The sequence below is a fragment of the Spirillospora sp. NPDC048819 genome, assembly GCF_040650055.1.
Lineage (GTDB): Bacteria > Actinomycetota > Actinomycetes > Streptosporangiales > Streptosporangiaceae > Spirillospora.
Window position 1 is genome coordinate 1 of the sequence record NZ_JBEZGN010000037.1, and the last position, 110,919, is coordinate 110,919.

A 110,919-nucleotide genomic window follows, 5' to 3' on the forward strand; every position below is an offset into this window, starting at 1 on the left:
TTTTCCGCGGTGTGCTCTCCCTATGGGGGGGCTGGCCCCCCCCCCCGGGGCCGCGGGGTGGCCCCCCCCCCGCCGGGGGGCGCCACCAACTGCGGCGGGGGGGCGCCCGCCCCCCCCCCCCCGCAACAGTCATAGGTGGTCTGCGCTGAGGTGGATGCGGCGCCATGCTGTCGCCCACAGTTGCTCCTCTAGCGCATCACCTCCACACCCGCGGATTATGCCCAGGACGTACTTGAGCTTCAGTGGCGGTTTGCCGGGACGGTCGTTCAGCAGCTTGCTGATGGTGGCGTGGGAGAACACGCCGCCGGCTCTGGCGGCTATCTCTCTTGAGGACGGGTGGTCGGACCAGGTCCAGAACCTCCGCAGGAGGTGCTCCAGCTGGGCATCCGTCCGGGCGGTGAGGGGGTCTGGCTTGAGATCGTCGTGGGCGTGATTGGCCGACGGGCGATTGGCGACGGGGGCAGGCTCTCGGTGTACCCAGCGGGGCACACCGGCCCGGGACGCGATGTCGAGCTTGGCGAAAATATGCCTGATGTGGCTTTCGACGGTCTTCACCGAGACGATGAGTTCGTCGGCGATCTCCTGGTTGGACAGGTCATCCGCGATGAGCCGTGCGATCTCCCACTCGCGGTTGGTCAACGGGAATCGCGGCCTGCCGAGTTCGAGGGGGGCATCTTGAGGCGATGTCATTGATTCGCCCAGGTCACATGCGTGGCCGAGGGTAGGCCTGAGTGGCTGCCAGCATGATGCTCAGTGCGAGCACAGGAAGCATGGCACGCGCGGACACGGTGCCCGAGACGTTGAGTATGGCCAGGTAGATCAAAACGGTAGTGAGCGGCAATGCTCCCACCACTGCCGTAGCGATGGACGGGCTGATTTCGACGCAGATCGAGATCTTCATCGGCGGCCTTCCTGCTCGGTACACGGGACTCTGCTGGGGCCCTGGCTATGGGAGCCGGGCACTGCCATGCCCCGCCCGAAGGGCCGCCATCGAGCTTCTTGGGAACATATCTTGGCCAGCGTGCAGACGGCAGTCCAGACCTCTTCCAGATATTGACACCAATGTCCGATTCGGAAACTGATACAGATTTTTACATGCTCTTACAAAGAGCTGCGAAGATTAAGGGTTTCCCACGATGTTGAAACTCCCGCTGTCGTGAAGTATAGATCTAGGTCATCGACAAGCGTTTCCTGCTCGGTACACGGGATAGCCGCTGGTCAGCAGGCCTGTGAGAGCCCCCGGCTGCCACCGGGGGTTTCTTGTTTTCGGTAGAGCCCATTGGAGCTGGAACTGGGCATCCCTCGACCGTGCTGACACGATCCCGGAGCGCGACGGCATCCCCCGTCGACCGCCTTTTCGGACGGCGCTTAGGGTGTGATTAGATCCACCGAAAGCAACGGTATCGTCGTGAGCGCCGTGGCAAAGGCCTGGGAGCGAATCATCCTGGTCCATCATCGCCGCGCCCACCACGACGTCGCCGCACCCCAGCAACAAGGACTGAGTCCTGGACGACTCTGCGGGGCAGGGCGCGGACGCCGCTCCCGATCCGGCAACCAGCTCCGCAAGCGCGTCGAGGGCCTGCTCACCGAGTTGACCGGCGCCCCGGGCTGAGAGCCTGGGACGCACGCCATCGTCTCCGCCGCCGACCGGGGAGCGCCCCTGCGGTTACCCGGGGGTCACTGGTCCGTCTCCGATGGGGAGTCCGGCTCCTGCTGGATCTCGGCGGGCTCCAGCATTGAGGGCACCACGGTCAGGGCCCGCGTGCCGGTGCTTCGGCCATGCGTGTCCATGCCAGCGGCCGACCACCACACGACCAGGGGATGTCGAGGCCCGGGGCTCGCTCCGATCACCTTCGAGCGTCAGATGGCAGAGCGACGGAAGGCATCACCGGCCCAGCTCAGGGCCGAAGTGGCATAACACCGTCTACACGATTTCAGGGATTGACAACGAAGCCGTGCCAAGGACCGCACATATGCCCATGAGACTGAGGCGCGCTGGCGCATGGCGCGTCACCTTACCGGGAGTGGCCGCTACTCGACGAAATGCGTTCACATTTCATATGGGAAAATCGAAGCGATCTGAATACGCGACGGCCAGTTCGTACCAACTGGATCCCGTTCTCGCTCGCTGGCAATCGAGCGAGTCGCCATGGTCGGTGACTTTATCAGCCAATGATAACGTACGGCCGTTTCCGGACAGGGATCTAGTACGAAATGACCTGGCGGGTTAGCATGCGTCCGATGCTCGTCCCACGGTTGCCCCGGGCAAGGGACGGCAGTCGAATGGATTCCGTCGATAACGACAACCCTGATTACACGAAATCCCCGACTCGGGTCTCGGGGTAGACAAGCTGGTCAGCCGCACGTTGAGCGAACTCGCCTATGGGTCAACTCCTGGACATCGAGCGCACCTTCGACACCGCCTACGCGATCGAGGACTACTTCGGGCCCGAAGAGCGGGCCGGGTGGCGGCTCTTGTGTGCGCCGGGCAGGGCCGAGGCTGTCGGCGCTGTCGGAATGGCGCCGCCACCCCGCAGAGGCGACCATAAGGAGTCCGGCCGGGCCGTGGCGGCGTTTCCGTCTGAGGCTGCGTTGGCCTGGCGGCCGCTGCCTGATGCCATTACTGGCTTTGCCCCGCTCATGTTCTGCGGTGGAGACCTGGAGGTTGCGGGCGCAGAGCCGTCACGGAATGCGGGTGGGCAGCATGAAGAGTTCCGCAGCGCCTGCGAAGACGGTGCTCGAGCCGAGCCGGCCCTGGGTGATCGGGGCGGTTCTGCTGTGTGCGGTCGGCACGCTCGGGGCGGTGGCCGTCGCGGGGTCGCCCGGGAGTGAGGGCGGGGGCGAGATCGGGGGTGAGGTTGGGAGCGAGGCCGGGCGCGCGCCCGGGTTCGCTGACGTGTTCCGTATCCACCCTGGCCTGGTTTCGGTCGAGGCGGCCGCTTTGGTCGCGGGGGTGACCGTCGCCGCGGTCGCGGCGCTGTGGTGGTCGGTGCGGCGGAGTTGGCCGTGGCTGCTCGTCGCGGGTGTCGTGCTGACGATCCCTGGGGAGTTCGTGTTCTTCTTGTCGTCGCGGGGGACCGACGAGGACACGGGCTGGCTGGTGTACGGGTCGGTGGCGGCGGGGGCGCAGCTGGTTCTGCTGGGGACGCTGGGCGCGGGCCTGTGGCTCGTCCACATCAGGGCGGCAGGTGTGGGGGCGGTGCTGGTCGGTGCGGGTCTGGGCGCCCAGGTGTTCGGTGCGGCCACCGACGTGCGGATCGTGGAACTCATGCTGCTGCGCCGCGGCCTGTCTGCGTCCGGCGTCCAGAGCCTCCTGCATGACGGAATGCTGCTCGCCGCCGTCGGCGGGGGGCTGCTGGTGATGATGCTGTACCGCCGCTACGACGGGCGACCCGAGCTGGCGGCGCCGTCATCGCGTGTCGAGCCCGCGATGGGCCGCGGCACGGCCCTCGCGGGGGCGGTCGCCGCCGCGGTGTTCGTCCCGGCCGCCTTCATCGGCGACGGCGAGTTCGACGTGGCCGCCTCCGCGCTGCTGCTGGCGGCGGGTCTCGTGGCGGCCCTCATTGCGGGTCGCCGGGCGTTCGCCGGGACCGTTGTCGCGTCGGCGGTCGTCGTCGGGATCTCCGGTCCGACGGATGCGCTGATCCAATCGGCCGAACCCATCAGCATGTGGTTCTGGATCGCGGTCGGTGTGGTGGTAGGGGCGGCCGCCGCGTTCCCGTCCTGGCGGCGCTGGACAGCCGTGGGCGGGTGCGGGCTGTGCGGTGTGGCGCTCGCGGTGACGATGGTGATACGCCCGGACGGGGTGACCGTGCTGATGCTCGCCCTCCTCGCCGCCGCCGGCACCGCCGCGATCGGTTCGCTCGGGGTGTGGCTCGCCAGGGACGGGCGGCTGCCCGTCGTGCTGGGGCCGCTGGTGTTCGCGACGGTCACCGGTGCCTGCAGCCTGCTCGCGCACTGGCAGGGACCCGGAAGGCGCGGAACCGGTGACGACCTGTTCCGCGATCCCGGTCACCTCTGGGTCTACACCGCCCTGCTCCTGGCGGCGGCGGTGGCCTTCGCCGCCCTGAAGCGCCGCACGTCACGGCCCGGCCGGTAACAATTCAGTGGGCATCGGTCTCCGAGTTTATCGTCTGGTGATTGACGCGGAGGGGCATTTACTCGCTGAGTGAGCACCGGTGTGATGGAAGGGGCGTGGCGGATGCGGATAACCGCATAATTGCCTGCGTAGAGAACCCCGTACAGACTGTGAAAGTTTCTCAGGAATGGTGCGCGGCGGACGCGGCTGGGTTACGTTTCTTTGCATCGTTCCTCTGTCGGCGCGAAGGAGGGTGGACGATGACGGGGACCCTCGCTGGGCGAGGGCGTCCGGGGCCGGTCCCGCCACAGGTGATCGCCATTTTGAGCGCCGAACTGCCGTCCCTCGCCGAAGAGATCATCAGTGAGGTCAGGCGCTCGGTGCCGGAGGACGCCCGGCGGGGCGGAACGGTGCGTCAGCCGACCATCCGGGCCAGCGTGGAGCAGGTGATGTCCGCGTTCGTCGACCAGGTGACCGGGGTGGGCGACACCCACGAGCACCGGGATGAGCTGTGCCGGGAACTCGGGCGCAGCGCGGCGTACGAGGGACGCAGCCTGGACACGTTGCAGGCCGCCTACCGGGTCGGGGTCCAGGTCGCGTGGCGGCGGGTCGCCGACGTCGCGCACCAGCGGCGGCTGCCGTCGGGGGTGATGACGCAGCTCGCCGACGCCCTGTTCTCCTACATCGACGAGCTGGCCTCGCTGTCGGTGCAGGGATATCTGGAGGCGCGGTCGCGGTCGGCGGACGAGCTGGCGGGCGAGCACCGGCGGCTGCTGCGGATGGCGCTGCGCCCCGGCGCGCCGGGCGGCGCGCTGGCCGAGGCGGCGGAGGCCGCGGGCTGGCCGCTGCCGGAAGAGGCGACGCTGGTCGCGCTGCCAGCCGGGGCGCGGTGCGTCCGGGCGGCGCTGGACGAGGACGTCCTCGCCGACCTCGGCGACGCCGAACCCCACCTGCTGGTGCCCGGGCCCTTCGACACGGCTCGCAGGCAGATGCTGGTCAACGCGCTGCCCGAACGCCGGTCCGCGGTGGGGCTGACCGTCCCGCTGGCGGAGGCGGCCCATTCGCTGCGGTGGGCGCGGCGGGCGCTGGCGCTCGTCGAGGCCGGCGTCCTGGACGACGGCGGTCCGACGATGTGCGAACAGCATCTGCTGGAGCTGTGGCTGCTGTCGGACGAGGCTCTGCTCGACCAGCTCTCGCGGCGCCAATTGGGGGCGCTGACGGGGATGAGCCGGACCCAGCGATCTCGCATGACCGAAACCCTCGGTGCGTGGCTGGAGGCACAGGGAAACGCGGTCGAAACCGCCCGGCGGCTGCGCGTGCATCCGCAGACTGTGAGGTACCGAATGCGGCGCCTCGGCGAGACGTTTGACGAGCAACTGGCCGATCCGGCGTCGCGATTCGTGCTGGACGCGGTGCTCCGGGCGCACCGGCTGCGACAGGTGCGGAGGCCGTCAATGCGGTGAGTAAAACCACGCCCGACGGTGCGTGTTTATAGTAACGACGGTGAGTGATTTTACCTTCCCTTTACCTTGAGGTGCGGTGTATTCGATCTACCTTCGATGTGTCTCAGTTCACAACCTGTCGGGGGCGCACAGGGGTCCCCGCTCAGTGCGCCCTTGGCGTTTCCGTAGTAGAGCCGACCGTCCGGGACGCCGGGTGCCCCCGCCCGGTAAAACGCCAGGGCCCGTGACGGCGGCGTTCTCGGAGGTGTCCCGATGACCAGGACGCTCACGCCGGGGGCGGTGCAGCCGAGGCCGAGGCTGCCACGCCGGCTGGCGGTCATGATGCGCCCGGAGCTGCCCAGTCTCTCCAAAGAGATCATCCACGAGGTGCGGAGGTCGATCCCCGAATACGGCAGGCCGATGCAAGGGCCGTACGTCGAGGCCCTGCAGATCGGTGTGGAACGGGCGCTGACCGACTTCGTCGAGCAGGTCGCCAACCCCCGCGCGCCGCGCGAACGCTACCGCGAGACCTACCGCAGGCTCGGCAGGTTCGAGTCCCAGGAGGGCCGCACGCTCGACACGCTGCAGGCCGCGTTCCGCATCGGCGCGCAGGTCGCGTGGCGCCGCGTCATGAAGGTCGGCCCCCGCCGGCACCTGTCCAGCGACGTCATGGCGCAGCTCGCCGACGCGCTGTTCGCCTACATCGACGAACTGGCCGCGCTGGCCCTAGAGGGCTACATGGAGGCCCAGCCGGACGGAGAGGTCGAGGCGCACCGCAGGCGGCTGCTGGAGCTGCTGCTGCGCCCCCTCGGCTCCCAGCGCGTCCTCGCCGAGGCCGCCGGACGGGCCCAGTGGCCCATCCCGGACGAGATGACCGCGGTCGCGGCCCCGCCCGGCGCCCCGTACGTCCGGGCGGCCATGGACGACGACGTGCTCGCCGACCTCACCGCGGAAGAGCCGTTCCTGGTGGTGCCGGGCGGGCTGACCAAGGAGCGGAGACGGGCGCTGCTGCGGGTCCTGCCCGAGGGGCGGCTCGTCGCCGGCCCCAGGGTGCCGGTCGACGGCGTCGCCGACTCGCTGCGCTGGGCGCGGCACGCGCTCCGGCTGGTGGACGCGGGCGTCCTGGGGGACGGCCCGGTGACCGACTGCGACGACCACCTCGTCACGCTGTGGCTGCTGTCGGATCAGGCCCTCGTCGACAGGCTCGCGCACCGGCACCTCAGCGAGCTGGCGGAGTTCCCGATCCGGCAGCGCGACCGGCTGCTGGACACGCTGCGCGCCTGGCTGGTGAGCCGCGGCACCGCCGCCGAGATCGCCGAGGAACTGAACGTCCACCCGCAGACCGTCCGCTACCGGGTGAGGCAGCTCGAAGGCATCCTGGGCGACCGGCTGAACGATCCCGACGCGCGTTTCGCGATCGAGGCCGTCCTGCGCGCGACGTCGCTGCGGCGGCGCGCCGCGGAAGGCGGCGGCGACGGCCGGATGAACTGATCTTTCTTCGTCCCGGCGTCCTCCCCAGGGGGCGCCGGGACGCGTTCCGCCGGGCGCCGGGAAAAGGCTCACTTGCTGATAATCGGCGAATGCGGGTACGGCCGTCCGTGAGCATCCGGCAATGACATTGCCGGGCGGCCTTGATTGCCTATTCGCCGCATGCTTCCATCCAATTCGGAGCAATTCGGCGGGATGGCCGCGATCGGGGTGGAGGTGCGATCAGGGTGCGCTCACGTTCGGCGCGTTCGTTCCTGGCGGGACTCGGCGTGATGGCGCTCATCAGCCTGACGGGCATGCACCCGGTGTACGCGGACACCACTCCCTCGCCCACCGCGAGCGTCACCGAGACTCCCACCGAGACTCCCACGGAGACGCCGACCGAGACTCCCACGGAAACGCCGACCGAGACTCCGACTGAGACACCGACGGAGACGCCGACCGAGACTCCCACCGAGACTCCCACGGAGACGCCGACCGAGACTCCCACGGAAACGCCCACTGAGACTCCGACTGAGACACCGACGGAGACGCCGACCGAGACTCCCACGGAGACACCGACCGAGACCCCCACTGGGACACCGACGCCGACCCCGACGGATCCGCCGGGGACCCCGGGCACCCCTAGCAAGCCCAAGAACCCTGTGCTGTCACTCGGGCTCACGGTGTCGTCGGCCACGATGCGGCCCGGCGGCTCGGTCACCGCGACGGTCGAGGTGTCGTCGGCGTACGCGGTCGCGCAGAGCACCGTCCTGCGGATGTCGGCCTCCGGCGCCTCGGTGAGCCCGCGGACGCAGAACCTCGGCGCCGTCGGCGGCGGGGGAGCCGCGGCGATCGCGACCGTGCGCGCCCCGTCCGGCGCCGATCCCGGCATCATCACGGTGAAGGCCACCGTCTCGGCCGCCAAGGCCCGGAGCGTGTCCCGCAGCTACAAGCTGATCATCACCGATCCCTCCGGGGCGCCGCCGCCGGGGGTGAGCCTGGCGAGCCTGCCGCCCGGCGTCCCGCCGCTGACCCCGTCCGACTTCAACCCGCTCAAGGGGATGAAGGGACCGCAGGTGGCGCTGCCCCCGATCGCCTCACCGCAGATCGCGGCGAGCCCGATGCCGCTGGTGCCCGTCGCCGGCCTGCGCACGATCGAGGACGAGACGTTCACCGTGCAGCGGCTCTCCGCCCTTCAAGCGGGCTTCCTGGCCGCGATGACGGCGTCGGTGACGCTGCTGCTGCTCCGGCTGCGGCTGGCCCGCCGCGCCTACACCGTGCGGATTCCGCTGCCGCGGGCCCAGCGCAAGCGCCTGCGGCTCACCGGCAAACGGCTCACCGCGGCACGGCTGCGGGCGCTGCCGCCGCAGCCCGCGCGGGTGCGTCCCGTCCGGCTCGTCCTGCTGCCCGTCAGACCGGCCCGCGCCGCCCGCCTCTAGGCAGGCCCCCGGACGCGGGCGCCGGTCACTTGTCGGGAGCGAACATCGGGCGGAAGCCCGCGAGGAGCTGCCGGATCACCGGGCGCTGCTCGGCCGGGGTGCGGCCGCGCAGGTCGTGGATCGGGTCGAGGCCGTCGTAGTACGGCGCGAGCGCCAGGAACGGCAGGATGGTCAGGATCAGCGTGGCGAGGACGTCGAGATCGGCGTCCTCGCGGATCGCGCCCTGGGCCTGCCAGAGCTGCAGCGTCGGGTGGACGACCTGCAGGTAGTGCTGGTTGGCGGTGTCGCGGACGACGGAGCGGACGCTGTTGTCCAGTTCGAAGTTCGTCGCGGCGGTGACGCCGCGCTCCAGCGGATGGTCCGCCATGTACTCGGTCCAGTCGCACAGGACGTCGAACAGCCACTCGTCGAAGGACTGGTCGAAGTCGATCCGCTCGATGCGGCGCTCCATCTCCTCGCGGATGCGGCGGGACGTCTCGTCGCAGACGAACGCGAAGAACTCCAGCTTGTCGCTGAAGTACTGGAACAGGGAGCCCTTGGCGATGCCTGCCTCGCGCGCGATGGTGTTCAGGCTGCCCGTCGAGTACCCGTTCTCCCCGAACTCGCGCATCGCCACCTCGAGCACCCGCTCGCGCTTGGCGACGTTGAGGCGGAACCAGGTTGACGTTGGCATGGAGCCCTTCGACTTTCCGTCAGGAACCGGTAACCCAGAGGTCAGGATAACGGTCCGCGGCGTCACGTGTGACCCGAAACGTCACCCGCGCCCCGCCGTCCGCCCGGTGCCGGTCCGCCCACCAGGCAGGTCGTCCCTCAGCGGGCCAGCCGGATCAGGATGCGGCACACCTCTTCGATGATCTCGGCGGCCTCGGTCTCGTCCTCGGCCGTGGCGATCTCCCGCCCGGCCTCGCCGATCACCGTGGTCAGCACCAGGCTCAGCACCTGCTCGGGCCGGCCCGCCTGGTCGCCGGCGGAACCGCGCAGCAGCTTGGTGTTCTGCGCGATCCAGTGCTGGGCGCGGCTGCGGCGCATCAGCGACGACCCGGACGGGCCCTCGCCGCCGAGGAACAGCCGCGCCGCCTCCCGCCGCTCCCAGCACACCAGCAGGTACGCGCGGGCGCCCGCGATGAACAGCGCGATCGGGTCGGACTCGCCGTCCTTGCGCGCGGCGGACACGGCCTGCGCCGCGGCCGCCTCCTGCTCGTCGCTCAGGTGCTCCCACAGCGCCACGTACAGCCCGGCCTTGCCGCCGTAGTGGTGGTAGAGGCTGCCGACGCTGATCCCGGACCGCTCGACGATCTCGGCGATGCCCGCGTCGGCGTAGCCGCGGTCGGCGAAGACCTCCAGCGCCGCGGTCAGCAGCGCCTGCCGGGTGGCGTCGGCCCGCGCCCACTGGCGGCCGCCGGCCGCACCCTCGCCGCCGTTGCCGTTGCCGTTCTCACCCGCGCCGTTCGCCTGCCGTGCCCTGCTCGTCCGCATCCCACCATGGTGCCAGGCCACGCGCTCCCACACGGGGAATCGCGCCCCGGAGCGCCTCAGAGCGGGCGGCTCAGTACCAGTTGTGGGACTGCCAGAACGCCCACGCGCCGCACGGGTCGTCGTAGCGGGCCTTGATGTAGCCGAGCCCCCACGCGATCTGGGTCGGGGAACTGGTGCGCCAGTCGCCTCCGGCGCTGGCCATCTTGCTGCCGGGCAGCGACTGCGGGATGCCGTAGGCGCCGCTGGACGGGTTCTCGGCCCGCTCGTTCCAGCCGCTCTCGTGGTTCCACAGCGTCAGAAGGGACGGCCAGCAGCGGCTCCACCCCTTCAAGGCGTTCATCTTCTTGCCGTACGCCTTGTTCTGCTTGGAGCTCGGGTTGGACTTTGCGAGCCGCTCCCGCTCCTGCTGGGCCTTCAGCTTCGCCCGCGCCCTCGCATCGCGTTCGGCCTTCTCCTTGAGCCGCTTCAGCTCGCGCTGGTGCTCCTCGTAGGCGCGCTTCTTGGCGGCGGCGATCGCGTCGGCCGCGACCGGGTCGATCTCGGACGCGGCCGTCAGCTTCGTGAGCATGTCGTTGGTCGACAGGCCGGCGGCTGCCATCTTCGGGGGCTTGGTGTCGTCCTTGACGAACCTGTCGATGTCGACCAGCACCACCGCCGAGCCGATCGCCGCGATCGCGACGATCATGATGGTGACGTTGCTGGTCAGCGCCCGCCGCAGCCACCGCCTCTTCGGCGGCTGGAAGTCGTCCATCGCGTCGGCCCCGTACGGGTCGCGGCGGTCGTACGGGCCGTTCGGGCTCCGGCCGCCGCCGCGTGCGTCGGGCGCCTCCCGGGGCGGGGGCACCCGGGTGCGCCGTCTGCCGCCGTCGGAACTTCTGCGCGTGCCGTGACTCTTTGGCATAGGAGAAGACTGCCTTATCGCCCGGGGTCGATGTCCACGATGAGGAAGTACGCCGACAGGGTGGCACACGGTTCACCCATCGCGGTGCCTCCGGTTCCGTCCCGAGCCCGGATTCGGCAGCTCCACGTCGCCGGCGGCCAGCCGCGCCGGCTGCAGGGCTTCGAAGATGTCGCGGTGCATCCCGTCGAAGGCGGCCAGCTCACCGCCGGGCGCCTCCAGCGCCAGGGCGACCTCGCTGACCCGCTCGCGTCCCGCGGAGGTGATCTCGACGAGCGTGGCCCGCCGGTCGCGGGGATGCGGGGCGCGGGAGACGAGCCCGGCCGCCTCCAGCTGGTCGACGGTGAGCTTCACCGTCGTCGGATGCATCATCATGAACCGGCCGAGCGTGCTCAGCCGTGCCTGGCCGCGGTTGATGAGAGCCAGCGTGGTCAGCAGGAAGTAGCCGGTCTGGGTGAGATCCAGCCGCTTCAGCTCGACGTCCAGCGCCTTCTTGAGCAACTGGTTGAGCCGTCCCACCGCGCAGATCGCCATGAACGGCCACGGCCCGCCGAGGAGCCCCTGCCCCTCCCAGCGGTCCCGGACGCCCATGACCAGCGGGTCGACGCCGTCGTCCATCTCGAGTTCCACGTCCTCTGTTGCGCCTCGTCGCGCCTCGGTTCGCACCGGCCGATCGTAGCTTCGGACAAATCAACATGTAAGTACTCGCTTCTTAGACCTTCTTCCAATAGAGTGCCTCAGATCACAAACGGTGCCCGAGTGCTTGCTAGGGCGCCCGGCATCGTGTGTGATCCCGGTCTCGGCCGAGACCAAGGTGGCGCGCGCGAAGAGCAAGGACCTGGGCGCCGCCCGTGGCCCGGTCGAAGCCGGTGCATCGGATGAGCGCCGACGTCCGAGAACGTAAGGAGGCTGCAATGGCCCTTCCTCACACCCGTTCCGGGGGCTCGCCCCCCGGAGGCGGCCGGCCCCCTTCGGGGGAGGTCGCCGGCTGATGGCCATGAGCCTGACGAAGGCCCCGGACCTGGCACGCAGACGCGTCGGGCGCGCCCTCGACGAGACCGGGCTGCTGTGCGTGACCCTCCTGGAGGGGCTGCGCCGCACCTGGGACGTCCGCCAGTGGTGGGGCGAGTTCATCGAGCAGTGCTGGTTCCTCGCCCGCGTGACGAGCGTCCCGGTGATGCTCATCGCGGTGCCGCTCGGCGCGACCATCTCACTGCAGGTCGGCGACATCGCCCGGCAACTCGGCGCCCAGTCGGGCACCGGCGCGCTGCTGACCGCCGCCATGATCCAGCAGGTCGCGCCCCTGGCCGCGGCGCTGCTGGTCTCCGGCGTCGGCGGCTCGGCCATCACCGCCGACATGGGCGCCCGCAACATCCGCGACGAACTCGCGGCCATGGAGGTCATGGGCATCAACCCGATCCACCGCCTGGTCACCCCCAGGCTGTGGGCGGCGAGCATGGTGTCCGGGCTGCTCTGCTCGGTCGTGATCCTGGCGGGCGTCCTGGGCGGCTACTACTTCAACGTCATCCAGCAGGGCGTGAGCCCCGGAGCGTTCTTCGACGGCGCCACCTCCCTGCTGCAGTTCTCGGACCTGCTGATCACGCTGTTCAAGGCGTGGGTGTTCGGGTTCATCGCCGCCGCCGTCGCCTGCTACATGGGCATGAACTGCGACTACGGCCCCGTCGGTGTCGGCCGCGCCGTCAACCGGGCGGTCGTCGTCACCTCGATCGTGGTGTTCGCGACGAACTACATCCTCACCATGATCTACCAGGTCCTGTTCCCCCCGAGGTTGTGATGGTCGCCATTTCCCCCGTCCGCAAGCTGGGCCGCGCCGTCAGAGGCCGGACCACGGGTCTCGCCGCGTCGGCCAACATGCCGGTCTTCCTCGGCCGGGTCCTCTACCACCTGTTCGTCGACATCATCTTCCGGCGCAAGTACGGCAAGACGCTCGCCAAACAGGTCAGCGACATCACCGTCGGCGTCGGCGCGCTGGTCATCGGCGGCGGCATGATCTTCGTCATCGCGACGATGTCGCTCGCCACCGGCGCGATGGTCGGCCTGCAGGGCTATCCCGGGCTGGAGCGCATCGGCGCCGAGGCGTTCACCGGGCTGATCGCGAGCTACTCCAACGTCCGCGAGGTCACCCCGATCATCGCGGGCGTCGCGCTGGTCGCGCAGGTCGGCACCGGCTTCACCGCCGAGATCGGCGCGATGCGGATCTCCGAGGAGATCGACGCGCTGGAGGTCATGGGCATCAACTCCCTGGCCTACCTGGTGTGCACCCGGGTCGCCGCCGGCGTCATCGCGCTGGTGCCGCTGTACCTGGTGTCACTGTTCATGGCGTTCTTCGCCACCAGGTTCATCACGATCCAGTATTTCGGTCTTTCGCCCGGCATCTACGACTACTACTTTCACCTCTACCTACCGCCGATCGACGTGTTCTACAGCGTCATCAAGGTCGCTGTGTTCGCCTTCATCATCATGTTCATCCACTGCTACCGCGGCTACTACGCGGCCGGCGGCCCGGTCGGCGTCGGGGTCGCCGCGGGCCGCGCGATCCGGGAGTCGACCATCCTGATGATCCTCATGAACCTGGTCCTGTCGTACATCTTCTGGGGCCACGGCAGCACAGTGAAGTTGACCGGATGAGCGAGGAGACACTGTCCAGCCGCTCCCGGACGATCTTCGGTCTGGTGGGCGCCGGCGTCATCGCGGCCGCGGCGGTGTTCGTCGCCGTGGGGTCGACGCCGTCGCATGAGGGCTCCACGTACTACAACGCGACGTTCGGACGAGCGGGCCAGGGCCTCGACCCCGGCAAGTCGGATGTGAAGATCCGCGGCATCGCCGTCGGCACCGTCGACGAGCTCTCGCTCGACGACAAGGGCCGCGTCAAGGTCAGGTTCCGGGTCGACGAGGGCGTCCAGATCGCCGACACGACGATCGCGGCGATCGAGCCGATCTCGGTGTTCGGCCCGAAGGACCTCGCGCTCAACCTCGGCGCGCACGAGGTGACCGGCCCGTACCTGAAGGACGGCTCGACGATCACCAAGACGCAGGACCCGGAGGAACTGTCCGACACCGCCTGGCCCGCCTACGAGCTGACCAAGGCGATCAACCCGGACGAGGTGGCGACGATCCTGCACACGTTCGGCGCCGGGCTCTCCGGGCAGGGACCGGCGCTGCGCCGCACGATCGGCAACGGCGCCAAGGTCGTCGACGCGACGTACCAGGACCGGGCGGCCATCAACGCGCTGCTGAACGACCTCAACGGCCTGTCGGGCACGTTCGCCGCCCGCGGCGACACGATCGTCCGCATCACCACCGACTTCAACGGGCTCTCGCAGGTCATCACCGAGAAGCCGGACAAGATCGAGCAGCTGCTCACCCAGACGAGCGAACTCGGCGACAAGGTCGGCACCACCCTCCAGGGGCACGGCGCCAACCTCGGCAAGATCGTCGATGAGGGCGGCAAGATCGTCGCGGTGCTGGACGACCAGCGCCGCAACATCCCGGTGCTGATCGACAGCCTGAACGGGTTCTTCTCCCTGCTGGCACAGATCATCCGCGTCCCCGGCCCGGAGAACACGGTGATCGCCCAGGCGCGCAACACGCTCCCGCTGGACATCTGCCAGATCATCATCGACGTCTGCCCGCCCACGCAGAACAACAACGGGGGGCGGCCATGAGCACCCTGCTGCGCGGCAAGACCGCGCGCGGGCCCGACTACGCCACGCTGCTCAAGTTCGTCGTGTTCGTGGTGCTGACCTCGCTGCTCACGTTCTACATCGGCCAGATGATCCTCGGCACCAGCTTCAAGGACCGCTACGCCCTGACCGCGACGTTCGACGACGTCACCGGCCTACTCGAAGGCGACGACGTGAAGATCGCCGGAACGCCCGTCGGGCGGGTCGAGGGCATCGAGGTCGTCCGCGGCAAGGCCGTGGTCGAGATGGAGGTCGACAAGGAGGTCCGGATCCCGGACGACTCCACCGCCGCGATCCGCTGGCGCAACGTGATGGGCCAGCGGGTGATCTACCTGGAGCCCGGCAGGAGCGGGAGCAAGCTCGGCGACGGCGACCGCGTCCCGCACACCAGGTCGGTGGTGGACCTCGGCGCCATCGTCAACGCCCTCGGCCCGCTGACCCGGAACCTCGACCCGGACCAGCTCAACAAGATCCTCTTCTCGTTCACCCAGGCGCTGGAGGGCAACGAGCAGAACATCTCGGTGCTGACCAACAATCTGGACGCGCTGCTGCAGACGTTCGCGGTCCGCAAGAAGACGATCGAGGGGATGATCGACAACTACGAGACGGTGAGCACGGCGGTCGCCAAGCGCGACCGGCAGATCGCCGCGAGCGTGGACAACCTCGAGTCGCTGGCCACGGTGTTCGCGAACAACCGCAAGCTGCTGGAGGACGCGGTCGTGGAGATCGCGGGCGTCACCACCAACCTCAACCAGGTGCTCGGCGGCCAGGACGCGCAACTCGCCCGCATCATCGACAACCTCGGCAAGTTCAGCGAGACGTTCCGGCTGAACGTCGACCAGCTGGAGAAGATGGTGCAGACCCTGCCGCTGACGCTGCGGCAGCTGTTCGCCTCCGCCAACGGCGGCCACTTCCTGCGCACCAACGCGCTCTGCCTGAACATCGTCCAGGGGCCGTGCCCGTTCCCGATGGAACTGCCGAGGGCGCCCGGCACGGGCCAGCCCGACAAGGCCGACCTCGCCAAGCTGCGGAAGATGCTCCAGGGAGGTGGCGGCTGATGGCGCTGAAGTCCCTGCGGGACGTCAACCACAAGATCGTCGCGATCGTCACCCTGGTCGCGGTCGGCGCCGCCTGCGTGTTCGCGTTCGCCGTCGGCCAGCTGCACCTGTTCGAACGCGGCTACACGATGAGCGGCGAGTTCAGCGACCTGTCCGGCCTGAAGAAGGGGCAGGACGTCCGCGTCGCCGGCGTGAAGGCGGGCCGGATCACCGACGTGCGGCCCGACTTCGGCACCGGCAAGGTCATCGTCACCTGGCATGTCGACGCCGGAATCGACCTCGGGCCGAAGACCCGGGCCGAGATCACGACGACGACGCTGCTCGGCGGCCGGTACCTGCGGCTCGCTGGCCCCGTCGCCAAGCCCTACATGGCGGACGTGCCGGAGTCGAAGCGGCGGATCCCGCTGGCGCGCACCAGCGTCCCGTTCACCGTCCCGGACGCGCTGGAGGGCGCGCAGAACATCGTCGGCAAGCTCGACCAGAAGAGCATCGACAAGCTGCTCACCCAGATCAACAAGATCGAGTCTCCGGGGGCGGCGAAGCTCCACCGGATCCTGGCCAACATCCAGGACCTGTCGCGGATGCTGAACGACTCCTACCCCGAGATCCAGAAGCTGATCGAGAACAGCAAGACGATCACCGGCACCCTCGCGGGCAAGGACGAGGAGCTCCGCCAGATCATCAACGCCAGCCAGGTCCTGCTGCGCACCCTCGTGGAGCGCCGCAACGAGCTGGCCGCGACGATCGGGCAGGGCAGCCGGACGGTCCAGACGCTGTCCAACGTGATCTCCAAGAACCAGAAGGAACTGGACACGCTGCTGGACAACCTGCACCTCCTGACCACCCGGCTCGCGCCCAACATGGACGCGCTGAACACCAACTTCTCGCTGCTCGGGCCGACGTTCCAGCAGGTCGCCAACCTCAAGGGCAACGGCGCCTGGATCGAGGGCGTCCTCACCGGGCTCGGCCCGCTCCAGCCGCCCGGCCCGATCTCCACCCGGCGGCCGAAGGGAGGCAACTGATGGGCGAGAACCAAGCCCACGCGGAGGAGCGCCCCTCCGCGCTCCCGGGCAGAAGCCGGGTGAGGGGAATCGGCATCGCGCTGTGCCTGGCGCTGACGGCGTCGCTCGGCGGCTGCTCGCTCGCCCCGTCCGGAGGCGGCGAGCGCACCATGGTCGTCTACGTCCCGAAGGCCCGCTCCTTCTACGAGGAGTCCAAGGTCAAGGTGATGGGCGCCGACGTCGGCCTGGTCGACAAGGTCGAGAACCAGGGCGACAAGGTCAAGGTGACGTTCCACCTGGACGAGGACGTCCCGCTGCCGAAGGGCGTGCAGGCGTCGATCGTCCCGCTGAACCTGATCGGCGAGCGCAACCTCGTCCTGCACCCGGCGTGGAAGCCGGGGCAGCCGAAGGAGACCTCGAACGTCATCCCGATCGAGCGCACCAACGTCCCGGTCGAGGTCGACGACGCGCTCAAGTCGTTCACCAACCTCGCGAACGCGCTCGACCCGACCAAGATGCAGTCCGCGCTCGGCACCGCCGCCGAGAACCTCGAAGGCAACGGCAAGCAGTTCAACGCCACCCTCGAACAGAGCGCCCGCCTGGTCGAGAACGTCGCCGGGCAGGACAAGGAGCTGATCCAGGTCGCGCAGAACCTCAGCCGGCTGGCCGGGGTGGTGCGGGGACGCGAGCAGGTCCTCGGCACGCTGATCCGGGACTTCGGAGAGGCGTCCCGGGTGCTCAGCGCCGAACGCGGCGAGCTCCAGCAGCTCATCCGCGGCGTGGTCGAGCTGTCCAAGAACGGCGACAAGCTGCTCCAGAAGTACAAGGGCAAGCTTCCGTACGACCTGGCGGTCCTCACCAGGGTCGCGCTGATCCTCAAGGGCAACGTCAAGGAACTGGCCCAGCTGCTCGAAGTGCTGCCCGGTATCAGCGGGGCGCTCCTCGGCGCCTACAACCCGAAGAACAAGTCGCTGCAGATCCGGTTCGCCACCGACGCGTTCCTCCGGACGTGGCTGAAGGGCCTCATGGACACCGACGAGGTCGGCTGCCCGCTGCCCCCGCCCAACTCCAACTGTCCCTGGGATAACGGAGGCAACTGATGAGCCGAGTCACGGAGGGAGGGCGACTTCCCGCACCCCGCGCCGCGAGCAGGGTGATCATCGCGTTCGTCGTCGCCATGGCCCTGGCGGTCTCGGGCTGCTCCTACCAGACGGCGGGCGCCCCGAAGGGCGACCTCACCCTGACGGCCACGTTCACCGACGTGCAGCAGCTCGTCGCCGGCCACAGCGTGCAGATGTCCGACATCACGATCGGCAGCGTCACCAAGGTCGAGCTCGACGGCTACAAGGCCAAGGTGACGCTGTCCGTCGAGGACGGCATCAAGATCCCCAAGGGCACCCGGGCCGAGATCAGGGTGACGTCGCTGCTCGGCGAGAACTATGTGGAACTGCGGATTCCGCCGGGCGCGAGCATGAACACCGGCCCCTTCCTCGCCGACGGCGCCGCGATCGCCGACACCAGCGTCCAGCCGTCCTTCGAGCAGGTCGTCGGACAGGCCGGGCCGCTGATCGAGGCGCTGGCCGGGGACGACGTGGCGACGGTCGTCAACGCGGGGGCGACCGCCCTGGACGGCAACGGCGAGAAGCTCAACAAGACGATCGCCCAGGCGAACGGCCTGGTGAAGCTGTTCGCCGACCAGCGCCGCGAGCTGGGCGAGTCGATCGACCGGCTCGGCAGGCTCGGCCGCTCCCTGGCCAAGGGCGGCGACGCCCTGGAAGAGGCCCCGGTCCAGATCGAACGCACCACCAAGCTGCTGAACGACGACAAGGAAAAGATCCTCAAAACGGTGGACCGGCTCACCTTCCTGGCCCGCGAGCTGAACGACAAGGTCCTGGAGGGACGCATCCAGCGGTTCCGCACGCTGCTGCAGGACCTCGACCCCGTCCTCCACCAGCTCGGCAACAACCGCAAGCGCCTCACCGGCCTGGTGGACGGTCTGGTGATGTTCGCGGACCGGCTGCCGAAGGCCACCTACGACGGCCAGCTGCTGCTCTACCCGATCCTGCACATCGTCTGGCCCGACGGGACGCCGCTCCTGCCCGGCTCCCAGGGGCCGGCGAAACCCGCGAGCACGATCGAGATCCCGAAGGAGATCGGGACCGCGCTGCCGGACCTCGAGAAGATCCTGGAGCCGCGCCGATGAGCACGCGAATCACGATCAACCTGGCGGTCTTCGCCGCCCTCGCCGTGATCATGGTGGTGTGGGCGTTCAACAACGTCGTCCGGTTCGACTTCATCGACCGCCCGTACCACATCACGGTCGAGTTCGAGTCGTCGCCGGGCCTGCACCCGAACTTCGAGGTCGACTATCTCGGCCTGCGGATCGGCAAGATCGACTCTGTGGATCTGGAGAAGGACAAGGTCGTCGTCCGGCTGGACATCGAGCGGGGCGTCAAGATCCCGCAGGGGGTCACCGCCGCCGCGGCCCGCAAGTCCGCGGTCGGCGAGCCGGTCGTCGAGCTGACCCCCGGGCCCGGCAAGGCCGACGCGCCGCCGATGGAGCCCGGCGCGCGGATCCCGGTGGAGCACACCAGCGTCCCGCCCAAGTACGGCGACCTGTTCGGCGCCGTCATCGACAGCCTGAAGGCCATCGACCCCGAGGACGCCAAGGTCGTCACGCACGAGCTGGCCGAAGGCTGGTCGGGACGCGAGGAGTCGCTCCGCCAGATCATCAACGGCGGCGACGACCTGACGGCCACGTTCGCCGAGAACACCGAACTGCTCGACGGGCTGACCAACGACCTCGCCAGGATCACCCACGTCCTGAACACCAACCGCGGATCCCTCGGCGCCGGGATCGACAACCTGGCCGCGCTCACCACGGCGCTCAGCCAGGTCCGCGGCGAGCTCGCCGAGCTGCGCGACCGGGGGCCCACCCTGCTCGGCACGGTCAACGACCTGCTGGACAAGACCGGCCCCGACTTCGAGTGCACCGTCGACACGCTCGGCAACTTGGGCCTGTCGAAGCACAACCCCCGGTACCTCCAGGACCTGCGGAAGACGATCGCGCTGGCGCCGGACCTCCAGGTCGTCCTGAACAACGTGATCGGGATGGACAAGGGCCTGCCCGTCCTGAACGTCTTCTTCGAGATCACGACGACGAAGAAGGCGGCGCTGGAGTACAAGTACCCGCTGCCGCAGCCCAAGGTGAACAAGGTGCCGACCTGCGCGGGCGGCCGCACCCCCGGGCTGACCGACCAGAAGCCCTACAAGGCCAAGAACCCGGGCGAGACGATCCCGACCCATGACCCGGCGCTCGACAAGCAGGGCATCCAGGCGGAGAAGGCCGCGAACAACGGTGACTCTTCTGATGGGCCGCCGATGTGGCTAGTGTACGTTCCCCCGGTCATCGCACTGCTGGTGCTGATCAGGGTCATGATGGGCTCGGTGCCCGTGCTCTCCCGCCTGACCCGCCTGCGCCGCCGGGACAAGGACTGACCCAACCCCGAGGAGTATCCGAAGTGACAGCCAAGACCGGCAAGGACGAGGCCGACGAGGCCGAGGCGGTCCCGGCCGAGGCGGAGACCGAGGAGACCGGGGAGACCGGGGCCGCGGCGAAGCCGGCGCGTCCCGCCGCCAAGCGCAAGCGGCGGGTGCGGGTGATCGAGGTCATCGACGACGAGGATCTCGACGAGGTCCTGGAGGCCCTCGACGCCGAGGACGCCGAGGAGTCCGAGGAGGCGGAGGAGGAGCCCCCGGTCCGTCCCGCCAAGGCGGTGAAGACGGAGAAGGCGGCGGCCAGGCCGGCCGCGAAGCCGCGTCCGAGCCGCCTCGAACCCCCGGAGGAGGACGCGGACGAGGAGGCGCCGAAGAAGGCGCCGGCCCGCGAGAACGCCGGGTCCTCCGGGGACCGCGCGGCCCAGCCGAAGATCCTCGGCCTCGGCATGACGCAGGCCGTCGTGGTCGTCGTCCTCATCGCGCTGCTGGCGAGCCTGGCGATCTGGCAGTGGCAGACCGCGAGCGGCCTGTCGTCGGAGAAGGACGACCGGGAGGCCGTGAGCAAGGTCGCCTCCGCCTACGGTGACATGGCGTTCAACTACAACGCGCAGAACTACCAGAAGCAGGCGGACAAGGCCCAGAAGCTGATGGGCGGCGACCTGCTGGAGGAGTTCAAGAACACCACGCTGCCCACCGTGGCCAACGCCTTCAAGACCGACCCCCAGGTGGTGCTGTCCTCCAAGACCAACCAGGTCTTCGTGGGCAGCGTCAACGGCAAGTTCGCCACGGCGGTGGTCATGGTGGACGTCTCGCTGAAGACCAAGGACGGAGCCGTCGACCAGCCGGCGACGCTGCTGCGGCTGTCCCTGGGCAAGATCGACGGCGAGTGGAAGGTCACCCAGCAGTATCCGTCTGGCGTCAACGACCAGAACAAGGGCCAGCAGCAGGGGCAGCTTCCAGGGGCCCCGACCGGCGGCGCGTCCAAGTCACCCGCCCCCGACAAGAGCGAGAAGCCGGGCGACTGAGGTCCCCCGGACGAAACCGGCGCCCCGCACGGAAGGTGTGCGGGGCGCCGCGCGTTGTGCGGATAAAGGGGACGGAGGCGCGGCATCATGTCGACCGTGACGAGGCACGACGGACCCGGGACGGCTACGGTCGTCCCGGACGAGGTGGTCTACGACTTCGGTGTGCTGCTGGGCGCGGCCGCGGTCCTGGAGCGGATCGCGGGCCGCGAGCTGGAGCGCCGCTGCGGTATCCGGCACGCCGTCTTCGAGGTGCTGCTGAAGCTGTCGGGCGCCGCCGGCGATCGCCCGCGGACGATGGGCGAACTGGCCGGTGAGCTGATCCTGACCAGCGGCGGCATGACCCGGATCATCGACCGGATGGAGGAGGCCGGCCTCGTCCGCCGCGAACCGGCCCCCGGCGACCGCCGCCGCCAGCTGGTGGAGCTGACCGCCGCGGGCCGCGCGAAGCTGGACGAGGCCCTGCGCGTCCACGCCGAGACGCTCCGCGAGCACTTCGCCGGCCCGCTGACCGGCGACCAGCGCCGCGTCCTCGTCGACGCCCTGCGCACCCTCCGGACCACGGCCCGCGAAGAGCTCGGCGCCCTGCACTGATCAGCGGGAGTAGTGCTCCACCACCAGCTGCTCGTCGCAGACGACGGGGATCTCGCGGCGTTCGGGGAGCCTGGTCAGCTGCGCGGCGAGGGCGTCGTGGCGGACGTCGAGGTAGGGCGGGACGGTCTCGGCGTGCCCGCCGGCGGCGGCGACCTGGAAGGCGTCCATCGTGCGGCTGCGGCCGGCGACCGTGATGACGTCGCCGGGGCGGAGCCGGTAGGAGGGGCGGTCGACGCGGCGGCCGTTGACCAGGACGTGGCGGTGCACGACGAACTGGCGGGCCTGGTAGATGGTGCGGGCGAACCCGGACCGCAGGACGAGGGCGTCCAGCCGGCGTTCCAGGTCGACGATCAGCGCCTCACCGGTCTTGCCGCCGGACCCGGCGGCCTTGGCGAAGGCGTTGCGGAGCTGCGCCTCGCGGATGTTGTACTGCGCCCGGAGCCGCTGCTTCTCGCGGAGCCGGACCTTGTAGTCGCTCTCCTGCTTGCGGCCGCGCCCGTGCATGCCGGGCGGGTAAGGGCGGGCCTCGAAGTACTTCACGGCCTTCGGCGTCAGCGGGATGCCGAGGGCACGTGAGATGCGGACTTTGGGACGGGGGGTGTTCATCACTCTCCCTTGATGGTTAGGTATGCCTAAGTTAGGTAAGGCTAACCTACTAGGTCAAGGAGGCATGGTGCCGCGAGCGGAGATCACGCAGAGCACGGAGACGACCGGCGGGCCGACGGCGGCGGAGCGGGCGCGGACGCTCGCCTACGGCATCGCCGACGGCGTCCTGGTCGCGCCGGGCGTCCCGTACGCGCCCGTCCCGGCGCACTCGACCGACCGGGACGGCAGGCCGCTGCTGCTCGTCCAGACCGCCTCGCCGATCGCCGCCGCGCTCGCCGCCGAGCCGGACATGCCCGCCACGCTGCGGATCTCCGACGTCGCCCCCGTCACGCTGGCCGACCGGGTCCGCGGGCGGGCCTGGCTGCACGGCTGGCTCACCGAGATCCCCGCCGCGGAACTGCGCACCGCCGCGCTCCGGCTCTCCCGCGCCCACCCGCGTCCCGAGCTGCTCGACCTCGGCGACGAGCGGACCGGCCTCGGACAGGTCGGACACGGGCTCGCCGGACACGGGCTCGCCGGACACGGGGGCGGACGCGAGTGGACGATCCTGGCGCTGGAGGTCGCGCAGGTCGAGGTCGACGACGCGTGGGGGAGCGCCACCCTGGAGCCGGAGGAGTACGCGGACGCCGCGCCCGACCCGTTCGTCGCCGTCGAGGCCGGTATCCTCACGCACCTGGACTCCGCCCACCGGGACGAGCTGACGAGGCTGCTGCCCGAGTCCGTCCCGCCCGGGCCCGTCCGGCCGCTGTCGCTCGACCGGCACGGAATGTGGCTGCGCTGCACCGCGCCGGAGCCCGGCGGGCCCCCGTCGTACGATCTGCGGCTCTCGTTCGCCGAGCCTGTCAGTGATCTCCACGGCCTGCGCCACGTGTACCGGCGCCTGTTCGCCCGCGCCACTCCGTAGAGACCCGTAGTACGGGCCGTCGCGCCCCCGGACGTACGTATCGGTTTTGGCGGTGATCTCCCGGATGGTGCGCGGGGGCCTCGCCGGGTGATGCTCGGGTCTCCGGCCGAGGGACGCCGAGCGTCACCCGACCGGACGGCCCCGATCACCGGTTCGCCCTCGCGGGGTGGGCGGGCCGGTGACGGGAGACCGTGCCGGGGCGCCGGGGGCCGCCGGCGCCCCCGGCCGGGCCGGTGGTCCGGCGCCGCGGAGCATGCCGGGGGCGTGGTCCGGGCCACTGGTGACAATTGGCCGTTCCGCCGTCCCGGCCCGCGCCGCAGGCTGGAGACATGACCGGACACCATCCGCAGACCCGCGCCGTCCACCCGCCCGTGATCTCCCCGGTGGGCAGCCGCCCGCTCGGCGTGCCGATCTACCAGGGCCACCTGTTCGCCTTCGACAGCGCCGACGCCCTGGCCACCGCCTTCCAGGGTCCGGACGAGGCGTTCTTCTACGGGCGGATGGGCAACCCCACCGTCCGCTCCCTCGAACACGCCGTCGCCGAACTCGAGGGCGGGACCGGAGCCCTTGCCACCGCGTCCGGCATGGGCGCGATCAGCGCCGTCCTGCTGGCCCTCCTGCGCAGCGGCGACCACGTCATCGCGCAGACCGCCCTCTACGGCGGCACGTACGCGCTCTTCCAGGACCTCGCCGAGCGGTGGGGGGTCGAGGTCACCTACATTCCCGGTGACGACCCGGCAGAGGTGCAGGAGGCGCTGCGCCCGTCCACCCGGCTCCTCTACCTGGAGACGATCGCCAACCCCACCACGCATGTGACGGACCTGCCCGCGTTCACCGCGGCCGTCCGCGGGACGGACGTGCTGACCGTCGTCGACAACACCTTCGCCCCGATCCTCTGTAGGCCCGTCGACCACGGCGTCGACGTCGTCGTCCACTCGACGACGAAGTACCTCAGCGGGCACGGGGACGTCGTCGGCGGCATCGCCGTCTTCGCCGATCCGGCAACGCACCAGCGCGTCTGGAAGCACTTCCTCGAACTGGGGCCCGTCGCCGACCCGTTCGCCGCGTGGCTGACCGTGCGGGGACTCGCCACGATGCCGATGCGCGTGGCCCGCCAGAGCGCGTCCACGCTCGACATCGCGGGGCGTCTCGCCGCGCACCCGTCGGTCTCCCGCGTCCACTACCCAGGGCTGAGCGACCATCCGCAGCACGAGGTGGCGCGCCGCCTGCTGCCGGACGGGGCGGGCGGCGTCCTCGCGTTCGAACTGACCGGCGGACGCGACGCGGGCGGCGCCTTCTCCGAGGCCGTCCGGCTCATCGGGCTCGGCCCGTCCCTCGGCGCCGTCGCGTCGCTGGTGATGCACCCGGCGAGCACGTCCCACCGGCAGATGGACGCCGCGTCCCTCGCCGCCGCCGGGATCGGCGAGGGAACCGTGCGCCTGTCCATCGGCCTGGAAGACCCGGACGACCTATGGGCCGACATCGAGCAGGCCCTGGCCAAGGCCGGTTAGAGGTAGAAGCCGGTCGCGGAGGTGGGGGCGTTCTCGCTGTCGGGACGCTTCTCGCCCTTGCGGAGCGCGACGAGCTCGGCGAGCGTCGCGCCGTCCGCGCCGATCTCGTCGGGCGCCGCGTCCGTGCCGTCCAGCCACGACACGGCCTCGGCCTTGGTGAGCCGGCCCACCTCGATCTGCGCGAGGCACCGGCCGGGGCGGACGACCGCCGGGTGCAGCATGGCGAGGTCCTCGTTGGTGGTGATGGCGACCAGTACGTCCCGGCCCTGCCCGAGCATCCCGTCGGTGAGGTTGAGCAGCCGCGACAGGCCCTGGCCCGTCGACTGCTTGGCCTCGCCGCGGATCAGCTCGTCGCAGTCCTCGAGGATGAGCAGCCGCCAGCGGCGGTTCTCGTCCTCGTCGTCCCCGACCGCCACCTCCATCAGATAGGAGGGCGTGCCGAACAGCGCCTCCGGGTCGAGCACGCAGTCGGACTGGCACCAGCCGTTCCAGGCGCGGGCGAGGGCGCGCAGCGCCGTGGTCTTGCCGGTGCCGGGCGGGCCGTGCAGGAGCAGCAGCCGCCCCGACACCTCCTCGCGGGTGAGGCCCATCACGTCGTCGAGGGCCTCGGCGACCGGCGCGGTGTAGTTGCGCCGGATGTCGTCCCAGGTGTCGGCGGTGATGGCGCGCTCGTTGCGGACCGGGCCGCGCGACCCCATGTGCCAGAAGCCCATCTCGACGCTGGTCTCGTCGACCTTCGGCGGGTCGGTCGCGTCCTTCACCGACTCCGCGAAGACGGACTCGGCCAGTTCCTCGGTGACCGCCGACACCGCGATGTACGCGGCGCCGCTCTTCCACCGGTTCATCAGCAGCGTCCAGCCGTCGCCCTCGGCCAGCACCGCCTCCTGGCCCTTCTCGTGCGCGACCCGCACGAGCCGGGCGCCCTCCGGGCGCAGCGGCGCCTCCGGGCGGACGTGCTCCAGCCGCTCCGAACGCGACCACGGCTGCTCGCCGGACGCGAACGGACGCAGCGACAGCACGTCCATCACGTCGATCGGCGAGTTGTTGTCGTTCAGGTTGAAGACCACGGGCAGCATCGACTCCGGCCCCGGATCGGTGACGTTCTCCCGGGGCTCGACGAGATGCAAGATCTCCTGCGTCCTCTCCTGCGACATGGTCATGCCATTGATGATCAGGGCAGGCGGTGGAGTGCGTCCACCGAATTAGCCGGACGCGGCGTCCGCGTCAGGAGCCCTCCTGGGCCTCGCGCTTCGCCTTGCGGGCCTCGGCCTCTTCGAGGTCGAGCTTCTCGGCCTCCTCCGGCGTCGGCGCCGTCCCGCCGAGGTAGGCGGGCTGCCACCACGTCTCGTCCGACTTCGGGACGTCGGGGTACTCGCGCTGCGCCTTCTCCAGCAGTTCCGACATCCGGGCGTGCAGGTCGCGGGTGACCTGGTCGTAGTCGTCGCCGCGCTTGGGGTACATCGGCTCGCCGACCAGGATCGTCACCGGGACGTTCCGCTGCAGCAGCCGCCGCTTGCGGCCTTTGGTCCACAGCCGCTGCGGGCCCCAGATCGCGACCGGGATCAGCGGCACCTTGCCCGCGACCGCCATCCGCACCGCGCCGCTCTTGATCTCCTTCACGGTGAACGAGCGGCTGATCGTCGCCTCGGCGAACACCCCGACGATCTCCCCGGACTTCAGCGCCTTCAGCGCCGCCGCGTACGACGAGGCGCCGGCGTTCCGGTCCACCGGGATGTGGTGCATGCCGCGCATCAGCGGCCCGCCGACCCGGTTGTCGAAGATCTCCTTCTTGGCCATGAACCGCACCAGCCGCTTCGCCGGATGCGCGGCCAGGCCGGCGAAGATGAAGTCGAGGTAGCTGACGTGGTTGCTGACGAGCACCGCCCCCCCGGTGCTGGGGATCTGGTCCGTTCCCTCCAGACGGATCTTGATTTTCAAGGTCTTGAAGACCCCGAGAGCCGTCTTGATCACCGGCGGGTACACGATTTCGGCCATGGGAGCACCGTACTTGAGCAGCTCATGATCAGCGAGTGTGCGCGGGGATCGCGATCAGACTTCCAATGCGCGGACCCCCGGCTTCAGCCGTGGGGGTGAGCCCTTCTCTCGTAGTCTCGGCATTCACCGGCTGGTGAAGGCCGTCAAGGGCCGCTCGTCCCGCGTGCTTCGTCAGGAGTATCCGGCGCTGAAGTCGCGCCTTCCGACGCTGTGGACCAACAGCTACTTCGTGGCCACCGTGGGCGGCGCGCCGCTGGACGTGGTGAAGACCTACGTCGAGAACCAGAAGAACCGCTGAGAGGGAGCGGGGACCATGCTGACCGGCCGTAGGTACCGAGCCTACCTGGACGCCGGGCAGGCCGAGTACGCCGAGTCCATCGGCGCAGCGTGCCGGTCGGTGTGGAACACCGCCCTGGAACAGCGGCGGGCCTACCGGCGGCGTGGGGCGTGGATGAACTACGTCCCGCAGGCCAGGGAACTGGCCGAAGCCAAGAAGGAACACGCCTGGCTCACCGACGTTCCAGGTCACTGCCTCCAGCAGACTCTCATGGACCTCGACAAGGCATGCCGCACGCACGGGACGTGGAGGGTGCGCTGGCGCTCCAAGTCCCGCTGGGCCCCCAGCTTCCGGTTCCCCGAGGGCGGCAAGATCCGGGTGGAACGCCTGGGCCGTAAGTGGGGGCGTGCGAAGCTGCCGAAGATCGGCTGGGTGCGGTTCCGCTGGTCCCGGCCGCTCGGCGGCGAGATCAAGTCGGCGACCATGAGCCGCAAGGGTTCCCAGTGGCACATCTCCTTTCTCGTCGACGACCAGGCCGCAACACCCGAAAAGCACGCCCTGCCGGGCACGGCGGTCGGCATCGACCGAGGCGTCAAGGTCGCGGCGACCACCAGCGACGGCGACTTTCACGACCGGGCCTTCGTCACCGCCGGGGAAGCCGCGCGGTATCGGCGGTTGCAGCAGCAGCTCTCCCGCACCAGGAAGGGAAGCCGCAACCGCGCCAGAGTTCGCGCCCGCATGAACCAGATCATGGGCCGGGTCGCCGACCGCCGCATCGACTTCTGCGCTTACCTGGCCAACCGGCTCACCGCCCGCAACGCCGTGGTCGTCCTCGAAGACCTCAAGACCAAGAACATGACGGCCTGCGCCGGCGGCACTCTCGCCGAGCCGGGTAAGCAGGTCGCGCAGAAGCGGGGCCTGAATCGGGCCATCCTCGGCAAGGGATGGCACCGCCTGGAACTCGCTCTCTCCAACGCGGCCCGGTACACCGGCACGGCCGTGGTGAAGGTCAATCCCGCCTACACCTCGCGGCGCTGCCACGCCTGTGGGTTGGTCACCGAAGGCAACCGTGAGAGCCAAGCGGTCTTCGTGTGCAAGAACCCCGGATGCGGCCACGCAGACCACGCGGATGTGAACGCGGCACGCAACATCCTCAGCGCCGCAGGGCATGCGGTGCCGGCCTGTGGAGACCTCGCCGTTGGGCGGTCGGTGAAGCAGGAACCAGCGGCCCCGCGAGGGGTACCGCACCAACCGGCCATCGAGCCGGTTGGAATCCCCCGGCTTTAGCCGTGGGGAGGAAGTCAAGGATCACACAACGGGCCCGAACTCTGAGAAGGTGGGGTTGTGACGTGATCCGCTGATGGGTGAAAGGGGATGAGCATGGAACCGTTGGACGCGGCGGCGGACGTGCACGCGCTCATCCGCGACGTGCTGCCCGCCCTGGCGCCCAGCGCCTGGTTCGACTCCGGTACCTCCGAGGTGGTGCTGCCCGTGGGCCGGTCGGAGGCGCGGGCCTCCAGCTGGACCGTACTGGAGCGCTGTGCCCGCGAGCCGCGGTCCGCGTGGCCGCGGGTGGTGGACGACTGGGTCCGCGAGGTCACCGACCGCGCGTTCCTCGCGGTCGGCGAGATGGAGCTGTTCGGCGACGTCCGGGAGCTGCTGCGACTGCGCATAGTGCCCAAGCTCGCGCCCCGCGATCGTGAGGGCCTCGTCGTCGTCCCCGCGGGAGACCACTTCGACGCGATGGTGATGATCGAGCACCCCCGCTACGGCGGCCCGCTCACCAAGGCCCGCGCCGGGCTCCTCGGCCTGCACAAGCTCGGCTACGTGATGACGAACACCCATGACCGCGAGCTGGCCGACGTCGCCGTCCGCACCCAGCCGCTGCTGCCGGGCCGCAACGTCCGCGTCGTCACCAAGCCGGGCAGCCGCTACGTGTCGGCGCTGCTCAGCGAGGTCGACCAGTTCCTCCCCGGACCGAACGAGCACGGCGCCCTCGTCGGCGTCCCGTGCCACAGCACGCTGCTGCTGTACCCGATCACCTCCACGGCCGTCCGCGAGGTCCTCCCCGTGTTCGCCGACGTCGTCCGGGAGATGCACGCCGACGCCGACGACCCCTGCGCCCCGGGCGTCTACTGGAGTCACGGCGAACGCCGCCTGACCCCGCTCTCGGGGTCCCCCGAGAGCTACGGCGAGTTCGCCACCCTCCTGCACCGCCTCCCCGACGAGTGACCACGCCCCGCCGGGCGAGTGACCACGCCCCGCCGGGCCGGAGGAGTTACGGTAGCTTCCAATCGACTGAGGGCGCGCCCTGCTGTTCCAGGAGCTGGTTGGCGCGGCTGAAGGGGCGCGAGCCGAAGAAGCCGCGGTCGGCGGAGTAGGGGCTCGGGTGCGGCGACTCGATGCACGGGACGCCGCCGAGCATCGGCTTGAGGTTGCGGGCGTCGCGGCCCCACAGGACGGCGACGAGCGGGCGGCCGCGGGCGGCGAGGGCTCGGATGGCCTGCTCGGTGACCTCCTCCCAGCCCTTGTCGCGATGCGAGCCCGGCTTGCCCGGCATGACGGTCAGCGACCGGTTGAGGAGGCAGACGCCCTGCTCGGTCCACGGGGTGAGGTCGCCGGTGGACGGCTCGGGATGGCCGAGGTCGTCGCAGTATTCGCGGAAGATGTTGACCAGGCTGGCGGGCAGCGGCCGGACGTCGGGGGCGACGGAGAAGCTGAGGCCGACGGGGTGCCCGGGAGTCGGGTAGGGGTCCTGGCCGACGATGAGGACGCGCACGTCGTCGAACGGCTGGGTGAAGGCGCGCAGGATGTGGTTCCCGGCGGGCAGGTAGCGGCGTCCGGCGGCGACCTCGGCGCGCAGCCAGTCGCCCGCGGCGGCGATCGTGCCGGCGACGGGTTGCAGCGCGGTGGCCCAGCCCGCTTCGACGATCTCCGGGAGTGGTCGTGCCGTCATGGGGCACCACCCTAGTGCGATGATCATGCCGCCGACTGGTTGATCAGGCATGTGAAGTTTTCTGACCGCATTAGGCCGGAAGAAGGCAAAATCTTTACAGGGTCACGTGAAACCGGCAGATGAACCCGGTGAAACGTCCTGTTAAGTGCTGGTTACTTCCTATCGGCCTGCGTTGACCTGCGCCCCCCGGACGGCATAACTCCTTGGAGGCAGGGCAGGTGCAGGACGAGCCGACGGGACGAGAGCATGAGCCAGCTGAGCACCGTGGACGCCACCTTCCTCCACGCCGAGACCGGTACCACCCATGCCCATATCGCCGGGCTGGGCATCGTCGACGCGGGCACGTGCCCCGGCGGCCGGCTCACCGTCCCGCTCGTCGCCGAACTGGTCCGCGGCCGCGCGCACCTGGCCGCGCGCCCGCTGCGGCAGCGGCTCGTGCAGGTGCCGCTCGGCCTCGACCACCCCTACTGGGAGGACGACCCGGACTTCGAGCCCGAACGGCACATCACCGAGATCGGGCTCCCGTCGCCCGGGACCGACCGCCAGCTCGCCGACATCGTCGCGATGCTCCACGAACAGCCCCTCGACCGCTCCCGCCCGCTCTGGGAGATGGTCCTCATCCAGGGCCTGCTGGGCGGCCGGACCGCCGTCTACGTCAAGGTGCACCACGCGGCCATCGACGGAGTGATGGCCGCCGAGACGCTCGCCGCGCTGCTGGACCTGTCGCCCGAGCCCCGCGACCTGCCCGCCGACGAGACCGCCCCCGCCCGCGCGCCCGGCACGGCCGGCATGCTCGGCACCGGGCTGCTGAGGGCCGCGCTGCATCCCGTCCGCAGCGCCCTGTCGGTCGCGCGCACCGCCCCGTACCTCGACGAGATCCCCGGCCTCGCGTCCATCCCGGGAGTCGGGCTGATGTCGTCGGCCGTGCAGGGTGCGCTGCGCCGCCCCGGGACGCCGAGGACGCCGCGCAAGAGCGCCCCGCCGACGCCGTTCAACCGGCCGATCGGCCGCCGCCGCTCCGTCGCCTGCGGCGAACTGCCCCTGGACGAGATCAAGCAGATCAGGCGGGGTCTCGGCGGCAGCGTCAACGACGTCGTCATGGCGCTGTGCGCGACGGCGCTGCGCAAGTGGCTGGACAAGCGCGGCGACCTGCCGGACCGCCCGCTCGTCGCCGCCGTCCCGGTGTCCCTGCGCCGCCGCGGCGCCGCAGCCGAACCGGGCAACCAGGTCTCGATCATGACGACGACGCTCGCCACGCACATCCCCGACCCCGCCGACCGGTACACCGCCGTCCGGCGCGACATGGACGTCGCCAAGCGGCGGTTCGTCGGCTCGTCCGGCAGCTGGGTGCGGGAGATGAGCGGCATCCTCCCCGCGCCCATCGCCGGCGCCGTCACCCGGTTCGCGCTGCAGGCCGCGCCGGCGATCTCGCTGCGCCCGGTCAACCTGCTCATCTCCAACGTGCCGGGCCCGCAGTTCCCGCTGTACCTGTGCGGCGCGAAGGTGCTCGGCTACTATCCGATCTCCGTCGTCTCCGACGTCAGCGGCGGCCTGAACATCACCGTCTTCTCCTACGACGGCAGGGTGGACGTCGGCATCGTCGCCTGCCGCGACCTGATCCCCGACCCGTCGGAGATCGTCGACCACCTGGTGGACGCGCTCGACGAGCTGAAGGACCTCAGCCGCGAGGCGCTCGGCGAAGACTGAGCGCCCGCCGGTGCCGCCACGCCAGGCGCAGCGCGGCGTCACCGGCCGGCTGCATCGGCTGCGGGACCGTCCCGTCGAACGGCGCCATCGACACCTCGCCCTCGTCGTTGACCGCCACAAGCCCGCCGAAGAGGTCGCCGAACGCCTCGCCGTCGACGACGACGACGGTGAGGAGGTCGAGCGCGAACGTCAGCGGATCGACGCCGAGCCCCAGGAAGTACGCGCGGAGGCGCCCCCGTTCGCGGGCGGCGGTCATCGCCCGGTGGAACGGCCATTCCTCCTGGACGAAACCGTCCCCGTAGTCCTCGCCCATTCCGAGCAGCTCTTCGGCGTACTCGCGGACCATGCACCGCCACAGGTCGGGCGGCTCGCCGCCGAGCGGCTGGAAGACCCCGACCGGCATCACGTGGTGGAGACCGCCGGCGTGCGCGACCTTCGCCGGGTCCCGCCGGTGCAGGACGTACGACCCGGTGGTCGTGAGGGTCACCGTCGTGATCGCCGCCAGCGCGGCCCGGCGGGTCAGGTCGCACGGGTCGCCGACCCGGCCGCGCAGCGGCAGCCCGTCCACCCCGGCGGCCAATTCGTGCGCGGCGGACTCGCCCACGTTCACGCCGTCGAAGTACCGGGCGGGACCGAACCGGAGCACCGGCGGGGCGGCGGCGAGGAGGCGGTGGCTCGGGCGGTCCTCGAAGACCTTGGGCGGCGCGAGGGCGGCCATGGCCTCCGCGTACGTGCGGTGGCCCGGAGGCAGACCGTCAGGCGGGTCCGCGACGGCGGGCGGGACGGGCTGCGCGTCCCACTCCAGCCGCACCGACTCCAGCGGAACCGGCGCGGCCGGAATCCACTCCTCGCGGCACAGCAGCGGCGTCCCCGCGACGCGCGGCGCGTCCGGGTACAGGCCGCTCGCGGTCTCGCCGAGCGGGCCGCGGGCGGCGTTCAGCGCCGCCCGCCCGTCCCGCCACCGCCGCTCGCCTGCCCGCACGCCGCCACCCTAGGCGGCGAGCTTCTGCGCGATCTCCTCTTCGATCAGATCGAAGTTGATCATCGCGGCGGCCATCGACCCGGCCGAGGCGGCGATGATCACCTGGGCCATCGGGTTGACGACGTTGCCCGCCGCCCACACGCCGGGGACGCTGGTCCGCCCGGTCGCGTCGACCTTCACGAAACCGTCGTCGCCGATCTCGCAGCCGAGGTCGGTCAGCGGGCCGGCCTTCGCGACGAACGTCGGGGCGACGAACACTGCGTCGCAGCCGAGCGTGGAACCGTCCGGCAGTTCGATACCGGTGACGCGGTCGTTCTCGACGACGACGCGCTGTGCCTCGCCTTCCACGACACGGATGCCGCGCACGTCCAGGCGGGCGGCGTCCTCGCCTTCGGGGGCCTTCGGCGTAAGGAACGTCACGTCCGGCGACCACTGGCTCAGCAGCGTCACCTGATGCACGGACTGCGGGGAGGTGGCCAGCACGACGATCCTCTTGTCGCGCACCTCCCAGCCGTGGCAGTACGGGCACATCTGCACCTCGCGGCCCCACCGCTCCCGGAGACCGGGGACGTCCGGCAGGACGTCGGTCACGCCCGTGGTGACGAGCAGTTGCCGGCCCCTGAGCCGGGTGCCGTCGTCCAGGGTGACGACGAAGCCCTCGGCGGCGTGCTCGACCCTCCCGTCGATGATCTCGCCGCCGTACCCGCGCACCTCGGTGCGGCCGATCTCCAGCAGATCCCCGGGCGGCATCCCGTCGCGGGTGAAGAACCCGTGCATGTGCCCGGCGGTCGCGTTGCGCGGCTCGCCCGCGTCCACCACGGTGACGCTGCGGCGGGCGCGCGACAGCACGAGGGCGGCGCTGAGCCCGGCCGGGCCGCCGCCGATGATCAGTACGTCTCGTTCAGCTGTTTCCGTCATACCTGGAGGATGCGCGACGGCCCGCGAACTTGACAAATGCCTTTGCCGATCCTGCAATAAGCGCATGGAGACGACGGAGGACGTCCTGGCCGAGGTGGGGCCGAGGCTCAGGAGGCTGCGGCAGGAGAGGAACGTCACGCTGACCGCGCTCGCCGAGGCGACCGGCATCTCGGTGAGCACGCTGTCGCGGCTGGAGTCGGGCAAGCGGCGGCCGAGCCTCGAGCTGCTGCTCCCGCTCGCGCAGGCCCACCACGTACCGCTGGACGAGCTGGTCGGCGCCCCGGAGGTCGGCGACCCGCGGATCAGGCCCCGCCCGCGCCGGATGCACGGGATGACCGTGCTGCCGCTGACCAGGCGTCCCGGCGGCGTCCAGGCGTACAAGATGATCATCCCGGAGCGGACGCCGCCGCCCGAGCCGAAGACCCACGAGGGCTACGAGTGGCTGTACGTCCTGAACGGGCGGCTGCGGCTCTTCCTCGCCGGCCGCGATCTGGTGCTGGAGACGGGGGAGGCCGCCGAGTTCGACACCCGGCTGCCGCACTGGTTCGGCGGCGCCGGCGGGACCGTCGAGGTGCTCAGCCTGTTCGGCCCGCAGGGGGAGCGGCTGCACCTGCGTGCCCGGCCACGCCGAACGTGACATAAATTGGCTATCCGTGCAGACCGCCCAAAACCCCCTGGATTCCCCCGAGAAGCCGAAGGCCGCCCCCATCGCCTGGGTGCTGTGGGGCATCGGCGTCCTCGCCTACTCCGTGGCGGTCCTGCACCGGACGTCCTTCGGCGTCGTCGGCCTGGACGCCGTCCACCGCTTCGACGCCTCCGCCGGCATCCTCGCGTCCTTCACCGTCCTGCAGCTGCTCGTCTACGCCAGCATGCAGATCCCCGTCGGGCTCATGCTCGACCGCATCGGCCCGCGCCGGATGGTCGCGGGCGGCGCGCTGCTCATGGCCGCCGGGCAGGCGCTCATGGCCGTCTCCACCGACATCGGCACCGCCATCGCCGCCCGCGTGATGGTCGGCGCGGGCGACGCCATGACGTTCATCAGCGTCCTCGGCATCGTCGTGACCTGGTTCCCCGGCCGGTACGTCCCCGTCGTCACGCAGTTCACCGGGCAGATCGGCCAGCTCGGGCAGATCCTCAGCGCGATCCCGCTCGTCGCGCTGCTGCACGGGCCCGGCTGGGGCACCGCGTTCGGATCCGCCGCCGCCCTCGGCGTCCTCATCGCCGTCCTCGCCTTCGCCACCCTCCGGAACGGTCCGGCCCGCGCCGACGTGCCGACCCTGCGCGAGACCGGCGCCAACCTGGCCGGGGCCTGGCGCCACCCCGGCACACGCCTCGGCCTCTGGACGCACTTCGTCACCCAGTTCAGCTCCCACACCTTCGCGCTGATGTGGGGCTACCCGTACCTGGTGTCCGGCCAGGGCATGAGCCCCGCCGCCGCCTCCGCGCTGCTGACGATGTTCGTGCTGGTCGGCGTCGTGGCCGGGCCCTTCATCGGGCGCCTGGTCAGCCGCTATCCGCTGCGCCGCTCCTGGCTCGTCCTCGGGATCGTCGGGCTCAACGTGGCGGCCTGGGCGGCCGTCCTCGCCTGGCCGCCGCCCGCCCCGTCCTGGCTGCTGGTGATCCTCGTCCTGTGCGTCGCGCTCGGCGGCCCCGGCTCGATGATCGGCTTCGACTACGCCCGGACGTTCAACCCGCCCGGACGGCAGGGCACCGCCACCGGCATCGTCAACGTCGGCGGCTTCTTCGCCTCCCTGGTCACGATCCTGCTGATCGGCCTCGTCCTGGACGTCATGTCACCGCACGGCGAGTTCACGCCCGAGGCCTTCCGGGCCGCGTGGACCGTCCAGGCCGGCATCTGGGCGATCGGCATCGCGGGCGTCCTGCGAACCCGCACCCTGGCCCGCCGCCATGCCGGCCTGACCGGCCGCCGTTGATCAGACGCGCAGCTCCAGCGTGCAGCACTTGGGCCCGCCGCCCGCCTTCCGCAGCTCCGACAGATCCACCGGAACGGGCTCGAACCCGCGGTCGCGAAGCGTCTCGATCAGCTCCACCGCCTCCGCGTTGATCACCACGTTCCGCCCGTCGCACACGGCGTTGAGGCCGAGCACCGCCGCGTCCCGCTCACCCGCGAGGATCGCGTCCGGGAACAGCCGCTCCAGCACCGCCCGGCTTCCGGGCGAGAACGCCCCCGGGAAGTAGGCCACGTTCCCGCCTCCGAGGGGGAACAGCGCCGTGTCCAGGTGGTAGAACCGCGGATCGACGAGCCGGAGCGTCACGACGGGCCGGCCGAGGAACTCCTGCGCCTCCTGATGGGCCGCGATCTCCGTCCGGAACCCCGTCCCGGCCAGGATCACGTGGTCCAGCGTGAGGAAGTCGCCCTCACCCTCGTTCGTGTGCTGCGCCTCCAGCACGTCGGCGAACCCGTTCTCCTTCAGCCACCCGGCGTACGCGGGCCCCTCCGCGTGCCGCTCCGGATGCGTGAACCGCGCCCCGTACACACGCCCGCCGACCACCAGCGCCCCGTTCGCCGCGAACACCATGTCGGGCAGCCCCTCGATCGGCTCGATGAGACTCACCTCGTGCCCGAGCGCCAGATACGCCGCCCGCAGCGCCTCCCACTGCTCCACGGCCTTCCCGGCGTCGGCGCCGCGCGCCGGGTCCATCCACGGGTTGATCGCGTACGTGACGGCGAAGTGCTCCGGACGGCACATCAGATAGTGCCTCCGCAGCGCGGTCCGCTCAGAAACGGTGCTGCTCGGCTCCATTGCCGGCATGACGCTCATGCATGTCTCCAGGGAACGTCCGAAGGGATCGACTCATCGGAAGCCTAGGAACAATCCGCCCACGATCCAATGCGCCAACCTTGCGATGACCAGGCACTTCGTTGCGTGTTCGCCCCCAACACCAGCCATTCATTGCGCGCCTCCGGTCGTACGCCGCCCGGCGTCCGCCAAGGCCCTGCCGACCCAAGGCCCGAGCAGCACCCGCACTCCCTCCGCCGCCCTCACGGGATCGGCGCACGGCCCCAGAAGCACCCCTGCCGACGACCGAAACCACGCCGCCCGGCCACCTTCGGCGTCCGGGACGAGGACCACGGCGACGCTCTCGCCCACCACCGGCACCCGACCGTCCACGACCCGCAACAGCGGCAGGCCGTCAGTCACGCGCAGCGTGCACGTCCAGCCGTCGTCCGCGAGGACGCTCGCCAGCCGCCTCAACCGCGCTTCCGCAGCAAGCCCCGTCACCGAGACGTGCTCCTGGACAGGACGCGCTTGAAGCCCGCCCCCTCGGACGCCGGTTCCTGCACCTCCAAGACCTGCGTCCACCACACGGTCTTGCCGCCCCCGGCCCCGGGGTGCCAGCCCCACCGGTCAGCGCACCCGGCGACCACAGCCATGCCCCGGTGCCCCTCGTCGGTGTCTGACGCCGCCACGAGCCGAGGAAACCCCGGCTCCGGATCGGTCACGTCCACCCGGAGCCGCCCGTCCATCACCCGGACCCGAACCCACACCACCCCGCCGGCCCGCAGTTCGGCCCGCACATGCCGGACGGCGTTGGTGACGACCTCGGACGTCAGCAGCATCGCGACATCGATGTCGGCCTCCTTGACGCCCCACCCGGCCAGCGCCTCCCGCACAGCCCGCCGAGCGTCCCCCGGCGCCCGCTCGTCCAACCTCCACACATACGTCCGCGCGCCCTGACGCGCGCGCGTGATGCCGCCCCGCCTCAGCGTGGTGTTCCGGTGTTCGTCCATGGTCGCCCTCTCGTCTTCTCGGACGCGGGACGTGCAGTCCCGCTTTACTCAGTGAAACCGTGCGCACACGGACCGAGAAAGGCGACAATGAAGGCGTTGGAGGGACACAAGTCCGCCCCGCCTCCCCGGTCGAAGGGTGCCCATCCCATGACTGATCAGCCACGTCCCCATTGGGCTGCACGTCTTGAAGCCGAACGCCGTGCCCGCGGATGGGGTCCGTTCAAGGCGGCCCGCCGTCTCTACGCGGCCGCCGGCATCGACCACCCCGACCTGAGCCAGGTCAAGAACCTCTCCCGGCAGATCAACCGCCACGAGAAAGGAGAGGTCTTCCCTGCCGACTGGGGCTCCGCCTACGCCACCGCGTTCGGAATGGAGGAAAAGGACCTCTTCGGGCAGGGATCGACCGATCACCCGATGGGTACCGTAGACCCAAGCCCTATTCCCGACGATGGGGACGACGACGTGAAACGCCGCGCCGCACTCCAACTGCTCGCAGCCCTCGGCGCCGGAACGGCCGTCCCGCCGGGAACCCTGGAAGAAATCCTCTCCAGCATCGACCGCGCGACCGGCCAGACCGCCGATCTGGCCGAATGGGAGCGTGCCGTCCATGAGTACGGCCAAAAGATCATGGTTCGGCCGACCGGGGCGCTAATCGGCGATTTGACGGCCGACATCATCGCCGTGGGACAACTGCTCGAACAAGTTCGTGCCCCGCAGGAGCAGGCCGGACTACTCCGCGTCAGCGCGGGACTGTCAGGCCTCTTGGCGATCGAGTTGGGCGATGCCGGTGAAGAACGTTCCGCCCGGATAACGTGGGTCGCCGCCCGCCGCGCCGCCGACGCGTCTGGCGATCGTGACCTGCAAGTATGGACGCGCGGCAGAGCGGCGCAGGACGCGTTCTGGGCGCGACGGCCATGTCAGGTTGTCGACGCTCTGACGGATGAAGCCATTGCCATCGCTGGTGGCGTGCCGTCTGCCGGGTTGGCCCGCGCGCACGTTGCACGCGCATATGTCGCGGCAGACCGGGGTGACAAAGGCCAGGCCCGCGCCTCGCTGGACAACGTCAAGGGCACGCTCGACTACCTGCCGCACCGGACCGAGCAGACAGTCCTGGAATTCCGTGAGAGTCAGATGCGGTGGGCTGAGTCCTATGTGTTCAGCCAGCTGGGTGACAACCAGGTGGACGAGACGCTCGCGCAAGCTACGGCTCTCTACCCGCGAACCGCCCAGGGGCCGATTATGAACCTGAACGTGATGAGAGCGATGGCACTCGTGAAGGCCAGGGAGATCAACGCTGGCCTTCAAAGTGCTGTGGCCACCCTGCATAACCGACCGGAAGCCGTGACCGCCGGTACCAGGCACCTCGCGGGCCAGATGCTCTCCGCGCTCCCCGACCAGGCGCGGGCGCTTCCGGCGGCCCGGGAACTGCGCGTCCTCACGTCCGCCACCTGAATGACCGTGCGGAGCGCTCGTCAGCAGCCTAGGCGGGGAGCGTGAACGACAGGTTCGCGGCGGAGTGGTGGTGGATTCGCTGGCGGCCGTTGTGGATGCGCATGCGGAAGGACTCGGGGCCGGGACGATCCGCTTGCCGCCACGCTTCCCAGACGGTCTCAACGGCGTCCCACAGCCGTAGCGGACCGGCTTGCTGGACGCGCCACTCCCCGTCGTCCGGTGCGAGGGTGGCGGCGGAGCCAGATGTGACGTCTGTGACGTGCATGGCATCCCCGGCCGTCACGACTTGCGCGTTGGGGACGGCGAGCTGGGCGAGGAACCGTCCGAAGAAGCCCTCCTCCGTCGCCTCGTCGAGGCGTTCCGGGCTATGCCGGACGGGACGGGCCTCAGCATCGCGTGTGAGAGCCGCCCAATGCGCAGGGTTTCCTGGTTCCGGACGTTCCTGAACACGCGCAGCCATGAAGGAGATGGTGCCGGGCAACAGCGGGCCTTCGGCAGTGCCATCGCCGTGGACGGTCAGCCGCACACGCGCGTACCCGTACAACCAGCCGGACAGGGTGGTGAGTATCTTGCCGCCGGGTCGCGTCTGGGCCAGCCAAGCATGCGGGACGGTGCGCACAGAACAGGCCGCGACGATCCGGTCGTACGAGGCGCACGGCCAGTACCCGTACAGCCCGTCGGCCACCGCGAGGTCAGGCGCGTAACCGCATCCGTAGAGAGCGGAAGCAGCCTGGCTCAGGCGGTGACCGTCGACTTCCACGGACGTGAGGTTGCCGCTGTCTCCGAGCCTCTCGCAGGCGAGGGCGGTCGAATAGCCGGTGCCGGTCCCGATCTCCAGAACGTCCTGGCCGTCCTCAAGCTCCGCATCGGCCCACATGCGTAGGACCAGGGATGGCAGCGTGGAGGACGAGGAAGGGGCGCCACCGACCCGAGGAACGGGCCGGCCCCAGTCGGGCTCGTCGCCATCGAACTGAGTGATCAGCGTGGTGTCGGTGTAGACCGCCTTGAGACAGCGTTCCCGGTCGATGGCCTCGGTGACCGGTTCCCAGACGGTCAGCGCGTCATCGGACCGCTTGCCGGAGTCGGCGTAGAAACCCGGAACGAATCGGTGCCGGGGGACGGACTCCACTGCGCGCCGCCACGCCGGGTCGTCCACCACTAGTTTCTCGGCAAGCTCGGCCCGCAGCCGCTCGGCGTCTGGGAGCGGAATCGACATGGTCTCATCTTCTCTCAAGGAGAGCGGCGAAGGCGTCCGCGATGCTGTCGGACTCGGGCAGGAAGCCCCATTGTCCATTGGGGTTGCATTCGATGAAGGTCAGCTCTTCTGTAGTGGCGTCGACGGCGAAGTCGAAGCACCCGAATTCCAAGCCGAACCGGTCGAGGTAGGCGCAGAGCCGCGTCACGAACTGCTCGGGCAGGACGATCGGGTGTACTCCAGCCGGTCCCAGTCACCGGACCGCCAATCCAGGAGCGGAGCCGGTGTTCGGATACGGAAGGCGAACACGCCGCGGCCGACCACGGTGACCCGCACATCAGCGGTCTTCTCGACCTCCGCCTGGAACAGATGCGCGGTAACGGACACGCTCTCGTCCAACTCGGCGGCCCTGACCCGCTGAGTCCAGATCACCCCCGTCTCTCCGTCCGAGGGCGGTACTCCTCGAAATGACTTGTAGACGACGGTGCCGTACTCGTCCACGAAGCGCCGTGCCGCTGCCAAATCGTTCGTGATCAAGGTTGGCGGGATGGTGAAGCCCAGCTCTGCGGCGGCCCGAAGCTGGGACGGCTTGTACTCGGCGCGCGCGTTCGCCAGAGGAGCGTTCACATGCGGTACAGGGAGATCGTTGAGGAGACCGGCCAGCCCGTGGCGTGCCTCGGCGGTCGCGAAGGCGCGGATGCGTCTCTCCAGGTCGTCGAATCGCCAGACCCCTGGCCGCCGGTGATACACCGAACGCACGCGGTCGAGGTCGAGGTGGCGGGTCCCGGTGCGCAGCGGGCCGGCCCATCCGCCATCACCGCCCTCGATCCTGGCCGCGAAGGTGAGCCCGTCGCGGATATCGGCCGGATCGAGGCGGACCACGGGGATGTCGCGCCGGTTCAAGGCGGTGATGACGAGGTCCGCGGTCACGTCTTCCAGACTGGTGACGACCAGCACCGGTTCGTCCGTCATCCGTTTCAGTCCGACTCGTAGTCGGTGGTGGAATCATCCACGGCCTGATGAACCTGGGGACTGTTCCCGTCCCCGCCGCCGGACTTGGTGCTGGTGCTCGTCTGCCTGTTGGTTCCATGCTTGCCCATGTCGATCACTTGGCCCCGCTCGTCCAGGTAGCGGCCCGTCTGCGTGACCGGGTCCAGCGTCACCCGGTCATAGCGACGCGGTGCCTCCGGCAGCCGAGCGGTCATCCTCGTCCAGCCCCACGGGGTCCCCTGCGAGTTGCGAGTGTCGTCGCGCACTGCTGCTCCTTGATCAGGCACGTCGTTCGTAACCTATTGAAACCAGACGCCTACGCGCCGGTGAGGTGACAAGGGGGACGTGAAACGGACACGACTTCCTCGCCACGACGGCTTCAGGCATTTGGTGTGCGTCGCACAGGCAACCCAACTGCCCCAGGCAGGTCGCCTCGTCCAACTGGGTATGGATCGACCGATCAGCCGGTGGGTACAGTGAACGCGAGCCCTATTTCCTCCACCGTTTTCGGCGGGTGCGCGCCGGTGCGCCGGGCCTCGGTGTTGCCGACCGGACGGCCGGCGCGGGAGTGCTGCTCATGAGACCGGACGACACCCCCCACGGGTTCACCGGCGATGCCTATGTCGCCCGGCAGAGTTGGCGAGTCAATCTGCCGGTCCTGGTGGCCCTCGGTGCTGTGGACGTGTTCTTCCTCTATCGGACGATTCGGTATCCCGAGCCCGGCCTGGTCGCTCTGCTGGCGGTGTTCGGCGCGGTGACCGCACTTGCAGCCTTTTTCATCACGAGGTCGATACTTCGCAGGGAGGTGTCGTTCGCGGTGGACTCCGGTGGCGTCTACTTCGGTCCGACCCGCCGCAGTTCTCAAACAGCGCTGGTCCCCTGGTCGTGGATCGACTGCATCGTGACCTTCGATCTGATCGTCCGCCGGAGAGACGGCCAAAGGATGCGCCGCCGTTGCGTGGGGGTCGAGCTCAACGACACAGGCATCACCGAACGGATGGGCAGTCGGCCCAGGCCACCGGACGCGCCGCCGCCGACGGCGGCGGAGCAGAAGTTCTTTGAGGCGGCCCTGGCTCCCTGGCTTCCCCACGCGCTCGCCGAGCCGTCGCTGGTTTCGCGACCGATCGAGGGCTGGCGGCTGAACATGGAAAGCCTGGCCGAGGCGGTCATGCGCTACGCGCCCGACAAACCGATCGAGCGCCGCCCCACCCGCCGGTGAGCCGGGCGTCGCACGCCTTGCGCTGACCGCCTGGGAGGTCCACCAGAATCTCCAGCGCTTCTGGCGGCACTGATCAGCGGGCGCATAGGACCGGAATCCCCAGGCCAGGGAATGGTGATCACGGGTGCGCTCGGCGACCGCTGCGGGAGGTCACGCCTTCCATGGCGTGGTAGTGGAGGAAATTCAGTCAAATATCTGTTCTACGTTCAGACTGCTTCCAAGCGGAAAGCCTGAGGGGAACGCACGGCAGCGGACTCGTCTGATCAGGACGTCGACAAGGAACTCGGTGATGGTTCCTTCATAATGCCAGTAGTCCGGTTCCGATGCGACCACGATGGTCCATTCATCGGGATGGCCCTGTGTCAGCCAACAGCATAGGCTCCCATCCTCGGGCATGCCCCAGGACATTAGCCCCCCGGCATCCGGGTAGATCGGAAAAGGAACGTCGTCCGCCGCCAGCGGTGTCATCTCCTCCCTTCCCGCTACCTCGTTCGGAGTGTAGGTGTATAGGCGGGTCGCCTCAAACTCTCTTACAAAGCGGCTTTGTGTGGTTGCGTGATGGAGCAGATTTTCAAGGCGGTACACATTGCGGGGAGAATCCGGTGTCGCCGGATGCAGGACGGGAAGCCACTTGTCGAAGAACAGTAGAGGATAGCGATCCGCCAGCTCCTTATAGTCACTCGGCAGATCCGTCCCCAGCCGATGTCTCACCAGTTGCCAGTCTACGGCCGGCGGATCGGCGAGCGGCGGTCCGATCTTCTCCTCAAGAAGAGCAGGGATCGTCATAAATAGCCGATGCTCCCTCATTGTTGGTATTGATTACACAGGCATCCAAGAAGAAGCCCTTTGAACCTCGCGCGACGATATTAATCTTGTTGGGCAGGCCACGGATATGGGGATGGTGGTCACGGCTGTGCTCGATGATGGCTATCGTTGGTTACGCCATTCACATCTTAAACACGGCTCGCGTGGTTGTGGAGGGCGTTGAGTTGGAGGCGTAGGGCTAGGCGAGTTTGGGGGGACGATAGGTCTAGCGGGGTTACCTCGGTCATTCGTCGCAGGCGGTAGCGGAGGGTGTTGGGGTGGACGTCCAGGGCCTGGGCTGTGCCCTTTGGGTCGCCGTAGTGGTCGAGCCAGGCGGCGAGGGTCGGGAGGAACGCCGTGCCGTGGGTGTCGTCGTGGGTGCGTAGGGCGGGGAGGGGGCCTCCGAGCAGGCCGGATTCGGTTCCCATGGCCTTGCGGGCGCGTTCGACCACTACGGCGTCCCAGGCGTCCTCCAGCAGGATCAGGCTGTGGGTGAGTCGGCCTGACGTGACGAGGGCGGCCAGTTCGGCGGCTTCGGCTCGGGAGCGGGGGAGTGAGGAGGGGGCGGTGCCAGCCGGAGCGGTGGGTGATCGCGTCCCACAGGTCGAGGTGCTGCCGGATGCACGGTGTCGTCGCCGGTTCCCCCGATCGCGCGCCAGGCGCGTCGACAGCATCAACTGATTCTCCTGTCGGATACGCGAGATAGTTTGAAATGTCTTCAACCTGCCTGATCAGGTCGCTTATGTGGCGGGCGTAAATGTGACGCAAAGTCCAAGACATCGCCGCCACATGGAATCATCCTGGGATTGACGATGGAAGGCATCGACACGAGGCCGGATTGTGGACTATTTCAGGGATCGTGTGGGCGCGACGAGGACTTCGCACCACGATTTCCATTCCCGGAACCATCGAACACGACCCCTATGGCGTTGGTTGTCCAGGAGGTGGCTCGCTGAGTTCCTGGCACCGGCTCGACCCGGCCCGATGAAGGTGAAGCCGTCGTGAAGACCTCTGGCAGGTCACAGCACGACACAAGCCCCATCGACGAGAGTCCGGCCGAGCGCACCATACGCAACTTCCTGGAGCTCCTGCAGGGCTTCCGGGTCGCGGTCACCGGGGTTCAGGTGTTCTTCGCCTTCCTGCTGACCGTCCCGTTCGCCCCGGGATACGACCGGGTCACCGCCCTGGGCCAGTGGCTGTTCTATGTCGCGCTCATCAGCGCCGCCGTGGCCTCGATCTTCTTCATCACCCCCGTGGCCCAGCACCGGATCCTGTTCCGCCGAGGCTGCAAGGAGACGCTTGTGCGGCGGTCGAACCTGTACGGCATCGTCGGGACGCTGGCCCTGGCGGTATCGATGACCACCGCGACGATGGCGGTGGTCGACTACCTGTTCAACGGCCCGCTCGCGCTCATCACCGCCACCGGCATGGCCCTCCTCGCCGGCTGGCTCTGGTTCGGCCAACCGATGCTCACCCGGATTCGGGGGGCGCTGTCCGTTCCCCGCGATGAGGCCCGGGTGGACGGGAGCGTGGTGGACGAGAGCGTGGGCCCAGACTCTGGTCAAGGCTGATCACCTCACCACTACGCCGGCTCAACAGAACCACGACAGTCGGCGCCGCCACCGTTTGCGGGATTCGGCGGCTTCGGCGCCGCTCAGCACGTGCAGAGCTTGCCGTCCGCCGTCCCCGGCAACACCATCACCGCTCCGGTCGCCTTGACCAGTGCCGGACCTGGCACTGGTGTGGCGGCCCCGGCCGCCGGAAAGCCCCCCGTCGACCGTGTGGAGATGACCGATCCCCAAGCGCAGGATCACCGGGCGCGGGATCACAGGGAACGACAAGCCGACCAAACCTTCCGCTTCCGAACTCTGCATGCCATAAACACCCAGCTTGAATGCCATCAGCTTTCCGAATCGATGCGCGGCTACCTTTCATTCGCCGCCGACACATTTCACTTTGACGAATATTCCTGAGGCTGGGCTGAAGCATCCTGAAACCCCCTTCAGGGTGACTCATTCCGGGAATTTTCAACTGGCAAGAGGCGTTCCGGGCCGGGCGGTGGCGGACGGCGACCGGGCGAGCCAGGACAGGTGACAAAGTGGGACGTCGTACGGACCGCAGAGTCGCTAGTCCGGGGTTTGGAGGGCGTTGAGTTGGAGGCGTAGGGCTAGGCGGGTTTGGGGGGACGACAGGTCTAGCGGGGTCACCTCGGCCATTCTGCGTAGGCGGTAACGGAGGGTGTTGGGGTGGACGTCCAGGGCCTGGGCCGTGCCCTTCGGGTCGCCGTAGTGGTCGAGCCAGGCGGCGAGGGTCGGGAGGAACGCCGTGCCGTGGGTGTCGTCGTGGGTGCGTAGGGCGGGGAGGGGGCCGCCGAGCAGGCCGGATTCGGTTCCCATGGCCTTGCGGGCGCGTTCGACCACGACGGCGTCCCAGGCTTCCTCCAGCAGGATCAGGCCGGGGGTGAGTCGGCCCGACGTGACGAGGGCGGCCAGTTCGGCGGCTTCTGCTCGGGAGCGGGGGAGTTCGGTGTGGGAGTTCGCGGGGCCGCCCGCCGTCGCGTACAGGTCGGGGTCGTGTGTGCGGACCTGGGGGAGGACGTGGCGCAGCCAGGGCATCGACCCGGCGTCGGTCGCGCGGGGGTGGTCGGTCAGGACGGCGCAGAGGGCGTCGTCGAGGTCGACGAGGAGGGGGCGGTGCCAGCCGAAGCGGTGGGTGATCGCGTCCCACAGGTCGAGGTGCTGCCGGATGTCTTCGGGTTCGCCGAGGGTTCCGAGGGTCACCACGCGCCATGGCGGGGTGGGGGCGGTGACCTCGGCGCCGTCGCGGAGTGCGGCGCGGAGCTGGTCGTCCGACACCCGGCGGGCCACTCCGGCTTCGGCGCGCAGGCGCAGGAGGTGCAGGGCCAGGACGGACGCGAGGTCGGTGAGGCGCTGGACGCGGTCCGGCGGGATCGGTGTGCGGGCCACCACCCAGATCGAGCCGAGCCATTCGCCGCCGGCCCGGACGGGGATGACGAGGCGGGGCAGCATGCCGTCCGGGCTCTCGGGGACGAGGACGGGGTCGCTGGATCGGGCCAGTCTGCGGAAGACGCCGGAGGCGCGGAGGTGGGCGATGACCTGGGGCGGCACGCGGCGTCCCACGATGGTGGAGACGCGGGCCGGGTCGGTGGTGTCCTGGCGGCCCGAGTAGGCGAGGACGCGTGAGCGGGCGTCCTCGATGGTCACCGGCGCGTCGGCGATCTCGGCGGCGGTGTCGGCCAGGGCGTACAGGTCGTTGTGGACGCCCTGCGCGCCGGGCGGCCCGGGGAGGGGCGCGTAGGCGCGGTCGATGGCGCCGCGGACGAGCCAGACGACGTGCGTCCAGGACGTGTCGGGCTGGAGTTCGATGAGCGCCGGCCGCAGGCGGCGGGCGGCGGCGGTGACCTCGGGGGCGTCGGCGAGGGGCGCCTTCAGGACGACGCCGTCCGCGCCCGCCGCGTCGGCCCGTTCGAGGAGGGCGACGGCGGCGGCCGGGCCGGTCACGCCGACGCCGAGGACGACCTCGCCCGGCTGCCCGGCCGGTTCGCCCGGCTCGGCCAGGACGACGTCGTGCACCTGCGCGTCGCGGCCGTCCTCGACCATCCGGAGCAGCCCCGGGCCCAGGGATTCGACAAGGTCGCTCAAGCTGATCATCCGGCGCCCCCCTCGTCCGAGGTTTGTGCTCTTCACACTATGTGGACCGGCTCGATTGGCCGAACGCGACAGAGACTCCGTTCTCGCGGCGGGCGACCATCGAGGTGTCGTCAATCACAAGGAGATGAGCGGGCATGGCTCTCGACACGCGTCCGCGCAGCGTCGCCGTCGTGGGCGCCGGGATGGTCGGTCTGTCCACCGCCTGGTTCCTGCAAGAGCACGGCGCCGACGTCACCGTTTTCGACCGCCGGGACGTGGCCGCTGGGGCTTCCTGGGGCAACGCCGGCTGGCTGACCCCCGGCCTGGCGACCCCGCTTCCCGAGCCGGCCGTCCTCTCCTACGGCGTGCGCGCGGTGCTCAGCCCGTCGTCGCCGGTGTACGTCCCGCCGAGTGCCAGCCCGCGCCTGCTCAGGTTCCTCGCCGGGTTCGCCCGCAACAGCACGGCGGCCCGGTGGCGGCGCGCGATGGAGTCGCTGGTGCCGATCAACGGCCGGGCGCTGCCGAGCTTCGACGCGCTGATCGAGGGCGGCGTCAAGGCGGAGACGAACGACGCCGGGTCCTTCCTCGCCGCGTACCGGACGGCCGATGAGCGCCGCGTCCTGCTGGAGGAGATCGAGCACATCCGCGAGGCCGGGCAGACCCTGGAGTACGAGGTCCTCAGCGGGGACGAGGCGCGCGGGATCGAGCCCGCCCTGTCCGACGAGATCGGTGCGGCCGTCGTGCTGCGCGGGCAGCGTTTCATCAACCCCGGCGAGTTCGTGCACGCCCTCGCCGACTCCGTCCGCGACCGGGGCGGCAAGATCCGGGCGGGCGCGGACGTCAGCGACGTCCGCGACGAGCCCGGCGGCGTCGCCGTCCGCACGGCGGGCAACGACTCCGAGACGTTCGACACGGTGGTCATCGCGAGCGGCGTGTGGCTCGGCGACCTCGCCCGGCGGTTCGGCGTCCGCGCCCTCGTGCAGGCGGGCCGCGGCTACAGCTTCAGCGTGCCGGTGGACCGCGTCCCGGACGGCCCCGTGTACTTCCCGTCGCAGCGGGTGGCGTGCACGCCGCTGGGCGACCGGCTGCGCGTGGCCGGGATGATGGAGTTCCGCCGTCCCGAGGCGCCGCTCGACCCGCGCCGGGTCAAGGCGATCGTCGAGGCCGCCCGGCCCCTGCTGCGCGGCGCCGACCTGGACGACCGGCGGGACGAGTGGGTCGGGTCGCGCCCCTGCACCCGCGACGGCCTGCCCCTGATCGGCGCGACCCGGTCGCCGCGGGTCTTCGCCGCGGGCGGTCACGGCATGTGGGGCATCACGCTCGGCCCCGCCACCGGACGCCTCCTCGCCGACCAGATCGTCACCGGCGAGCGGCCACCGGAGCTGACCCCCTTCAGCCCGCTCCGCTGACGACCTGGGGGTTTGGGCTGTTCTGGCGCTTTCGTCCGGACGAAGGGGCCCGGCGCGCTAACGTCACGGGGTGATCTAGACCCGTGGCGGGAGGGACGCCGATGGACGAGGTGCGCACGGCCACAGCACCGCTGACCGCAGCACCGCTGACCACCGTGCCGCTGACCCGGGCGCAGCGCGTGCTGGCCGGGGTCGGCGGGCTGTTCTTCGCCGGGCTCGCCGGCCTGGGCGGCTACGGCTCGTTCGCCTCCGTCCGGGACGTCGCCGAACCGTGGTTCGGTGCCCAGGCGTGGATCGTCCCCGCCGGTGTCGACCTCGGCATCCTCGCCCTGGTCTCGGTCGCGCTGCTGCTGGAGTGGCTGGCCATGCCGATGCCGGCGCTGCGCTGGATGGCGTTCGCGTTCACCGGCGCCACGGTCTGGCTGAACGTGTCGGCCGCGCACGGCGACCCGACCGGCATGGTGATGCACGCCGCGATGCCGATCCTGTTCATCACGTTCATCGAGGCCGTCCGGCACGCCATCCGCCGCCGCGCCGGGATCGCCGCCGGGACCGTCCGCGAAGGCGTCCCGGTCGCCCGCTGGCTGCTCGCCCCGTTCTCGACGTTCCGGCTGTGGCGCCGCATGGTGCTGTGGCAGATCACCTCCTACCCGCAGGCCCTCGTCGCCGAGCAGCGCCGCCGCCACGCCCTGGCCCTCCTCGGCGACCACTACGGCCGCAAGTGGAAGACCGACGCCCCCGCCGACATCGTCTGGATGCTGTCCGACGGCGTCATGCTCGACCAGGCGTTCACCCGCGTGAGCGAACTCACGGCGCCGGAACCCGAGAAAGAGGACGTCCCGCCTCCCCGCCGTCCCCGGCAGCGCAAGGCGGCGCCGCGCAAACCGGCCCGGCAGCAGATCCCGCGCAGCGTCGCCACCGACAACGAGGCCCGCGCCCTGTCCATCATCGACGCCGAACCCGGCATCACCGGCGCCGAACTGGGACGCCGGCTCGACATCAGCTCCCGTCAGGGCCAGCGCCTCCTCAGCCGCCTGACCCGCCCCGCCCCGGCCTCGGCGACACGCGCGTCCTGAGCGTCACCTTTCCTTCTCCTGCATCGTCAATGCGGTGAACCCACGAGAAGGAGAGATCGTGAGCAAGCACGACTGGACCGCGATGTACGTGATGCACGACGCCCTGCGCAGGGAACTGGAGCATCTGGCCAAGGTCACCGCCGGGACGGACGACGACCCCCGCCGGCTCCTGGCCGTGGCCGTCGGCTGGGAGCTGTTCAAGAAGTCCCTGCACGTCCACCACACCGCCGAGGACGAGGCCCTCTGGCCGGTCATGCGCGAAACCCTCGCGGCCCGTCCCGACGACCTGGCCCTCCTGGACGCGATGGAGGCCGAGCACGCCGCCGTCGACCCGCTCATCGAGGCCATCGACCACGGCTCGGAACCGCTCGGCGACCTGGTGGACGCCCTGGCCGCCAACCTCACCGCCCACTTGAAGCACGAGGAGGACGAGGCGCTGCCGCTGATGGACGCGACCGTGACCTTCGAGCAGTTGCAGCATTTCGGCCAGGTCCACGCGACGGGAATCGGCCCGGACGCCCCGCGCATCTTCCCCTGGCTCCTGGACGGCGCGAGCGACGAGGTGACCGCGAAGATGCTCGGGGGACTGCCCGAACCGGTCCGCGCCACCTTCGAGAGCGACTGGCGGCCCGCCTACGACGCCCTCACCCGCTGGCCCGCCCCCTGACCGCACCCACCGGTGCGCCGGAGACGAGTGTGACGGTGCGGGTGGACCGCCGAAGCGGACACCACCCCACCCACACCGCCATGCTCATAAGCATTTCCCATTCACTCGCGCCACGTCAGCCATTTACGCCATTCTGGGCCGAATTTGTCACATGTTGATCATGTGGCCGGCGAGGCCGTGGACGGCCTCCTTCATGGCCTCGCCCAGCGTCGGGTGGGCGTGCACGTTGCGGGCGACCTCGTTGACGGTCAGGTCCCACTGCTGCGCCAGCGTCAGCTCCGGCAGCAGCTCGGTCACCTCGGGGCCGATCATGTGCGCGCCGAGGATCTCGCCGTACTTGGCGTCGCTGATCACCTTGACGAACCCGTCGCCCTCGCCCATGCCGAGCGCCTTGCCGTTCGCGCTGTAGGGGAACTTGGCGGTCTTGACGTCGTAGCCCCGCTCCTTCGCCTGCGCCTCCGTCCAGCCGAAGCTCGCGACCTGCGGCTGGCAGTACGTGGCGCGGGGGATCATCACGTACTCCAGCTCCATCGTCTCGGCGTCGGCGATGGTCTCGGCCGCGACGATGCCCATGGCCTCGGCGGCGTGCGCGAGCATGAGCTTCGCGGTCACGTCGCCGATGGCGTAGATGTGCGGGACGGACGTGCGGCAGCGGCCGTCCACGTCGATGGCGCCGCGCTCGGTGAGCTGCACGCCCGCCTTCTCCAGCCCGTAGCCCTCCACGTTCGGCTGGAACCCGATCGCCTGGAGCACCTTGTCGGTCTCGATGACCTGCTGGGCGCCGTCCTTGCCGGTGACGGTGACCTTCACCTTGTCGCCCGAATCGTCGATCGCGTCCACGCGGGTGGACGTCAGCACGTCCACGCCGAGCTTGCGGTACCGCTTGGCCAGCTCCTTGGACACGTCCGCGTCCTCGTTCGGGACCATCCGGTCGAGGAACTCGACGATCGTGACCTTCACCCCGTAGTTGTGCAGGATGTAGGCGAACTCGACGCCGATCGCGCCCGCGCCCGCGATGACGATGCTCTCGGGCAGCTCGGAGCTGAGGATCTGCTCCTCGTAGGTGACCACGCGCTCGGACAGCTCCGTGCCCGGCAGCAGCTTGGTGTGCGCGCCGGCCGCGATGATGCAGCTGCCGAACGTGACGGTCTCGCTGGAGCCGTCCGCCCGGTCGACCTGCAGCGTGTTCGGGTCGGTGAACATGCCCCGCCCGTCATAGGACGTGATCTTGTTCTTCTTCATCAGGAACTGGACGCCCTTGACGAGCTTGTCCGACACCTGGCGGCTGCGCTGGTGGGCGACGCCGTAGTCGAACGAGACCCGCCCCTCGACGTTGATGCCGAAGGTCTTCTGCTCCTGGGTGAAGATGTGCGCCAGTTCGGCGTTGCGCAGCAGCGCCTTCGAGGGGATGCAGCCGACGTTGAGGCAGACCCCGCCCCAGTACCGCTCCTCGATGATCGCCGTCTTCAGCCCGAGCTGTGCCGACCGGATCGCGGCGACATATCCACCCGGGCCCGCGCCCAGGACCACGACGTCAAAGTGTTCGCTCATATCCATGGACGATATTCGGCCCCGCCGGTACTCGCATCCCGGCGGCGCGGGGACGCGTTCCCGCCGGGGTGCCGTTCGTGAGGCGGATGTCACGTACTGTTAGTGTTTTGAGCGGCCTTCCGCTGGTCAGTGATCCCGGAAGGCGGGGCGGCGCGCGAGAGACGCGAGCCCCTGCGTCCCGGCCGTGGAGCCCGGTGGCGTCCTGGGAACGGCCCGTCGCGATCGATGGAACACCGATGGAACATCGAGCCCCTGCCCGGTCGTTGTCCCCGTCTTGAGCTGAGTGGAGGAGAAGACGAGTGCGCATCCCGAAGCGCGTCAACACCGTCCTGGACTGGATGGAGCAGCACTATCCCGCGCTCGGTGTGGTCGTCGCGCTGGTCATGGTCGCGCTGGTGGCGACGCTCACGCCGTCGTCGGTCGGCATCCCGGCCGCCTGCTTCATCCTGGGGCTCGCCGCCGGCGGCCTCGTCGTGCACGTGCGGTCGAGCCGCCGCGTGGCGCGGGTCCGCAACGAGGTGGACAACCTGCTGCGCGAGAACGGCGCGCTGCGGCACCGCAACAACATCCTGGCCAGCGGCGTGATAACCCGGGAGTCGCAGGAGACGCAGGCGCTCGTCTCGATCCCCGAGGACGACCTGCTCGACGAGAGCACCGCCACCCTCGACGAGCTGCTGGGCGGTGACCCGCAGACCACCGACGAACTCCCCGACGAACTCGGCGAACCCCAGGAACTCGACGAGGCCGGCGGCGACGGCGGGGACCGGCGCGACGACGATCCCCAGCGCACCACCGTCCTCACCCAGCTGCCGGACGATCTCCTGGGCGAGGACGCCGAGGACACGGCGAGGAACTTCCGCAGATCGTGACCGTCCAGCTCCCCTGAGTGACCGAAATCTGCTGACCGGCGTTAGCCTTACCGATCTTCGGGCAGATGGGGCTCGTGGGGACGCGGACGAACGCACACTCGGGGGACGACACGGGACGGGACGGTCCCGGCTCCGGTTCCGGTGGCGGTTCCGGTGTGGACCTGTCGAAGGACGAGGCCGATCCCGGCGCCGTCCGCAAGGCCGTCGTCGCGTCCGCGATCGGGAACTGCATCGAGTGGTTCGACTTCGGCGTGTTCAGCGCCGGGGTGATGACGGCGATCATCGGCGACGTGTTCTTCCCGGGCGGCGAGTCCGGGGCGACGCTGCGCTCGTTCGCGCTGATCGCGGCGGCGTTCATCGCCCGTCCGTTCGGCGGGCTGTTCTTCGGCCCGATGGGCGACAAGCTGGGCCGCAAACGGGTGCTGGCGACCACGATCCTGCTGATGTCGGGTTCCACGTTCCTGATCGGGATCCTGCCGGGCTACGACACGATCGGGATCGCCGCGCCGCTGCTCCTGCTCGGCGTCCGGCTGGTCCAGGGCTTCTCGACGGGCGGCGAGTACGGCGGCGCCGCCACGATGATCGCCGAGTACGCGCCGACGCACCGGCGCGGGTTCTTCGGCAGCTTCCTGGAACTCGGCACCCTGGTCGGCTACATCCTGGGGGCGGGGCTCGTCTTCGGCATGGATCTGCTGCTCAGCGAGGACGCGATGCACGGCTGGGGCTGGCGGATGCCGTTCCTGATTGCGCTGCCGCTCGGCATCGTCGGCCTCTACGTCCGGACGCGCATCGAGGACACCCCCACGTTCCAGCACATGGAGGAGCAGGGCAAGAAGTCCCAGTCGCCGCTGAAGGACACGCTGACGCACTACTGGCGCGTCATCCTGATGCTGATCGGGATCGTGTTCCTGCTGAACGTGGCGGACTACACGCTGCTGACGTTCATGCCGTCCTACCTCGTCGACTACCTGGACATGAACGACGACACGGCACAGTTCATCACCATCGCGGTCGAGGCGGCGATGATCACGGTGATCGTCCCGCTGGGCGCGCTGTCGGACCGGATCGGCCGCAAACCGCTGCTGACGACCGCGGCGGTCGGCTACATCCTGCTGGCGTGGCCGGCGTTCGCGCTCATGCAGACCGGCGACCCGCTGGGCGTGGCGGCCGGCTACACCATCGTCGGCGGCCTGCTCGTGCTGATCCTCGCGGTGATCGCCGCGACGTTCCCGGCGATGTTCCCGACCAGGGTGCGGTACGGGGCGTTCGCCATCGGCTACAACATCTCGACGTCGCTGTTCGGCGGGACGGCGGCGGTGCTGATCGGCTCGCTGATCGACGTGACGGGGTCCAACTACGTCCCGGCGTTCTACATCATGTTCGCCGCGCTGGTGGCGCTGATCCCGATCCTGAAGATCCGCGAGACGGCCGGGGTGCCGATCGAGGAGGCCGGGGAGGAACTCGCCCCCGAACCGGCGGGTTCCGGGGCGAGATAGCGCGCCCGTCAAAGGTGATTCGCCCCACGTCCGGCTCATGACCAGCGACGAAACCTCCGCCGTCCCGGGAGGGGCATGCCGGACGGGTGCGACTTGTGTGGCGTCACGGCAAAGAAGAGGTGAAGGCCATGGCTCGTTGCGATCAGTCGATCACCGTCTGTAGCGTCACCGTTGGCCGAAGGCGGCCCCTCCTGACCGACCGGCGATGAATCGGTGGTGTGCACGTGACCGAACAGCAGGAACAGCGGGAACAGCAGCAGTTGAGCCTTGGCACCGCGGCCGCGCGGAACCTCGCGACCACGACCAAGTCCGTCCCCCAGATGCAGGGCATCACCTCCCGATGGCTGCTGAAGCTGCTGCCCTGGGTCCAGGCGGCGGGCGGCGCGTACCGCGTCAACCGGCGGCTCACCTACACGCTCGGCGACGGGCGGGTCACGTTCGTGACCACCGGCGCCGACGTGCGGGTCATCCCGCGCGAACTGGGCGAGCTGCCGCCGCTGCGCGGGTACGACGACGACCTCACCCTGGACGCCATCGCCGGACGGTTCACCCAGCAGGAGTACGAGCCCGGCGACGTCATCGTCGAGCAGGGACGCCCCGTAGACCGGGTCATCCTCGTCGCGCACGGCAAGCTCAGCAGGATCGGCACCGGCGAGTTCGGCGCCGAGGCCGTCCACGGGACGCTCGCCAACGGCGACTTCTTCGGCGAGCAGGCCCTGCTCGGCACCGAGGAGGGCCAGTCCCCGGAAGAGTGGGCGTACACGGTCAAGGCCCTGACCGCCTGCACGATCCTCAGCATGAGCGAGGCCGACTTCCAGGAGACCCTCGGCCAGTCCTCGTCCCTGCAGGCCCACCTCGACGAATACCGCGCCAGCCCCCGGGAGGCGCACAACGAGCACGGCGAGGCCGCGATCGAGCTCGCCGCAGGGCACGCCGGCGAGCCCGTCCTGCCCGGCACGTTCGTCGACTACGAGGCCTCCCCCCGCGAGTACGAGCTGAGCGTCGCGCAGACCGTCCTGCGCGTCCACACCCGCGTCGCCGACCTCTACAACGAGCCGATGGACCAGGTCGAGCAGCAGCTCAGGCTGACCATCGAGGCGCTGCGCGAACGCCAGGAGAACGAGCTCGTCAACAACCGGGACTTCGGCCTCCTGCACAACGCCGACCTGTCGCAGCGCATCCACACGCGCGGCGGCCCGCCCACCCCCGACGACATGGACGACCTGCTCACCCTCGTCTGGAAGGACCCGGCGTTCTTCCTCGCCCACCCGAAGGCGATCGCCGCGTTCGGCCGCGAGTGCAGCGCCCGCGGCGTCTACCCCGACAGCGTCGACGTCGGCGGCCACAAGGTCCCCGCCTGGCGCGGCGTGCCGATCTTCCCGTGCAACAAGATCCCGGTCAGCCGGACCAGGACCAGCTCGATCCTGCTGATGCGCACCGGCGAGGCGGCGCAGGGCGTCATCGGGCTGCACCAGGTCGGCCTGCCGGACGAGTACCAGCCCGGCCTGTCCGTCCGGTACATGGGCATCGACGAGAAGGCCCTCATCTCCTACCTGGTGAGCGCCTACTACTCGGCCGCCGTCCTGGTCCCCGACGCGCTCGGGATGCTGGAGTCCGTCGAGATCGCCCACGGCGGTGCCGGGGCGTGACGGAGCCGCAGACTCCCGGCACGCGGTCGGCCCTCGATACGCGGGCCGCCCGCAACCTCGCGACGACGACCAAGTCCGTCCCGCAGATGCAGGGCATCACCCCGCGGTGGCTGCTGGCGCGGCTGCCGTGGGTGCGGGCGGACGCGGGCACCTACCGGGTGAACCGCCGGCTGACCTACCGGCTCGGCGACGGCCTGGTGACGTTCGTTAACGACGGTGCCGAGATCCGGGTGATCCCGCCGGAGCTGGCCGAGCTGCCGCCGCTGCGCGGCCTCGCCGGCTCCGGCGTCCTGGACGAACTCGCCGGGCGGTTCGAGCAGCGCGAGTACCGGCCCGGCGAGGCCATCGCGGAGGCGGGCCGTCCCGCCGACGCCGTCCACCTGGTCGCGCACGGCAAGGTCGCGGAGACCGGGCCGGGGGAGTACGACGCGGACGCCGAGATCGGCGTCCTCGACGGCGGCCGGTTCTTCGGCGACCGTGCGCTCCTCGGGACGGACGAACGATGGCCGCACACGTTCCGCGCGCTCACCCCCACCACCGTCCTGACGCTCACCAGGGAGGCGATCGAGGAGCTGACCGGCCGGTCCGATTCCCTTCGCACGCACCTGGAGGCGTACCGGAACACGCCCGCCCCGCCGCGGACCAAGAACGGCGAGGCGCCGATCGAACTGGCGTCCGGGCACGGCGGCGAGCCCGTCCTGCCCGGCACGTTCGCCGACTACGAGGCGTCGCCCCGCGAGTACGAGCTGAGCGTCACCCAGACGCTCCTGCGCGTCCACACCCGCGTCGCCGACATCTACAACGGGCCGATGAACCAGGTCGAGCAGCAGCTCAGGCTCACCGTGGAGGCGATCAGGGAACGGCAGGAGCACGAGCTGATCAACAACCGGGACTTCGGCCTGCTGCACAACGCCGACCCGCGGCAGCGCATCCAGACCCGCGGCGGCCCGCCCACGCCCGCCGACCTGGACGAACTGCTGGCGCGGCGCCGCAAGTCGCGGTTCTTCCTCGCCCACCCGAAGGCGATCGCCGCGTTCGGCCGCGAATGCACCCGCCGCGGCGTGTACCCGTCCGGCATGGACGTGGACGGCCCGGGGGGCGTCCGGCAGCGCGTGCAGGCGTGGCGCGGCGTCCCGATCCATCCCTGCGACAAGATCCCGGTCAGCCCGTCCGGGACCAGCTCGATCCTCGTGCTGCGCACCGGCGAGGACGACCAGGGCGTCATCGGGCTGCGCCGCACCGGGATGCCCGGTGAGGTCCGGCCGGGCCTGTCGGTCCGCTTCACCGGCATCGACGACCGCGCGGTCATGACCTACCTGGTCAGCGCCTACTACTCGGCCGCCGTGCTGGTCCCCGACGCCCTCGGCGTCCTGGAGAACGTCGAGATCGCCCGCTAGGGAACCGCCCGCCGAAGGAAAGGGACCATATGCCCGTCTGGGGAGACGACCCGGCGGTGCTCCGCTGCGACCACCGTCCACCAGCCCCCGCCCGCCACCAGTCAAAGGACGAGCTCCGCTCGAACGCCTCGTCGCCAGCCCCCACCCCTACCCCCACCCGCCACCAGTCAAAGGAGGAACCAGGGGGCCGTCCGGAGGCGGGCGATCGCCGGGCGGGCCGCGCCCGCCCGGCGGCCGAGGTGCTCGGCTGGAGCCGCCGCCTACTCCAGCCGGCCCTGCGCGACGCGGTCGAGACCCTCCCGGACGCGGCACGCGGCATCGCCGCGTACCACTTCGGCTGGAGCGACGAGCGGGGGCTGCCCGCCTCCGGCGCGGGCGGCAAGGCGATCCGTCCCGCGCTGGCGCTGCTGGCGGCGGAGGCGGTCGGCGGGACGGCCGCCGCCGCCCTTCCCGCGGCCGTCGCGATCGAGCTGGCGCACAACTTCTCACTCCTGCACGACGACGTGATGGACGGCGACCTCACCCGCAGGCACCGGCCGACCGCCTGGAGCGTCTTCGGCGCCAACGCCGCGATCCTGACCGGGGACGCGCTGCTCGCCGCCGCGTTCGAGGCGCTCGCCGCCGAACCGTCCCCGGTCGTCACCCGCGCCGTCCGGACCCTCAGCCGCGCCGTCCTCGACCTGATCGAGGGCCAGAGCGCCGACCTCGCCTTCGAGGAACGCGCCGACGTGACGCTCGACGAATGCCTGACCATGGCGGGCCGCAAGACCGGTGCGCTGCTGGGCGCCGCCTGCGCGCTGGGCGCGGCCTACGGCGGCGGCACCACCGGCCAGTGCGCCCACCTGCGCGCCTTCGGTGAACGGCTCGGCCTGGCCTTCCAGCTCGTGGACGACCTGCTCGGCATCTGGGGCGTCCCGGAGGTCACCGGCAAACCCGTCCACTCCGACCTGCACAGCCGCAAGAAGTCTCTGCCCGTGGTCGCCGCCCTCACCTCCGCCACCCCCGCCGGCGAGGAACTCGCCGCCCTCTACCTCCGCGACGACGCCCTCACCGGCGACGACCTCTCCCGCGCGGCCGCCCTCATCGACGCCGCCGGCGGCCGCACCTGGGCCGCCACCCAGGCCGCCGCCCTCCTCACCCAGGCCGTCACCGCCCTCGACGCCGCCGCCCCCGCCCCCGTCACCGCCGCCGAACTCCGCACCCTCGCCCGCCTCATCGCCCACCGGGACCATTGACACGCCCTACACCCCCGGCGTGCTCCCTCTGGACCCCGCCGCCCCACGACAACTCGACGCCCACCGGCCCACCGCACGACTCGGGGTGGGCGGACAGGGTGGTGTCATGCGGTGGAGGTCGCCCTCGTTATCGATCGTTTGTTCGAGTAGGGTGTCGTGGCGTGCAGGCGAACCCGGCGGGCAGGGCCCGCGAACATGTGCCGTTCCTGTGTCCCGCCGGGCATCGGCTGGAAGGGGGGCGCGTCCTCGTCGGCTGGTCGCCGTGCGTGTGCCCGCCCTGCGACGGGCGGGGCCGCGGCCTGCGCGGCCACCGGACCTACCTCTGCCTCGCCTGCAAGGACGAGCACGTCACGACCAAGTGCTACATGCCCCACCACGTCCCCGCGAAGGGCGCCGCCTACCGCTGGCCCTGACGCGCGCCGTCGCGTCAGACGCCGCGTTCCCGGGCGACCTGCGCGCGGACGGCCGGTACGACCTCCTCGGCGAAACGCTTGATCTGGGTCTCCTGGTCGCCCTCCGGCCAGAGGATGAACGTGTCCATGCCGGAGCCCACGGCGAGGTCGGTGACCTCGTCCACCCACTGGGACGCGGGGCCGCGCAGGAAGCCCTCCGACGCGCCGTCGGTGATCGTGCCGTTGATGTTGTAGAGCCTGCGGACGTCCGCCGGGTCGCGCCCGGCGGACGAGGCGGCCTCGTCGATGCGGGCGTGCAGGCCGGGCAGCCGGTCGGGGGTGGCCCAGGACGACGACGGGAGCCAGCCGTCGGCGGCGCGTCCCACCAGGGCGAGGCCGCGCGGGCCGCCGACACCGAGCCACAGCTCCATCGGGTGCGCCGGGACGGGCCCGGCCTTGGCGCCCCTGAGGTGGTAGTGGTCGCCCTCGAAGCGCAGGTTCCGCTCGCCGCTCCACACCTTCCGGACGACGGTGACGGCCTCCTCCAGCGCGTCGGCCGCCTCCCGCCGGCTCCGGACGGGGCCGCCGAACGCCTCGATCGCCTCCCCGAACCCGCCCGCGCCGAGGCCCAGTTCGGCGCGGCCGCCGCTCAGCGCGTCCAGGCTCGCGGCGGCCTTGGCCAGCACCGCCGGAGGACGCAGCGGCAGGTTCGCCACGTCGGGGAACACCCGGACCCGCTCGGTGACGGCCGCGATCATGCTCAGCAGCGTCCACGTGTCGACGTAGCGGCGCTGGTAGGGGTGGTCCTGCACGCCGATCAGGTCGAGTCCCGCGCGGTCGGCGGCGCGCGCCGTCTCCAGCAGCGGATCGTCGGCGTTCGGGACGAGGAAGTATCCGAATTCGAGTGGCCTGCCATAGTCGCCCATACCGCCGGGAACCCCGCCCCGCGCGCGCTTGTTCCCGAGCCTGGGTCTCTTGGTCAGCCCTTGATCTGCGTCCACGCCTGGGCCCAGCGGGAGTACTCGACGCACGTGTTGCCGCGGTCGTCGCCGCAGTCCTTCACCGGGGTCTTCCAGAACGCGAGGCGCTCGTAGAACTCGGGGTCGCCCACGTTGTAGGTCGAGCAGAAGCCCTTCTCGGTGTACTTGCACGCCTTGGGGTTGGCGGGCGCCTCACCGAACCACTGCGCGACCTCGGCCTGCACCTTCGGCTCCGTGATCCAGTTCATCCACTTGTACATGCAGGTGGGATGCCTGGCCTTCGACGAGATCATCCACGTGTCGGACCATCCGGTCGCGCCCTCCGACGGGATCGTCGTCGCGACCGGCGTCTTGTCGGCGAGCGCGAGGTTCGCGGTGACCTGCCACGCGGTGCCGGCGTAGTTGTAGCCGCTCTTGAACGACTGGAGTTCGTCCAGGTAGTTCGCCCAGTACTGGTTGACCATCGGGCGCTGCTGCTTCAGCAGGTCGACCGCGGCCTCGAACTGCTCCTCGTCCAGCTCGTACACGTCGGTGATGCCCAGGTCGGGGCGGTGCGCCTTGAGGTAGAGGGCGGCGTCGGCGATGTAGATGGGGGAGTCGTAGGCGACGACGTGCCCGGCGGCCGGGGAGTCCTTCTCCCACACCACCCCCCACGACGTGGGACGCTGCGAGATCTTGTCGGTGCGGTACATCAGCATGTTCGCGCCGTAGCCGTGCGGGACGCCGTACATCTGGCCGCCCACGGAGTTGTACGGCTGGTCCTTCAGGTACGGGGCGATGTCGCCGTAGTTGGTGAGCAGCCCGGTGTTGACCGGCGCGACCAGCCCGCCGTAGATGAGCCGCAGGCTCGCGTCGCCGGACGCGGACACGCCGTCGTACCGCCCGGTCTTCATGAGCGCGACCATCGAGTCGGACGTGTCGGCCACCTTCGTGTGGACCTTGCAGCCGGTGGCCTTCGTGAACGGGGTGACCCAGTCGACGTTCTTGTCGGTGGAGCCGTCCTCGGCGTACCCCGTCCAGGCGACGAGGTCGAGCCGGCCTTCGGGCTTGCCGAGTTGCTGCGGCATCGCGATGTCCGGCGGCGCGGCGCGTTCCCCGGAGCCGTCGCTGCATGCGCCGGTCAGCGCGGCGACCGTGGACAGCGCGCCCACGGCGAGTGCTGCCCGCGACCATCCGGGGCGGGACCGTCGGGGGCGCTTTTTCGTCGCGGGTGGAATACGAGCCATCACGGTGAGGCATCGTAGGGGCATTTCGGGCCGTCCGTGCGCACAAACCGTGATGATATGGAAACTGTCGACACACGGCGGCATACGGATCTAGGCTCTCCTCCGTCCCGCGCGGGCCCTCCGGCGCCGTGTGAATCCCCGTCCCCCGTCCCCGTCCGTCCCTCCGAGTGAAGGTTCAGTCGCAGTGCCAAAACGAGGCCGCCCCGCGGACCCGGCCGCCGATGACCGGCGGGCTCCCAAGGCCGCGCGGTTGCGCTCCATCCGCTTCAAGGTCGTCCTCATGGTCACCGTGTCGGTGGTCTCGCTCGGCGCGCTGTGGGCGTTCGCCGCGAGCATCGCGCTCGGGGAGGGCCTCAACCTCCGGCACGTCAAGACCGTCCAGGACCACTACGGGTACCCGTCCGGCGCGCTCGGCAGCGCGCTGCAGGCCGAGCGGCGGCTGTCGCTGGTCTACCTCGGCGGCGGCGCGGAGGGCGACCGGGCCGCGATGGAGTCCGGCCGGCTGGTCACCGACCGGCAGGCCGACCTGTTCCGCCGGCTGGCGAAGGACGAGGGCGCCCGCGCCGCCGCGCCCGACGGCACCCGCAGGCTCGCCGACCGGATCCTCACCGAGCTGGACGGACTGGACGCCCGGCGCCGCGCCATCGACGCCGGCAAGACCGGCCGGAGCCGCGCGTTCGCCGACTACACCGCCCTGCTCGCCGACGTCGGATCACTGCAGGGCTCGCTCGCCACGCTGGACAACTCGCAGGTCGCCAAGGACGCCCGCAACGAGGCGGCGCTGGCCCGCGCCCGCGAGGCCCTCGCGCAGGAGGACGCCCTCCTCGCCGGCGCCCTCGCCGCCGGGCGGATGACGCCCGGCGAGCACGCCCGGTTCGTCCAGCTCGTCGGGACGCAGCGCGCCCTCTACGAGTTCGCGGCGTCCGAGCTGCGCTCCGCCGACCAGGCGTACTACCGGCGCGTCGTCGGGATGCCCGAGTACGGCCGGCTCCGGGCGCTGGAGGACCGCTTCGTCGAGTCCGCCCGCCTGGTCAAGTCCGCGAAGGGCTCCGGCGTGCTGTGGAAGACGACCGCGGACTCCAACCTGACCCGGCTGCGCGGCCTGGAGCTGGCGGTGTCGGCGGGCGCCGAGAAACGCGCCGAGCCGATCTCCGACGGCATCATCACCCGCGTCGTCGTCGCCGGCGTCCTCGGGCTCGTCGCGGTCGTCGCCTCGCTGGTCATCGCGGTGTGGGTCGCCCGTTCCATCATCCGGGAGCTGGCGCGGCTGCGCCGCGAGGCGATCGACCTGGCCGACGTCCGGCTGCCCGGCGTTATCCGGCGGCTGCGCCGCGGCGAGGAGGTCGACGTGGCCGCCGAGGCGCCGCCGCTGTCGTTCGGCACCCGCGAGATCGCCCAGGTCGGCGACGCGTTCAACGCCGCAAGGCGGACCGCCATCCAGGGCGCGGTCGAGGAGGCCGTGCTCCGCCGCAACGTCAGCGACGTGTTCGTCAACCTCGCCCGGCGCAGCCAGACGCTGCTGCACCGCCAGCTCAAGCTGCTGGACTCGATGGAACGACGCATCGAGACGCCCGACGACCTCGAGGACCTGTTCCGCGTCGACCACCTCGCCACCCGCATGCGGCGGCACGCCGAGGGCCTGATCATCCTGTCCGGGCAGGCGCCGGGACGCGGCTGGCGCAGCCCGGTCGCGATCGTGGACGTCGCCCGCGCCGCCGCGTCCGAGGTCGAGGACTACACCCGGGTCAACGTCACGCCGATGGCGCGGGCCGCGATCGTCGGGCCCGCCGTCGCCGACGTCATCCACCTGCTCGCCGAGCTGATCGAGAACGCCACCGCGTTCTCGCCGCCGCACACCACCGTCCAGGTGCACGGGCAGTCCGTCTCGCACGGCTTCACCCTGGAGATCGAGGACCGCGGGCTCAGCATGGACGAGCTGAACCTCGCCGCCGCCAACGAGCGGCTCGCCACCGCCGCCGAGTTCGACCTGTCCGACAGCACGCAGCTCGGCCTGTTCGTCGTCGCCCGGCTCGCCCGCCGGCACGGCATCAAGGTCACGCTGCGGACGTCCCCGTACGGCGGGATGACCGCGATCGTGCTGCTGCCCGAAGACCTCGTCGCCCCCGACGACGGCGAACCGGGGCACGCCGCACCGGCGCTCGCCACCCGCCGCGCCGAGGACGCGCTCGTCCCCGTCGGCACGGTCGTCGGCGGGCGGCACGCCCTCCAGGCCGCCCCGCCCGCCCAGCCCGTGCAGCCCGCCCAGCTCGCGGAACCCCCGCAATCGGCGCCGTCCGCCCAGTCCGCCCCCGAGCCGAGGGTCCCGCGCTCGCCCCGGGAGGTCCGGCGGCGCTCCGCCGGCGGACCCGGCCCGGCCCCGCGGCCGGCGCTGCCCAAGCGCGTCCGGCAGGAGAACATGGCGTCCCAGCTGCGCGACGCGCCCCCCGCGCCACCGCCTCCCGCCGAGCCGCGCGCCGGCCGCACACCCGAGGAACTCCGGTCGATGATGTCGTCCATCCAGCAGGGCGTGCGGCGCGGCCGCGCCGAGGCCCTCGACAACGACGAGGACACGTGACGGGCCATGACGGGTCCTGGCAGCCAGTGGCTCGATGACGAGGCCGGGCCGATCGTCCGTTCGTACGCGCTGACCCGCGGCCGGGCCAGGCCCGCGACCGGCGAGGCGTTCGACATGATCACGATGGTGTCGACCGTGGCGCAGCCCCGGTCGGGCTCGCCGGGCATCGGACCCGAGCACCTCGACATCCTGGAGATGTGCGTGCGGCCGCAGCCGGTGGCGGAGATCGCCGCGCGGCTGCGGCTTCCGCTCGTCGTCGTCCGCGTGCTGCTCGGCGATCTGCTGCACCACCGGCTCATCGTCGCCACCCGTCCCCAACCGGAGAGCGGCACGCTCTCCAAGGAACATCTGCTGAGGGAAGTGCTCGATGGTCTCCAAGCCCTCTGAAGTAGCGGGGCCCGCCGAGGACGAGGAATCGGTCCCGGCGGCCCCCGTCGCGGTGAAGATCCTTGTCGCCGGGGGATTCGGGGTCGGCAAGACGACGCTCGTCGGCGCCGTCAGCGAGATCCGGCCCCTGCAGACCGAGGAACTGCTCACCGACCGGGGCGTCGGCGTCGACGACACCGACGGCGTCGAGCAGAAGACCACCACCACCGTCGCGATGGACTTCGGCCGCATCACGATCCGCGACGGGCTGGTGCTGTACCTGTTCGGCACCCCCGGCCAGGACCGCTTCTGGTTCATGTGGGACGAGCTGTCGTTCGGCGCGCTCGGCGCCGTCGTCCTCGCCGACACGCGCCGCCTCGCCGACTGCTTCCCCGCCGTCGACTACTTCGAGAACCGCGGCCTGCCGTTCGTCATCGGCGTCAACTGCTTCGACGACGGCTACGACTACACGGCCGAGGAGATCCGGGAGGCGCTCGACGTCGGCCGCGGCGCGCCCGTCGTCCTCTGCGACGTCCGTGAACGCGCGTCCGGCAAGGAGGTCCTGACCACCCTGGTGAAGCACCTCCTGGCCGTGCACCAGGAGCAGAACAGGGAGAACGTGTCGGCGCTGTAGGCTGCCGCCGATCGGGGGATCTAGGCGCGGACCCCCGGCTGCAGCCGTGGGGGTAAGCCCTTCGGTCGAATCTTTGAGCGGTAGATAGGCTACTGCCGTATTTTGCTGCGGGTGGCTGTGACGTTGCGCTCGAACGGCAACATCGCGTGCCAGTGGGCCTTCCATGTGGTGTGGTGCCCGAAGTACCGGCGCCGTGTGCTCGGCGGGCGGATCGAGGCGCGGCTGGAAGAGCTGATCCGCGAGGTGATCGACGAGAAGGGGGCATGGCTGGTGGAGATGGAGGTCATGCCCGACCACGTTCACCTGCTGGTGGAGGTCGACCCTCAGTTCGGGATCCACCGGTTGGTGAAGGCCATCAAGGGCCGCTCGTCTGGTGTCCTGCGCCAGGAGTTCCCGGACCAACTCCTACTTCGTGGCCACCGTCGGCGGGGCGCCCTTGGAGGTCGTCAAGCGCTACGTCGAGAACCAGAAGAACCGGTGAGGGATCGTGCTGACCGGACGTAGATACCGCCTGGACTTCACGCCTGAGCAGGCCGAGTTCGCCGAGCGGATCGGCGGCGCGTGCCGGTCGGTGTGGAACACCGCCCTGGAACAGCGCCGCGAGTACCGGCGGCGTGGGGCGTGGATGAACTACGTCCCGCAGGCCGCTGAGCTGGCCGAGGCCAAGAAGGAGCACACCTGGCTCAAAGACGTTCCAGGTCACTGCCTCCAGCAGGCCCTCATGGACCTCGACAGGGCGTGCCGCGCGCACGGCACGTGGAAGGTGCGCTGGCGGTCCAAGTCCCGATGGTCCCCCTCGTTCCGGTTCCCTGAGGGCGGCAAGGTCGGGGTCGAACGGCTGGGACGCAAATGGGGCCGGGTGAAGCTGCCGAAGATCGGCTGGGTCCGGTTCCGCTGGTCCCGGCCACTCGGCGGCGAGATCAAGTCGGTGACCCTGAGCCGCAAGGGCTCCCAGTGGTACATCTCCTTCCTCGTGGACGACCAGGCCGTCACGCCCGGACGGCACGCGATGCCGAACACGGCGCTCGGCATCGACCGAGGCGTCGCCGTGGCAGCCACCACAAGCGACGGCGACTTCCACGACCGCCGGTTCGTCACTGAGGGCGAGAAGATCCGGTATCGGCAGCTGCAGCAGAAGCTGGCCCGCAGCAGGAAGGGCACCGCGAACCGGCGCAAGACCATCGCGGCGATGAACCGGATCATGGGCCGGGTCACCGACCGGCGCGGCGACTTCTGCGCCTGGACAGCGAATCGCATCACCAGCCGGAACGCCGTGGTGGTGCTCGAAGACCTCAAGACCAAGAACATGACGGCCCGCGCCGCCGGTACCCTCGCGCAGCCGGGTAAGCAGGTCGCGCAGAAGCAAGGACTGAACCGGGCCATCCTCGACAAGGGCTGGCACCGCCTGGAACTCGCTCTCACCAACGCGGCCCGGTACACCGGCACGGCCGTGGTGAAGGTCAATCCCGCCTACACCTCGCGGCGCTGCCACGCCTGTGGGTTGGTCACCGAAGGCAACCGTGAGAGCCAAGCGGTCTTCGTGTGCAAGAACCCCGGATGCGGCCACGCAGACCACGCGGATGTGAACGCGGCACGCAACATCCTCAACGCCGCAGGGCATGCGGTGCCAGCCTGTGGAGACCTCGCCGTCGGGCGGTCGGTGAAGCAGGAACCAGCGGCCCCGCGAGGGACACCGCACCAACCGGCCCCCGAGCTGGAAGGAATCCCCCGGCTTTAGCCGTGGGGAGGAAGTCAAATGCACAGGACACGGGCGCGGCTGTCGGACGACCGCGAGATCGTCTACTACGACGAGGCGCCGGGCCGGACGCCCGTCCCCGACCCGCGCGGGCTGCCGCCGGTCGAACCGGTCTGCGAGGTCCGCCGCGACCCGCTGACCGGCGACCACGTCACCATCACCGCGCACCGCAACAGCCGGACGTTCCTGCCGCCCGCCGACCAGTGCCCGCTGTGCCCGGGCGGCCCCGCCTCGGAGATCCCCGACCCGTCCTACGACGTCGTGGTGTTCGAGAACCGCTTCCCGTCCTTCGACGCCCGCACACCGCCCGTCCCGCCCATGATCGACGGCGTGGAGCGGGCGCGCGGTGACGGGCGCTGCGAGGTCGTGTGCTTCACCGACGACCACTCCGCGTCGATGCCGGCGCTGCCGGTCTCCCGCTTCCGCACCGTCATCGACGCGTGGGCGGACCGCACCGCCGAACTGTCCGCGCTCCCCGGCGTCCGGCAGGTCTTCGTCTTCGAGAACCGCGGCGTCGAGATCGGCGTGACCCTGCACCATCCGCACGGGCAGATCTACGCCTACCCGTTCGTCACGCCCCGCACCGAGCGCATGCTCGCCCAGGCCGCCGCGCACCGCGACCTGTTCGGCGACGTGCTGAAGGCCGAGGCGGCGGGCGGCCGCGTCGTCCTCGCCGGCGAGCACTGGACGGCCTACGTCCCCGCCGCCGCCCGCTGGCCCGTCGAAGTGCACCTCATGCCGCACCGGCACGTCCCCGACCTCGCCGCCCTGGACTCCGCCGAACGCGCCGAACTGGCCGTCCTCTACCGCGACCTGCTGCGCCGCTGCGACGCCCTCTACGACGACCCGCTGCCGTACGTCGCCGGCTGGCACCAGGCACCCGCCGGCGACGGCCGCGAACTCGTCCGCCTGCACCTGGAGCTGTTCTCCGTCCGCCGCGCCCCCGGCAAGATCAAGTACCTGGCGGGCTCGGAGTCGGGCATGGCGGCCTGGATCAACGACGTCCGGCCGGAGGACATGGCCGCCCGCCTCCGCGAGGTCACCGGCGCCTGAACGTCACTGGCGGCGGAGCGTCCGGGTGATCCCGGCCGCGATCGTCGTCGCGAGCACCCACCCGGTGATGATCAGCGTGTAGGCGAGCCACTGGTGCCCGCCGGTCGGCTTGAACGCCTTCTCCTGCCCGAAGTCGATGATGGGCAGCATCAGGTCGAGCGTGTAGAACAGCGCGTTGAACGGCGGATGCTCATCCGCCTTCAGCGGCTCCGGATGACGCACCCCGAACACCGTCGTGCCGGCGGCCAGCAGCCCGGCCAGCCATCCCGCCGCCCACACCGGCCGGAAACCGTACCCGACCGTCACGTCCTGCAGGTAGCCCCACAGCCGCGCGTACCACGGACGCGTCGACCGGTGCCGGCGCTGCTTGGCGAGCTGCACGTTCCGCGCCGCCCGGTCGTCCCCGGCCTGCAGGTAGGCGGCGGCGAGCTGCTCGTACGCGTGCGGGACGTAGCCTTCCGCGTCCCGCTCCAGCATCGCGATCCGGACCTTCGCGGGGAGCCGCGGGGTGAGCAGGCCGTAGGTCAGGCCGTCCAGCCACACCTCGCCGCCGAACGCGCCGGGCGGGACGTGCAGAAGACCGAAACGGCCGCGGAGCAGGTTCACCGCACCGTCGACCCGCCCCTCCCGGAACCACACCTCCCCGATCGCGGAACTCGTCGCCCGCAACGCGCACCCGCCGGGCGCGGACAGCCGCGCCTCCGTGAAGACGAGCAGCCCCGGGATCGTCGCGCCGCGCACGCTGACCTCCCCCTCGAACCGCGCCCGCGTCGCGTTCACGTCAGAGCCGACAGTCAGGTTCTCGCCGTCGAGGACCCGCCCGCCCGGGTTGCGCAGGACGGCGCCCTCCAGGTTCACCGTGCCGGCCACCGACGCACCGTTCATCCGGACCTCCCCGCGCGCCACGAGGCCCGGACACCAGATGTCGTCCTCGAGAACGGAATGGTTGAGGTGCAGGATCTCCTCTTCGTGCACGCCCTCCCTCCCGAGCCGCGCCCGCTCCATGAAGAGGACACCGGACAACCGTGCCCCGCCGAGCCGCACCGGCCCCGGCACACGGCAGTCGGTGAGGCGCAGCACCCCGTCCACGCGCAGCGTCGCCGCGTCGAGCCCCGGCAGGTAGGACTCGCTCAGGTTCACCTGCCGGGCACGCGCCCCGTACAGGACGGGCGTCTCCTCGAAGCGGCACCCCCGCAGCCCGACCGGATGCTCGATCGTCGCGTACTGCAGGTTCAGCACCCCGGTGATGCGCGCCCCCACCACCCGCAACGCCGCGATCTCGCCGTCCACCGGCGGGCTCAGCAGCAGCTTGCGCAGCACCCAGGCCCGCACCGTCCGGTCGGCGCCCCACGCGTCCCCGTTCTCGGGGTCGTCCGCGCCGTCCCGGAGGTCGACCGGCGTCCCGGTGGGGAACGCCCGCCAGACCCGCCGCTCGACGGGCGTCAGATCGATCGGCTCCACGATCAAGGAACCTAGTCCAAACCCACCCGTTCCTCGACGTACCGGACGCCTCCCGGCGGGGTCATATCAGCACCCGGACGCGGAGTTCTGTCACACCTCGACCGAGTTTCCGCGACTGCATGGAACGATCTCCGCCGGGTGCCTTACTCTCCCTCGCATGCCGGAAAGCGTGCTGGCGGACCTGCTGGCGCACGGAGCGTTCGACAGCGTCGCCGCCACCGCCGAGGGGCCGCCGCTGGCCTTCGCCTCCCAGGCCGGGCCCGGCGCGAACGCCGGCCAGGCATGGGACCCGGCGACGGGCCTCGCGCTCGGCGCGCCGATCCCCGACTTCCCCGCCGAACGCGCCGAATGGGCCTTCGGCGCCCCCACCGGTTCCCCCATCGTCACCTGGACGCACCGCGACCGCGTCCACGTCCACCACCTGGAAACGGGCCACGAACTGTCCCTGGACGGCCAGCCCGAACTCCTCGGCCTCGCCGTCCACACCGGCCGCGGAGCCGTCGTCGCCGTCTTCGGCCCCGCCAACGACGCCGAAGTCATCGTCTGGGACGCCCTCACCGGCGACCGCCTGACCGAGTTCCCCCTCTGGCTCGGCCACCAGACCGCCATCGACCGCTGGATCCTGCACGCCACACCCTCCACCGGCCCCCTCATCGGCCTGCCCGGCGACTCCGCCGTCACCCTCCTGGACGTGGAACGCGGCGACGAGATCACCACACTCCCGCCCCGCGCGGTCCTGGCCCCGTCCCCGGACGGGCTGGTCCTCGTCCAGCCGACCCCCTCCGCTCTGCACGTCCGCGGCCTCGACGGCGGCCGGCTCGCCGACCTGACGACTCCGTCCCCGTGCGACCAGATCGCGGCGACCCTGGCCGAAGGCCGCCTCCTCGTGGCCGCCGCCCTGGAGAACGACCCCGGAACCGTCCTGGCCTGGGATACCACGACCGCGGAACCGTCCCACCGCATAAAGACCCCGGCCCCCATCAACGACCTGGCCCTGACTCCGGACGGCACCCTCCTGACAGCCACCGACGAAGGCCTCCACACAACCCACCTATGCACCTAGGCAACGTCCCCCGTCCGGGCACCCGCGAGGCCCGCCCCGTTCTGTACCTGGACGTGGACGGCGTCCTCAACCCCGAGGCGCCGACCGGACGCTTCACCGAGCACACTGTCGGCCGCCTCACCGTTCGTATCGTCGCCGACCACGGCGCCTGGCTCCGCGACCTTTCAACCCACTACGACCTGGTCTGGGCGACCACGTGGGAGGAACACGCCAACCAGTACATAGGTCCCTTGCTCGGCCTGCCCCCACTGCCGCATGTGGCCTTCTCCACCTACACCCCTCACCCCGGCGATCCGCACACCCCGCTCCTGCAGATCCCGCGCATGCGCAAATGGGCGCCGATCCTCCGCCATGCGGACGGCCGTCCCTTCGCCTGGTTGGACGACGTCATCCCGTGGACCATCCGGCGCCAAGCCCTCCCGCACCGCCGCGCCATCCGCCTGATCCGGGTCGAACCGGCACAGGGCCTGACCCGCCGCCACGTGAACAGCCTCGACCGCTGGGCCGCCCACCTGTCCCGCCGCACTCGACGCGGGGCCCCGCCATGACGGCGCCGCCGACCACCAGGGCGGCGCGCCGGTCGCTCGTGCACGCGCTGGGGTGGGTGTTATAGGACGTGTTGGGCGAAGCGTGACAGGGTGAGGTCGAGGGCGGCTGGGCCGGGCATGGCCCACAGGTCGTCGTTGAAGATCTCCACTTCGATCGGGCCGGTGTAGCCGGTGGCGTCGACGGCCGCGCGGAAGCGGCGCAGGTCGACGCAGCCGTCGCCGAGCATGCCGCGTCCGGTGAGGGCGCCCTCGGGGAGCGGGGTCACCCAGTCGGCGACCTGGAAGAGGGCCAGCCGGCCCTCCTCGCCCGCGCGGGCGATGCCGTCCCAGGCGTCCGGGTCCCACCACAGGTGATAGGTGTCGATCATGACCCCGACCTGGGCGGACGGGTGCGGTGCCGCGATGTCCAGCGCCTGACGCAGGGTGGAGACCACGCAGCGGTCGGAGCAGTACATCGGGTGGAGCGGCTCGATCGCGAGCTGGACGCCGTGCTCGCCGGCGTACGGCGCGAGTTCGGCTATGGCGTCGGCGACGCGGGCGCGGGCGCCGTCGAGGTCGCGGGACCCGTCCGGCAGCCCGCCGCTGACCAGGCACAGGACGGGTGCGCCCAGCGCTGTGGCCTCCTCGATGGCGCGGCGGTTGTCGTCCAGGGCATCGTGCTCCTGGAAGAAGCCGCCCCGGCATAGGGACGTGACCGTCAAACCGTGGTCCTGGACGAGCTTGGCCGTGCGGGTCAGGCCGTACTCGGCCACGGGCTCCCGCCACAGGCCGACGCCCGTGACTCCGGCCGAGGCGCAGCCGGCGGCGAGGTCGGGCAGGGGCCAGTGCCGGGTCGTCCACTGGTTGAGGCTGAACCTCATCGGACGGCTCCTTGGACGGTCAGCCATGCGCGCATCCGGTTCGCGGCAAGGTCGGGGTCGGGGTAGAGGCCGGCGGCGTCGGCGAGCTGGAAGAGGCGCACCATGTGCGGGACGGAACGTGCGTTCTCCAGCCCCCCGACCATGCGGAAGTGCCGCTGATGGCCGGTCAGCCAGGCCAGGAACACCACACCGGTCTTGTAGTAGAAGGTCGGTGCCTCGAACAGGTGACGAGCGAGCGGCACCGTCGGCGCGAATATCTCCTCGTAGGACGCGGTGTCGTTGTCATCGAGCGCCCGCAGGGCGGCTGCGGCGGCGGGGGCGATGGGGTCGAAGACGCCGAGCAGCGCGTCGCTGTGCCCTTCGGCGTCGCCCTTGATGAGTTCCGGGTAGTTGAAGTCGTCGCCGGTGTAGAGCCTGACGCCGGACGGCAGCCGGCGGCGGAAGGCGATCTCCCGCTCGCCGTCCAGCAGCGAGATCTTGACGCCGTCGATCCGGGACGCGTGGCCGGCGATCAGGTCGAGGAGCGCGTCGGCGGCGACGTCGAGGTCGGGTGAGCCCCAGTAACCGTCGAGGGCCGGGTCGAACATCGGCCCCAGCCAGTGCAGCACGGCCGGTCGTCCGACCTGGGACAGCAGGCGCCCGTACACGGAGGCGTAGTCGTCGGGGCCGCGTGCGGCGGCGGCCAGGTGGCGGCTCGCCATCAGGACGGGGACGGCGCCGGCCGACTCGACCACCGCGAGCTGCTCTTCGTAGGCGGCGACGATCTCCTCCGGCGAGGCCGGTCCCGGGGGCAGATGGTCGGTGCCGGCGCCGCAGACGATCCGGCCGCCGGTTGAAAGCGCTTCCCGGCCGCTGCGCGCAATGAGCTCGCGGGTCGTCGACCAGTTCAGGCCCATGCCGCGCTGCGCCGTGTCCATCGCCTCCGCGACGCCGAGCCCGTACGACCACAGGTGGCGGCGGAACGCCAGCGTGGCGTCCCAGTCGAGCGAGTCGCCGGCCGGATCCGGTACGACATGCGCGGCGGCGTAGGCCACTCGCGACGTGCTCGGCCCCGGCGGAGGCGGGTAGGTGCGCGGCTCGCCCATCGTGTGCGGGGCGGCCAGGCCCGGGAGTTCGATCTTCATCGGGTCAGCTCCGGAATCTCCAGCCGGCGGCCCTCACGCCACGCCCGCAGCCCCAGCTCGGCGAGCTGCACACCGCGCGCCCCCGCGTAGAAGTCCCACGGGAACGCCTCATCGTCGGCCACGTGCCGCAGGAACATCTCCCACTGCGCCTTGAACCCGTTCTCGAACTCGCCGTTGTCCGGGATCTCCTGCCACTGCGACCGGAAGTCCTCGGTGGCGGGCAGATCGGGATTCCACACCGGTTTCGGCGTCATCGACCGGTGCTGGACACGGCAGCGCCGCAGCCCCGCGACCGCGGACCCCTCCGTCCCGTCCACCTGGAACTCCACCAGCTCGTCGCGGAACACCCGCGTCGCCCACGACGAGTTGATCTGCGCGACGATCCCGCCGTCCAGCTCGAAGATCCCGTAGGCGGCGTCGTCGGCGGTGGCCGCGTACGGCTTGCCGTCCTCGTCCACCCGCTCGGGGATGTGCGTCGCCCCGAGCGCCTGGACCGACCGCACCGGCGCGATCACGCCGTCCAGCACGTAGCGCCAGTGGCAGAACATGTCGAGGATGATCCCGCCGCCGTCCTCCGCCCGATAGTTCCAGCTCGGACGCTGCGCCTCCTGCCAGCCGCCCTCGAACACCCAGTACCCGAACTCGCCGCGCACCGACAGGATCCGCCCGAAGAAACCGCCGTCCACCAGGCGTTTCAGCTTGAGCAGCCCCGGCAGGAACAGCTTGTCCTGGACGACGCCGTGCTTCACGCCCGCCTCCTCGGCGAGCCGCGCCAGGGCCAGCGCGCCGTCCAGGTCTTCGGCCAGCGGCTTCTCGGTGTAGACGTGCTTGCCCGCCGCGACCGCCGCGCGGATCGCCGCGGCCCGCGCGCCGGTGACCTGCGCGTCGAAGTAGACGTCGGTCTCCGGACGCGCGAGCGCCTCGGCCAGGTCGGTCGTCCAGGCGGTGAGGCCGTGCCGTCCGGCGAGGTCGCGCAGCTTGGCCTCACTGCGTCCGACGAGCACGGGTTCGGGCCACAGCACGGTGCCGTCGGCCGTGCGCACCCCGCCCTGCTCCCGGATCGCGAGGATCGAGCGGAGGAGATGCTGGCGATATCCCATCCGGCCGGTGACGCCGTTCATGATGATCCCGATGGACCTGCGTGCCATCCCGTTCCTTCCCAGCCTGTCGTGTATCCCGTGGTCGGGAAAGCGCGTTCAGAAAGCGCTTTCTGATGTACCGTAGGAAGCGTCGCACGCGCGGTCAAGAGGGTCTCTCCGCAGGACCCGCCGCGCAGGCCGGCGTCGAGGGAGCGTGATGACGGAAGCGGCGGAGGAACCGCGGGCCGCCGACCGGGCCTACGTGACGCTGCAGGACGTCGCGCGGGACGCCGGCGTCTCGCTCGCCACCGCGTCCCGCGTCCTCAACGGAACCGCGCAGGTCCGGGCCGACCTGCGCGAGCGGGTGCTCGCCGCCTCGGCCAGGCTCAGCTACACCCCCAACGCGCACGCGCAGGCGCTGGCCAGCGCGTCCAGCACGTCCGTCGGCGTGATCTGCCACGACGTCAGCGACCCCTACTTCGCCGGCGTCGCCCGCGGCGTGATGCACACCGCCGCCGAGCACGGCATGCTCGTGATGCTCGCCAGCACGTTCCGCGACCCGGCGCGCGAGATCGAGTACGTGGCGATGCTGCGCGCCCAGCGTGCCCGCGCGATCCTGCTCATCGGCTCCGGCTTCGAGGACCGCGACTGGGAGCGTTCGATGGCCGCCGAACTCGACCCCTACGAGCGCACCGGCGGCCGTGTCGCCGTCCTCAGCCGGCACCGCAGCCTCAAGGTCGACGCCGTCCTGCCGCAGAACAGGGAGGGCGCCGCCGACCTCGCCCGCGCGCTGCTCGACCTCGGGCACCGCGACTTCGGCGTGCTGACCGGCCCGCGCGCCCTCACCACCGTCTCCGACCGCCTCGCCGGCTTCACCGGCGCCCTCGCGGACGCGGGCGTCGGCGTCCCCGCCGAACACATTGTCGAGGCCGCCTTCACCCGCGACGGCGGCTACGCGGCCGCGACCGAACTGCTTCGCGCCAGAACCCATCCGACCTGCGTGTTCGCGGTCACCGACGTGATGGCGGTCGGCGCGCTCGCCGCGTTCCGCGACAACGGCGTCTCCGTGCCGGGCGACATCTCCCTCGCCGGCTTCGACGACATCCCGATCGTCCGCGACCTGACCCCGCCCCTCACCACCGTCGCGCTCCCGCTCCGCGAGATGGGCGAGCGGGTGATGGGCCTCGCCCTCCGCGAACCCGCCGCCCACCGCAGCCTCATCGATCGCGTCGCCGGCGAAGTCGTGCTGCGCGCCAGCACCGCCCCACCCCGCTGACCCGCGGCGCGCCCGCCGTCCCCCCGTCCAGGACGCCGCCGGGCGCGCCGCCCCCCAAAAACGAAGAACCCGCCCGGAGATCCGGACGGGCCCTCATCTATGGCCGTTCAGCGCGCGGCGAGATCGTCCTCTTTCGCCTCGGCCTCCGCGGGACGCTCGGAGTCCGAATCCGCCGGCCGCTCGGGCCACGCGACGATCTTGGTGCGACGAGGGTTCGCCAGAGGGTTGCTCATCGTTAGTGCCGTCCTCCTGTTCGGGCCGAATGAACAGATGTTCCCGATGACCTGCCCACTTTCGCAAAATGGTCTAGACCGCAAGCTCACGGGGCCATGGAATCTGTGTCGCCCCGCCCCCTGTTCCCTGGCACTCTCTCTGCCATGGACGTAGCCGAGTTGACCCGCCTCCAGGACCAGGGCACCCGCCTGAAATTCCTGTTCTTCTGGGGCCAGACTCCCGGACCCGGCTACCTGAGCCAATGGTGGCCGTCCCCCTTCACCGTGGACGGGGTGACCTACGCCACTGCCGAGCACTACATGATGGCCGAAAAGGCCCGCCTCTTCGGCGACGGCGAAACGGCGTCCGCCATCATCTCCGCCCCTCACCCCGGCCGCGCGAAAGACATCGGCCGCCGCGTCCGGAACTTCGACGAGCAAACGTGGCGGGACCACCGAGTCGCCATAGTCACGAGAGGCAGCGAAGCGAAGTTCGCCCAGAACAAAGACCTGTGCGACTACCTCCTCGGCACCCGCGACCGCATCCTCGTAGAAGCAAGTCCGCTCGATCGCATCTGGGGCATCGGCCTGGCCGCCGACGACCCCCGCGCCGAAGACGTGACCGCCTGGCCAGGACAAAACCTCCTGGGCTTCGCCCTGATGACCGCCCGCGACACCCTGGCCCGCTAACGGATGCACATTACGTCCGGGGTAATCGATCTGCGCCGCCCCGCAATGGGACGGTCGGCGGTATGGAACGCGCAATGGAAACGGCGGCGAGCGGCCGCGTCGTCTGGGGAGCACTGGCCCTCGCCGCGCCGGGCCTCAACGTGAAGCTGGCGGGGATGGGCCACCGGGACACCCCCGAGCTCAGATACATGATCCGGATCTTCGGAAGCCGGGCCGTCGCACTCGGCGCCGGGTACCTTCTCAGCGATCCGGCCGCCCGCCGGCGCTGGCGGCGCCTCTGCCTGCTGGTGGACGCCTGCGACACCGCCGCCGGCCTCGTCCACCTGATCCGCGGCGACGTCCCACGCGGCGCCGCGGCCGGCCTGACGGCGATAACCGGCACCTACGCGGCCCTGGACCTCCTGGCCGTCCAAGCCGAAGACCCGGCCACCTGACCTGGCCGCAGACGTCCCCCAACTCGATGTCAGCAGGGGACGTCTCAGGCCCGCTCAAAGGCGAGGTCGAAGTCCTTCCGCCAGGTCTCGCCCCGGTCCTCGGACGCCTCCCAGCGCCCGCGGATCCGGTCATTCTCGACGTCGGCGATGAAACGCTGGTGGAAGTCCGGGTCCTCACGGGTCATCGTCCAATGCCCGCCGCCGAAGGTCATGGCGAACTGGCGGCATACGCCGCGGTCGTCCTGGTAGAGCGCGACGTAGGCGTCGTTCGGGTCGCTGCGTCCGATGACGAGGCCCATCTCGGAGTGCTCTTGCTCGCCTCCGCCGAAGTGCGACCGCACGACCAGCAGCGACTCCCCGAGCCACTCGATGGTGGTCGTGCCCGGCACCTCGGTGCCCGGCGGTTCGAGGAACCAGGCGTCCGACATCGTCATCGTCCACTCGCCGACGAGCCCGCCGAGCTTCGCGAGTTCGGTATTGCGCATGGTTCCTCCGATCGCTACGACCTGCGCGACGGTACCCGGGCGGATGTGGTGCCGCAATGAACCACACGCCGGACCTCAGGTGCCGTTCTCGACCTGAGGAACTCCCGGCCTCGTCCATCGGATCCGGGCAGGTCAGACGAGTGGTCACGGGGGTGGAGCGTAGACGCTGTCCAGGTAGCGGACGGTGTGTTCGGTGGTCTCCTGGAGGTCGATGAGAGGGCGCCGCAGGTAGCGGCGCGGGCCGGAGCGCCAGCAGAAGTGCTCGGGGTGCACCCAAACGTTGAGGCCAGGGAGCATCACAACGGACATGCCGTCCTCGCCGGTGTTGCGCGTCCCTTCGAAGCCGCGCCGGGTGACGTCCGCGCGCAGTCGAAGACGGAGACGACGAGCTGCGTTGACTTCCTCCTCTCCCTGAAGGGAGAGGATTCCTACGGCTCGCGCCGTGGGTGTTTCTGCTTCGCGGCCGATTGCGGAAGGGAGGGCCCTTGCCGTCTGACATCAGCTCCACAGACCTCGCCGGGGTCGCCCCTGGCTACGGCTCGACCAGCCGCAAGGATGTTCTTGGCCGCGTTGTGGTCCCGGTCGTGCCGGGTGCGGCAGCCCGGGCACGTCCAGTGCCGGGTCGACAGGCTCAACTCCGCGAGCAAGTGCCCGCAGTACGAGCAGGTCTTGGACGAGGGATACCACCGGTCGATCACGATCAGGGTGCGCCCGGCGCGTGCGGCCTTGTACTCCAGCATGCGCCGGAACTCGCCCCACCCGCAGTCGGAGATCGCGCGGGCGAGCCTGCGGTTGCGGACCATGTTGGCGACCGCGAGGTCCTCGATCACGATCACGTCCGCGTCCCGGACGAGGCTGGTGCTGGTGCGGTGCAGGAAATCGGCACGGGCGTTGCGGACTTTGCGGTGGGCTCCGGCGACCTTGGTTTTGGCCTTGCGGCGGTTGGCCGAACCCCGCTGGCAGCGGGCCATGCGCCGCTGGTACCGGGCCAGGTTGCGGGCCTTGCGCTCCAGGTGGCGGGGGTTGGCGATGCGGTTCCCGTCGGAGGTCACCGCGAAGTCCTTGATGCCCAGGTCGATGCCGATGGCGTGTCCGGCGGCCGGCGGCGGCTCAGGCTCGCCGGTGCCGGTGTCGACGGCGAAGGTGACGTACCAGCGGCCGTCCGGCTCCCGCGAGATCACCACCATCGTCGGGTTCAGCGCGGCCAGATCCACCTCGTCAAACGACCACACGAACGCCAGCGGCGCGGTGGTCTTGGCCATCCGCAACTGGCCGTCGCGCATGCGGAACGCCGAGCGGGTGTAGTGCGCGGACTGCCGGGATGTGCGGGTTTTGAAGCGCGGGTGGCGGGCGCGTCCGGCGAAGAAGTGGGCGAACGCGGCGTGCTGGTGCCGCAGCGCCTGCTGCAGCGGGACCGAGTAGACCTCGTTCAGGAACGCCAGCTCCGGGGTCTTCTTCCACCCGGTCAGCGCGGCATCGGTCTCCCGGTAGGAGGTCCGTTTGCGGTCGATGTGGAAGGCGCGACGGCGTTCGGCGAGGGTCTTGTTCCACACCAGGCGGACGCAGCCGAACGTGCGGCCGAAGAGGGCCGCCTGCTCGGGGTCGGGGTACGCTCGGCACTTGTACGCCGTCCGCATGACCACAACTTTACACACCGATTGTGTGCACATGAGGACTCTCGGTAATCCAAGGGTTCGGTTTTCAGGACCGTCCCGGCTGCGCCGGGCCGCTCCTGATGGAGTCCGGATTCCTCTCCGGCCTGAAGGCCGAAGCATCCTCCGGAGGATCAGGTGACGGGACGGTCCGCGCCCAGAACCATAACTCGGGCGCGGTGGGCGGACGGTCGCCTGGAGCGGCCCTGCCGTGGCGGAGCGCGTTGGTGGCGATCTCGGACACGGCGAGTTCCCCGTCACGCAGGGCATAGAACGCCGAGCCGCGGCCCGGATGGAGCGGCAGAAGGCGTGGCTCGAACGAGAGGAGCCGGCGCGGCTCTGGGCGATCTTGGACGAGGCGACGCTCGGTCGCGTCATCGGCGGTCCGGAGGTCATGCGTGACCAATACCGCCAGATCACCGAGCTGGCGGCCTTGCCGAACGTGATGTTCCAGGTCATGCCGGTTGCCGCTGGCGCGCATCCCGGTGTGATCGGCACCTTCACCATCATGGGCTTCCCCGAGCGGTTCACGCCGGATGTCGTGTATGTCGAGAACATGACGAGTGCTCTGTACATTGAGGACGACGAGGAGGTGCACACCTACTCCCTGGCGTTCGAGCAGATGCAGGCGATGGCTCTGAGTCCCGAGGACTCGCTGGTCATGCTCAAGCGCGTGGCAGGGCGATGACCGCAAGGAGGAGGCGGATGGCCAACTTTGATCTTGGTCGGGTCGTCTTTCGTAAGAGCAGCCACAGTGATGGCGGCAACGGCTGTGTAGAAGCCGGCACTCTCGGCTCCCGACGTTTCGTCCGGGACTCCAAGGACCCGGAGGGTGGCGTCCTGGCCCTGGAGCGGGACATGTGGTCTGCCCTGATGTCTCAGATCAAGCGGGGCGTGTACGACCTCTGATTCGCCCCGGGTGCGGCAAACGCCCCTCGCCAGATTCGCGAGAGGCGTTTGCCGTGTCTGATGCGGCGCCGCGGGTCAGGGGGCGGGGTTGGGGCCCACGAAGAGGAGGACCTGGTTCTTCGCCCACGGGACGCCGTCGTGGACGTACCAGGTCGGGGGGACCTGGTCGGGGCGTAGGACGTTGCTTGTGGTCCCGGCCATGGAGCGGTACTCGGGCACCGTTACGTCGCGCTTCTTCAGGGCGGCCAGCACTTCGCTCACGCGGTGGTTGCGGAAGGTCATGCCGTGCATGGCCTCGCCGGGCGCCGTCACGGTGCGCTGCTGTTGTACTGCTCGCCCGGGCGGGCCGCGCGGCCGAAGGTGATTTCGGCCTTGCCCGTGAAGTCGGTCCGGACCCGGATGCCGACCGGGCACCGGTCGCCTCCGCCGCCGGTCTCGCACTCGCCCTTGGCGGTGATGGTCGAGATGTCGCGTCCGGTCGTGCCCTCGCTCTGGCTCATCGCCACCACAGTGCCGACGATGGACGGGGACGCCGGCACCAGCCTCAGCTTGACGTCAAGCCCCAGTTGGGCGAGTTCGGCGCGATAGCGCTTCGGGTCGGCCAGCGGGTCGCGGACCCGCACGTCGACGTATTCGCCCTCGTGCGTGACGGTGAGCGCCGCCGCGGCCAGCGTAATGTCGGGGCCGGGCATCGTCCGCTGGGTCGCATCGTCCGGGATGGTCGCGGCGAACGCCACGGCCGTGCAGGCCGCGGCGGCCGCCGCCACGGGAAGGCCGATGATGAGGCGCAACGGGCGTCGGCGGTGATGCGGTCGGCCAGGTCTGTGGACGTCTCGTCGGACAGGAGCTCCCCGGCCCGCTGGTCGGTGATGGGGGCGAGCCCGGCGATCATTGTGTCGATGTCGCGGTTCATCGGGTTTCCTTTCGCTGGAGACCCCTGGCTTCAGCCATGGGGAGGAAAGCGAACTTGCTGCGAAGCCGCACAGGGACGGGATTCCGTCGCCAAGGTGGAATCCGGTTAAGCAGTGGCCATGCCGCAGCTAACCTGCTGGGTGTGCGGACGGCGTTCAAGTGTCGGGCCTACCCGACCCCCGAGCAGGCGGCGGTGCTGAACCGCACGTTCGGGTGCGTGCGCGTGGTGTGGAACCAGACACTCGCCTGGCGGCACTGCCGCTGGCACACCGAACAGGCCGCCACCAACGTGCCGCAGGCCAACGCGTTCCTCACCCGGCTCAAACAGTCCAAGGAATTCGCCTGGCTGAACGAGGTGTCCTCGGTCCCTTTGCAGCAGGTGCTGCGCACCCAGCAGAAGGCGTTCGCCAACTTCTTCGCCGGACGCGCCCGTTACCCCGCGCTACAAGTCCCGGCACGGCCGCCAGAGCGCCGAGTACACCCGCAGCGGGTTCCGCTGGCGAGACGGACGGCTGATCCTGGCCAAGACCGACGCGCCGCTTGCGTTCGTGTGGTCCTGGCCCGATGTCGACCCGGCGTCGATCGACCCGACCACGGTGACCGTCTCCCGCGACCCCGACGGCCGCTGGTACCTCTCCCTGGCTGTGGAGGTCGCCGACCCCGGTCAGGCACCGGCCACCGGCGCGATGACCGGCGTCGATCTGGGTGTCAAGGACTTCGCGGTGACCTCGGACGGGGAGAAGATCGCCAACCCCCGGCATCTGGAGCGCAAGGCCGCCAATCTGGCCCGCTACCAGCGGCGCATGGCCCGCTGCCAGAGGGGATCGAACAACCGGCGCAAGGCCAGGGCGAAGGTCGCCCGCGCGCACCGCAAGGTCCGCGACGCCCGCCGCGACTTCCTGCACAGGACCTCGACGCGGCTGGTCCGCGACCACGACGTGATCGTGGTCGAAGACCTCAACATCAAGGGCATGGTCGGCAACCGCAAACTCGCGCGGGTGATCTCCGACTGCGGGTGGGGCGAGTTCCGCCGCCAGTTGGAGTACAAGACCGCCAAGCATGGCCGCCACCTGATTGTGATCGACCGCTGGTATCCGTCCTCGAAGACCTGTAGCTCGTGCGGGCACCTGCTCGCCGAACTCTCGCTCAATACCCGGCACTGGACGTGCCCGGACTGCGGCACCCTGCACGACAGGGACGTCAACGCCGCCAAGAACATCCTGGCCGCCGGTCGAGCGGTGACTGCCTGTGGAGGTGAGGTCAGACGTCCGGGCAACCGGGTGCACTCGCCGGTGAAGCAGGAACCCCAGCCTGTGAAGGCTGGAATCCCCCGGCCTTAGCCGTGGGGAGGAAGTCAAGTGTGCTCTCCGTGCGGGAATCATCGGGAAATCGGGGTGGCGGCCGGGGACGGGGTGCCTGTGCGTTCCAATGCGCGGGCGAAGCGGCGGCGGGCGCGGTGCAGGCGGATCCGCACCGCGTTTCGGGAGCAGCCGAGGACGGCCGCGATCTCGCCGTGGTCCAGGCCCTCCCAGCCCACCAGGGACAGGAGCTCCCGGTCGGCGTCCGGCAGGCTCCGGAAGGCGGTGGCCGCGTCGGTCAGGTCGCCGTCGGACCGTTCGTGGACGGTCAGGCCGTCGCTGAGCCGGGAGCCGAGGTCGGCGGCCAGCGCCGACCTGCGTCGTTCACCGCGGTGGTGGTTGGCCAGCACCCGGCGGGCCACGCCGTACAGCCACAACCGCGCCTGGTCGCCCGGCGGGACGTCGTCGAGCCGGCGCCACGCCGTCAGGAACGTCCCCGCCAGGACGTCGGCGGCGTCGTGGGGATCGGAGGTGCGGCGCAGCGCGTACCCGAGGATCCGGGCACGGTTGGCGGTGTAGATCTCCTCGAACCGGCGCCGCCTGTCACCGGGCGGATGGGAATCCTCCAAAGGGGTTGGCAAGCCCACCTCTCGTCGCACGCCCCAGGGGCGGCGGAATGACCGGACGCAGAGCACATGTCCGGACCCCGCCCGGCATTTCGCGATCATTACCGGATGCGGCACGGGCGATGGACGTACGGTTCGGTACCGGCGATGCGGTGCGTGGGTGGGAGGAACCCTGTCGGCTGGCATCGGCTTCGCGGCGAACTCGCAACGCGTAAGCACAATGGCCGTGTCTGGAGCAATGGGAGTACGACTGGCGTAGGACCAGTTTCGGATGTGCGGGTCAGCGGCGCCGGCGGGCGTGGCGGCGCATTCCGTCCACCTTCTGGCGGAAGACGTCCGGAGTGACGACGGGGGTTCCTCGCCATGGCGACATGGAGATCAGGTCGGCGTCGTTGCTGACGACCAGCAGCGCCCCCACGTCGGTCGCGAGGTCGAGAATCAGGTTGTCCTCGTCGTCAGGGCAGTCGTGCACCGTGCGCGGCGGGTCGATCACGTCGCCCTCGCTGTGATCGGCGATGGTGACGAGCGCCGTAAGGTAGGCGCCGGCCTTCGCCTCCTCCCATTTGAACAGCTCCACAAGGATTCGCTCGATGTTCCGCAGGATGTGCGGGGACAGCCAGAGGGAGAACTCCGCGGCGTCATTTGCAATGCCCAGGCAGTCGGCGGAGGCGTTACCGGACGTCGGTGGTGGCGAGGGCCACGATCGGAACGGGCTGTTGCCGGTCGCTGCGGCCGTCACGAGCACGTTGATGTCATAGACCACGGGTGCCGGCATGGTCAGGTGCCTTCCCCGCCTTTGAGGAACCCCCGGATCCGCTCGGGCACGTCGGCGGGCTCGATCCCGAGTTCCGCGGTACGTTGCTGCCCGTAGGCCTGCAGGTCGCGCAGTTGCTCGGCCAGCATGATCGATTTCATCACACGGTAGGTGGCGCGCAGGTATGCCGACCGGTTCCCGTCACCGAAGTAGTCGACGAGCTCATCGAGAACGGGCCGCTCTTCGTCTTGGACTGAGAACCCGAGGGTCTGCGCCTGTGCCTTGCCGTGGTCGCGGACCGCTTTGGTCTTGCGTCTTCTGGTCTCAGCAGCCATGCAATCAAGTGTACTTTGCTGCTTCTATCATGCAAGTTTTTGCACTTCCCGCCCGGGAGAGGGCAGGAGGCGCGGGCGTGGTGATCATTTTGGGGCGTTTGCGGACGTAGCATGGGGTGAGCTCATGGTTCGCATGGCGGGGTGGAGGTTGGTCTATGCGGCGGCGGCAGGGGCCGGTTTTTCCCGGGTATCTGATGATCCTGCTGGTGGCGCTGCTGGGGCTCGCCTTGCAGGTTTCGCCGCAGACCACGCATGTCGTTCAGGAGTGGGCGCTTCCGGTCATCGTGGTGTGCATGCTGCTGATTCCGGTTGTGCTGGCGTGGGAGAAGAGGCAGGAGCGGCGGAATCTCGCGCGGCCGGGCTGGAAGGGCGACCGGTCGCCGTATCCGGGGCTGGACGCGTTCACGGAGGACGATGACGGCGTCTTCTTCGGGCGCGACGGTGAGATCCAGGAGCTGGTGGAACGGCTGCGGCCGGGGAGCGAGCCGCGGTCGATCGCGGTGACGGGGCCGTCCGGTGTGGGGAAGTCGTCGCTGCTGCATGCGGGCCTGCTGCCGAGGCTGGTTCAGCAGCGTCGGTGGGTCGTGGTTCCGTCGATGACTCCGGAGGACGATCCGTTCCGGTGTCTGGCCTACTGCCTGGCGGATCTCCTCGGTGGGGATGCCGAGGAGATGGCGGAGGAGCTGCGGCGGGAGCCCGGGCGGCTCCGGAGGCGGGTCGACGCGCTCCGGCAGGGGCGGCGCAGCAGGTCCGTGCTGATCCTGGTCGATCAGGCCGAGGAGCTTCTGACGCTGACGGAGGAGGGTGAGCGTGACGCCTTCCTCGGGATGCTCCGCGACGCGCTTCACGCCGACCTGAAGTTGTGGGTCGTCTTCGTGTTCCGGGCGGAGTTCCTGACGACGTTCCTCAGCGGCGGGTCCGCCGACATGTTCCGGCATCCGTTCACGGTGACGGCGCTCGACCGGGCCGCGCTGCGGACGGTGATCCGCGAGCCCGCGGAACGGGCCGGCGTCACGTTCGAGCCGCCCGAGCTGGTCGCGCAGATGGCCGAGGACACCCGGGACGGGACGGCGCTGCCGCTGCTCGCGTATCTGCTGCACGAGCTGTACCTGCACGTCGGGCGCAACGGCACCATCACGCTGGAGGACTACCGCAGGACGGGCGGGGTCGACGGTGCGCTGACGCGGCGGGCCGATCGGCTCATGGGGGAGTTGGAGGCGCTGGAAACGGCGCCGCCCGTTCTGCAGACGCTGCTGAAGTTCGTCAGGTTCACCGAGGGGCGGCCGACACGGCGGCGGGTGCCGGGCAGCGAGCTGAACGAGGCGGAGCGGCTGGTCGTGGACGCGTTCGTCCGGGAGCGGCTCTGCACCAGCGGACGGGACGGCGAGGAGGCGGTGTTCGAGGTCTCGCACGAGGCGCTGTTCTCCGCGTGGGCGCCGCTGCGGCAGACGATCGCGCTGCACGCCGAGGTGCTGCGACGCATCGCCGACCTGGAGCAGTGGGCCGCCGAGTGGGACCGCTACGGACGGCAGGAGGCGTACCTGCTGCGCGGTGAGCGGCTTGCCGGGGCGCGCAAGTGGATCTCTGAGGCGGAGGGGCTGGCCGCCATCGAACCGCTGGTCGCCGAGTTCGTCGAGATCTCCCACCGGTCGGACGGCGTGGCGATGCGAAGGCTGGCGGACTCGATCGCGAGGCAGGCGCTCACCGCGTTCCGGACCGATCCCGAGCACAGCCTGCTGCTGGCCCTGGCGGCGCATGAGGAATGCGCGCCGACGCCGCTGGCGAGGCGGGCGCTGTCGGCCGGGTTCGCGGTGTCCCGGCTGCGGGGCGTCCTGCGCGGCCACGACGACCGGGTCTGGGCGGTGGCGTGGTCGCCCGACGGTTCGCTGCTGGCGACCGCGTCGTCGGACCACACCGTCCGGGTGTGGCAGGCGGCATCGAGCGAAGCCCGTCGATCGGAGGGCGGCGGGTGGGCGCTGGAGGACGGTGTCGAGGTCGCCGTGCTGCGGGGTCACGAGAAGACGGTCTCGTCGGTGGCGTGGTCGCCCGACGGTACCCGGCTGGCCTCGGCTTCTGACGACGGCACGGTGCGCGTGTGGGACGTGGCGTCCCGCACACGGGTCGCGCTGCTGCGCGGGCATGGGGACATGGTGTGGTCGGTCGACTGGTCGCCGGACGGCACGCGCGTCGTCTCGGCGTCCCGTGACGGCGACATCCGGATCTGGGACGTGTCGGACGGGACGTCCTCGACCCTTGCCGGCCATGACGGCTGGGTCAGGCATGCGGCCTGGTCGCCGGACGGCGCCCGGATCGCGAGCGGCTCCGACGACCGCACGATCCGCGTCTGGGACGCGGCGACCGGCGATGAGCTGGCGGCCTGGCGCGAGCACGAGAACACCGTCCGGATGGTCACCTGGTCACCGGACGGCGCCCGGCTGGCGAGCGCCTCCTATGACCGGACGGCCCGGGTGTGGGACGCCGCGACCGGGGCGTCCGAACCGGCGCTGCTCGGGCACGCCGACCTGGTGTGGTCGGTCGCGTGGTCGCCGGACGGCGGGCGGCTCGTCACCGCGTCCCACGACCGGACGATCCGGCTCTGGTCGGCGGCGGACGGCGCCGAGCTGGGCGTCTTCCGCGGGCACGCGGACGCCGTGCGATCGGTGGCCTTCTCGCCGGACGGGATGCGCCTGGCCAGCGGCTCCGACGACCAGACCGTCCGGTTCTGGGACACCGAGTGCGCCGCGGAGATCGGCGTGCTGCGCGGGCACGCCGGCGCGGTCGCGGCGGTCGACTGGTCCGCCGGGGGCCGGCTCGTCTCGGCGTCCTACGACGGCACGGCGCGGATCTGGGCCGATGGCGGGCCCCTCGTCCTGCGCGGGCACACCGACGAGGTGTGGGACGCGGCCTGGTCGCCGGACGGGCGCCGGGTGGCGACCGCGTCCCGCGACCGCACGGTGCGGATCTGGAACGCCGCCGACGGCGCCGAGGAGACCGTGCTGAGCGGGCACGGCGACTGGGTCCGGGCCGTGGCGTGGTCGCCGGGCGGTGAGCGGCTCGCCTCGGCCTCCGACGACCGCACCGTCCAGGTGCACGGGAGCGACGGCGCGGAGCCGCTCGTGCTGCGCGGGCACGAGGACACCGTGCGCGCCGTCGTCTGGTCGCCGGACGGTGAGCGGCTCGCCAGCGCGTCCCATGACGGGACGGTCCGGGTCTGGGAGGCCCGGACGGGTCTGCAGGTCATGCTGCTGAACGTGCCGCAGAGCGCGGTCCGGGCCATGGCCTGGTCGCCGGACGGCGGATACGTCGCGGCCCTGTCGAAGGATCGCGAGGTCAAGGTCTGGGACATCGCGCAGGGCGTCGAGGTGGCCGTCCTGACCGGGCATGACGGCTGGGTCGGGACGATCGCGTGGTCGCCGGACGCCCGGGTCGTCGCGACCGCGTCCGCCGACGGGACCGTCCGGCTGTGGGACCACCTGACGGGACGGGAACTGTGCGTGGCGGCCGTCCACACCGACGAGGTCTGGGGCGTCGCCTGGTCGCCCGACGGGACGAAGCTGGCCACCGCCTCCCACGACATGACGGTACGGATCTGGGAGGCCGTGACCGACGGGGCGGCGCTCGTCGAGCGGGCCCGCAGCCGCGTGTTCCGGCGGCTCACCCGGGACGAGCGCCACACCCTCATGATCCCCGCCCCGCGCCCCGCGCCGGAGGGGGAGCGGTCACCGGCCTGACCGGGTGAACAGGTAGAACGCCGAGGTGCCGAGGCCGGTGGGTTTCGGGACGCGCGGAAGCGCCTCGCGCTCGTCGTAGCGGTCGGTCTCCCGGTGCCATTTGAGGATGCCGGCCATCCAGTCGCGGAGTTCGGCGACATAGGCCGTCAACGCGGTGCGTGCGGTGTCGTCCAGTTCCAGTTCGTCGGCGAGGGCGGGCAGTTCCCGCGTGACGAGGTGCTCGAACTGGCGGCGGCGGGACGTGATGAGGTCGTTGACGATGGGCAGGGCCTCGTCGCGGCCGCAGCCGAAGAAGTTCTCGATGGCCAGGACGCCGTTGTTGAGCTCCCCTTCGTATTCGATCTCCTTCTGGTAGGAGAAGCAGTCGTTCAGGAGGCAGGCGACGTCCATGGCGGAGACGTCGATCTCCCGGAGGGTGCGGGTCCGGAAGACGTGTGCCGGAATCTCGTGCGAGTGCTCGATCCGGGAGAGGCTCATCGTCATTTCGGACCCGAACGTGTGGCGGCGCATCTCGATGTAGTCGACGGGGTCGGGGATCCGCGACTGGAGGTGGTTGTTCAGCTCCCACAGCCAGCTCTCGACCATGTGCTCGACGGCGGCGCGGAATTCGCGGCGGCCGTGGTCGTCCATGGGCGAGGCCGTGCGGCGCCACAGGTCGGCCAGGGCGGCTTCGAATGGGTTCTCCGGGACGGGGGTGTCGCCGCAGTCCAGCGGCATGAATCCGGGGGCGCGGGCGTTGAAGAGCTTCGCGCCGGCCATGTCGCGGTCGCGGTTGAAGATGGCGGGGAAATAGTCGTCGCCGTAGGTGCCGCAGGCCAGCCACTGGGTCGCGAGGTCGAGGGCCTCCGGGCCGGCGTCCGGGTCCAGGGACGCGGCGCAGATCTCCAGCCCCATGCCGGTGAGCGTCTCGGCGCTCCAGACCGGGACGGGCAGCCGGGGCTGCGGGGAGAACATGCCCATCTCGCGCGCCCAGGCGACGACGTTGCGGCCGGCGTCCTCCCGGTGCGGGTTCACGCGGGCCGGGTAGGGAATGTCGAATTCGGGCAGCGGTGTCGGCCCGACCTGCTGGAACGGGACGTGGGGAAGGCTGATCCGGGCCGATTTCAGCAGCGCGGGAATCCGGGCGGCGGACATGCCGAGGGACTTCTTGTTCATGTAGCGGCTGGAACGCATATGCCATTCGTGGCCGCCGGACTGCCAGTCCTGGAGCGCCTTCACATAGGCCGCCACGCTCGCCCGTTCACCGGGGTCGAGGGCCTGGTCCTCGGATATTTGCGGCAGTTCGGTGAGGGCGGTGTTCTCGAACTGGCGCAGCCGCGAGGTCAGCAGGTCGTTGACGGTGTCGGCGGCGACCTGGGGCGCCACGCCCAGGAAGCGCTCCATCACCAGGACGGAGTTGTTCACCTCGCCCTCGGACTCGGTCTCCCGCTGGTAGGAGAAGATGTCGTTCCGCAGATGGACACCGTCGGCGAAGGTGTCCTTGAGGACGCGCAACGGCCGCGTCCCCACGACGCGTTCGGGTATCTCGACGCCCGCCGCGTGCTCGGCCAGGTCTGCGGACCAGGGGGCGCCGCCGACCTTGCGGCGCATCTCGATGTACTCGACCGGGTTGGGGATGCGGCCGGTGCTGATGTTGGACAGCTCCCACAGCGACTCGCGAAGCAGGTTCTCGGTGCTCTCGGAGAAACGGGCCCGCCAGGCGTCCGACTTCGACGGGACGGTCCGCGCCCACAGATCGGCGAGCCCGCGTTCGACGGCGTTCGTCGGCTCCGGCGGGTCGAGCGACATGAACAGCGGGAGCCGGTCGAGATACGCCCGCGCGCCGGGCTGGTCCTGCGGTTTCTTGAAGACCTCCAGGAAATGGTCGTCGAAGTAGAACACCCAGACGTACCAGTCGGTGATGAGGTCGAGTTCAGGGCCGTCGCAGTCGGGGTGGGTGTAGGCGCACAGGAGCGCGTAGTCCATCGCGGCGAGCGCGTCCTCGTCCCAGATGTCGGGTGTGCCAGGGTCCCTGGCGTCGTCCAGCATCTTCATCTCCCGCGCCCACGCCATCGTGTGCGCCCGCGCCCCGGCCAGGTGCGGGTTCAGCCGGGCGGGGTAGGGGACGTAGAAGTCGGGCAGCTCGAACGGTTGCATCGACCGGCCTCTCTGTCGGGGTCCGGTCGGCAACTTACAGCACTCGCAAAGTTACCGACGGTGACACATTACTCGCTTGATTCCTTTGCATCTCTGCGGGTAAAGCGAGGTCATGACGGAGTCGCGCGAACCCGCGGAGGTCGACGGCTCGCTGGAGCAGAACCTCCTGCTCGCCCGCCGGGTGGTCGACGCCGCGCAGCAGGAGATGCTGGACAAGGCGCGGCAGCGCATCCCTGCTCTGCGGCTGGGCGCCGTGGCCGGGGCCTTCGGGATGCTCGCCACGGCCGCCGCCTACCGGATGAACGTGCTGCTGCTGGAGAAGAAGCTCCCGCCGGAGATCGCGTCGTTCGTCGCCGCCGCCGTGTACGGGGGCGGGGCCGGCGCCGCGGCGATGGCCGCGTCCCGCAAGTGGAAGGGACTGCCGGCGCCGCTGCCCACCGACACGGCGCGCCAGGTCGTGGAGATCCTCTCCGACTCCGGCGACGCCGGCGCGGACGACGCCGGCTGATTGACACACGCCGATGATCATCAGAAGACTCGGCGGCGTGCGCATCGACGAGCTGGCCGGCGTGCGGGCCGAGCGGCCGGAGGCGATCGCGGAGGCGGCGGCTGGACGCCGGCGCCGGGACGCACCGCCCGGCGCGTCCGGCCGGCTGATGATCATCGCGGCGGACCATCCGGCGCGGGGCGCGCTCGCTGTGGGCGGCGATCCGGTGGCAATGGCCGACCGGGGTGAGCTGCTCGACCGGCTCTGCGTCGCCCTCGAACGCCCCGGTGTGGACGGCGTGCTCGGTACCCCCGACATCCTCGAAGACCTGATGCTGCTCGGCGTCCTCGACGGCAGGCTCGCGATCGGATCGATGAACCGCGGTGGGCTGGCCGGGACGGCGTTCGAGATCGACGACCGGTTCACCGCCTACGACGCCGATGCGATCGCCGCGTCACGGCTGGACGGCGGCAAGATGCTGCTGCGCATCGACGACGCGGACCCGGCGACCGCCCGGACGCTGGAGTCCTGCGCGCGGGCGGTGTCGGGGCTCGCGCGGCACCGGCTGATGGCGATGGTGGAGCCGTTCGTCTCGCACCGGGTCGAGGGCCGCGTCCGGAACCTGCTGACGCCGGAGGCGATGATCCGGGCGGTGTCGGTGGCGTCCGGGCTGGGCGTCACGTCGGCGTACACGTGGCTGAAGGTGCCGGTCGTGCCGGAGATGGAGCGGGTCATGGCGGCGACGACGCTGCCCGCGCTGCTGCTCGGCGGCGAGGCCGCGGGCGGTTCGCGGGAGGTGCTGGACGGCTGGCGGCGGGCGATGCGGATCCCCGGCGTGAAGGGCCTGGTCGCGGGCCGGTCGCTGCTGTACCCGCCGGACGGCGACGTCCGCGCGTCCGTGGACGCGGCCGTCGAGGTCCTGTGACCGAGGGTGCCGCCCCGGTGCCCTGACTCACTCCCGAGATCCGGGGTAGGGGCCGGGTCATGTACACCGAAGTCACCCCGGTGAAGGCCGAGATCACCTTGGTCGTGAACGGGACGGAGCACCGGCTCAGCGTCGATACCCGCGCGTCCCTGCTGGACGTGCTGCGCGAGGACCTCGGGCTGACGGGCTCGAAGAAGGGCTGTGACCACGGGCAGTGCGGCGCGTGCACCATTCTCATCGGCGGGCGCCGCGCGAACGGATGCCTCGCGCTGGCCGTCGCCCACGACGGGGCCCAGATCGTCACCGTCGAAGGGCTCGCCCAGGACGGACGGCTCAGCCCCGTCCAGGAGGCGTTCATCGAGCAGGACGCGTTCCAGTGCGGGTACTGCACTCCCGGCCAGCTGTGCTCTGCGACGGGTGTGCTGGACGAGGCCGGGCAAGGCTGGCCCAGCGCGGTGACCGAGGACCTCGGTGCCGATCCGGTCCTGGACGACGACGAGATACGCGAACGGATGAGCGGCAACCTGTGCCGGTGCGGTGCCTATACCGGCATCGTCGCCGCGCTGAGGGAGGCGTCGGAGAAGGAGCGGGCACGGCGCAGAGAGGCGGCGGAAGCATGAGGCCCTTCGCGTATGAGCGTGCCACCAGCGCTGAAGACGCCCTAGCGCGACACGACGGCGAAACCCTCTACCTGGGTGGCGGAACCAACCTCGTTGACCTGATGCGGCTCGGTGTCGAAGAGCCCGCCAGGATCGTCGACGTCGCGCACCTTCCCTATGACCAGATCCAGTTGAACCCGGACGGCGGCCTCAGCATCGGCGCGGCCGTGAGCAACAGTGCCCTCGCCGCAGACAGGACGGTGCGTGAAGGACACCCCGTGCTGGCACAGGCCGTCCTCGCAGGGGCGTCCGGGCAGATCCGCAATCTGGCGACCGTCGGCGGCAACCTTCTGCAACGCACACGGTGCTCCTACTTCCAGGACGCTTCCAAGCCATGCAACAAGCGGCGTCCAGGCAGCGGATGCCCCGCACGCGAGGGCGAGCACCACAACCTGGCGATCCTGGGCCATTCGGAGGCGTGCGTGGCGACCCACCCGTCCGACATGGCGGTGGCGTTGACCGCCCTGGACGCGTCTGTCCGGGTCCAAGGCCGCGCAGGCGAGAAGACCATCCCCATGGACGAGTTCCACCGGCTGCCCGACAACGAGCCAGAACGCGACACCATCCTCGAACCGGGCGACCTCGTCACGGCGGTCGACGTTCCGCCGGTCGGCATGCCGTCCCGCTACCGCAAGGTCAGGGAACGCGCGTCGTTCGCGTTCGCGCTGGTCTCGATAGCGGCGGCGCTGGACGTGGAGGGCGGCCGGGTCCGGGACGTCCGGCTGGCCCTGGGCGGCGTCGCGCACAAGCCGTGGCGCGCCCGCCGCGCAGAAGAGGCGCTGCGGGGGGCGTCCGCGACACGGGAGTCGTACCTGCGCGCCGCCGAGGCCGAGCTGGAGGCCGCCGAGCCGCTGCGCGACAACGCCTACAAGGTGCCGCTCGCGCGCAACCTGATCGTCCGGATGCTCACGGAACTGGGGGAGGGGGCGTCATGACCGAACGGCTGGAGAGCCGGGAGAAGGTCACGGGGGAGGCGCGCTACGCCTTCGAATACCCCGTCGAGAACGTCGCGTACGCCGCCGCCGTCCAGGCGAGCATAGGACGAGGCGAGGTCAGGTCCGTCGGCATCGAGGCCGCGCTGAGGTTGCCCGGTGTGCTCGCCGTCCTGTCCTGCGAGGACGCCCCGCGGCTCGACGGCGACCCAGAAGGCGAACTGGCCCTGTTCCAGTCCCGGACGGTCTCCTACCGCGGCCAGTTCATCGCGGCCGTGGTCGCCGAGACGCTCGAAACGGCCCGGGAAGGGGCGCGCCTCGTCCAGGTCGAGTACGCGCCGGAGACACCGGATGTGCGGCTGCGCAACGACCATCCCGGACGCTACAAGCCCGACAAGGTGAATCCCGTCTTCCCCGCTGACACCGGGCAAGGGGACCCGCAGGCCGCCTTCGACAACTCGGCCGTGCGCGTGGACGTCACCTACACGACCCCCGCCGAGCACAACAATCCGATGGAGCCGCACACCACCCTCGCCGACTGGGGTCAGGACGGAACCCTCACGCTTTATGACTCGACCCAGGGGTCATCCACCGTCCAGAGCACCATCGCCAGGGTCTTCGGCCTCGACCGGACGCGGGTACGGGTCGTGGCGCCGCACGTCGGCGGCGGGTTCGGCTCCAAGGGGATGCCGAAGCCGAACGTCGTCCTGGCGGCGATGGCCGCACGCGCCGTGGGACGTCCCGTCAAGTTCGCCGTCCCCCGCCAGCAGATGTTCGCGACCACCGGCTACCGGACGCCGACGATCCAGCACATCAAGCTCGGTGCGGACGTCGACGGACGCCTGAACTCGGTGCTCCACGACGTGGTCGAGCAGACGTCCACCGTCCAGGAGTTCGCCGAGCAGACCGCGACGCCCACCCGCGTCATGTACCAGGCCCCGAACCGGCGCACGTCGCACCGCCTTGTCCGCCTGGACGTCCCCACACCGTCGTGGATGCGAGCCCCAGGCGAGACACCGGGCATGTACGCGCTCGAATCCGCCATGGACGAACTCGCCGTCGCCACCGGCATCGATCCCATCGAGCTACGCATCCGCAACGACACCGACCACGAACCGGAGAGCGGCCTGCCGTTCAGCTCCCGCAACCTCGTCGCGTGCCTCCGGGAGGGCGCCGACCGGTTCGGCTGGGCTCGGCGCGCCCCTTCGCCCGGCACGCGCTGGGAGGGCCGCAAGCGCATCGGCATGGGCGTCGCCGCGTCCACCTACCCCGCCTACATGTCCCCCAACAACGCGACGGCCCGCGCCGAGCCCGACGGGACGTTCACAGTCCGGATCGCCGCCGCCGACATCGGGACCGGCGCCCGCACCGCCCTCGCCCTGATCGCCGCCGAGACCCTGAAGGCGGACCTCCGCGACGTGACCGTCGAGATCGGCGACAGTTCGTTTCCGAAGGCGTCCGTCGCGGGCGGCTCGTCCGGCACCGCGAGCTGGGGGACGGCCGTCGTCCGCGCCTGCGAGGCGCTGCGGGGCAGGTTGAACGGCGCCGTGCCGGCCGAGGGCCTCGAAGCGTCCGCCGACACCACCGCGGAGCTCAAGGAGCGGGACGCGTACGCCCGGCACGCGTTCGGCGCGCAGTTCGCCGAGGTCGAGGTGGACGCCGACACCGGCGAGGTCCGCGTCCGCCGCATGCTCGGCGTCTTCGCCGCCGGGCGGATCATCAACCCCACGACGGCCCGTTCCCAGTTCATCGGCGGCATGACGATGGGCATCGGCATGGCGCTGCTGGAGGAGAGCGTCATGGACGAGGAGTTCGGCGACTATCTCAACCGCGACCTCGCCCAGTACCACGTCCCGGTCTGCGCCGACGTCCGCGACGTCGACGCCGTGTGGGTGGAGGAGTCCGACCCGCACCTGAACCCGATGGGCTCCAAGGGCATCGGCGAGATCGGCATCGTCGGCGCCGCCGCGGCCGTCGGCAACGCCGTCCACCACGCGACCGGCATCCGCGTCCGCGACCTGCCCATCACCCCGGCCAAGCTTCTTCCGGACCTCTGACCGGCGGCCGGGACGCCCGGTTTCGGCCGGATCTTCCGGGCGCCCGCCTACTGCCGGTAGCCCTCGACCTCGCTGGCGGGACGGACCTGGGCCTCGTCCGGGTTCTGTCCCGCCGCGATGCGGGCCCGCCGCTGGCGGAGCAGATCCCAGCACTGGTCGAGCGCCACTTCGAGCTGGCGCAGCCGCTGCCGCGCGTCGGCGTCGCCGGTCTCGGCGCGCTCGTGGGCCCTCCGCAGCGCGTGCTCCTCCTCGATGAACTCGTTGATACGTTCCAGGATCGCCTTCTCGTCCATGAAATGGCTCCCGATGATGGTTTTCCGGTCCGGTGGGGTTCAGATGGTGCCGACAGATGAGAGCCTGGCATATACGGGGCCGCCCACGGTAGCGGCGCCCTGGGCCGAGGCGAGGAGCGGATGACGGTCTGGCGGATCACCGATGGTGAGGACGGCCTGGAGTCCGGGAAGCGCGCATCTCCCCGTTACGACATCGTCGAGCACGACACGGCGCTGCTGCGCGTAGCCGCCTCGGCGTCCGCGCCCCGGCTGCTGATGAGCGGTGAGATCGACGTTTCGAACGCCCGCGAAGTGACGCGCGCCCTCGACGCCGTCCAGGACCGCGTGCCCGGCGACGTCCACGTCGACCTGGCCGGCGTCGACTTCATCGACGTCGCCGGCCTGCGCGCCTTCACCCTCGCCTCCCGGGACCTGAACGCACGCGAACGCATGCTCGTCCTGCACGGGGTGTCGTCCCACATCGACAGGCTCTTCAGGCTGATCGGCTGGAACGCGACCCCCGGCCTGCAGATCCACTGCCGCCCCCGCACCTGAGACCGGGCCCCCGCCCGACGACGGGACCCGGATCCGGGCCGGGATCTCAGGTGATCAGGAGGAACCCGAGCGCGGTCGCCAGCGCCGCGACCGGGAGGGTCGCCGCGAGGACGGCCCGGCGCACCGGCTCGGCCTCCGCGAACCGGATCACCACGGTTCCGGCGATCCGGTCGTGCAGGCAGCGGCGGGTCCGCTCGTCCCCGCGGTAGGCGAGCAGGTCGCTCCAGGGGCCGGCGCCGGGGGAGACGTGCGAGCCCCAGGTGGGCTGCCAGCGGCGGAACGCCTCCTTCCAGCCGGGGAACCGGAGGTCGTCCAGCCTGATCACGCGGACGCCGGCGATCCGCTGCCCGACCGTGCAGCCCCACAGGACCAGCCGGACGACCCGCAGGAACATCCAGAGCCAGATCATGGCGAGCATGGCCGCGACCGCCATGACCATCATCAGGTCGGAGGAGACGCCGATGCCGTCCACCCCGATGACGCCGCCGATCAGCAGGAACTGCGGCGCCATCATCGCCAGCGTCACGGCCGCGACGTCGATCAGGCGGGCCGCGGCCCGCTGCCGCCCGCTCGCCAGGACGACGACGGGGCCGCCGCCGTCCCCGGGCGTGGGCGCGGGCGCGCCGGGCTCGACGAAGATCGGTCGGGAGCTCACGGTCGTTCATCAAACCATCACGCTCGTACTAAATGCGCGCAAACGACGGCGGTGACGCCTGAAACGTACGGTGACCTGGTTGTTTGTACCTCTTAGCCACGGTTATGGGGCATATGTGGCTCCGAATTCAAAGGGGGATCTCATGGTTAGACGCAGAGCGCGTCCCGCCCCGCCGGAGCCGGGCGGGGGCACAGGCACGATGCACACCGGAGGGGCCGCCGAGGCGGTGCCCGGAAGGGGCGTCGGCGAACCCACCGAGCACGCACGGTGGGAGGACAGGACGCGTGTCGTCCTGAGCCCGGTCGCCGCGCCGTCCATTCTCGGGCTGTTCGGGTTCGCCGGCGCGACCATGATGGTCGGCGCCTGGCAGGCCGACTGGTACGGCAACCCCCTGACCCCGCTGATCCTGTGGCCGTTCGCGCTGATGTTCGGCGGCGTCATGCAACTGGTGGCCACCGTCTGGTCCTACCGGGCGCGTGACGGGCTCGCGACCGCGATGCACGGCACGTGGGGCGCCTTCTGGCTGGCGTACGGCGTGCTGTTCATGCTGGTCAGCCTCGGCGCGTATCCGGCGGCGCTGGCTCCGGTGGCCGGGGACTCCTATCCGGGCTTCGCGTTCTGGTGGGTCGCCCTGGCGGTGATCACCGGGCTGGGCGCCATCGCCGCACTCGGCGTCAGCATGGCCCTGACCGGGTTGCTGATCGCCCTGGCGGCGGGCGCGGGCTTCACCGCGGCGGGATACTTCGCGCCGTCCACGTGGTCGCTGGAGGTCGGCGGCTGGCTGTTCGTGGCGTCCGCGGTCCTGGCCCTGTACACGGCCGCCGCGATGATGTTCGAAGGCACCTTCGGGCGGACGATCCTTCCCGTCGGCAAGCGCCGCAGGGCCACCGGTGTTCCCGGCGGCAAGGCACCGCGTTCACTGGAGTACGCGCAGGGCCAGCCCGGCGTGAAGAGCGGCCAGTGATCTTCGGCGTGTCGGCTTGACATTCCCGTTGCCCTATCCTGGACCAATCCTGGTGAGCGGTCTGGAAGGGAGCGGGAATGTCATCTGCGATCCGGCGGACGGGGCGCCGCCTCGTCCAGACCTACCAACGGCTGTGCGCGCGTGACGACGCCGCGACGCACGGCTTCTCCGTGCCCAGCGGCATCTGGGCCTGCGACCGCTGCCACCAGCCCCACCTCGAACTCTCAACGCTCATCCACCATCTCCGCACCGAGCACCCCTGACCCGGGCACCCTCGACCCCGGGCGTCCCTGACCCCGTACACCCCTGACCCCCGAGCACCCTGGACCCTCGGGCGCCCCCTGCCTCGAGCGCCCCCTGCCGTCGGGCACCCTCTGGCCTCGGGCACCCACCTGACCCCGTGCACTCCTGACCCCGTGCACTCCTGACCTCGGGCACTCCTGGCCGGGTGCCCGTCAACCCTGACTTTGTGCCACCGGGTGGTGACGTAAAGACGTCTCGGCTTCCTTATTGGCAGGCCGCTAATAGCGTGTTAGAAGGTAACCAGACACTTATTCTTCGGGGGCCGAGCAGCCGGAGGTCGCGATGACGACACGCAGACGGTTCCTTCGAGACGCAGGGCTGGTGGGCGCGGCCGCAGCCGGGGCGACGGCCCTGGGCCACGTACCCGCGTACGCGGCGAGCGGGCGGAAGGTCGCCGTTCTCGGCGCCGGGGTCGCGGGCCTGACCGCGGCGCACGAGCTGATCGACCGGGGCTTCGAGGTCGACGTCTACGAGCGCAACGAGCTGGGCGGTAAGGCCCGCAGCATCTTCGTCCCGGGCACCGGGACCGGCGGACGCCTCGACCTGCCGGGCGAGCACGGGTTCCGGTTCTTCCCCGGCTTCTACCACGACCTCACCGACAACATGCGGCGGACGCCCTTCCCGGGCAACAGCAACGGCACCTGGGACAACCTCGTCCGCGCCGACGCCTACATGATGTCGCGGAAGGGGCGGCCCGACCTCACCATCCCGTTCCCCTTCCCGCTGCCGCCGGACTCCCACATCTACGACCCCAACAGCTTCCTGGACACGATCACATCGGGCCTGCAGACGCTCGGCCTCCTGTCGGTGTCGGAGATCGCCTTCATCGCGCAGAAGCTGCTCGTCTACGTCACCAGCAGCGACGAGCGCAAGCTCGGCCAGTGGGACGACATCACGTGGGCCGACTACGTCCGCGCCGACTGGTACTCCGACGAGTACAACAAGTTCATCGCCGACGGCACCATCCGCAACCTGGCCGCCACCAAGTCCGCCGAGGCCAGCACGCACTCGATCGGCATGGTCGGCGAGGCGACCGTGTGGAGCATCCTCGGGCTGGGCAACGAGCCCGATTCGTCGGTCGACCGGGTCCTCAACGGATCGACGTCGGAGATGTGGCTCGACCCGTGGATCGCGCACCTCACCGACCTCGGCGTCAAGTTCCACGTCGGGCACAACGTCGACTCGCTGGAGGTCGCCGACGGCAAGATCGTTGGCGCCGGCGTGACGGGCGGGTCGACGATCTCCGCCGACTGGTTCGTCGTGGCGATGCCGTGCGAGCGGACCGCGGACCTGCTCAGCGAGGACGTCCTGGCCGCCGACCGGTCGCTGCGGAGCATCAGGGACCTGCGCACCGACTGGATGACCGGTCTGCAGTTCTTCCTGAAGGAGAAGCTGCCGCTGGCCCCCGGGCACGTGAACTACGGGGACTCCTCCTGGGCGGTCACCTCGATCAGCCAGGAGCAGTTCTGGAAGCGCGACTTCTCCACCTACGGCGACGGGAGCGTCAAGGACTGCCTGTCGGGCATCGTCTCCGACTGGTTCACGCCCGGGACCTTCAACAACAAGAAGGCGTCGGACTGCACGCCGTCCGAGATCTTCACCGAGGCGTGGAAGCAGATCAAGGCCCACCTCAACGACGGAGGGCAGGACATCCTCACCGACGACATGCTCCACTCGTGGTTCCTGGACCCGGCGATCAAGCCCGACGGCTCGGGCGGGGTGACGAACGAGACGCCGCTGTTCATCCAGCACCCGGGCTCGTGGGAACAGCGCCCGTCGTCCAAGACCGGGATCCCCAACCTGTTCCTGGCCGGCGACTGGGTGAAGACGCCGATCAACGTGACGACGATGGAGGGCGCGAACCAGGGCGGCCGGTCGGCCGTCAACGCGCTGCTGGACGCGGCCGGGTCCAGCGCGTCGCGCTGCTCCATCCACGAGTTGTACGAGTCGCCGCTGTGGAGGCCGTTCAAGGCGAACGACAAGGTCCGCTACGCGCTGCGCCTCCCCCACCAGTTCGACATCCTCGACACGCGCTGGCCTAGCTGGCGGTGAGCGAGCGGCGGGCCACCAACGCCGCGTTCAGCAGTTGCAGGTCGCCGGGGCGCGCCGGGTCCAGGCCGGTCAGGTCGCTGATGCGCCGGACCCGGTAGGCCACCGTGTTCGGGTGGACGTGCAGCGCCGCCCCGGTCGTCCGCCGGTCCAGGTCGAGCGCGAGGTAGTGCTCCAGGGTGCGCAGCAGCTCGGGTTTGCGGTCGAGGGGCGCCAGCAGGCCGGCCAGCCCGGCGAGGGCGCCGCTCGGCCGGCTGAGCTGGTAGTCGAGCAGGACGTCGGCGAGCCGGTACAGGCCGGGGGGCCGGGCGGCGCGGCGGACGAGGTCCATGATCTCGGCCGTCTGGGCCGCGGCGGCCGGAATCCCGGCCGGGCCGGTGATCTCCGCGGCCGCCGTGACGCGGATGCCGGCGGCCTCGGCGGCCTTCGCGACCATGTCGTGCAGGACGTCCCAGCCGGCGGAGAAGGGCAGCAGGGCCGTCCCGCCCGAGGCGTCCAGGGCGGTGAGGGCGGGCTCGTCGGCGACGTCGTCCAGCACGGTGCGGACCCGGCGGATCTTGCGCCGGGCGGCGATCCTGGCGCGCTGGCCGGAGCCCGCCTCGTCGGGGTGCGCGCCGAACGCCAGGCTGAGCACGGCGTACCGCGGCGCCGGCCGCCGCCCCGTGTGCTCCACGGTCTCCCCGGCCAGGAGCGCGGTCATCAGGGCGTGCCGCCCGCCGTGCTCCTGGCTGTCGATGATCTGCCGGACCTCCAGGTAGGCGGAGCTGACGGCCGAGATCAGCAGCCGCTGGAAGTCGAGGAAGTAGCCCAGCGTCTCCTGCACCGCGGCCAGGTCGGACGGCTCCGCGCCGGCGGTCAGCTCGTCCCACGCCATCGCCGCGCCGATGTTGTACGCGGTGAGGATCGCGTCCAGCGGGACGCCCTCCTCGGCCCGCAGCGCCGCCGAGTCCCGCTGCCGGACGAACTCCTCGGGGCGGGCGGGACGGCGCCGCTCCACCACGTCCGCGAACTGCCGCAGGCTGTGCTGGACGATCTCGGCGACGTCCCCGGCGATCTCCTCCTGGGGAAGCTCCGCGTAGACGGGCAGCTCGGCGAGCAGCCGCGCGAGGACGCCGCGCGTCAGCCGCGGGACGCGCGCGCGGAGATGGGCCGCGATGGGCCGGCCGGCGACGCACAAGGCCCGCCTGCCGTTTTGTCGCGTGTTGTCCCGCGTCACAACGGCTCCCGAAAAAGTCTGATTTCAGGCCAATTGAACGGTCTGTGCAGATTCTGGACGATCACGGCGACATCGTCCATGACGCCGGGAGTTCTGTATGAAGCGTCTGTTCAATGGCATGGTCGGCGCGGTCGTTCTGGCGGGAGCGGCCCTGGGTGTGACCGCGGCCCCCGCGCAGGCCGCCGCCGTGGAGTACGTCGCCCTCGGCGACTCGATGGCCTCCGGGCCGCTCATCCCCGACATCACCGGCCCGATCGGATGCGGGCGCTCCACCAACAACTACGCGCACGAGCTGGCGGACAAGCTCGGCGCGAACCTCCGCGACGTCACGTGCAGCGCCGCGAAGACCAAGCACATGACCGAGCCGCAGAGCACCAGCGTGGCCGGCGTCGACACCGGGACGGTCCCGCCCCAGCTCGACGCCCTCAGCGCGTCCACCACGCTGGTCACCCTCACGATCGGCGGCAACGACGTCGGCCTCGTCGGCGTCGCCGAGGACTGCATCAACCTCGAGCCGTGGGCCACTCCCTGCAAGGGCGAGTTCGAGGACGAGGTCGCCCAGCGCACCGCCGAACTCGGCCCGAGGCTGTCGGCCGTCCTGGACGGCATCCGCGCCCGTTCCCCCCAGGCCCACATCGTCGTCACCGGATACGGCCTCTACATCAAGCCGAACGGCTGCTGGCCCCTCCAGCCCGTCCTGCCCACGGACGCCAACTTCCTCCAGGGCGCCGTCAACGCGATGAACAGCGTCATCCGCCAGCAGACGACCGCGCACGGCGGCACCTACATCGACCTCGTCACGCCCAGCGCGGGCCACGACGCCTGCCAGTCCGGGTCCCAGCGCTGGATCGAGGGCTACGTCCCGGTCAACCTCGCCGCCCCCCTCCACCCGAACGCCCGCGGCGAGGCCGCCTACGCCGACATCATCCACAGTGCCCTCAACGCCTGACGGGCCGTAGGCTCTGAGGCCCGACGAAGGGGGGCCTCCAATGAACGAGCCGATGCGCGCCGCCACCGCCGCCTACGAACAGACGATCCGCTCCACGCTCGGCCTCGCCGGAACCCTCGGCGAGGCCGACTGGCGTCTGCCGACCGAATGCCCCGGCTGGACGGTCAAGGACCAGTTCGCCCATCTCGTCGGGGTCGAACTCGATCTGCTGGGCGACCCGCGGCCCGACGTCGACCTCCCCGAGTTCGACCACATCCGCAACGACTTCGGCCGGGTTCTGGAGAAGGCCGTCCACGTGCGCCGTCCCGTCCCGGGCCCGGACGTGGTCGCGGAACTGGCGGACGCCCTCGAACGCCGCCTGGCCGAACTCCCCGGTTTGGACCCCGACCGCCTCGTCACGTGCCCGGACGGCAGGGAAGGCCCCTACTCCCGCTTCATGAAGTTCCGTGCGATGGACTGCTGGACCCACGAGCAGGACATCCGCCGGGCGGTCGGCCGCCCCGGAAACCTCGGCGCCCCGGCCGCGCACTGCTTCTGGGACCTCATGAGCCCAGGCCTGCCCCGCGTCGTCGCACGCCTGGCCAAGACCGAGCCCGGCCAGTCCGTGGCCCTGAAGATCTCCGACCCCCTCGACCATCACGTGGCCGTCCGGGTGGACGACGACGGCCGCGGACACTGGACCGACCCCGAGAACCCGACGGTCGAGCTGGCCATGACCTGGGAGACCTACGTCCGGCTCACCGCCGGCCGCTGCACCCCCGAAGCCGTCACCGTCGAAATCACCGGCGCCCAAGACCTCGCCACCCGCGTCCTCCCCAACATGGCCATCACCCCCTAGCCGCATCCGGCCATCCGGGGCGGGCGTCTTTACAGGGTGACCTTGCCACTAAACACTGGCGCAGCAGATCCCTGTCCTTGTTGGGAGGCGCCGTCCCGTGAGATCCGTATTCGTTCGTCGTGTCGTACCACTCGCCGTGGCCGCCGTGCTGGTGAGTCCGGTTCCCGCGTTCGCCGACGCGCCGAGCGGGGAATGGCGGCACGTCCCGGTCACGGGGCTGGTGAGCCCCGCGCTGTACGGCGTGACCGCGCCGAACCCGGGGCACGCCTGGGCGGTCGGCAGCCAGGCGTCCGGCGGTGAGCCGCTCGTCCTGCGCTGGCAGGACGGCTCCTGGACGCCGCAGGCCGTCCCCGAGGGAACGGCGCCCGAGCTGGTGGACGTCGACGCGCACCACCCCGCCGACGCCTGGGCGGTCGGGCAGGGCGGCGGGACCGCCGCCGCGAAGTCCCTGCACTGGAACGGAAGCGCATGGACGGCCGTCCACCACCCCTCGGAGACGCCCATGGCGGTGTCCATCGACGGCTGGGGCTCCGCCTGGTCCACGGGATTCGGCGCCGACGGCTCCAAGGTGTTCCGGTACCGCGCGGGGGAGTGGGCCGACCAGGGGTTGACCGTTCCCAGCGGCACCCCGCTGAACGCCATCGCCGCGCGCACCCCGGAGGACGTCTGGGCGGGCGGCGCGCCTTCGTCGGGCGGCGGAACGGCCCTGTGGCACTACGACGGCGAGTCGTGGAACCACATGTCGTGGCCGAGCCAATGGCCCCACTGGGTCCTGCAGATCGTCCCGGTGGGACCGGACGACGTGTGGTTCTACACGCTTCCGATGGACCCGCTCTTCTCCGGGCCCGAACTCGTCCACTGGGACGGCAGCACGTTCACCGCGACCAAGACGCCGTCACCGTACGAGCGGGTGAGCACGTTCGCCTCCGACGTCGGGTTCCTCGGCGACATCGCGTCCGACGGCCAGGGCGGTGTCTGGCTGCAGGACAGCCAGTCCCGGTACTACCGGCATTACGACGGCGCCACATGGACCAACGTGCCGCGTCCCCCCGCCCCCGGGTGGCCCTACATGTACGACCTGGAGCAGATCGGCCGCAGCAGTTCCCTGTGGGGCGTCGGCCTGGGCGCCGGGGACCTGCTCAACATCGACCGCTTCCGCTGACGGTCAGGGGCGGTGGCGGACGGCGTCCGGGAAGTGGGAGGCGAGGAGGCCGGGGGACTCCTCGCGGCCGTCCAGGACGCGGTTCGTCCGGGTGACGGCCCGCCAGCCGGAGGGGGTGCGGCGCAGGCGCCAGTGGTTGGCGGTGGCGCGGCGCAGGACGAACCCGTCCGGGGTGTTGACGATCATGAGGGTGTAGCCGGCGGCGGTGGCCTCGTCGCCGTCGACGGTGACGTGGGGCGGGCCGACGAAGTGGGCGCAGCCCCCGCCGATCCAGCGCTGGTGGGGTGCCGAGCGGACCATGGCCTCGATCTCGGCCCGGCCGGTCATGAGGAGTTCGTCCACGTCGTAGACGCCGTCCTCGTCCCAGAGGGCGGCGACGTCGCCGGCGCAGCCGCTGTCGACCAGGGGCCCGTAGGACAGGATCAGCCGGGTGATCTCCCGCTCGTCCTCCAGGGCGCGCAGGCGTTCTTCGATGGCGGCCAGGCGGGATTCGGCGGTCACAGGCTCTCCTCGAAGGTCAGCGCGTAGGCGCCCGCCAGGTCGCGGAGCGCGGCGAGCTGCTCGCAGTGGTGGCCGGGCGACGAGGACGCCAGCCGGACGCCCGCGATCGTGGCGCCCGCCTCGCGGAGCCGGGTCAGCGCGGCGCCGGCGGCGTCCGGGTCGCCGATCGGGTCCAGGGGGCGGGACGGGGCGAGCACCACGTCGAAGCCGGGCGGAAGGTCGCAGGACGCGAGCATCTCCACGAGCGTGCGCAGGGGGAGCCCGAACGGGACCCAGCCGTCGGCGGTCAGGGCACGGCGCAGGGAGCGGGCCGTCCGGCCGCCGATCCACAGCGGGACGTGCTCCTGGACGGCGTGGGGCTCCACGACCAGGCCGGAGAAGCCGTAGTACGCGCCGTGGTACTCCGGCGTGCGCCGGGACAGGGACGCGCGGAGCGCGGCGAGGGCGTCGTCGGCGCGGGCGCCGCGGCCGGCGAACGGGGCGCCGAGCAGGTCGAACTCCTCCTCCAGGCTGCCGACGCCGAGGCCGAGCGTGAGGCGCCCGCCGCTGACGCGGTCGAGCGTCCCGTACCGCTTGGCGATCGCGAGCGGATGGTGGTAGCCGAGCACGAGGACCTGGGTGGCGAGCCGGATGCGGGACGTCCGGGCGGCGAGGTGGCCGAAGGTGGCGAGCGGGTCCCAGTAGACGCCGCCGCGCTGCCCGGCGGCCTCGGCGGGGACGGCGACGTGCTCGCTGCACGTCAGGTGGTGGTAGCCGAGCCGGTCGGCGGTCTCGGCGATCCGGGCGATGTCCTCGATGCCCGCGTCCGGCTCCCAGACGGCGTGGCCCGGCGGCTGTGCCACCACCGGTGTGACGAGGCCGACACGCATCGTTGCTCCCCTCTACGACAGGAAAACGTTCTATCACGGTGTCCGGCGGGGTCAGGTCGACGGTCTCAGCCACTTGGACCGCGCTGACCTGGGAAAACTTGCCCTCTTCCCATCGGGCCAAGCGATTGCTAGATTCTCCTAACAAGAATTCATTTCAGTCATGCTCTGGGAGACGCGATGACCGAGGCGATGATGGAGGCGGCTGCTCCGGCCCGCGGCGACTCGCCGCCGTCGATGATCGAGCGGATGACCCTGATCCTCGACGCGTTCAACGGCCCGACCGCCCGGCTGACCCTGGAGGACGTCGCGCGCCGCACCGGGCTGCCGCGGTCCACCGCGCACCGCATCCTGGACCAGCTCGTCCGGCAGGGCTGGCTCGCGCACCACTCGTTCGGCTACGGACTCGGCCGGCGCGCCCTCGGCCTCGGCGGGCAGGACGGCGGGCACGGCAAGATCCGCGAGGCCGCCGCGCCGCTGCTGCACGAACTGCAGGTCACCACCGGGCTCGTCGCGCACCTGGCCGTGCTGGACGGCGCGGAGGTCTTCTACCTCGACAAGCTCGGCGGGCGGCTCGCCGCGTCCGTCCCGTCGCGGGTCGGCGGGCGGGCCCCGGCGCACTGCACCGCGCTCGGCAAGGCGATGCTGGCGTGGCTGGAGCCCGAGCAGGTGGACGCGCTGCTCGGCGCCGGCATCAGCCGGTTCACCAGCCGCACCATCGGCGAGCTGGGCATCCTCCACCAGGAGCTGCACCGGGTCCGGCAGCGCCGCGGCCTGGCGTTCGAGCGCGGCGAGTCGTTCCCCGGCATCGCCTGCGTGGCGGTCGCGATCCGCGGCGCCGAGGGGCCGGTCGCCGGGATCTCCCTGGTCGGCGACATCCGCACCCCGCTGGAGAACGTCGCGCCGCTGGTGGTCACCGCCGCCCGCGAGACGTCGCAGATCCTCTTCCCCGGCGCGACCCCCCGAGGGGAACGCGCCGGCGGACGCGCCCGGCGCGGCGCCGCCCGGGTGAGCCGGGAGACGACATGGTCGCCGGAGACGATGAACCGGCTGCTCGCCGTGGACGGACGCGGCGACTGGATGTGACGCGGCGGACTTTGACGCCGCGGATTGCGACGCGGTGGATCGTGACGCGGCGGCCGGGTGCGGGGTCAGCCCCAGCCCCACCGGTCGCCCAGGCCCCACGGGTCCGGGGCGGTCGGAGCGTCGGGCTCGCCGACGCCGAACCGGCTGCGGAAGAACACCATCGGACGCCGCCAGGCGCCGTCGCGCACCTCATGCCGCTCGACCGCCAGGACCCGCCCGATCACGATCTCGTGGTCGCCGGCCTCGTGCACGTCGTGCACGACGGCGTGGACGGCCAGCAGGACGTCCGGCAGCGCCGGGGTGCCCCACTCGGACGTCTCCCACTCAAGGCCGTCGAACTTGGTGCCCCGGCTCGACCCGAAACGCTCGCACAGCTCGCGCTGCTCCTCGCCCAGCACGTTCACGCAGAACCGGCCCGCCGCGCGGATCCGCGGCCACGACCGGCCCCGCTTGTCCGCGCAGAACAAGATCAGCGGCGGCTCGAGCGACACCGACGCGAACGACTGGCAGGCGAAGCCGACCGGCTCGCCGCCGTCGAGGGCGGTGACCACGGTCACGCCCGTGGCGAACTCCGCCATCGCCTTGCGGAAGTCCGCGGGGTCGGGCGCGGCGGCGTCGTGGGACGCGAGTCCGGTGTCGGCGGTGAGCGCTGGCTCGGCTGGCATCTGTTCACCTCGGGGCTCGGTGCGGGACACAATCCCTGTCATCAACGTCTTACTCAACAAAACGTCCAAGGGACAAAATCCACTAAGTGGCATGGACCCGCCGCCGGTCAAGTGGTCCGGTCCGCCGGAAACGTACGCATGGCCCGGACGGGACGGCCCGCGCCGATCCCGTTGAGTGGAAGCGGGCGCCGGACCGGCCCCGGGAGCGGGCGGTGAGACGTGCGTCCCGCTGATCGGGATCCACCGGGTGGCCTGGCCACCGCGCGGATTACGTTCCCGTCAAGCCACCGTCGAAGGACTGGGAGATCATGCCCACGGAGCTGACCTACGAGTCGACGCTGCGCGAGCTCGCCACGGACCAGGGCGTCCTGCGCTACCACGAGGCAGGCGAGGGGCCGCCCCTGCTGATGCTGCACGGGTCCGGCCCCGGCGTGACGGGGTGGCGGAACTTCCGCGGCAACCTCGCCCGGTTCGCCGAGCACTTCCGGTGCCTGGTCCTGGAGTTCCCCGGCTTCGGGGTCAGCGACCCGACCGACGAGCACCCGATGATGGCGGCCGGCGGCGCGATCGTCCGGTTCCTGGACGGCCTGAACCTCGGCCAGGTCGACGTGATCGGCAACTCGATGGGCGGGATCATCGGCGCCCAGGCGGCGCTGAGGCACCCCGACCGGGTGCGGCGCCTCGTCACCATCGGCGGGATCGGCCAGAGCATCTTCAGCCCGTCGCCCGGCGAGGGCATCAAGCTGCTGATGGAGTTCACCGACGACCCGACCCGCGAGGGCCTGATCCGGTGGCTGCGCTCAATGGTCTACGACCCGAGGCTGGTCACCGAGGAGATGATCGAGGAGCGCTGGCGGCAGGCCACCGACCCCGACACCCTCGCCAGCGCCCGCCGCATGTACGGGTCGAAGGCGATGGCGGCCCGCGCGAAGGCGATGGCGCGGTCGGACGAACCGCCGTACTGGACGATGCTCCACAAGCTGAAGGCCAAGACCCTCATCACCTGGGGACGGGACGACCGGGTCAGCCCCGTCGACATGGTCCTCGTGCCGATGCGCACGATCCCCGACGTCCAGGTGAACATCTTCCCCAACTGCGGGCACTGGGTGATGATCGAGCAGAAGTCCGCCTGGGAGAGCGCCGTGCTGGCGTTCCTGACCCGGAAGGACGACGCGTGAGCGCGACCCCGGAGTGGGACCACGAGTACGACCTGGTGATCGTCGGCAGCGGAGGCGGCGGGATGACCGCCGCGCTGGCCGCGCACGACGCGGGAATGAGCGCGCTCGTCGTCGAGAAGGGATCGAAGTTCGGCGGCTCCACGAGCCTGTCCGGCGGCGGGATCTGGATTCCGAACAACCCGACGCTGAAGGCGCGCGGCCATGACGACAGCCGCGAGTCGATCCGCCGCTACCTCGACCTGCTCACCCAGGGCCGCGTCCCGGCGGAGCGCCTCGACGCCTACGTCGACAACGGCCCCGCCGCCATGGAGCTGATCGGCAAGAGCAAGTGGATGAAGTTCTTCTGGACGAAGGGCTACGCCGACTATCACCCCGAGCTGGAGGGCGGCCGTCCGCTCGGCCGGTCCATCGAGGCCAAGCCGTTCGACACCCGCGAACTCGGCGAGGACGAGAAGTACCAGAGGGCGAACAACATGAAGGGCCCGCTGGGCCTGTGGGTGACGGCCAAGGACTACCACGACCTCGCGATGGCCAAGCGCACCTGGACCGGCCGGCGGGCGTCGCTGGTCGCGGCGTGGCGCGTGTCGTCCAACGTGGTCCGCCGCCGCCACATGTCGACCGGCGGGCGGGCGCTCGTCGCCCGGCTGCGGATGGCGCTGAAGGACGCCGGCGTCCCGCTCTGGCTGAAGACCGCGATGACCGAACTCGTCACCGGCGAGGACGGACGCGTCACCGGGATCGTGGCCGCACGGCGGGACGGCACCACGATCCGGATCCGCGCCCGCAAGGGCGTCCTCCTGGCGACGGGCGGCTTCGACCACAACCAGGAGATGCGCGACAAGCACCTGCCGAAGGGCGGGCGGGAAGACTTCGCGATGGGCGCCCGCGAGAACACCGGCGACGGAATCCGCGCCGGCGAGGGCCTCGGCGCGGCGCTGGACCTGATGGACGACGCCTGGTGGATGCCCGCCGTCCGGCACCCGGCCGGCGCGACGATCCCGCTGGTGTCCGAGCGCGCCATCCCGCGGCAGGTCATCGTGTCGGAGGACGGGACGCGGTTCACCAACGAGGCGGCCCCGTACGTCAACTTCGTCCACGACCAGCTCGAAGGCGGCCACGTCCCGGCGTGGTTCGTGATGGACGCCAAGGCCCGCGCCCGGTATCCGTTCGCGCAGATCCTGCCGGGCGCCCCGATCCCGAAGGCGTTCTACGAGGCGGGCATCGTGTTCAAGGCGGACACGCTCGCCGAACTGGCCGGCAAGATCGGCGTCCCGGCGGATGCGCTGACCGGGACCGTCGAGACGTTCAACGGGTACGCCCGCGACGGCAAGGACCCCGAGTTCGGCCGCGGCGACTCCGCCTACGACCGCTACTACGGCGACCCGAACCTGAAGAACCCGAACATGGACGTGCTGGACACTGCGCCGTACTACGCGTTCCGGCTGGAGGTCGGCGACCTCGGCACCAAGGGCGGTCTCGTGTCCGACGAGCACGCCCGCGTCCTGCGCGAGGACGGGACGGTCATCGAGGGCCTGTACGTGACGGGCAACTCGTCGGCGTCGGTGATGGGCAACGAGTACGCGGGTCCGGGCGCCACGATCGGCCCGTCCATGGTGTTCGGCTACATCGCGGCCCGCCACGCGGCGGCCTCCGACCCGAAGGCGAGCGCGGACGCGAGCGCGGACGGGAACGCCGGCGAGAAGGCCGACGGGAAGGCCGCGGAACGGTCATGACGGGGCTCAAGGTGCGGGTCGCGGAGGTCGTCCACGAGACGGCCGACGCGCACTCGCTCGTCCTGGAACCCGGCGAGGGCGACCGGGACCGGTTCGGCTACCGGCCCGGGCAGTTCCTCACCGTCCGCGTCCCGTCCGGGGACGGCTGGGCGGCGCGCTGCTACTCGCTGTGCAGCTCGCCCGTCACCGACGACCGGCTGAAGGTGACGGTGAAGCGGGTCGACGGCGGTCTCGGGTCCAACTGGATCTGCGACAACGTCACGGCGGGCGACGTCCTGGAGGTGCTGCGGCCCGCCGGCACGTTCACGCCGTCCTCGCTGGACGACGACCTGCTGCTCGTCGCGGGCGGCAGCGGCATCACCCCGGTGATGTCGATCCTCAAATCGTGCCTGGCGGGCGGAAGCGGGTCGGTCACCCTCCTGTACGCCAACCGGGACGAACGGTCGGTGATCTTCGCGGACGAGCTGCGGGAGCTCACCGAACGGCACCCCGGCCGGCTCACGGTCGTCCACCTGCTGGAGTCGGTGCAGGGCCTGCCGACGCCCGCCGCCCTCGGCTCCCTGGCCGCCCCCTACACCGGGCGGCAGGCGTTCGTGTGCGGGCCGGAGGTCTTCATGGACCTGGTCTCGGAGACGTTCACCGGCCTCGGCATGCGGGTGCACGTCGAGCGGTTCTTCTCACTGGAGGGCGACCCGTTCGAGGAGCCCGACGCCCCCGAGGAGATCGCGGACGACGGGGAGGCGGGCGAGATCGAGGTCGAGATGGACGGCGAGACCCAGACGGTGCCCTGGCCGAAGTCCGAGCGGCTCCTCGACGCGCTGCTGCGCGCGGGCGTCGACGCCCCGTTCTCCTGCCGGGAGGGCAACTGCTCGGCCTGCGCCTGCATAGCCCTGGAAGGCGAGGTCACCCTGGACGCCAACACGGTCCTCGACGAGCAGGATCTCGCCGACGGCCTCATCCTCGCCTGTCAGGCGAGACCGGTCACCGACCGGCTGAAGATCACATACGACGGCTGACGACATCTCGGGAGACAGGCGATGGCGAACCGCGTGCTTGACACGATCATGGAACGGGCGGACCAGATCCGCGAGCTCGGCCCCGCCAACGAGGCGCTCGGCAGGCTCGACGACAAGGCCGCGACACTACTGCGCGACGCGGGGGTGATCCGGCTGCTGCAGCCGGAGGCGCACGGCGGCCTGGAGGTGCATCCCCGCGAGTTCGCCGAGACGGTGATGGGCATCGCCTCGCTCGACGGATCCACCGGCTGGATCGCCGGCATCGTCGGCGTCCACCCGTGGGAGATGGCCTACGCCGACCCGAAGGTCCGCGAGGAGATCTGGGGCGAGGACCCCGACACGTGGATCGCGTCGCCGTACGCGCCGATGGGCATCGCCCGCCCCGTGGACGGCGGCTACGTCTTCAACGGCCGCTGGCAGTTCTCCTCCGGCACCGACCACTGCGACTGGATCTTCCTCGGCGGCATGCTCGGCGACGAGGACGGCAAGATGGCGATGCCGCCGCGGTCGCTGCACCTCATCCTGCCGCGCTCCGACTACGAGATCGTCGAGGACTCCTGGGACGTCGCCGGGCTGAAGGGCACCGGCAGCAAGGACATCATCGTCAAGGACGCGTTCGTCCCCGCCTACCGGACGCTGGAGTACTCGAAGGTCGTGGACGGTTCCGCGCCCCGCGAGGCCGGCCTGACCAACCCGTCCTACCTGATGCCGTTCTCGTGCGTGTTCCCGCTCGGCATCACCGCCGCGGTGATCGGCATCGCCGAGGGCGCCCTGCACCACCACCTGGCCTACCAGCGCAACCGCGTCCAGATCACCGGCACGAAGATCAAGGACGACCCGTACGTGCTGTACGCGATCAGCGAGGCGGCCGAGGAGATCAAGGCGTCCCGCACCGCGCTGCTGGACAACTGCTCCCGCATGTACGACATGGTCGCCGCCGGGCAGGTCCCGACGTTCGCCGAGCGCGCCGCCGGCCGCCGCACCCAGGTCCGCGCGGCCTGGCGGTCGGTGCAGGCCATGAACGAGATCGTCGTCCGGTCCGGCGGGAACGCGATGCGGACGGACAACCCGATCCAGCGGTTCTGGCGGGACGCGCACGTCGGCCTCGCGCACGCGATCCACGTCCCGGGCTCCGTCTACCACGTCTCCGCACTGACGGACCTGGACATCGAGCCCCCGCAGGGCCCCATGCGCTCAATGATCTGACCGTCCTCCAGCCCCACCGTTGACTTGCGGCGTGTTGCCCTTATGGGCGCCCTCGGTGCCGCGTCCGCCCGCAGGACGCTGGCGACGTCCGGGAACGAGCGCCCATCGGCAGACCCGCGCCCTTCAGTG

Annotated in this window: 111 protein-coding genes and 3 pseudogenes; 67 read left to right on the forward strand and 47 right to left on the reverse strand. The window is 70.6% G+C overall.

The features are described from left to right. Positions 1-129: 129 nt before the first annotated feature. On the reverse strand, positions 130-639 hold the full coding sequence (locus AB0C35_RS35910) for a helix-turn-helix transcriptional regulator (protein ID WP_358466128.1): 510 nt from the start codon (positions 637-639) through the stop codon (positions 130-132). 64 nt (positions 640-703) lie between these two features. Beyond that, positions 704-901 (reverse strand): hypothetical protein, encoded by a 198-nt coding sequence (locus tag AB0C35_RS35915; protein ID WP_358466130.1) that lies wholly within the window; start codon positions 899-901, stop codon positions 704-706. A gap of 507 nt (positions 902-1,408) precedes the next feature. Between AB0C35_RS35915 and AB0C35_RS35920 the strand changes: the two genes are divergently transcribed. The 4 genes from AB0C35_RS35920 (at position 1,409) to AB0C35_RS35935 (ending at position 7,011) form a co-directional block, all read left to right on the forward strand. After that, on the forward strand, positions 1,409-1,612 hold the full coding sequence (locus AB0C35_RS35920) for a hypothetical protein (RefSeq protein WP_358466132.1): 204 nt from the start codon (positions 1,409-1,411) through the stop codon (positions 1,610-1,612). Between the two features lie 1,092 nt (positions 1,613-2,704). Continuing rightward, positions 2,705-4,099, forward strand: coding sequence for a hypothetical protein (locus AB0C35_RS35925; protein WP_358466134.1), 1,395 nt, complete (start codon positions 2,705-2,707; stop codon positions 4,097-4,099). A 239-nt stretch (positions 4,100-4,338) separates the two neighbouring features. Continuing rightward, entirely contained in the window at positions 4,339-5,541 is a 1,203-nt protein-coding gene (locus AB0C35_RS35930) for a helix-turn-helix domain-containing protein (protein ID WP_358466136.1), read from the forward strand. A 252-nt stretch (positions 5,542-5,793) separates the two neighbouring features. Then, positions 5,794-7,011, forward strand: a complete 1,218-nt coding sequence (locus tag AB0C35_RS35935) for a helix-turn-helix domain-containing protein (RefSeq protein ID WP_358466138.1) — start codon at positions 5,794-5,796, stop codon at positions 7,009-7,011. Positions 7,012-7,159: 148 nt separating this feature from the next. Here AB0C35_RS35935 and AB0C35_RS35940 read toward each other — a convergent pair whose 3' ends face one another. After that, positions 7,160-7,687, reverse strand: a complete 528-nt coding sequence (locus AB0C35_RS35940; protein WP_358466140.1) for a hypothetical protein — start codon at positions 7,685-7,687, stop codon at positions 7,160-7,162. Position 7,688: 1 nt separating this feature from the next. Here AB0C35_RS35940 and AB0C35_RS35945 point away from each other — a divergent pair, with 1 nt between their 5' ends. Next, entirely contained in the window at positions 7,689-8,429 is a 741-nt protein-coding gene (locus AB0C35_RS35945) for a hypothetical protein (protein ID WP_358466142.1), read from the forward strand. A gap of 25 nt (positions 8,430-8,454) precedes the next feature. On the opposite strand, the gene AB0C35_RS35950 is transcribed toward AB0C35_RS35945, so the two are convergent. The 4 genes from AB0C35_RS35950 to AB0C35_RS35965 all read right to left on the reverse strand — a co-directional run bounded on the left by AB0C35_RS35950 (position 8,455) and on the right by AB0C35_RS35965 (position 11,469). Beyond that, positions 8,455-9,102, reverse strand: a complete 648-nt coding sequence (locus AB0C35_RS35950; RefSeq protein WP_358466144.1) for a TetR/AcrR family transcriptional regulator — start codon at positions 9,100-9,102, stop codon at positions 8,455-8,457. A 137-nt stretch (positions 9,103-9,239) separates the two neighbouring features. After that, positions 9,240-9,905: a TetR/AcrR family transcriptional regulator gene (locus AB0C35_RS35955; protein WP_358466146.1), complete on the reverse strand. Its 666-nt coding sequence runs from the start codon at positions 9,903-9,905 to the stop codon at positions 9,240-9,242. A gap of 70 nt (positions 9,906-9,975) precedes the next feature. Continuing rightward, positions 9,976-10,806 carry a lytic transglycosylase domain-containing protein gene (locus tag AB0C35_RS35960; RefSeq protein ID WP_358466148.1) on the reverse strand — a complete coding sequence of 277 codons (831 nt, stop codon included), beginning with the start codon at positions 10,804-10,806 and terminating at the stop codon, positions 9,976-9,978. A 72-nt stretch (positions 10,807-10,878) separates the two neighbouring features. Further along, a complete protein-coding gene (locus AB0C35_RS35965; protein WP_358466150.1) occupies positions 10,879-11,469 on the reverse strand; it encodes a MarR family transcriptional regulator in 591 nt (196 codons plus the stop codon). Between the two features lie 325 nt (positions 11,470-11,794). Here AB0C35_RS35965 and AB0C35_RS35970 point away from each other — a divergent pair, with 325 nt between their 5' ends. The 10 genes from AB0C35_RS35970 (at position 11,795) to AB0C35_RS36015 (ending at position 21,680) form a co-directional block, all read left to right on the forward strand. Further along, positions 11,795-12,598, forward strand: a complete 804-nt coding sequence (locus AB0C35_RS35970; RefSeq protein WP_358466152.1) for an ABC transporter permease — start codon at positions 11,795-11,797, stop codon at positions 12,596-12,598. Further along, positions 12,598-13,452 (forward strand): ABC transporter permease, encoded by an 855-nt coding sequence (locus AB0C35_RS35975; protein WP_358466154.1) that lies wholly within the window; start codon positions 12,598-12,600, stop codon positions 13,450-13,452. The genes AB0C35_RS35970 and AB0C35_RS35975 overlap by 1 nt, the downstream gene beginning before the upstream one ends. Then, a complete protein-coding gene (locus AB0C35_RS35980; RefSeq protein WP_358466156.1) occupies positions 13,449-14,489 on the forward strand; it encodes an MlaD family protein in 1,041 nt (346 codons plus the stop codon). The genes AB0C35_RS35975 and AB0C35_RS35980 overlap by 4 nt, the downstream gene beginning before the upstream one ends. Next, positions 14,486-15,565 carry an MlaD family protein gene (locus AB0C35_RS35985; RefSeq protein ID WP_358466158.1) on the forward strand — a complete coding sequence of 360 codons (1,080 nt, stop codon included), beginning with the start codon at positions 14,486-14,488 and terminating at the stop codon, positions 15,563-15,565. Before AB0C35_RS35980 ends, AB0C35_RS35985 begins: the two co-directional genes overlap by 4 nt. Beyond that, on the forward strand, positions 15,565-16,587 hold the full coding sequence (locus AB0C35_RS35990) for an MlaD family protein (protein ID WP_358466160.1): 1,023 nt from the start codon (positions 15,565-15,567) through the stop codon (positions 16,585-16,587). Before AB0C35_RS35985 ends, AB0C35_RS35990 begins: the two co-directional genes overlap by 1 nt. Next, complete coding sequence (locus AB0C35_RS35995; protein WP_358466162.1) at positions 16,587-17,666, forward strand: MCE family protein; 1,080 nt, start codon at positions 16,587-16,589, stop codon at positions 17,664-17,666. The genes AB0C35_RS35990 and AB0C35_RS35995 overlap by 1 nt, the downstream gene beginning before the upstream one ends. Continuing rightward, positions 17,666-18,769, forward strand: coding sequence for an MlaD family protein (locus AB0C35_RS36000; protein WP_358466164.1), 1,104 nt, complete (start codon positions 17,666-17,668; stop codon positions 18,767-18,769). The genes AB0C35_RS35995 and AB0C35_RS36000 overlap by 1 nt, the downstream gene beginning before the upstream one ends. Then, positions 18,766-20,064 (forward strand): MCE family protein, encoded by a 1,299-nt coding sequence (locus tag AB0C35_RS36005; protein ID WP_358466166.1) that lies wholly within the window; start codon positions 18,766-18,768, stop codon positions 20,062-20,064. Before AB0C35_RS36000 ends, AB0C35_RS36005 begins: the two co-directional genes overlap by 4 nt. Before the next feature lie 23 nt (positions 20,065-20,087). Continuing rightward, positions 20,088-21,089: a hypothetical protein gene (locus AB0C35_RS36010; protein ID WP_358466168.1), complete on the forward strand. Its 1,002-nt coding sequence runs from the start codon at positions 20,088-20,090 to the stop codon at positions 21,087-21,089. Between the two features lie 96 nt (positions 21,090-21,185). Next, the gene (locus AB0C35_RS36015; RefSeq protein ID WP_358466170.1) at positions 21,186-21,680 is read left to right on the forward strand and encodes a MarR family winged helix-turn-helix transcriptional regulator; all 495 of its coding nucleotides are present in this window, start codon (positions 21,186-21,188) and stop codon (positions 21,678-21,680) included. On the opposite strand, the gene rpsD is transcribed toward AB0C35_RS36015, so the two are convergent. After that, the gene (gene rpsD / locus AB0C35_RS36020) at positions 21,681-22,286 is read right to left on the reverse strand and encodes a 30S ribosomal protein S4 (RefSeq protein WP_358466172.1); all 606 of its coding nucleotides are present in this window, start codon (positions 22,284-22,286) and stop codon (positions 21,681-21,683) included. 64 nt (positions 22,287-22,350) lie between these two features. On the opposite strand from rpsD, the gene AB0C35_RS36025 reads away from it, so the two are divergent. Next, entirely contained in the window at positions 22,351-23,190 is an 840-nt protein-coding gene (locus AB0C35_RS36025; RefSeq protein ID WP_358466174.1) for a DUF2470 domain-containing protein, read from the forward strand. Positions 23,191-23,519: 329 nt separating this feature from the next. Further along, on the forward strand, positions 23,520-24,701 hold the full coding sequence (locus tag AB0C35_RS36030) for an aminotransferase class I/II-fold pyridoxal phosphate-dependent enzyme (RefSeq protein WP_358466176.1): 1,182 nt from the start codon (positions 23,520-23,522) through the stop codon (positions 24,699-24,701). On the opposite strand, the gene AB0C35_RS36035 is transcribed toward AB0C35_RS36030, so the two are convergent. Beyond that, positions 24,698-25,861: a DUF5925 domain-containing protein gene (locus tag AB0C35_RS36035; RefSeq protein ID WP_358466178.1), complete on the reverse strand. Its 1,164-nt coding sequence runs from the start codon at positions 25,859-25,861 to the stop codon at positions 24,698-24,700. The two genes, AB0C35_RS36030 and AB0C35_RS36035, sit on opposite strands and share 4 nt — an antisense overlap. A 64-nt stretch (positions 25,862-25,925) precedes the next feature. Further along, positions 25,926-26,696, reverse strand: a complete 771-nt coding sequence (locus AB0C35_RS36040) for a lysophospholipid acyltransferase family protein (protein ID WP_358466180.1) — start codon at positions 26,694-26,696, stop codon at positions 25,926-25,928. A 118-nt stretch (positions 26,697-26,814) separates the two neighbouring features. On the opposite strand from AB0C35_RS36040, the pseudogene AB0C35_RS36045 reads away from it, so the two are divergent. The 3 genes and pseudogenes from AB0C35_RS36045 to AB0C35_RS36055 form a co-directional block, all read left to right on the forward strand. Continuing rightward, positions 26,815-26,994: pseudogene (locus AB0C35_RS36045) on the forward strand (transposase); the annotation flags it as partial. Positions 26,995-27,009: 15 nt separating this feature from the next. Next, the gene (locus AB0C35_RS36050) at positions 27,010-28,260 is read left to right on the forward strand and encodes a transposase (RefSeq protein ID WP_358466182.1); all 1,251 of its coding nucleotides are present in this window, start codon (positions 27,010-27,012) and stop codon (positions 28,258-28,260) included. A 93-nt stretch (positions 28,261-28,353) separates the two neighbouring features. Continuing rightward, complete coding sequence (locus tag AB0C35_RS36055; protein ID WP_358466184.1) at positions 28,354-29,205, forward strand: hypothetical protein; 852 nt, start codon at positions 28,354-28,356, stop codon at positions 29,203-29,205. Positions 29,206-29,251: 46 nt separating this feature from the next. Here AB0C35_RS36055 and AB0C35_RS36060 read toward each other — a convergent pair whose 3' ends face one another. Continuing rightward, complete coding sequence (locus AB0C35_RS36060) at positions 29,252-29,929, reverse strand: uracil-DNA glycosylase (RefSeq protein ID WP_358466186.1); 678 nt, start codon at positions 29,927-29,929, stop codon at positions 29,252-29,254. Positions 29,930-30,175: 246 nt separating this feature from the next. On the opposite strand from AB0C35_RS36060, the gene AB0C35_RS36065 reads away from it, so the two are divergent. Continuing rightward, positions 30,176-31,636, forward strand: a complete 1,461-nt coding sequence (locus tag AB0C35_RS36065) for a wax ester/triacylglycerol synthase family O-acyltransferase (RefSeq protein WP_358466188.1) — start codon at positions 30,176-30,178, stop codon at positions 31,634-31,636. Here AB0C35_RS36065 and AB0C35_RS36070 read toward each other — a convergent pair. Next, positions 31,608-32,618 (reverse strand): hypothetical protein, encoded by a 1,011-nt coding sequence (locus AB0C35_RS36070; RefSeq protein ID WP_358466190.1) that lies wholly within the window; start codon positions 32,616-32,618, stop codon positions 31,608-31,610. The two genes, AB0C35_RS36065 and AB0C35_RS36070, sit on opposite strands and share 29 nt — an antisense overlap. Positions 32,619-32,627: 9 nt before the next feature. After that, positions 32,628-33,536 (reverse strand): NAD(P)/FAD-dependent oxidoreductase, encoded by a 909-nt coding sequence (locus AB0C35_RS36075; protein ID WP_358466192.1) that lies wholly within the window; start codon positions 33,534-33,536, stop codon positions 32,628-32,630. A gap of 64 nt (positions 33,537-33,600) precedes the next feature. On the opposite strand from AB0C35_RS36075, the gene AB0C35_RS36080 reads away from it, so the two are divergent. Both AB0C35_RS36080 and AB0C35_RS36085 read left to right on the forward strand, forming a co-directional pair. Further along, entirely contained in the window at positions 33,601-34,173 is a 573-nt protein-coding gene (locus AB0C35_RS36080; protein WP_358466194.1) for an XRE family transcriptional regulator, read from the forward strand. A 16-nt stretch (positions 34,174-34,189) separates the two neighbouring features. Further along, positions 34,190-35,470, forward strand: coding sequence for an MFS transporter (locus AB0C35_RS36085; RefSeq protein ID WP_358466196.1), 1,281 nt, complete (start codon positions 34,190-34,192; stop codon positions 35,468-35,470). Here the strand turns inward: AB0C35_RS36085 and ddaH are convergent, their stop codons facing one another. The 3 genes from ddaH to AB0C35_RS36100 all read right to left on the reverse strand — a co-directional run bounded on the left by ddaH (position 35,471) and on the right by AB0C35_RS36100 (position 37,290). Further along, complete coding sequence (gene ddaH, locus AB0C35_RS36090) at positions 35,471-36,319, reverse strand: dimethylargininase (RefSeq protein ID WP_358466198.1); 849 nt, start codon at positions 36,317-36,319, stop codon at positions 35,471-35,473. 129 nt (positions 36,320-36,448) lie between these two features. Continuing rightward, entirely contained in the window at positions 36,449-36,781 is a 333-nt protein-coding gene (locus tag AB0C35_RS36095; RefSeq protein WP_358466200.1) for a hypothetical protein, read from the reverse strand. Continuing rightward, positions 36,778-37,290 carry an ATP-binding protein gene (locus AB0C35_RS36100; protein WP_358466202.1) on the reverse strand — a complete coding sequence of 171 codons (513 nt, stop codon included), beginning with the start codon at positions 37,288-37,290 and terminating at the stop codon, positions 36,778-36,780. Before AB0C35_RS36100 ends, AB0C35_RS36095 begins: the two co-directional genes overlap by 4 nt. A 147-nt stretch (positions 37,291-37,437) precedes the next feature. Here AB0C35_RS36100 and AB0C35_RS36105 point away from each other — a divergent pair, with 147 nt between their 5' ends. Next, the gene (locus AB0C35_RS36105; RefSeq protein WP_358466204.1) at positions 37,438-38,742 is read left to right on the forward strand and encodes an XRE family transcriptional regulator; all 1,305 of its coding nucleotides are present in this window, start codon (positions 37,438-37,440) and stop codon (positions 38,740-38,742) included. A gap of 28 nt (positions 38,743-38,770) precedes the next feature. On the opposite strand, the gene tgmC is transcribed toward AB0C35_RS36105, so the two are convergent. Genes tgmC through AB0C35_RS36125 form a run of 4 tightly spaced genes read right to left on the reverse strand, consistent with a single transcriptional unit; the run spans position 38,771 to position 41,193 of the window. Then, positions 38,771-39,958 (reverse strand): ATP-grasp peptide maturase system methyltransferase, encoded by a 1,188-nt coding sequence (gene tgmC / locus AB0C35_RS36110; protein ID WP_358466206.1) that lies wholly within the window; start codon positions 39,956-39,958, stop codon positions 38,771-38,773. Between the two features lie 4 nt (positions 39,959-39,962). Continuing rightward, positions 39,963-40,145, reverse strand: coding sequence for a hypothetical protein (locus AB0C35_RS36115; RefSeq protein WP_358466207.1), 183 nt, complete (start codon positions 40,143-40,145; stop codon positions 39,963-39,965). Continuing rightward, entirely contained in the window at positions 40,142-40,894 is a 753-nt protein-coding gene (locus tag AB0C35_RS36120; RefSeq protein WP_358466209.1) for an MvdC/MvdD family ATP grasp protein, read from the reverse strand. The genes AB0C35_RS36115 and AB0C35_RS36120 overlap by 4 nt, the downstream gene beginning before the upstream one ends. A gap of 20 nt (positions 40,895-40,914) precedes the next feature. Further along, the gene (locus AB0C35_RS36125; protein WP_358466211.1) at positions 40,915-41,193 is read right to left on the reverse strand and encodes a putative ATP-grasp-modified RiPP; all 279 of its coding nucleotides are present in this window, start codon (positions 41,191-41,193) and stop codon (positions 40,915-40,917) included. Between the two features lie 311 nt (positions 41,194-41,504). On the opposite strand from AB0C35_RS36125, the gene AB0C35_RS36130 reads away from it, so the two are divergent. Continuing rightward, a complete protein-coding gene (locus AB0C35_RS36130) occupies positions 41,505-42,146 on the forward strand; it encodes a hypothetical protein (RefSeq protein ID WP_358466213.1) in 642 nt (213 codons plus the stop codon). 183 nt (positions 42,147-42,329) lie between these two features. On the opposite strand, the gene AB0C35_RS36135 is transcribed toward AB0C35_RS36130, so the two are convergent. Both AB0C35_RS36135 and AB0C35_RS36140 read right to left on the reverse strand, forming a co-directional pair. Beyond that, positions 42,330-42,932, reverse strand: coding sequence for a hypothetical protein (locus AB0C35_RS36135; RefSeq protein ID WP_358466215.1), 603 nt, complete (start codon positions 42,930-42,932; stop codon positions 42,330-42,332). 167 nt (positions 42,933-43,099) lie between these two features. After that, positions 43,100-43,624, reverse strand: coding sequence for a helix-turn-helix domain-containing protein (locus AB0C35_RS36140; RefSeq protein WP_358466217.1), 525 nt, complete (start codon positions 43,622-43,624; stop codon positions 43,100-43,102). A 327-nt stretch (positions 43,625-43,951) separates the two neighbouring features. On the opposite strand from AB0C35_RS36140, the gene AB0C35_RS36145 reads away from it, so the two are divergent. Beyond that, complete coding sequence (locus tag AB0C35_RS36145) at positions 43,952-44,521, forward strand: DUF6328 family protein (protein ID WP_358466219.1); 570 nt, start codon at positions 43,952-43,954, stop codon at positions 44,519-44,521. A gap of 21 nt (positions 44,522-44,542) precedes the next feature. Here AB0C35_RS36145 and AB0C35_RS36150 read toward each other — a convergent pair whose 3' ends face one another. Then, positions 44,543-44,851, reverse strand: a complete 309-nt coding sequence (locus AB0C35_RS36150; protein ID WP_358466221.1) for a hypothetical protein — start codon at positions 44,849-44,851, stop codon at positions 44,543-44,545. A 225-nt stretch (positions 44,852-45,076) separates the two neighbouring features. Further along, on the reverse strand, positions 45,077-46,621 hold the full coding sequence (locus AB0C35_RS36155; RefSeq protein WP_358466223.1) for a helix-turn-helix domain-containing protein: 1,545 nt from the start codon (positions 46,619-46,621) through the stop codon (positions 45,077-45,079). Positions 46,622-46,755: 134 nt separating this feature from the next. Here AB0C35_RS36155 and AB0C35_RS36160 point away from each other — a divergent pair, with 134 nt between their 5' ends. From AB0C35_RS36160 to AB0C35_RS36170, 3 genes are all read left to right on the forward strand, one after another. Beyond that, the gene (locus AB0C35_RS36160) at positions 46,756-48,009 is read left to right on the forward strand and encodes an FAD-dependent oxidoreductase (RefSeq protein ID WP_358466225.1); all 1,254 of its coding nucleotides are present in this window, start codon (positions 46,756-46,758) and stop codon (positions 48,007-48,009) included. A gap of 101 nt (positions 48,010-48,110) precedes the next feature. After that, a complete protein-coding gene (locus AB0C35_RS36165; protein WP_358466227.1) occupies positions 48,111-49,085 on the forward strand; it encodes a DUF2637 domain-containing protein in 975 nt (324 codons plus the stop codon). 58 nt (positions 49,086-49,143) lie between these two features. Then, the gene (locus AB0C35_RS36170) at positions 49,144-49,752 is read left to right on the forward strand and encodes a hemerythrin domain-containing protein (RefSeq protein WP_358466229.1); all 609 of its coding nucleotides are present in this window, start codon (positions 49,144-49,146) and stop codon (positions 49,750-49,752) included. A gap of 147 nt (positions 49,753-49,899) precedes the next feature. On the opposite strand, the gene lpdA is transcribed toward AB0C35_RS36170, so the two are convergent. Next, positions 49,900-51,303 carry a dihydrolipoyl dehydrogenase gene (gene lpdA / locus AB0C35_RS36175; protein WP_358466230.1) on the reverse strand — a complete coding sequence of 468 codons (1,404 nt, stop codon included), beginning with the start codon at positions 51,301-51,303 and terminating at the stop codon, positions 49,900-49,902. A gap of 299 nt (positions 51,304-51,602) precedes the next feature. Here lpdA and AB0C35_RS36180 point away from each other — a divergent pair, with 299 nt between their 5' ends. The 6 genes from AB0C35_RS36180 (at position 51,603) to AB0C35_RS36205 (ending at position 58,362) form a co-directional block, all read left to right on the forward strand. After that, positions 51,603-52,172, forward strand: a complete 570-nt coding sequence (locus AB0C35_RS36180) for a hypothetical protein (protein WP_358466232.1) — start codon at positions 51,603-51,605, stop codon at positions 52,170-52,172. A gap of 65 nt (positions 52,173-52,237) precedes the next feature. Next, the gene (locus AB0C35_RS36185; RefSeq protein WP_358466234.1) at positions 52,238-53,668 is read left to right on the forward strand and encodes an MFS transporter; all 1,431 of its coding nucleotides are present in this window, start codon (positions 52,238-52,240) and stop codon (positions 53,666-53,668) included. Between the two features lie 224 nt (positions 53,669-53,892). Then, entirely contained in the window at positions 53,893-55,317 is a 1,425-nt protein-coding gene (locus tag AB0C35_RS36190; protein WP_358466236.1) for a family 2B encapsulin nanocompartment shell protein, read from the forward strand. Further along, positions 55,314-56,714: a family 2B encapsulin nanocompartment shell protein gene (locus tag AB0C35_RS36195; protein ID WP_358466238.1), complete on the forward strand. Its 1,401-nt coding sequence runs from the start codon at positions 55,314-55,316 to the stop codon at positions 56,712-56,714. Before AB0C35_RS36190 ends, AB0C35_RS36195 begins: the two co-directional genes overlap by 4 nt. A gap of 29 nt (positions 56,715-56,743) precedes the next feature. Further along, entirely contained in the window at positions 56,744-57,949 is a 1,206-nt protein-coding gene (locus AB0C35_RS36200; RefSeq protein WP_358466240.1) for a family 2 encapsulin nanocompartment cargo protein polyprenyl transferase, read from the forward strand. A gap of 161 nt (positions 57,950-58,110) precedes the next feature. Then, the gene (locus tag AB0C35_RS36205; protein ID WP_358466242.1) at positions 58,111-58,362 is read left to right on the forward strand and encodes a hypothetical protein; all 252 of its coding nucleotides are present in this window, start codon (positions 58,111-58,113) and stop codon (positions 58,360-58,362) included. Positions 58,363-58,376: 14 nt separating this feature from the next. Here AB0C35_RS36205 and AB0C35_RS36210 read toward each other — a convergent pair whose 3' ends face one another. Both AB0C35_RS36210 and AB0C35_RS36215 read right to left on the reverse strand, forming a co-directional pair. Next, positions 58,377-59,342, reverse strand: coding sequence for an LLM class flavin-dependent oxidoreductase (locus AB0C35_RS36210; protein ID WP_358466244.1), 966 nt, complete (start codon positions 59,340-59,342; stop codon positions 58,377-58,379). Then, positions 59,321-60,472 (reverse strand): ABC transporter substrate-binding protein, encoded by a 1,152-nt coding sequence (locus AB0C35_RS36215; RefSeq protein ID WP_358466246.1) that lies wholly within the window; start codon positions 60,470-60,472, stop codon positions 59,321-59,323. Before AB0C35_RS36215 ends, AB0C35_RS36210 begins: the two co-directional genes overlap by 22 nt. A gap of 259 nt (positions 60,473-60,731) precedes the next feature. On the opposite strand from AB0C35_RS36215, the gene AB0C35_RS36220 reads away from it, so the two are divergent. The 6 genes and pseudogenes from AB0C35_RS36220 (at position 60,732) to galT (ending at position 66,931) form a co-directional block, all read left to right on the forward strand. Beyond that, positions 60,732-63,122: a nitrate- and nitrite sensing domain-containing protein gene (locus AB0C35_RS36220; protein WP_358466248.1), complete on the forward strand. Its 2,391-nt coding sequence runs from the start codon at positions 60,732-60,734 to the stop codon at positions 63,120-63,122. Between the two features lie 6 nt (positions 63,123-63,128). Then, on the forward strand, positions 63,129-63,509 hold the full coding sequence (locus AB0C35_RS36225) for a DUF742 domain-containing protein (RefSeq protein WP_358466250.1): 381 nt from the start codon (positions 63,129-63,131) through the stop codon (positions 63,507-63,509). Beyond that, positions 63,490-64,122: an ATP/GTP-binding protein gene (locus AB0C35_RS36230; protein ID WP_358466252.1), complete on the forward strand. Its 633-nt coding sequence runs from the start codon at positions 63,490-63,492 to the stop codon at positions 64,120-64,122. The genes AB0C35_RS36225 and AB0C35_RS36230 overlap by 20 nt, the downstream gene beginning before the upstream one ends. Before the next feature lie 111 nt (positions 64,123-64,233). Next, positions 64,234-64,603: pseudogene (tnpA, locus tag AB0C35_RS36235) on the forward strand (IS200/IS605 family transposase). Between the two features lie 6 nt (positions 64,604-64,609). After that, positions 64,610-65,860 (forward strand): transposase, encoded by a 1,251-nt coding sequence (locus tag AB0C35_RS36240; protein ID WP_358466254.1) that lies wholly within the window; start codon positions 64,610-64,612, stop codon positions 65,858-65,860. A gap of 18 nt (positions 65,861-65,878) precedes the next feature. Continuing rightward, positions 65,879-66,931, forward strand: a complete 1,053-nt coding sequence (galT, locus tag AB0C35_RS36245) for a galactose-1-phosphate uridylyltransferase (RefSeq protein WP_358466256.1) — start codon at positions 65,879-65,881, stop codon at positions 66,929-66,931. Positions 66,932-66,934: 3 nt separating this feature from the next. Here the strand turns inward: galT and AB0C35_RS36250 are convergent, their stop codons facing one another. Further along, the gene (locus tag AB0C35_RS36250; protein WP_358466258.1) at positions 66,935-68,392 is read right to left on the reverse strand and encodes a hypothetical protein; all 1,458 of its coding nucleotides are present in this window, start codon (positions 68,390-68,392) and stop codon (positions 66,935-66,937) included. Positions 68,393-68,549: 157 nt separating this feature from the next. Here AB0C35_RS36250 and AB0C35_RS36255 point away from each other — a divergent pair, with 157 nt between their 5' ends. After that, positions 68,550-69,455, forward strand: coding sequence for a hypothetical protein (locus AB0C35_RS36255; RefSeq protein ID WP_358466260.1), 906 nt, complete (start codon positions 68,550-68,552; stop codon positions 69,453-69,455). Beyond that, a complete protein-coding gene (locus AB0C35_RS36260) occupies positions 69,446-70,003 on the forward strand; it encodes an HAD domain-containing protein (RefSeq protein ID WP_358466262.1) in 558 nt (185 codons plus the stop codon). Before AB0C35_RS36255 ends, AB0C35_RS36260 begins: the two co-directional genes overlap by 10 nt. Before the next feature lie 59 nt (positions 70,004-70,062). Here AB0C35_RS36260 and AB0C35_RS36265 read toward each other — a convergent pair whose 3' ends face one another. The 3 genes from AB0C35_RS36265 to AB0C35_RS36275 are packed head-to-tail and all read right to left on the reverse strand — an operon-like array spanning position 70,063 to position 73,135. Continuing rightward, positions 70,063-70,863, reverse strand: a complete 801-nt coding sequence (locus AB0C35_RS36265; protein ID WP_358466264.1) for a sugar phosphate isomerase/epimerase family protein — start codon at positions 70,861-70,863, stop codon at positions 70,063-70,065. After that, entirely contained in the window at positions 70,860-71,987 is a 1,128-nt protein-coding gene (locus tag AB0C35_RS36270; protein WP_358466266.1) for a dihydrodipicolinate synthase family protein, read from the reverse strand. Before AB0C35_RS36270 ends, AB0C35_RS36265 begins: the two co-directional genes overlap by 4 nt. Continuing rightward, positions 71,984-73,135 carry a Gfo/Idh/MocA family oxidoreductase gene (locus AB0C35_RS36275; protein WP_358466268.1) on the reverse strand — a complete coding sequence of 384 codons (1,152 nt, stop codon included), beginning with the start codon at positions 73,133-73,135 and terminating at the stop codon, positions 71,984-71,986. The genes AB0C35_RS36270 and AB0C35_RS36275 overlap by 4 nt, the downstream gene beginning before the upstream one ends. A 148-nt stretch (positions 73,136-73,283) precedes the next feature. Here AB0C35_RS36275 and AB0C35_RS36280 point away from each other — a divergent pair, with 148 nt between their 5' ends. Next, the gene (locus AB0C35_RS36280; protein ID WP_358466270.1) at positions 73,284-74,342 is read left to right on the forward strand and encodes a LacI family DNA-binding transcriptional regulator; all 1,059 of its coding nucleotides are present in this window, start codon (positions 73,284-73,286) and stop codon (positions 74,340-74,342) included. Positions 74,343-74,449: 107 nt separating this feature from the next. Here the strand turns inward: AB0C35_RS36280 and AB0C35_RS36285 are convergent, their stop codons facing one another. After that, positions 74,450-74,575 carry a hypothetical protein gene (locus AB0C35_RS36285; RefSeq protein ID WP_358466272.1) on the reverse strand — a complete coding sequence of 42 codons (126 nt, stop codon included), beginning with the start codon at positions 74,573-74,575 and terminating at the stop codon, positions 74,450-74,452. Between the two features lie 144 nt (positions 74,576-74,719). Here AB0C35_RS36285 and AB0C35_RS36290 point away from each other — a divergent pair, with 144 nt between their 5' ends. Then, positions 74,720-75,244, forward strand: coding sequence for an NADAR family protein (locus tag AB0C35_RS36290; RefSeq protein ID WP_358466274.1), 525 nt, complete (start codon positions 74,720-74,722; stop codon positions 75,242-75,244). Between the two features lie 62 nt (positions 75,245-75,306). Further along, positions 75,307-75,678, forward strand: coding sequence for a hypothetical protein (locus AB0C35_RS36295; protein WP_358466275.1), 372 nt, complete (start codon positions 75,307-75,309; stop codon positions 75,676-75,678). A 44-nt stretch (positions 75,679-75,722) separates the two neighbouring features. Here AB0C35_RS36295 and AB0C35_RS36300 read toward each other — a convergent pair whose 3' ends face one another. From AB0C35_RS36300 to AB0C35_RS36310, 3 genes are all read right to left on the reverse strand, one after another. Further along, positions 75,723-76,163 (reverse strand): hypothetical protein, encoded by a 441-nt coding sequence (locus AB0C35_RS36300; RefSeq protein ID WP_358466277.1) that lies wholly within the window; start codon positions 76,161-76,163, stop codon positions 75,723-75,725. Between the two features lie 144 nt (positions 76,164-76,307). Next, on the reverse strand, positions 76,308-76,472 hold the full coding sequence (locus tag AB0C35_RS36305) for a hypothetical protein (protein ID WP_358466279.1): 165 nt from the start codon (positions 76,470-76,472) through the stop codon (positions 76,308-76,310). A 119-nt stretch (positions 76,473-76,591) separates the two neighbouring features. Continuing rightward, positions 76,592-77,800 (reverse strand): RNA-guided endonuclease TnpB family protein, encoded by a 1,209-nt coding sequence (locus tag AB0C35_RS36310; protein ID WP_358466281.1) that lies wholly within the window; start codon positions 77,798-77,800, stop codon positions 76,592-76,594. A gap of 226 nt (positions 77,801-78,026) precedes the next feature. Here AB0C35_RS36310 and AB0C35_RS36315 point away from each other — a divergent pair, with 226 nt between their 5' ends. Both AB0C35_RS36315 and AB0C35_RS36320 read left to right on the forward strand, forming a co-directional pair. Next, entirely contained in the window at positions 78,027-78,503 is a 477-nt protein-coding gene (locus AB0C35_RS36315; RefSeq protein WP_358466283.1) for a DUF5753 domain-containing protein, read from the forward strand. Positions 78,504-78,520: 17 nt separating this feature from the next. After that, positions 78,521-78,724: a DUF397 domain-containing protein gene (locus AB0C35_RS36320; protein WP_358466285.1), complete on the forward strand. Its 204-nt coding sequence runs from the start codon at positions 78,521-78,523 to the stop codon at positions 78,722-78,724. Positions 78,725-78,799: 75 nt separating this feature from the next. On the opposite strand, the gene AB0C35_RS36325 is transcribed toward AB0C35_RS36320, so the two are convergent. Together AB0C35_RS36325 and AB0C35_RS36330 are read right to left on the reverse strand one after the other, a co-directional pair. Beyond that, a complete protein-coding gene (locus tag AB0C35_RS36325; RefSeq protein ID WP_358466287.1) occupies positions 78,800-79,036 on the reverse strand; it encodes a hypothetical protein in 237 nt (78 codons plus the stop codon). After that, positions 79,033-79,491 carry a hypothetical protein gene (locus tag AB0C35_RS36330; RefSeq protein WP_358466288.1) on the reverse strand — a complete coding sequence of 153 codons (459 nt, stop codon included), beginning with the start codon at positions 79,489-79,491 and terminating at the stop codon, positions 79,033-79,035. Before AB0C35_RS36330 ends, AB0C35_RS36325 begins: the two co-directional genes overlap by 4 nt. Before the next feature lie 287 nt (positions 79,492-79,778). Here AB0C35_RS36330 and AB0C35_RS36335 point away from each other — a divergent pair. Further along, positions 79,779-80,976 (forward strand): annotated as a pseudogene (locus AB0C35_RS36335) (RNA-guided endonuclease TnpB family protein). Between the two features lie 38 nt (positions 80,977-81,014). Here the strand turns inward: AB0C35_RS36335 and AB0C35_RS36340 are convergent. From AB0C35_RS36340 to AB0C35_RS36350, 3 genes are all read right to left on the reverse strand, one after another. Further along, positions 81,015-81,563, reverse strand: coding sequence for a sigma-70 family RNA polymerase sigma factor (locus tag AB0C35_RS36340; protein WP_358466290.1), 549 nt, complete (start codon positions 81,561-81,563; stop codon positions 81,015-81,017). Positions 81,564-81,840: 277 nt separating this feature from the next. Continuing rightward, a complete protein-coding gene (locus AB0C35_RS36345; RefSeq protein ID WP_358466292.1) occupies positions 81,841-82,335 on the reverse strand; it encodes a PIN domain-containing protein in 495 nt (164 codons plus the stop codon). A 2-nt stretch (positions 82,336-82,337) separates the two neighbouring features. Beyond that, positions 82,338-82,649, reverse strand: coding sequence for a hypothetical protein (locus tag AB0C35_RS36350; RefSeq protein ID WP_358466294.1), 312 nt, complete (start codon positions 82,647-82,649; stop codon positions 82,338-82,340). A gap of 155 nt (positions 82,650-82,804) precedes the next feature. Here AB0C35_RS36350 and AB0C35_RS36355 point away from each other — a divergent pair, with 155 nt between their 5' ends. Beyond that, positions 82,805-86,380, forward strand: a complete 3,576-nt coding sequence (locus tag AB0C35_RS36355) for a WD40 repeat domain-containing protein (protein WP_358466296.1) — start codon at positions 82,805-82,807, stop codon at positions 86,378-86,380. Here the strand turns inward: AB0C35_RS36355 and AB0C35_RS36360 are convergent. Continuing rightward, on the reverse strand, positions 86,369-88,516 hold the full coding sequence (locus tag AB0C35_RS36360) for a germacradienol/geosmin synthase (protein ID WP_358466298.1): 2,148 nt from the start codon (positions 88,514-88,516) through the stop codon (positions 86,369-86,371). The genes AB0C35_RS36355 and AB0C35_RS36360 overlap by 12 nt on opposite strands. 112 nt (positions 88,517-88,628) lie before the next feature. Here AB0C35_RS36360 and AB0C35_RS36365 point away from each other — a divergent pair, with 112 nt between their 5' ends. The 5 genes from AB0C35_RS36365 to AB0C35_RS36385 all read left to right on the forward strand — a co-directional run bounded on the left by AB0C35_RS36365 (position 88,629) and on the right by AB0C35_RS36385 (position 93,576). Next, entirely contained in the window at positions 88,629-89,024 is a 396-nt protein-coding gene (locus AB0C35_RS36365) for a phage holin family protein (RefSeq protein ID WP_358466300.1), read from the forward strand. Between the two features lie 13 nt (positions 89,025-89,037). After that, a complete protein-coding gene (locus AB0C35_RS36370; protein ID WP_358466302.1) occupies positions 89,038-89,928 on the forward strand; it encodes an aldolase in 891 nt (296 codons plus the stop codon). A gap of 80 nt (positions 89,929-90,008) precedes the next feature. Next, positions 90,009-90,548, forward strand: a complete 540-nt coding sequence (locus AB0C35_RS36375; RefSeq protein WP_358466343.1) for a 2Fe-2S iron-sulfur cluster-binding protein — start codon at positions 90,009-90,011, stop codon at positions 90,546-90,548. Continuing rightward, complete coding sequence (locus AB0C35_RS36380) at positions 90,545-91,522, forward strand: xanthine dehydrogenase family protein subunit M (RefSeq protein WP_358466304.1); 978 nt, start codon at positions 90,545-90,547, stop codon at positions 91,520-91,522. The genes AB0C35_RS36375 and AB0C35_RS36380 overlap by 4 nt, the downstream gene beginning before the upstream one ends. Next, positions 91,519-93,576, forward strand: coding sequence for a xanthine dehydrogenase family protein molybdopterin-binding subunit (locus AB0C35_RS36385; RefSeq protein WP_358466306.1), 2,058 nt, complete (start codon positions 91,519-91,521; stop codon positions 93,574-93,576). The genes AB0C35_RS36380 and AB0C35_RS36385 overlap by 4 nt, the downstream gene beginning before the upstream one ends. 47 nt (positions 93,577-93,623) lie before the next feature. Here the strand turns inward: AB0C35_RS36385 and AB0C35_RS36390 are convergent, their stop codons facing one another. Further along, positions 93,624-93,869 carry a DUF2630 family protein gene (locus AB0C35_RS36390; protein ID WP_358466308.1) on the reverse strand — a complete coding sequence of 82 codons (246 nt, stop codon included), beginning with the start codon at positions 93,867-93,869 and terminating at the stop codon, positions 93,624-93,626. Between the two features lie 120 nt (positions 93,870-93,989). On the opposite strand from AB0C35_RS36390, the gene AB0C35_RS36395 reads away from it, so the two are divergent. Next, positions 93,990-94,403 carry an STAS domain-containing protein gene (locus AB0C35_RS36395; RefSeq protein WP_358466310.1) on the forward strand — a complete coding sequence of 138 codons (414 nt, stop codon included), beginning with the start codon at positions 93,990-93,992 and terminating at the stop codon, positions 94,401-94,403. Between the two features lie 46 nt (positions 94,404-94,449). Here the strand turns inward: AB0C35_RS36395 and AB0C35_RS36400 are convergent, their stop codons facing one another. Continuing rightward, a complete protein-coding gene (locus AB0C35_RS36400; protein WP_358466312.1) occupies positions 94,450-95,058 on the reverse strand; it encodes an RDD family protein in 609 nt (202 codons plus the stop codon). Positions 95,059-95,200: 142 nt separating this feature from the next. Here AB0C35_RS36400 and AB0C35_RS36405 point away from each other — a divergent pair, with 142 nt between their 5' ends. The 3 genes from AB0C35_RS36405 to AB0C35_RS36415 all read left to right on the forward strand — a co-directional run bounded on the left by AB0C35_RS36405 (position 95,201) and on the right by AB0C35_RS36415 (position 98,377). After that, positions 95,201-96,022 (forward strand): GPR1/FUN34/YaaH family transporter, encoded by an 822-nt coding sequence (locus AB0C35_RS36405; protein WP_358466314.1) that lies wholly within the window; start codon positions 95,201-95,203, stop codon positions 96,020-96,022. 77 nt (positions 96,023-96,099) lie between these two features. Beyond that, positions 96,100-96,285, forward strand: a complete 186-nt coding sequence (locus tag AB0C35_RS36410) for a hypothetical protein (protein ID WP_358466316.1) — start codon at positions 96,100-96,102, stop codon at positions 96,283-96,285. Positions 96,286-96,607: 322 nt separating this feature from the next. Further along, the gene (locus tag AB0C35_RS36415; RefSeq protein ID WP_358466318.1) at positions 96,608-98,377 is read left to right on the forward strand and encodes an FAD-dependent oxidoreductase; all 1,770 of its coding nucleotides are present in this window, start codon (positions 96,608-96,610) and stop codon (positions 98,375-98,377) included. On the opposite strand, the gene AB0C35_RS36420 is transcribed toward AB0C35_RS36415, so the two are convergent. After that, a complete protein-coding gene (locus AB0C35_RS36420) occupies positions 98,364-99,590 on the reverse strand; it encodes a helix-turn-helix domain-containing protein (RefSeq protein WP_358466320.1) in 1,227 nt (408 codons plus the stop codon). The genes AB0C35_RS36415 and AB0C35_RS36420 overlap by 14 nt on opposite strands. Positions 99,591-99,687: 97 nt before the next feature. Between AB0C35_RS36420 and AB0C35_RS36425 the strand changes: the two genes are divergently transcribed. From AB0C35_RS36425 to AB0C35_RS36435, 3 genes are all read left to right on the forward strand, one after another. Then, complete coding sequence (locus AB0C35_RS36425; protein WP_358466322.1) at positions 99,688-100,539, forward strand: SGNH/GDSL hydrolase family protein; 852 nt, start codon at positions 99,688-99,690, stop codon at positions 100,537-100,539. 40 nt (positions 100,540-100,579) lie between these two features. Beyond that, entirely contained in the window at positions 100,580-101,377 is a 798-nt protein-coding gene (locus AB0C35_RS36430) for a maleylpyruvate isomerase family mycothiol-dependent enzyme (RefSeq protein ID WP_358466324.1), read from the forward strand. A 145-nt stretch (positions 101,378-101,522) separates the two neighbouring features. After that, entirely contained in the window at positions 101,523-102,539 is a 1,017-nt protein-coding gene (locus tag AB0C35_RS36435) for a hypothetical protein (protein WP_358466326.1), read from the forward strand. 3 nt (positions 102,540-102,542) lie between these two features. Here the strand turns inward: AB0C35_RS36435 and AB0C35_RS36440 are convergent, their stop codons facing one another. Further along, positions 102,543-103,040, reverse strand: a complete 498-nt coding sequence (locus tag AB0C35_RS36440; protein ID WP_358466328.1) for a nuclear transport factor 2 family protein — start codon at positions 103,038-103,040, stop codon at positions 102,543-102,545. Continuing rightward, positions 103,037-103,909: a TIGR03619 family F420-dependent LLM class oxidoreductase gene (locus tag AB0C35_RS36445; RefSeq protein ID WP_358466330.1), complete on the reverse strand. Its 873-nt coding sequence runs from the start codon at positions 103,907-103,909 to the stop codon at positions 103,037-103,039. The genes AB0C35_RS36440 and AB0C35_RS36445 overlap by 4 nt, the downstream gene beginning before the upstream one ends. A 177-nt stretch (positions 103,910-104,086) precedes the next feature. Here AB0C35_RS36445 and AB0C35_RS36450 point away from each other — a divergent pair, with 177 nt between their 5' ends. Next, positions 104,087-104,992, forward strand: a complete 906-nt coding sequence (locus AB0C35_RS36450) for an IclR family transcriptional regulator (RefSeq protein WP_358466332.1) — start codon at positions 104,087-104,089, stop codon at positions 104,990-104,992. A 65-nt stretch (positions 104,993-105,057) separates the two neighbouring features. On the opposite strand, the gene AB0C35_RS36455 is transcribed toward AB0C35_RS36450, so the two are convergent. Then, positions 105,058-105,657, reverse strand: coding sequence for a flavin reductase family protein (locus tag AB0C35_RS36455; RefSeq protein WP_358466334.1), 600 nt, complete (start codon positions 105,655-105,657; stop codon positions 105,058-105,060). A gap of 308 nt (positions 105,658-105,965) precedes the next feature. Here AB0C35_RS36455 and AB0C35_RS36460 point away from each other — a divergent pair, with 308 nt between their 5' ends. The 4 genes from AB0C35_RS36460 to AB0C35_RS36475 are packed head-to-tail and all read left to right on the forward strand — an operon-like array spanning position 105,966 to position 110,790. Further along, positions 105,966-106,835 (forward strand): alpha/beta fold hydrolase, encoded by an 870-nt coding sequence (locus AB0C35_RS36460; protein WP_358466336.1) that lies wholly within the window; start codon positions 105,966-105,968, stop codon positions 106,833-106,835. Then, positions 106,832-108,568: an FAD-binding protein gene (locus tag AB0C35_RS36465; RefSeq protein WP_358466338.1), complete on the forward strand. Its 1,737-nt coding sequence runs from the start codon at positions 106,832-106,834 to the stop codon at positions 108,566-108,568. The genes AB0C35_RS36460 and AB0C35_RS36465 overlap by 4 nt, the downstream gene beginning before the upstream one ends. Then, a complete protein-coding gene (locus AB0C35_RS36470; RefSeq protein WP_358466340.1) occupies positions 108,565-109,584 on the forward strand; it encodes a ferredoxin--NADP reductase in 1,020 nt (339 codons plus the stop codon). The genes AB0C35_RS36465 and AB0C35_RS36470 overlap by 4 nt, the downstream gene beginning before the upstream one ends. A gap of 21 nt (positions 109,585-109,605) precedes the next feature. After that, complete coding sequence (locus AB0C35_RS36475; RefSeq protein ID WP_358466341.1) at positions 109,606-110,790, forward strand: acyl-CoA dehydrogenase family protein; 1,185 nt, start codon at positions 109,606-109,608, stop codon at positions 110,788-110,790. Positions 110,791-110,919 lie beyond the last annotated feature (129 nt).

What these genes read in the sequence shown, in the direction of transcription:
- AB0C35_RS36035 (WP_358466178.1), bottom strand. Translation starts at nt 25,861, where the DNA reads ATGACCATGTCGCAGGAGAGGACGCAGGAGATCTTGCATCTCGTCGAG.
- AB0C35_RS35935 (WP_358466138.1), top strand. Translation starts at nt 5,794, where the DNA reads ATGACCAGGACGCTCACGCCGGGGGCGGTGCAGCCGAGGCCGAGGCTG.
- AB0C35_RS36270 (WP_358466266.1), bottom strand. Translation starts at nt 71,987, where the DNA reads ATGAAGATCGAACTCCCGGGCCTGGCCGCCCCGCACACGATGGGCGAG.
- AB0C35_RS35950 (WP_358466144.1), bottom strand. Translation starts at nt 9,102, where the DNA reads ATGCCAACGTCAACCTGGTTCCGCCTCAACGTCGCCAAGCGCGAGCGG.
- AB0C35_RS36200 (WP_358466240.1), top strand. Translation starts at nt 56,744, where the DNA reads ATGCCCGTCTGGGGAGACGACCCGGCGGTGCTCCGCTGCGACCACCGT.
- AB0C35_RS36355 (WP_358466296.1), top strand. Translation starts at nt 82,805, where the DNA reads ATGCGGCGGCGGCAGGGGCCGGTTTTTCCCGGGTATCTGATGATCCTG.
- AB0C35_RS36140 (WP_358466217.1), bottom strand. Translation starts at nt 43,624, where the DNA reads ATGCTGTCGACGCGCCTGGCGCGCGATCGGGGGAACCGGCGACGACAC.
- AB0C35_RS36060 (WP_358466186.1), bottom strand. Translation starts at nt 29,929, where the DNA reads ATGACGGCACGACCACTCCCGGAGATCGTCGAAGCGGGCTGGGCCACC.
- AB0C35_RS36255 (WP_358466260.1), top strand. Translation starts at nt 68,550, where the DNA reads ATGCCGGAAAGCGTGCTGGCGGACCTGCTGGCGCACGGAGCGTTCGAC.
- AB0C35_RS36000 (WP_358466164.1), top strand. Translation starts at nt 17,666, where the DNA reads ATGAGCCGAGTCACGGAGGGAGGGCGACTTCCCGCACCCCGCGCCGCG.
- AB0C35_RS36105 (WP_358466204.1), top strand. Translation starts at nt 37,438, where the DNA reads ATGACTGATCAGCCACGTCCCCATTGGGCTGCACGTCTTGAAGCCGAA.
- AB0C35_RS36265 (WP_358466264.1), bottom strand. Translation starts at nt 70,863, where the DNA reads ATGAGGTTCAGCCTCAACCAGTGGACGACCCGGCACTGGCCCCTGCCC.
- AB0C35_RS36470 (WP_358466340.1), top strand. Translation starts at nt 108,565, where the DNA reads ATGACGGGGCTCAAGGTGCGGGTCGCGGAGGTCGTCCACGAGACGGCC.
- rpsD (WP_358466172.1), bottom strand. Translation starts at nt 22,286, where the DNA reads ATGAACACCCCCCGTCCCAAAGTCCGCATCTCACGTGCCCTCGGCATC.
- AB0C35_RS35970 (WP_358466152.1), top strand. Translation starts at nt 11,795, where the DNA reads ATGGCCATGAGCCTGACGAAGGCCCCGGACCTGGCACGCAGACGCGTC.
- AB0C35_RS36385 (WP_358466306.1), top strand. Translation starts at nt 91,519, where the DNA reads ATGACCGAACGGCTGGAGAGCCGGGAGAAGGTCACGGGGGAGGCGCGC.
- galT (WP_358466256.1), top strand. Translation starts at nt 65,879, where the DNA reads ATGCACAGGACACGGGCGCGGCTGTCGGACGACCGCGAGATCGTCTAC.
- lpdA (WP_358466230.1), bottom strand. Translation starts at nt 51,303, where the DNA reads ATGAGCGAACACTTTGACGTCGTGGTCCTGGGCGCGGGCCCGGGTGGA.
- AB0C35_RS36405 (WP_358466314.1), top strand. Translation starts at nt 95,201, where the DNA reads ATGGTTAGACGCAGAGCGCGTCCCGCCCCGCCGGAGCCGGGCGGGGGC.
- AB0C35_RS36425 (WP_358466322.1), top strand. Translation starts at nt 99,688, where the DNA reads ATGAAGCGTCTGTTCAATGGCATGGTCGGCGCGGTCGTTCTGGCGGGA.
- AB0C35_RS36080 (WP_358466194.1), top strand. Translation starts at nt 33,601, where the DNA reads ATGGAGACGACGGAGGACGTCCTGGCCGAGGTGGGGCCGAGGCTCAGG.
- AB0C35_RS36075 (WP_358466192.1), bottom strand. Translation starts at nt 33,536, where the DNA reads ATGACGGAAACAGCTGAACGAGACGTACTGATCATCGGCGGCGGCCCG.
- AB0C35_RS36415 (WP_358466318.1), top strand. Translation starts at nt 96,608, where the DNA reads ATGACGACACGCAGACGGTTCCTTCGAGACGCAGGGCTGGTGGGCGCG.
- AB0C35_RS35990 (WP_358466160.1), top strand. Translation starts at nt 15,565, where the DNA reads ATGGCGCTGAAGTCCCTGCGGGACGTCAACCACAAGATCGTCGCGATC.
- AB0C35_RS36475 (WP_358466341.1), top strand. Translation starts at nt 109,606, where the DNA reads ATGGCGAACCGCGTGCTTGACACGATCATGGAACGGGCGGACCAGATC.
- AB0C35_RS36050 (WP_358466182.1), top strand. Translation starts at nt 27,010, where the DNA reads ATGCTGACCGGCCGTAGGTACCGAGCCTACCTGGACGCCGGGCAGGCC.
- AB0C35_RS36345 (WP_358466292.1), bottom strand. Translation starts at nt 82,335, where the DNA reads ATGCCGGCACCCGTGGTCTATGACATCAACGTGCTCGTGACGGCCGCA.
- AB0C35_RS36055 (WP_358466184.1), top strand. Translation starts at nt 28,354, where the DNA reads ATGGAACCGTTGGACGCGGCGGCGGACGTGCACGCGCTCATCCGCGAC.
- AB0C35_RS36135 (WP_358466215.1), bottom strand. Translation starts at nt 42,932, where the DNA reads ATGACGATCCCTGCTCTTCTTGAGGAGAAGATCGGACCGCCGCTCGCC.
- AB0C35_RS36275 (WP_358466268.1), bottom strand. Translation starts at nt 73,135, where the DNA reads ATGGCACGCAGGTCCATCGGGATCATCATGAACGGCGTCACCGGCCGG.
- AB0C35_RS35995 (WP_358466162.1), top strand. Translation starts at nt 16,587, where the DNA reads ATGGGCGAGAACCAAGCCCACGCGGAGGAGCGCCCCTCCGCGCTCCCG.
- AB0C35_RS35960 (WP_358466148.1), bottom strand. Translation starts at nt 10,806, where the DNA reads ATGCCAAAGAGTCACGGCACGCGCAGAAGTTCCGACGGCGGCAGACGG.
- AB0C35_RS36455 (WP_358466334.1), bottom strand. Translation starts at nt 105,657, where the DNA reads ATGCCAGCCGAGCCAGCGCTCACCGCCGACACCGGACTCGCGTCCCAC.
- AB0C35_RS36005 (WP_358466166.1), top strand. Translation starts at nt 18,766, where the DNA reads ATGAGCACGCGAATCACGATCAACCTGGCGGTCTTCGCCGCCCTCGCC.
- AB0C35_RS36040 (WP_358466180.1), bottom strand. Translation starts at nt 26,696, where the DNA reads ATGGCCGAAATCGTGTACCCGCCGGTGATCAAGACGGCTCTCGGGGTC.
- AB0C35_RS36185 (WP_358466234.1), top strand. Translation starts at nt 52,238, where the DNA reads ATGGGGCTCGTGGGGACGCGGACGAACGCACACTCGGGGGACGACACG.
- AB0C35_RS36285 (WP_358466272.1), bottom strand. Translation starts at nt 74,575, where the DNA reads ATGAGCAACCCTCTGGCGAACCCTCGTCGCACCAAGATCGTCGCGTGG.
- AB0C35_RS36290 (WP_358466274.1), top strand. Translation starts at nt 74,720, where the DNA reads ATGGACGTAGCCGAGTTGACCCGCCTCCAGGACCAGGGCACCCGCCTG.
- AB0C35_RS36130 (WP_358466213.1), top strand. Translation starts at nt 41,505, where the DNA reads ATGAGACCGGACGACACCCCCCACGGGTTCACCGGCGATGCCTATGTC.
- AB0C35_RS36165 (WP_358466227.1), top strand. Translation starts at nt 48,111, where the DNA reads ATGGACGAGGTGCGCACGGCCACAGCACCGCTGACCGCAGCACCGCTG.
- AB0C35_RS36260 (WP_358466262.1), top strand. Translation starts at nt 69,446, where the DNA reads ATGCACCTAGGCAACGTCCCCCGTCCGGGCACCCGCGAGGCCCGCCCC.
- AB0C35_RS36410 (WP_358466316.1), top strand. Translation starts at nt 96,100, where the DNA reads ATGTCATCTGCGATCCGGCGGACGGGGCGCCGCCTCGTCCAGACCTAC.
- AB0C35_RS35930 (WP_358466136.1), top strand. Translation starts at nt 4,339, where the DNA reads ATGACGGGGACCCTCGCTGGGCGAGGGCGTCCGGGGCCGGTCCCGCCA.
- AB0C35_RS36225 (WP_358466250.1), top strand. Translation starts at nt 63,129, where the DNA reads ATGACGGGTCCTGGCAGCCAGTGGCTCGATGACGAGGCCGGGCCGATC.
- AB0C35_RS35925 (WP_358466134.1), top strand. Translation starts at nt 2,705, where the DNA reads ATGAAGAGTTCCGCAGCGCCTGCGAAGACGGTGCTCGAGCCGAGCCGG.
- AB0C35_RS36150 (WP_358466221.1), bottom strand. Translation starts at nt 44,851, where the DNA reads ATGGCATTCAAGCTGGGTGTTTATGGCATGCAGAGTTCGGAAGCGGAA.
- AB0C35_RS35915 (WP_358466130.1), bottom strand. Translation starts at nt 901, where the DNA reads ATGAAGATCTCGATCTGCGTCGAAATCAGCCCGTCCATCGCTACGGCA.
- AB0C35_RS36430 (WP_358466324.1), top strand. Translation starts at nt 100,580, where the DNA reads ATGAACGAGCCGATGCGCGCCGCCACCGCCGCCTACGAACAGACGATC.
- AB0C35_RS35955 (WP_358466146.1), bottom strand. Translation starts at nt 9,905, where the DNA reads ATGCGGACGAGCAGGGCACGGCAGGCGAACGGCGCGGGTGAGAACGGC.
- AB0C35_RS36310 (WP_358466281.1), bottom strand. Translation starts at nt 77,800, where the DNA reads ATGCGGACGGCGTACAAGTGCCGAGCGTACCCCGACCCCGAGCAGGCG.
- AB0C35_RS36300 (WP_358466277.1), bottom strand. Translation starts at nt 76,163, where the DNA reads ATGCGCAATACCGAACTCGCGAAGCTCGGCGGGCTCGTCGGCGAGTGG.
- AB0C35_RS36320 (WP_358466285.1), top strand. Translation starts at nt 78,521, where the DNA reads ATGGCCAACTTTGATCTTGGTCGGGTCGTCTTTCGTAAGAGCAGCCAC.
- AB0C35_RS36295 (WP_358466275.1), top strand. Translation starts at nt 75,307, where the DNA reads ATGGAACGCGCAATGGAAACGGCGGCGAGCGGCCGCGTCGTCTGGGGA.
- AB0C35_RS36230 (WP_358466252.1), top strand. Translation starts at nt 63,490, where the DNA reads ATGGTCTCCAAGCCCTCTGAAGTAGCGGGGCCCGCCGAGGACGAGGAA.
- AB0C35_RS36305 (WP_358466279.1), bottom strand. Translation starts at nt 76,472, where the DNA reads ATGTCCGTTGTGATGCTCCCTGGCCTCAACGTTTGGGTGCACCCCGAG.
- AB0C35_RS36065 (WP_358466188.1), top strand. Translation starts at nt 30,176, where the DNA reads ATGAGCCAGCTGAGCACCGTGGACGCCACCTTCCTCCACGCCGAGACC.
- AB0C35_RS35985 (WP_358466158.1), top strand. Translation starts at nt 14,486, where the DNA reads ATGAGCACCCTGCTGCGCGGCAAGACCGCGCGCGGGCCCGACTACGCC.
- AB0C35_RS36460 (WP_358466336.1), top strand. Translation starts at nt 105,966, where the DNA reads ATGCCCACGGAGCTGACCTACGAGTCGACGCTGCGCGAGCTCGCCACG.
- AB0C35_RS36365 (WP_358466300.1), top strand. Translation starts at nt 88,629, where the DNA reads ATGACGGAGTCGCGCGAACCCGCGGAGGTCGACGGCTCGCTGGAGCAG.
- AB0C35_RS36030 (WP_358466176.1), top strand. Translation starts at nt 23,520, where the DNA reads ATGACCGGACACCATCCGCAGACCCGCGCCGTCCACCCGCCCGTGATC.
- AB0C35_RS36380 (WP_358466304.1), top strand. Translation starts at nt 90,545, where the DNA reads ATGAGGCCCTTCGCGTATGAGCGTGCCACCAGCGCTGAAGACGCCCTA.
- AB0C35_RS36350 (WP_358466294.1), bottom strand. Translation starts at nt 82,649, where the DNA reads ATGGCTGCTGAGACCAGAAGACGCAAGACCAAAGCGGTCCGCGACCAC.
- AB0C35_RS36395 (WP_358466310.1), top strand. Translation starts at nt 93,990, where the DNA reads ATGACGGTCTGGCGGATCACCGATGGTGAGGACGGCCTGGAGTCCGGG.
- AB0C35_RS35980 (WP_358466156.1), top strand. Translation starts at nt 13,449, where the DNA reads ATGAGCGAGGAGACACTGTCCAGCCGCTCCCGGACGATCTTCGGTCTG.
- AB0C35_RS36450 (WP_358466332.1), top strand. Translation starts at nt 104,087, where the DNA reads ATGACCGAGGCGATGATGGAGGCGGCTGCTCCGGCCCGCGGCGACTCG.
- AB0C35_RS36390 (WP_358466308.1), bottom strand. Translation starts at nt 93,869, where the DNA reads ATGGACGAGAAGGCGATCCTGGAACGTATCAACGAGTTCATCGAGGAG.
- AB0C35_RS36160 (WP_358466225.1), top strand. Translation starts at nt 46,756, where the DNA reads ATGGCTCTCGACACGCGTCCGCGCAGCGTCGCCGTCGTGGGCGCCGGG.
- AB0C35_RS35945 (WP_358466142.1), top strand. Translation starts at nt 7,689, where the DNA reads ATGCGGCCCGGCGGCTCGGTCACCGCGACGGTCGAGGTGTCGTCGGCG.
- AB0C35_RS35975 (WP_358466154.1), top strand. Translation starts at nt 12,598, where the DNA reads ATGGTCGCCATTTCCCCCGTCCGCAAGCTGGGCCGCGCCGTCAGAGGC.
- AB0C35_RS36370 (WP_358466302.1), top strand. Translation starts at nt 89,038, where the DNA reads ATGATCATCAGAAGACTCGGCGGCGTGCGCATCGACGAGCTGGCCGGC.
- tgmC (WP_358466206.1), bottom strand. Translation starts at nt 39,958, where the DNA reads ATGTCGATTCCGCTCCCAGACGCCGAGCGGCTGCGGGCCGAGCTTGCC.
- AB0C35_RS36360 (WP_358466298.1), bottom strand. Translation starts at nt 88,516, where the DNA reads ATGCAACCGTTCGAGCTGCCCGACTTCTACGTCCCCTACCCCGCCCGG.
- ddaH (WP_358466198.1), bottom strand. Translation starts at nt 36,319, where the DNA reads ATGAGCGTCATGCCGGCAATGGAGCCGAGCAGCACCGTTTCTGAGCGG.
- AB0C35_RS36280 (WP_358466270.1), top strand. Translation starts at nt 73,284, where the DNA reads ATGACGGAAGCGGCGGAGGAACCGCGGGCCGCCGACCGGGCCTACGTG.
- AB0C35_RS36025 (WP_358466174.1), top strand. Translation starts at nt 22,351, where the DNA reads ATGGTGCCGCGAGCGGAGATCACGCAGAGCACGGAGACGACCGGCGGG.
- AB0C35_RS36155 (WP_358466223.1), bottom strand. Translation starts at nt 46,621, where the DNA reads ATGATCAGCTTGAGCGACCTTGTCGAATCCCTGGGCCCGGGGCTGCTC.
- AB0C35_RS36100 (WP_358466202.1), bottom strand. Translation starts at nt 37,290, where the DNA reads ATGGACGAACACCGGAACACCACGCTGAGGCGGGGCGGCATCACGCGC.
- AB0C35_RS36445 (WP_358466330.1), bottom strand. Translation starts at nt 103,909, where the DNA reads ATGCGTGTCGGCCTCGTCACACCGGTGGTGGCACAGCCGCCGGGCCAC.